The 113,548-nt window shown below is 68.0% G+C and carries 110 protein-coding genes, 1 tRNA gene and 2 riboswitches (2 of these 113 only partly in view); of the genes, 51 read left to right on the top strand and 60 right to left on the bottom strand.

Annotated elements, in window-relative coordinates; genetic code table 11:
* Nucleotides 1-997, bottom strand: partial view of an ATP-dependent helicase gene (locus PTQ19_RS04915; protein ID WP_274369034.1) — the 5' portion only. The gene continues 755 nt to the left of window position 1, outside the view; only the first 997 of its 1,752 coding nucleotides appear in the window; it begins with the start codon at nt 995-997; its stop codon lies off the left edge, out of view.
* On the bottom strand, nt 994-1,905 hold the full coding sequence (nudC, locus tag PTQ19_RS04910; protein ID WP_274368672.1) for an NAD(+) diphosphatase: 912 nt from the start codon (nt 1,903-1,905) through the stop codon (nt 994-996). Before nudC ends, PTQ19_RS04915 begins: the two co-directional genes overlap by 4 nt.
* 179 nt (nt 1,906-2,084) lie before the next feature.
* Between nudC and PTQ19_RS04905 the strand changes: the two genes are divergently transcribed.
* Nucleotides 2,085-3,485, top strand: a complete 1,401-nt coding sequence (locus PTQ19_RS04905; protein WP_274368671.1) for a phosphotransferase — start codon at nt 2,085-2,087, stop codon at nt 3,483-3,485.
* Here the strand turns inward: PTQ19_RS04905 and PTQ19_RS04900 are convergent.
* A complete protein-coding gene (locus PTQ19_RS04900) occupies nt 3,431-6,946 on the bottom strand; it encodes a UvrD-helicase domain-containing protein (RefSeq protein ID WP_425313186.1) in 3,516 nt (1,171 codons plus the stop codon). The two genes, PTQ19_RS04905 and PTQ19_RS04900, sit on opposite strands and share 55 nt — an antisense overlap.
* Nucleotides 6,910-10,176, bottom strand: a complete 3,267-nt coding sequence (locus PTQ19_RS04895; RefSeq protein ID WP_274368670.1) for an ATP-dependent helicase — start codon at nt 10,174-10,176, stop codon at nt 6,910-6,912. Before PTQ19_RS04895 ends, PTQ19_RS04900 begins: the two co-directional genes overlap by 37 nt.
* 148 nt (nt 10,177-10,324) lie before the next feature.
* Here PTQ19_RS04895 and PTQ19_RS04890 point away from each other — a divergent pair, with 148 nt between their 5' ends.
* A complete protein-coding gene (locus tag PTQ19_RS04890; RefSeq protein ID WP_274368669.1) occupies nt 10,325-10,549 on the top strand; it encodes a DUF3107 domain-containing protein in 225 nt (74 codons plus the stop codon).
* 1 nt (nt 10,550) lies between these two features.
* The gene (locus PTQ19_RS04885; RefSeq protein ID WP_274368668.1) at nt 10,551-10,838 is read left to right on the top strand and encodes a hypothetical protein; all 288 of its coding nucleotides are present in this window, start codon (nt 10,551-10,553) and stop codon (nt 10,836-10,838) included.
* 205 nt (nt 10,839-11,043) lie between these two features.
* Here the strand turns inward: PTQ19_RS04885 and PTQ19_RS04880 are convergent, their stop codons facing one another.
* Nucleotides 11,044-11,754 carry a ferritin-like fold-containing protein gene (locus PTQ19_RS04880; protein WP_179411331.1) on the bottom strand — a complete coding sequence of 237 codons (711 nt, stop codon included), beginning with the start codon at nt 11,752-11,754 and terminating at the stop codon, nt 11,044-11,046.
* A gap of 236 nt (nt 11,755-11,990) precedes the next feature.
* Between PTQ19_RS04880 and PTQ19_RS04875 the strand changes: the two genes are divergently transcribed.
* The gene (locus tag PTQ19_RS04875; RefSeq protein WP_179411332.1) at nt 11,991-13,517 is read left to right on the top strand and encodes a DEAD/DEAH box helicase; all 1,527 of its coding nucleotides are present in this window, start codon (nt 11,991-11,993) and stop codon (nt 13,515-13,517) included.
* Nucleotides 13,518-13,527: 10 nt separating this feature from the next.
* Here PTQ19_RS04875 and PTQ19_RS04870 read toward each other — a convergent pair whose 3' ends face one another.
* Nucleotides 13,528-14,430 carry a DUF817 domain-containing protein gene (locus PTQ19_RS04870; protein WP_274368667.1) on the bottom strand — a complete coding sequence of 301 codons (903 nt, stop codon included), beginning with the start codon at nt 14,428-14,430 and terminating at the stop codon, nt 13,528-13,530.
* 85 nt (nt 14,431-14,515) lie between these two features.
* A complete protein-coding gene (locus PTQ19_RS04865; protein ID WP_274368666.1) occupies nt 14,516-15,394 on the bottom strand; it encodes a PHP domain-containing protein in 879 nt (292 codons plus the stop codon).
* A 54-nt stretch (nt 15,395-15,448) separates the two neighbouring features.
* On the opposite strand from PTQ19_RS04865, the gene PTQ19_RS04860 reads away from it, so the two are divergent.
* The 3 genes from PTQ19_RS04860 to PTQ19_RS04850 all read left to right on the top strand — a co-directional run bounded on the left by PTQ19_RS04860 (nt 15,449) and on the right by PTQ19_RS04850 (nt 19,579).
* Entirely contained in the window at nt 15,449-16,471 is a 1,023-nt protein-coding gene (locus PTQ19_RS04860) for an endonuclease/exonuclease/phosphatase family protein (protein WP_274368665.1), read from the top strand.
* A 156-nt stretch (nt 16,472-16,627) separates the two neighbouring features.
* Nucleotides 16,628-18,088 carry a S8 family peptidase gene (locus tag PTQ19_RS04855; RefSeq protein WP_274368664.1) on the top strand — a complete coding sequence of 487 codons (1,461 nt, stop codon included), beginning with the start codon at nt 16,628-16,630 and terminating at the stop codon, nt 18,086-18,088.
* Nucleotides 18,089-18,160: 72 nt separating this feature from the next.
* Nucleotides 18,161-19,579, top strand: a complete 1,419-nt coding sequence (locus tag PTQ19_RS04850; RefSeq protein ID WP_274368663.1) for an aminopeptidase P family protein — start codon at nt 18,161-18,163, stop codon at nt 19,577-19,579.
* An 81-nt stretch (nt 19,580-19,660) separates the two neighbouring features.
* Here PTQ19_RS04850 and PTQ19_RS04845 read toward each other — a convergent pair whose 3' ends face one another.
* The 3 genes from PTQ19_RS04845 to PTQ19_RS04835 form a co-directional block, all read right to left on the bottom strand.
* Entirely contained in the window at nt 19,661-20,308 is a 648-nt protein-coding gene (locus PTQ19_RS04845) for an HAD family hydrolase (RefSeq protein ID WP_274368662.1), read from the bottom strand.
* A gap of 173 nt (nt 20,309-20,481) precedes the next feature.
* Complete coding sequence (locus tag PTQ19_RS04840) at nt 20,482-21,165, bottom strand: alpha/beta family hydrolase (protein ID WP_274369032.1); 684 nt, start codon at nt 21,163-21,165, stop codon at nt 20,482-20,484.
* Between the two features lie 13 nt (nt 21,166-21,178).
* Nucleotides 21,179-21,994 (bottom strand): general stress protein, encoded by an 816-nt coding sequence (locus PTQ19_RS04835; RefSeq protein ID WP_274368661.1) that lies wholly within the window; start codon nt 21,992-21,994, stop codon nt 21,179-21,181.
* Nucleotides 21,995-22,064: 70 nt separating this feature from the next.
* On the opposite strand from PTQ19_RS04835, the gene PTQ19_RS04830 reads away from it, so the two are divergent.
* Genes PTQ19_RS04830 through PTQ19_RS04820 form a run of 3 tightly spaced genes read left to right on the top strand, consistent with a single transcriptional unit; the run spans nt 22,065 to nt 24,962 of the window.
* Complete coding sequence (locus tag PTQ19_RS04830; RefSeq protein ID WP_274368660.1) at nt 22,065-23,327, top strand: magnesium transporter; 1,263 nt, start codon at nt 22,065-22,067, stop codon at nt 23,325-23,327.
* A 2-nt stretch (nt 23,328-23,329) separates the two neighbouring features.
* A complete protein-coding gene (locus PTQ19_RS04825) occupies nt 23,330-23,848 on the top strand; it encodes a DUF1003 domain-containing protein (protein ID WP_179411918.1) in 519 nt (172 codons plus the stop codon).
* Nucleotides 23,835-24,962 (top strand): Mrp/NBP35 family ATP-binding protein, encoded by a 1,128-nt coding sequence (locus PTQ19_RS04820; protein ID WP_274368659.1) that lies wholly within the window; start codon nt 23,835-23,837, stop codon nt 24,960-24,962. Before PTQ19_RS04825 ends, PTQ19_RS04820 begins: the two co-directional genes overlap by 14 nt.
* 30 nt (nt 24,963-24,992) lie before the next feature.
* Here PTQ19_RS04820 and PTQ19_RS04815 read toward each other — a convergent pair whose 3' ends face one another.
* Nucleotides 24,993-25,397, bottom strand: coding sequence for a twin-arginine translocase TatA/TatE family subunit (locus PTQ19_RS04815; protein WP_274368658.1), 405 nt, complete (start codon nt 25,395-25,397; stop codon nt 24,993-24,995).
* An 86-nt stretch (nt 25,398-25,483) separates the two neighbouring features.
* Here PTQ19_RS04815 and PTQ19_RS04810 point away from each other — a divergent pair, with 86 nt between their 5' ends.
* Nucleotides 25,484-26,116, top strand: a complete 633-nt coding sequence (locus PTQ19_RS04810) for an O-methyltransferase (protein ID WP_206550184.1) — start codon at nt 25,484-25,486, stop codon at nt 26,114-26,116.
* A 107-nt stretch (nt 26,117-26,223) separates the two neighbouring features.
* Here PTQ19_RS04810 and PTQ19_RS04805 read toward each other — a convergent pair whose 3' ends face one another.
* The 3 genes from PTQ19_RS04805 to dapE all read right to left on the bottom strand — a co-directional run bounded on the left by PTQ19_RS04805 (nt 26,224) and on the right by dapE (nt 28,779).
* On the bottom strand, nt 26,224-26,397 hold the full coding sequence (locus PTQ19_RS04805) for a DUF3117 domain-containing protein (protein ID WP_274368657.1): 174 nt from the start codon (nt 26,395-26,397) through the stop codon (nt 26,224-26,226).
* Between the two features lie 91 nt (nt 26,398-26,488).
* Nucleotides 26,489-27,724 (bottom strand): hypothetical protein, encoded by a 1,236-nt coding sequence (locus PTQ19_RS04800; RefSeq protein WP_274368656.1) that lies wholly within the window; start codon nt 27,722-27,724, stop codon nt 26,489-26,491.
* Entirely contained in the window at nt 27,706-28,779 is a 1,074-nt protein-coding gene (dapE, locus tag PTQ19_RS04795; protein ID WP_274368655.1) for a succinyl-diaminopimelate desuccinylase, read from the bottom strand. Before dapE ends, PTQ19_RS04800 begins: the two co-directional genes overlap by 19 nt.
* A gap of 83 nt (nt 28,780-28,862) precedes the next feature.
* On the opposite strand from dapE, the gene PTQ19_RS04790 reads away from it, so the two are divergent.
* Nucleotides 28,863-29,810: a DapH/DapD/GlmU-related protein gene (locus PTQ19_RS04790; RefSeq protein ID WP_274368654.1), complete on the top strand. Its 948-nt coding sequence runs from the start codon at nt 28,863-28,865 to the stop codon at nt 29,808-29,810.
* 91 nt (nt 29,811-29,901) lie between these two features.
* Here PTQ19_RS04790 and PTQ19_RS04785 read toward each other — a convergent pair whose 3' ends face one another.
* On the bottom strand, nt 29,902-33,924 hold the full coding sequence (locus PTQ19_RS04785; RefSeq protein WP_274368653.1) for a S8 family serine peptidase: 4,023 nt from the start codon (nt 33,922-33,924) through the stop codon (nt 29,902-29,904).
* 145 nt (nt 33,925-34,069) lie between these two features.
* On the opposite strand from PTQ19_RS04785, the gene PTQ19_RS04780 reads away from it, so the two are divergent.
* Nucleotides 34,070-35,041 carry a helix-turn-helix domain-containing protein gene (locus PTQ19_RS04780; RefSeq protein WP_274368652.1) on the top strand — a complete coding sequence of 324 codons (972 nt, stop codon included), beginning with the start codon at nt 34,070-34,072 and terminating at the stop codon, nt 35,039-35,041.
* 236 nt (nt 35,042-35,277) lie between these two features.
* Nucleotides 35,278-36,870, top strand: a complete 1,593-nt coding sequence (locus tag PTQ19_RS04775) for a DEAD/DEAH box helicase (protein ID WP_274368651.1) — start codon at nt 35,278-35,280, stop codon at nt 36,868-36,870.
* A gap of 115 nt (nt 36,871-36,985) precedes the next feature.
* Here the strand turns inward: PTQ19_RS04775 and PTQ19_RS04770 are convergent, their stop codons facing one another.
* The 6 genes from PTQ19_RS04770 to PTQ19_RS04745 all read right to left on the bottom strand — a co-directional run bounded on the left by PTQ19_RS04770 (nt 36,986) and on the right by PTQ19_RS04745 (nt 41,453).
* Complete coding sequence (locus PTQ19_RS04770) at nt 36,986-38,305, bottom strand: citrate synthase (protein ID WP_179411351.1); 1,320 nt, start codon at nt 38,303-38,305, stop codon at nt 36,986-36,988.
* 139 nt (nt 38,306-38,444) lie between these two features.
* Nucleotides 38,445-39,554 carry a succinyldiaminopimelate transaminase gene (gene dapC / locus PTQ19_RS04765; RefSeq protein WP_274368650.1) on the bottom strand — a complete coding sequence of 370 codons (1,110 nt, stop codon included), beginning with the start codon at nt 39,552-39,554 and terminating at the stop codon, nt 38,445-38,447.
* On the bottom strand, nt 39,555-39,875 hold the full coding sequence (fdxA, locus tag PTQ19_RS04760) for a ferredoxin (RefSeq protein WP_179411353.1): 321 nt from the start codon (nt 39,873-39,875) through the stop codon (nt 39,555-39,557).
* A 47-nt stretch (nt 39,876-39,922) separates the two neighbouring features.
* On the bottom strand, nt 39,923-40,333 hold the full coding sequence (locus tag PTQ19_RS04755) for a histidinol dehydrogenase (RefSeq protein ID WP_274368649.1): 411 nt from the start codon (nt 40,331-40,333) through the stop codon (nt 39,923-39,925).
* 62 nt (nt 40,334-40,395) lie between these two features.
* Nucleotides 40,396-40,710 carry an AzlD domain-containing protein gene (locus PTQ19_RS04750; RefSeq protein WP_179411354.1) on the bottom strand — a complete coding sequence of 105 codons (315 nt, stop codon included), beginning with the start codon at nt 40,708-40,710 and terminating at the stop codon, nt 40,396-40,398.
* Nucleotides 40,707-41,453: an AzlC family ABC transporter permease gene (locus PTQ19_RS04745; RefSeq protein ID WP_206550188.1), complete on the bottom strand. Its 747-nt coding sequence runs from the start codon at nt 41,451-41,453 to the stop codon at nt 40,707-40,709. Before PTQ19_RS04745 ends, PTQ19_RS04750 begins: the two co-directional genes overlap by 4 nt.
* Nucleotides 41,454-41,518: 65 nt before the next feature.
* Here PTQ19_RS04745 and PTQ19_RS04740 point away from each other — a divergent pair, with 65 nt between their 5' ends.
* Nucleotides 41,519-42,064 carry a helix-turn-helix domain-containing protein gene (locus PTQ19_RS04740; RefSeq protein WP_274368648.1) on the top strand — a complete coding sequence of 182 codons (546 nt, stop codon included), beginning with the start codon at nt 41,519-41,521 and terminating at the stop codon, nt 42,062-42,064.
* Nucleotides 42,065-42,080: 16 nt separating this feature from the next.
* Here the strand turns inward: PTQ19_RS04740 and PTQ19_RS04735 are convergent, their stop codons facing one another.
* Both PTQ19_RS04735 and typA read right to left on the bottom strand, forming a co-directional pair.
* The gene (locus PTQ19_RS04735; RefSeq protein WP_274368647.1) at nt 42,081-42,962 is read right to left on the bottom strand and encodes a phospholipase; all 882 of its coding nucleotides are present in this window, start codon (nt 42,960-42,962) and stop codon (nt 42,081-42,083) included.
* A 273-nt stretch (nt 42,963-43,235) separates the two neighbouring features.
* Entirely contained in the window at nt 43,236-45,146 is a 1,911-nt protein-coding gene (gene typA / locus PTQ19_RS04730) for a translational GTPase TypA (protein WP_274368646.1), read from the bottom strand.
* 150 nt (nt 45,147-45,296) lie between these two features.
* On the opposite strand from typA, the gene PTQ19_RS04725 reads away from it, so the two are divergent.
* On the top strand, nt 45,297-46,055 hold the full coding sequence (locus tag PTQ19_RS04725; protein ID WP_274368645.1) for a CPBP family intramembrane glutamic endopeptidase: 759 nt from the start codon (nt 45,297-45,299) through the stop codon (nt 46,053-46,055).
* Between the two features lie 19 nt (nt 46,056-46,074).
* Here PTQ19_RS04725 and PTQ19_RS04720 read toward each other — a convergent pair whose 3' ends face one another.
* From PTQ19_RS04720 to PTQ19_RS04680, 9 genes are all read right to left on the bottom strand, one after another.
* Nucleotides 46,075-46,575: a PH domain-containing protein gene (locus tag PTQ19_RS04720; RefSeq protein ID WP_274368644.1), complete on the bottom strand. Its 501-nt coding sequence runs from the start codon at nt 46,573-46,575 to the stop codon at nt 46,075-46,077.
* A 73-nt stretch (nt 46,576-46,648) separates the two neighbouring features.
* On the bottom strand, nt 46,649-48,304 hold the full coding sequence (locus PTQ19_RS04715) for an ABC transporter ATP-binding protein (protein WP_274368643.1): 1,656 nt from the start codon (nt 48,302-48,304) through the stop codon (nt 46,649-46,651).
* On the bottom strand, nt 48,301-49,245 hold the full coding sequence (locus tag PTQ19_RS04710; RefSeq protein ID WP_179411362.1) for an ABC transporter permease: 945 nt from the start codon (nt 49,243-49,245) through the stop codon (nt 48,301-48,303). The genes PTQ19_RS04715 and PTQ19_RS04710 overlap by 4 nt, the downstream gene beginning before the upstream one ends.
* Nucleotides 49,232-50,164 carry an ABC transporter permease gene (locus tag PTQ19_RS04705; RefSeq protein WP_179411363.1) on the bottom strand — a complete coding sequence of 311 codons (933 nt, stop codon included), beginning with the start codon at nt 50,162-50,164 and terminating at the stop codon, nt 49,232-49,234. The genes PTQ19_RS04710 and PTQ19_RS04705 overlap by 14 nt, the downstream gene beginning before the upstream one ends.
* Nucleotides 50,165-50,244: 80 nt before the next feature.
* On the bottom strand, nt 50,245-51,873 hold the full coding sequence (locus PTQ19_RS04700; protein WP_274368642.1) for a peptide ABC transporter substrate-binding protein: 1,629 nt from the start codon (nt 51,871-51,873) through the stop codon (nt 50,245-50,247).
* Between the two features lie 180 nt (nt 51,874-52,053).
* A complete protein-coding gene (gene gcvP, locus PTQ19_RS04695) occupies nt 52,054-54,924 on the bottom strand; it encodes an aminomethyl-transferring glycine dehydrogenase (protein WP_274368641.1) in 2,871 nt (956 codons plus the stop codon).
* 2 nt (nt 54,925-54,926) lie between these two features.
* On the bottom strand, nt 54,927-55,304 hold the full coding sequence (gcvH, locus tag PTQ19_RS04690) for a glycine cleavage system protein GcvH (protein ID WP_274368640.1): 378 nt from the start codon (nt 55,302-55,304) through the stop codon (nt 54,927-54,929).
* Nucleotides 55,301-56,431, bottom strand: coding sequence for a glycine cleavage system aminomethyltransferase GcvT (gene gcvT, locus PTQ19_RS04685; protein ID WP_274368639.1), 1,131 nt, complete (start codon nt 56,429-56,431; stop codon nt 55,301-55,303). The genes gcvH and gcvT overlap by 4 nt, the downstream gene beginning before the upstream one ends.
* Nucleotides 56,432-56,481: 50 nt before the next feature.
* Nucleotides 56,482-56,597, bottom strand: a riboswitch (glycine riboswitch).
* Nucleotides 56,598-56,691: riboswitch (glycine riboswitch) on the bottom strand. It lies immediately after the preceding riboswitch.
* A gap of 130 nt (nt 56,692-56,821) precedes the next feature.
* Nucleotides 56,822-58,999: a chitobiase/beta-hexosaminidase C-terminal domain-containing protein gene (locus PTQ19_RS04680; protein ID WP_274368638.1), complete on the bottom strand. Its 2,178-nt coding sequence runs from the start codon at nt 58,997-58,999 to the stop codon at nt 56,822-56,824.
* A gap of 160 nt (nt 59,000-59,159) precedes the next feature.
* Between PTQ19_RS04680 and PTQ19_RS04675 the strand changes: the two genes are divergently transcribed.
* From PTQ19_RS04675 to PTQ19_RS04645, 7 genes are all read left to right on the top strand, one after another.
* Nucleotides 59,160-59,843: an NUDIX hydrolase gene (locus tag PTQ19_RS04675; RefSeq protein WP_425313185.1), complete on the top strand. Its 684-nt coding sequence runs from the start codon at nt 59,160-59,162 to the stop codon at nt 59,841-59,843.
* Nucleotides 59,844-59,988: 145 nt separating this feature from the next.
* Entirely contained in the window at nt 59,989-61,281 is a 1,293-nt protein-coding gene (gene nadA, locus PTQ19_RS04670) for a quinolinate synthase NadA (RefSeq protein WP_274368637.1), read from the top strand.
* An 11-nt stretch (nt 61,282-61,292) separates the two neighbouring features.
* On the top strand, nt 61,293-62,834 hold the full coding sequence (gene nadB, locus PTQ19_RS04665) for an L-aspartate oxidase (RefSeq protein WP_274368636.1): 1,542 nt from the start codon (nt 61,293-61,295) through the stop codon (nt 62,832-62,834).
* Nucleotides 62,831-63,682, top strand: a complete 852-nt coding sequence (gene nadC, locus PTQ19_RS04660) for a carboxylating nicotinate-nucleotide diphosphorylase (protein WP_274368635.1) — start codon at nt 62,831-62,833, stop codon at nt 63,680-63,682. The genes nadB and nadC overlap by 4 nt, the downstream gene beginning before the upstream one ends.
* A gap of 1 nt (nt 63,683) precedes the next feature.
* Complete coding sequence (locus PTQ19_RS04655; RefSeq protein WP_274368634.1) at nt 63,684-64,826, top strand: cysteine desulfurase family protein; 1,143 nt, start codon at nt 63,684-63,686, stop codon at nt 64,824-64,826.
* Between the two features lie 199 nt (nt 64,827-65,025).
* Nucleotides 65,026-65,946, top strand: coding sequence for a glycosyltransferase family 2 protein (locus tag PTQ19_RS04650; protein WP_274369030.1), 921 nt, complete (start codon nt 65,026-65,028; stop codon nt 65,944-65,946).
* A 27-nt stretch (nt 65,947-65,973) separates the two neighbouring features.
* Nucleotides 65,974-66,741 (top strand): SDR family NAD(P)-dependent oxidoreductase, encoded by a 768-nt coding sequence (locus PTQ19_RS04645; protein ID WP_274368633.1) that lies wholly within the window; start codon nt 65,974-65,976, stop codon nt 66,739-66,741.
* A gap of 19 nt (nt 66,742-66,760) precedes the next feature.
* Here PTQ19_RS04645 and PTQ19_RS04640 read toward each other — a convergent pair whose 3' ends face one another.
* Nucleotides 66,761-68,644, bottom strand: a complete 1,884-nt coding sequence (locus PTQ19_RS04640) for an ABC transporter ATP-binding protein (protein WP_274368632.1) — start codon at nt 68,642-68,644, stop codon at nt 66,761-66,763.
* Nucleotides 68,645-68,788: 144 nt separating this feature from the next.
* Here PTQ19_RS04640 and PTQ19_RS04635 point away from each other — a divergent pair, with 144 nt between their 5' ends.
* Nucleotides 68,789-70,255, top strand: a complete 1,467-nt coding sequence (locus PTQ19_RS04635) for a DHA2 family efflux MFS transporter permease subunit (protein WP_274368631.1) — start codon at nt 68,789-68,791, stop codon at nt 70,253-70,255.
* A gap of 62 nt (nt 70,256-70,317) precedes the next feature.
* Here the strand turns inward: PTQ19_RS04635 and PTQ19_RS04630 are convergent, their stop codons facing one another.
* A complete protein-coding gene (locus PTQ19_RS04630; protein WP_206823320.1) occupies nt 70,318-70,476 on the bottom strand; it encodes a hypothetical protein in 159 nt (52 codons plus the stop codon).
* An 84-nt stretch (nt 70,477-70,560) separates the two neighbouring features.
* Between PTQ19_RS04630 and PTQ19_RS04625 the strand changes: the two genes are divergently transcribed.
* From PTQ19_RS04625 to PTQ19_RS04615, 3 genes are all read left to right on the top strand, one after another.
* Nucleotides 70,561-71,058 (top strand): DUF6328 family protein, encoded by a 498-nt coding sequence (locus tag PTQ19_RS04625; RefSeq protein WP_274368630.1) that lies wholly within the window; start codon nt 70,561-70,563, stop codon nt 71,056-71,058.
* Between the two features lie 149 nt (nt 71,059-71,207).
* Nucleotides 71,208-71,498 (top strand): Fe-S cluster assembly protein HesB, encoded by a 291-nt coding sequence (locus tag PTQ19_RS04620; RefSeq protein ID WP_179411379.1) that lies wholly within the window; start codon nt 71,208-71,210, stop codon nt 71,496-71,498.
* Between the two features lie 116 nt (nt 71,499-71,614).
* Complete coding sequence (locus tag PTQ19_RS04615; RefSeq protein ID WP_274368629.1) at nt 71,615-72,190, top strand: 1-acyl-sn-glycerol-3-phosphate acyltransferase; 576 nt, start codon at nt 71,615-71,617, stop codon at nt 72,188-72,190.
* 12 nt (nt 72,191-72,202) lie between these two features.
* Here the strand turns inward: PTQ19_RS04615 and PTQ19_RS04610 are convergent, their stop codons facing one another.
* The 3 genes from PTQ19_RS04610 to PTQ19_RS04600 form a co-directional block, all read right to left on the bottom strand.
* Nucleotides 72,203-72,772 carry an alpha/beta fold hydrolase gene (locus tag PTQ19_RS04610; RefSeq protein WP_274368628.1) on the bottom strand — a complete coding sequence of 190 codons (570 nt, stop codon included), beginning with the start codon at nt 72,770-72,772 and terminating at the stop codon, nt 72,203-72,205.
* A 105-nt stretch (nt 72,773-72,877) separates the two neighbouring features.
* On the bottom strand, nt 72,878-73,315 hold the full coding sequence (locus PTQ19_RS04605) for a VOC family protein (RefSeq protein ID WP_274368627.1): 438 nt from the start codon (nt 73,313-73,315) through the stop codon (nt 72,878-72,880).
* A gap of 39 nt (nt 73,316-73,354) precedes the next feature.
* On the bottom strand, nt 73,355-73,735 hold the full coding sequence (locus PTQ19_RS04600; RefSeq protein WP_274368626.1) for a hypothetical protein: 381 nt from the start codon (nt 73,733-73,735) through the stop codon (nt 73,355-73,357).
* 347 nt (nt 73,736-74,082) lie between these two features.
* On the opposite strand from PTQ19_RS04600, the gene PTQ19_RS04595 reads away from it, so the two are divergent.
* The 4 genes from PTQ19_RS04595 to PTQ19_RS04580 all read left to right on the top strand — a co-directional run bounded on the left by PTQ19_RS04595 (nt 74,083) and on the right by PTQ19_RS04580 (nt 76,959).
* Nucleotides 74,083-74,763 carry a DUF981 family protein gene (locus PTQ19_RS04595; RefSeq protein WP_206821690.1) on the top strand — a complete coding sequence of 227 codons (681 nt, stop codon included), beginning with the start codon at nt 74,083-74,085 and terminating at the stop codon, nt 74,761-74,763.
* A gap of 99 nt (nt 74,764-74,862) precedes the next feature.
* Nucleotides 74,863-75,771 carry a DUF2268 domain-containing protein gene (locus PTQ19_RS04590; protein WP_274368625.1) on the top strand — a complete coding sequence of 303 codons (909 nt, stop codon included), beginning with the start codon at nt 74,863-74,865 and terminating at the stop codon, nt 75,769-75,771.
* 41 nt (nt 75,772-75,812) lie between these two features.
* The gene (locus PTQ19_RS04585) at nt 75,813-76,571 is read left to right on the top strand and encodes a MerR family transcriptional regulator (RefSeq protein ID WP_274368624.1); all 759 of its coding nucleotides are present in this window, start codon (nt 75,813-75,815) and stop codon (nt 76,569-76,571) included.
* Nucleotides 76,572-76,575: 4 nt separating this feature from the next.
* On the top strand, nt 76,576-76,959 hold the full coding sequence (locus PTQ19_RS04580) for a hypothetical protein (protein WP_274368623.1): 384 nt from the start codon (nt 76,576-76,578) through the stop codon (nt 76,957-76,959).
* Between the two features lie 2 nt (nt 76,960-76,961).
* Here PTQ19_RS04580 and PTQ19_RS04575 read toward each other — a convergent pair whose 3' ends face one another.
* From PTQ19_RS04575 to ychF, 3 genes are all read right to left on the bottom strand, one after another.
* Nucleotides 76,962-77,492: a GNAT family N-acetyltransferase gene (locus PTQ19_RS04575; RefSeq protein ID WP_274368622.1), complete on the bottom strand. Its 531-nt coding sequence runs from the start codon at nt 77,490-77,492 to the stop codon at nt 76,962-76,964.
* 98 nt (nt 77,493-77,590) lie between these two features.
* Complete coding sequence (locus PTQ19_RS04570; RefSeq protein WP_274368621.1) at nt 77,591-77,926, bottom strand: hypothetical protein; 336 nt, start codon at nt 77,924-77,926, stop codon at nt 77,591-77,593.
* Nucleotides 77,927-78,018: 92 nt separating this feature from the next.
* Nucleotides 78,019-79,092 carry a redox-regulated ATPase YchF gene (gene ychF / locus PTQ19_RS04565; RefSeq protein WP_274368620.1) on the bottom strand — a complete coding sequence of 358 codons (1,074 nt, stop codon included), beginning with the start codon at nt 79,090-79,092 and terminating at the stop codon, nt 78,019-78,021.
* Nucleotides 79,093-79,343: 251 nt separating this feature from the next.
* On the opposite strand from ychF, the gene PTQ19_RS04560 reads away from it, so the two are divergent.
* Nucleotides 79,344-79,934 carry a 3'-5' exonuclease gene (locus PTQ19_RS04560; RefSeq protein ID WP_179411396.1) on the top strand — a complete coding sequence of 197 codons (591 nt, stop codon included), beginning with the start codon at nt 79,344-79,346 and terminating at the stop codon, nt 79,932-79,934.
* A gap of 27 nt (nt 79,935-79,961) precedes the next feature.
* Nucleotides 79,962-80,345 (top strand): ankyrin repeat domain-containing protein, encoded by a 384-nt coding sequence (locus tag PTQ19_RS04555; RefSeq protein ID WP_274368619.1) that lies wholly within the window; start codon nt 79,962-79,964, stop codon nt 80,343-80,345.
* A gap of 28 nt (nt 80,346-80,373) precedes the next feature.
* Here the strand turns inward: PTQ19_RS04555 and PTQ19_RS04550 are convergent, their stop codons facing one another.
* Both PTQ19_RS04550 and glpX read right to left on the bottom strand, forming a co-directional pair.
* Nucleotides 80,374-80,658 (bottom strand): hypothetical protein, encoded by a 285-nt coding sequence (locus PTQ19_RS04550; protein WP_179411398.1) that lies wholly within the window; start codon nt 80,656-80,658, stop codon nt 80,374-80,376.
* A 93-nt stretch (nt 80,659-80,751) separates the two neighbouring features.
* Nucleotides 80,752-81,738, bottom strand: a complete 987-nt coding sequence (gene glpX / locus PTQ19_RS04545) for a class II fructose-bisphosphatase (RefSeq protein ID WP_274368618.1) — start codon at nt 81,736-81,738, stop codon at nt 80,752-80,754.
* A 182-nt stretch (nt 81,739-81,920) separates the two neighbouring features.
* Between glpX and fbaA the strand changes: the two genes are divergently transcribed.
* Complete coding sequence (gene fbaA / locus PTQ19_RS04540) at nt 81,921-82,949, top strand: class II fructose-bisphosphate aldolase (RefSeq protein ID WP_179411400.1); 1,029 nt, start codon at nt 81,921-81,923, stop codon at nt 82,947-82,949.
* A 57-nt stretch (nt 82,950-83,006) separates the two neighbouring features.
* Here fbaA and PTQ19_RS04535 read toward each other — a convergent pair whose 3' ends face one another.
* A complete protein-coding gene (locus PTQ19_RS04535) occupies nt 83,007-83,765 on the bottom strand; it encodes a GntR family transcriptional regulator (RefSeq protein WP_274368617.1) in 759 nt (252 codons plus the stop codon).
* Nucleotides 83,766-83,973: 208 nt separating this feature from the next.
* Here PTQ19_RS04535 and PTQ19_RS04530 point away from each other — a divergent pair, with 208 nt between their 5' ends.
* From PTQ19_RS04530 to ehuA, 4 genes are read left to right on the top strand one after another with little or no spacing between them, the layout of a single operon-like run.
* Nucleotides 83,974-84,873 carry a transporter substrate-binding domain-containing protein gene (locus PTQ19_RS04530; RefSeq protein WP_274368616.1) on the top strand — a complete coding sequence of 300 codons (900 nt, stop codon included), beginning with the start codon at nt 83,974-83,976 and terminating at the stop codon, nt 84,871-84,873.
* A 16-nt stretch (nt 84,874-84,889) separates the two neighbouring features.
* Nucleotides 84,890-85,615 carry an amino acid ABC transporter permease gene (locus PTQ19_RS04525; RefSeq protein ID WP_274368615.1) on the top strand — a complete coding sequence of 242 codons (726 nt, stop codon included), beginning with the start codon at nt 84,890-84,892 and terminating at the stop codon, nt 85,613-85,615.
* The gene (ehuD, locus tag PTQ19_RS04520; RefSeq protein ID WP_179411404.1) at nt 85,612-86,271 is read left to right on the top strand and encodes an ectoine/hydroxyectoine ABC transporter permease subunit EhuD; all 660 of its coding nucleotides are present in this window, start codon (nt 85,612-85,614) and stop codon (nt 86,269-86,271) included. The genes PTQ19_RS04525 and ehuD overlap by 4 nt, the downstream gene beginning before the upstream one ends.
* Entirely contained in the window at nt 86,255-87,070 is an 816-nt protein-coding gene (ehuA, locus tag PTQ19_RS04515; protein ID WP_410339802.1) for an ectoine/hydroxyectoine ABC transporter ATP-binding protein EhuA, read from the top strand. The genes ehuD and ehuA overlap by 17 nt, the downstream gene beginning before the upstream one ends.
* Nucleotides 87,071-87,159: 89 nt before the next feature.
* Here the strand turns inward: ehuA and PTQ19_RS04510 are convergent, their stop codons facing one another.
* From PTQ19_RS04510 to PTQ19_RS04500, 3 genes are read right to left on the bottom strand one after another with little or no spacing between them, the layout of a single operon-like run.
* Nucleotides 87,160-88,434: a hypothetical protein gene (locus PTQ19_RS04510; RefSeq protein WP_274368614.1), complete on the bottom strand. Its 1,275-nt coding sequence runs from the start codon at nt 88,432-88,434 to the stop codon at nt 87,160-87,162.
* A gap of 37 nt (nt 88,435-88,471) precedes the next feature.
* On the bottom strand, nt 88,472-89,029 hold the full coding sequence (locus PTQ19_RS04505) for a DUF6264 family protein (RefSeq protein WP_274368613.1): 558 nt from the start codon (nt 89,027-89,029) through the stop codon (nt 88,472-88,474).
* Entirely contained in the window at nt 89,026-90,078 is a 1,053-nt protein-coding gene (locus PTQ19_RS04500; protein WP_206821692.1) for a 4-hydroxy-3-methylbut-2-enyl diphosphate reductase, read from the bottom strand. Before PTQ19_RS04500 ends, PTQ19_RS04505 begins: the two co-directional genes overlap by 4 nt.
* 117 nt (nt 90,079-90,195) lie before the next feature.
* Between PTQ19_RS04500 and xseA the strand changes: the two genes are divergently transcribed.
* The 8 genes from xseA (at nt 90,196) to PTQ19_RS04460 (ending at nt 96,929) form a co-directional block, all read left to right on the top strand.
* Nucleotides 90,196-91,473: an exodeoxyribonuclease VII large subunit gene (gene xseA / locus PTQ19_RS04495; RefSeq protein WP_274368612.1), complete on the top strand. Its 1,278-nt coding sequence runs from the start codon at nt 90,196-90,198 to the stop codon at nt 91,471-91,473.
* A gap of 1 nt (nt 91,474) precedes the next feature.
* Entirely contained in the window at nt 91,475-91,714 is a 240-nt protein-coding gene (locus tag PTQ19_RS04490) for an exodeoxyribonuclease VII small subunit (protein WP_179411408.1), read from the top strand.
* A complete protein-coding gene (locus tag PTQ19_RS04485) occupies nt 91,711-92,352 on the top strand; it encodes a DUF4245 family protein (RefSeq protein WP_179411409.1) in 642 nt (213 codons plus the stop codon). Before PTQ19_RS04490 ends, PTQ19_RS04485 begins: the two co-directional genes overlap by 4 nt.
* Entirely contained in the window at nt 92,349-93,023 is a 675-nt protein-coding gene (locus tag PTQ19_RS04480) for a carbonic anhydrase (protein ID WP_179411410.1), read from the top strand. Before PTQ19_RS04485 ends, PTQ19_RS04480 begins: the two co-directional genes overlap by 4 nt.
* Entirely contained in the window at nt 93,020-94,441 is a 1,422-nt protein-coding gene (locus PTQ19_RS04475; RefSeq protein ID WP_206550223.1) for a class II fumarate hydratase, read from the top strand. Before PTQ19_RS04480 ends, PTQ19_RS04475 begins: the two co-directional genes overlap by 4 nt.
* Nucleotides 94,442-94,643: 202 nt before the next feature.
* On the top strand, nt 94,644-95,483 hold the full coding sequence (locus PTQ19_RS04470) for a DUF559 domain-containing protein (RefSeq protein ID WP_274368611.1): 840 nt from the start codon (nt 94,644-94,646) through the stop codon (nt 95,481-95,483).
* Nucleotides 95,484-95,544: 61 nt separating this feature from the next.
* The gene (locus PTQ19_RS04465; RefSeq protein ID WP_274369029.1) at nt 95,545-96,099 is read left to right on the top strand and encodes a hypothetical protein; all 555 of its coding nucleotides are present in this window, start codon (nt 95,545-95,547) and stop codon (nt 96,097-96,099) included.
* Between the two features lie 59 nt (nt 96,100-96,158).
* Nucleotides 96,159-96,929: a hypothetical protein gene (locus tag PTQ19_RS04460; protein WP_274368610.1), complete on the top strand. Its 771-nt coding sequence runs from the start codon at nt 96,159-96,161 to the stop codon at nt 96,927-96,929.
* A gap of 146 nt (nt 96,930-97,075) precedes the next feature.
* Here PTQ19_RS04460 and PTQ19_RS04455 read toward each other — a convergent pair whose 3' ends face one another.
* On the bottom strand, nt 97,076-98,383 hold the full coding sequence (locus tag PTQ19_RS04455) for a PhoH family protein (RefSeq protein ID WP_274369028.1): 1,308 nt from the start codon (nt 98,381-98,383) through the stop codon (nt 97,076-97,078).
* Between the two features lie 290 nt (nt 98,384-98,673).
* The gene (locus tag PTQ19_RS04450) at nt 98,674-99,456 is read right to left on the bottom strand and encodes an isoprenyl transferase (protein WP_179411415.1); all 783 of its coding nucleotides are present in this window, start codon (nt 99,454-99,456) and stop codon (nt 98,674-98,676) included.
* A 139-nt stretch (nt 99,457-99,595) separates the two neighbouring features.
* On the opposite strand from PTQ19_RS04450, the gene trhA reads away from it, so the two are divergent.
* Nucleotides 99,596-100,282 carry a PAQR family membrane homeostasis protein TrhA gene (gene trhA / locus PTQ19_RS04445; RefSeq protein WP_179411926.1) on the top strand — a complete coding sequence of 229 codons (687 nt, stop codon included), beginning with the start codon at nt 99,596-99,598 and terminating at the stop codon, nt 100,280-100,282.
* Between the two features lie 66 nt (nt 100,283-100,348).
* Nucleotides 100,349-100,822: an S-ribosylhomocysteine lyase gene (locus PTQ19_RS04440; RefSeq protein WP_179411416.1), complete on the top strand. Its 474-nt coding sequence runs from the start codon at nt 100,349-100,351 to the stop codon at nt 100,820-100,822.
* Nucleotides 100,823-100,831: 9 nt separating this feature from the next.
* Here PTQ19_RS04440 and PTQ19_RS04435 read toward each other — a convergent pair whose 3' ends face one another.
* Complete coding sequence (locus PTQ19_RS04435; protein WP_179411417.1) at nt 100,832-101,080, bottom strand: hypothetical protein; 249 nt, start codon at nt 101,078-101,080, stop codon at nt 100,832-100,834.
* 74 nt (nt 101,081-101,154) lie between these two features.
* On the opposite strand from PTQ19_RS04435, the gene PTQ19_RS04430 reads away from it, so the two are divergent.
* Both PTQ19_RS04430 and greA read left to right on the top strand, forming a co-directional pair.
* Nucleotides 101,155-101,541: a DUF4307 domain-containing protein gene (locus PTQ19_RS04430; RefSeq protein WP_179411418.1), complete on the top strand. Its 387-nt coding sequence runs from the start codon at nt 101,155-101,157 to the stop codon at nt 101,539-101,541.
* 121 nt (nt 101,542-101,662) lie between these two features.
* Entirely contained in the window at nt 101,663-102,151 is a 489-nt protein-coding gene (gene greA / locus PTQ19_RS04425) for a transcription elongation factor GreA (RefSeq protein ID WP_179411419.1), read from the top strand.
* 85 nt (nt 102,152-102,236) lie between these two features.
* Here the strand turns inward: greA and ilvA are convergent, their stop codons facing one another.
* A complete protein-coding gene (ilvA, locus tag PTQ19_RS04420; protein WP_274368609.1) occupies nt 102,237-103,466 on the bottom strand; it encodes a threonine ammonia-lyase in 1,230 nt (409 codons plus the stop codon).
* Complete coding sequence (locus tag PTQ19_RS04415; RefSeq protein WP_274368608.1) at nt 103,463-104,659, bottom strand: AI-2E family transporter; 1,197 nt, start codon at nt 104,657-104,659, stop codon at nt 103,463-103,465. Before PTQ19_RS04415 ends, ilvA begins: the two co-directional genes overlap by 4 nt.
* 69 nt (nt 104,660-104,728) lie before the next feature.
* Between PTQ19_RS04415 and PTQ19_RS04410 the strand changes: the two genes are divergently transcribed.
* On the top strand, nt 104,729-106,024 hold the full coding sequence (locus tag PTQ19_RS04410) for a winged helix-turn-helix domain-containing protein (RefSeq protein WP_274368607.1): 1,296 nt from the start codon (nt 104,729-104,731) through the stop codon (nt 106,022-106,024).
* 38 nt (nt 106,025-106,062) lie between these two features.
* Here PTQ19_RS04410 and PTQ19_RS04405 read toward each other — a convergent pair whose 3' ends face one another.
* The 9 genes from PTQ19_RS04405 to PTQ19_RS04365 form a co-directional block, all read right to left on the bottom strand.
* Nucleotides 106,063-106,629, bottom strand: a complete 567-nt coding sequence (locus PTQ19_RS04405; protein ID WP_179411423.1) for a LemA family protein — start codon at nt 106,627-106,629, stop codon at nt 106,063-106,065.
* Nucleotides 106,630-106,700: 71 nt separating this feature from the next.
* On the bottom strand, nt 106,701-108,014 hold the full coding sequence (locus PTQ19_RS04400; protein ID WP_274368606.1) for a D-arabinono-1,4-lactone oxidase: 1,314 nt from the start codon (nt 108,012-108,014) through the stop codon (nt 106,701-106,703).
* A complete protein-coding gene (locus PTQ19_RS04395; protein WP_274368605.1) occupies nt 108,011-109,270 on the bottom strand; it encodes an alanine racemase in 1,260 nt (419 codons plus the stop codon). The genes PTQ19_RS04400 and PTQ19_RS04395 overlap by 4 nt, the downstream gene beginning before the upstream one ends.
* Nucleotides 109,271-109,298: 28 nt before the next feature.
* Entirely contained in the window at nt 109,299-109,688 is a 390-nt protein-coding gene (locus PTQ19_RS04390) for a DUF1304 domain-containing protein (protein ID WP_206820818.1), read from the bottom strand.
* A 116-nt stretch (nt 109,689-109,804) separates the two neighbouring features.
* Nucleotides 109,805-109,877 (bottom strand) — tRNA-Leu (locus PTQ19_RS04385).
* A gap of 85 nt (nt 109,878-109,962) precedes the next feature.
* Complete coding sequence (locus tag PTQ19_RS04380) at nt 109,963-111,405, bottom strand: NAD(P)/FAD-dependent oxidoreductase (protein WP_179411428.1); 1,443 nt, start codon at nt 111,403-111,405, stop codon at nt 109,963-109,965.
* Nucleotides 111,406-111,425: 20 nt separating this feature from the next.
* Nucleotides 111,426-112,778: a S8 family peptidase gene (locus PTQ19_RS04375; protein ID WP_274368604.1), complete on the bottom strand. Its 1,353-nt coding sequence runs from the start codon at nt 112,776-112,778 to the stop codon at nt 111,426-111,428.
* Nucleotides 112,775-113,338 (bottom strand): DUF501 domain-containing protein, encoded by a 564-nt coding sequence (locus tag PTQ19_RS04370; RefSeq protein WP_274368603.1) that lies wholly within the window; start codon nt 113,336-113,338, stop codon nt 112,775-112,777. Before PTQ19_RS04370 ends, PTQ19_RS04375 begins: the two co-directional genes overlap by 4 nt.
* A gap of 84 nt (nt 113,339-113,422) precedes the next feature.
* Nucleotides 113,423-113,548 carry the final stretch of an FtsB family cell division protein gene (locus PTQ19_RS04365; protein ID WP_179411431.1) on the bottom strand. Its footprint extends 444 nt past the window's final position, so 126 of the gene's 570 nt are visible here — the last part of the coding sequence; its start codon lies beyond the right edge, outside the window; the stop codon is at nt 113,423-113,425.

The raw sequence follows: 113,548 nt of genomic DNA, 5'->3' as shown, positions 1-113,548 counted from the left end.
TCGCGTCGGCGATTCCGTCTGCCTCTTCGCGCTCGCTGTCGTAGGCGGTGAGGGTCGGCGTCTCACTGCCGATACCCGCGGCGCGGGGCACCAGAGCCAGTGCACCGGGACGCCCCCGCATCAGTGCGTTGGCCGCATCGAGGATCGGGGCCTGGGAGCGGTAGTTCGTCTCCAGGCGCACGACGGTGGCGTCGGGATAGCGCCGGTCGAACTCCAGCAGATAACGCTGCTGCGCACCCGCGAACGAGTAGATCGTCTGGCTCGCGTCGCCGACCACGCAGATATCCCGGCGATCCCCCAGCCACAGCTCCAGCAGCCGGTTCTGCAGCGGCGAGACGTCCTGGAACTCGTCCACGGTGAAATGCCGGTACTGCTCGTGAACCGCGGCGGCGACCCGCGGCTCGCTCTCGAGCATGCCCGCACATGCCAGCAGCACATCCTCGAAGTCGAGTTGTCGACGGTCGTCCTTGAGCTGCTCGTACGCGGCCTGCAGTTCGACGAGCTGCTCGGGGCGGATGCCCGAGATCGGCCGTTCGAGTTCGGCGTACTGCTCGATCGTGAGCATCGAGACCTTGCGCCATTCGATCTCGCTCGCGATATCGCGCAGCGTCGCCGTGCTGGGGCGCAACCGCATTGCGTCGGCGGCCTGCCCCAGCATCCGCACCTTGTTGTCGATGATGCTCGGGGCGGGGTCGCCGGTGATGGTCGGCCAGAAGAAGTTCAGCTGGCGGAGGGCGGCGGCGTGGAACGTTCGGGCGGCGACGCCCGCAACGCCCAGCGCGCGCAGACGACCGCGCAGCTCACCCGCAGCCTTGGCCGTGAACGTGACCGCCATCACGCGTGAGGGTGAGTAGGCGCCCGTGTCGACGCCGTGCGCGATGCGGTGCGTGATCACTCGCGTCTTACCCGTGCCGGCACCGGCGAGGACGGCGACAGGACCGCGCAGCATCGCAGCGGCCTCGCGTTGTCGGTCATCCAGAGCGTCGAGCACGCTCACTGCGCACACCCCGCCATCGTGCCGCCGGTGGGACGCGGACGGGCGTACCAGTCGGAGATCAGCCGCCGCGCAATCGAGGCTTCGCCGGGAAGTCCCACAGGTCCCTCACCGGCGAGCGCGCTACCGATCTCATCGCGTGTGAGCCAGCGCACGTCAACGATCTCGTCGCCGTCTGCGACCGCGCTCTCGTCAGCGGCGACGGCACGGAATCCGATCATCAGCGACCGCGGATACGGCCACGGCTGCGAACCGATGTAGCGCAACTCGCTGAGCCGCACGCCGGCTTCTTCTTCGATCTCGCGGTGCACCGCGCTCTCCAGCGACTCTCCGGCCTCGACGAAGCCTGCGAAGCAGGAGTACATCCGACCGCGCCAGTTGACGTTGGCGCCCAACAGCAGTCGCTCGCCGTCGGGGCTCTCGATCGCGACGATCACGGCGGGGTCGGTGCGCGGAAAGTGCTCGCGCCGGCACTGGTCGCACCAGCGCGCCCAGCCGGCCTGGGTCAGGGTGAGGCGGATGCCGCACGAAGGGCAGTGGCGTGCGTCGGCCAACCACGCGGCGAGCGCGATCGCGGTGACGAACACATCGGCGTCGTACGGCGTCAGGTCGCCGCCGACATCACGGAGCCCCAGCCAGGTCTCGTCGGGCGCGGCATCGATCGAGTCGGTGCGGGGCGGGACGGATGCCAAGAGCAGGGCGGTTCCATCCGCCTCGCGCCCGAGCAGTGCCCACTCAGCGTCGCCGACGGTGTTGGCGTCGACGCGCAACAGCGTTCCGTCGGCGATGCGCAACCGCGCCTGTCTGACCACAATCGCGCGTGTGCCCGGTTCGGCGATCAGACGTTCGATGACACCTGGCTCAATACGCAGATCAGCAGCCCGGTCAAGGAGGGCTTCCGATGCGATCATGCGTTCCCCCTGGTGTTGTCGTGCAGTGTTTCTTCGTGCATGTTCTCGTTGCGTCCGTGTTCACGGTTCGCTTCCCGGGTGCCGCCGATCGCCTGTGCGCGGCACGACCCGCCCGGTTATCCCGCGGCGCGGGCGTGGCGCGAGCACACCGGCGAGGCTGCAGACCTACCCTGGAGAACATGGCACGCTCTCCTTTCACTCTAGTGGCGGCGGTCACCGCGGCTCTGCCGGGCGCTGAGGTCGTCGGCGCCCGCGCGCTGACCTCGGACGGTGACGGAAGGTTCGATTCCGCGGTGGCGACGCTCGCCGACGGACGCGAGCTGGTGATCCGTGTCGCAGAGGACGACGCGGCCGCGCTGGAGCTCGCAGAAGAGGCGCTCGCGCTGCGGGCACTCACCGCGGGCGCCCGCGAGATGCTGCCCTTCCGGGCGCCGACGCACGTCGGCGAGACGCGCGTCGGCGAGGCGCGGGCACAGGTGACCGATCTGATGCCGGGCTTCCAGATCGATGCACCGTTGATCCCGGCGGGGCCCGGGGCTGCGGTGTCGATCGGTGAGACGATCGCCGCGGTGCACGCCCTGCCCGAATCGGTGGTGCGCGCTGCGGGACTCGCGATGCACGATGCGACGACCGTGCGCGCCGAGGTGCAGCAGATGATCGATCGTGCCGCGGCCACGGGTCGGGTCCCTGGGCGGTTGACCACGCGCTGGCGCGATGCCGCCGCCGATGACGACCTGTGGCGCTTCGAGACGACCGTGGTGCTGGGCGGAATGCAGGCGCAGTCGTTCCTGTTCGAGGACGATCCGGACGCGGGCCCGCGAGTCATCGGAGTGCTGGGCTGGCGCGGCTTGGCCGTGGGCGATCCGGCAGAGGACCTCGGGTGGCTCTCGGGCGCTCCCGAGGCCAGCGCCGACGTACACGACGCCTACACGGCCGCATCAACGCGGGCGATCGACGACGCGTTGCGGGTGCGGGCCCGCCTGCATGCCGAGCTGGGCTTTGCGCGGTGGCTCGTGCACGGTGCCGAGCTTCGCCGTCCGGAGATCGTCGAGGACGCCGCCGCGCTGCTGGAGTCGCTCTCCGACGGTTTGCGGAACGACGACCTGCGCGTGGTCGCCACCTACACCGGTGGTGTGGATTCGGCACTCGATGTGCTGGATCAGGTACCCGAGACGGTGGCCGCGTCGGTCGACACCTCGATGCAGACCGACGCGTACCGCCCGGAAGACCTCGTTTGGCACACCGATGCCGGCGACGAGGATGCGGATGCTGCCGAGGACGAGAACGCCGCGTCAGAAGACTCTTCAGCCGATCGGCCGTCGTGGGAGGAGCCGACGCAGGACCTCACCGGCGCCGCGCGCCTGGCCGAAGCGGACATCTACTCCCCCGAGACGACAGCATCGGATGCCGCGGGCGAGCCCACTGCCACGGGCCACGGGGACGGCGAGCACGCAGACGCCGACCAGGGCGAGACCGAGCACAGCGACGAGTCCGAGCACAGCGACATGGACTCCGCGGAGGAGGCTCAGCGTGCGGCGCGCGCGGCGCTCCAGCGCTGGACCAACTCGGGTTCCGAGTAGACGCGCTCCCCGCGAATGACGAGGTCGTCGGCGACGTAGTAGAGCGCCACGTCGATCTCTTCCAACGGCACGCCGAAACGGCGGTGGTAGGCGAGACGGTAGAGGGCGAGCTGCAGCATCCGCTCTTCGCGTTCCTCGGCGTTGCGCGGTGCGCGTCCGGTCTTCCAGTCGACGATCTCGATGCGTCCGCCGCGGTCCTCGCGGCGGTACACCGCGTCGAGTTTGCAGATCACGATGTGGCCCCGGGCGTCGGTGGTGCTGCCGAAAGCGAAGTCGATCTCGATCTCGACGGCGATCGGCTGCAGCCCGGCCCATTCGCTGCGTTCGAACGTCTCGCGCAGTTGCGCCAAGGCGCGCTCGTCGTCAGGGGCCCCCTCGGCGACCATCTCACCGAAGGGCGCGGACGTGTCCGGAGCGTCGGCGTCGATCTCCCACAGCGCCCCTTCGGGATCGGAATGCGCCCCGACCAGTCCTGAGCGCTGTTCGACCCAGGCGTGAAACAGCGTGCCGATACGGGTCTGCGTGTACGGACGCTCGGGCATCGGACGCCCGAGATCGCGCAGCGTGCCCCGGTAGTCGGTGACCCAGTCCTTGAACCGTGACGCCGGCACGCGCACCGGTGCTTCCTCGGCTGTTCCCGCCAACCGCTCCGCTCGCTCGGCGAGGAGACGCTCCAACTGGGCGGACGGCGTGACGACGACCCCCGACGAATAGGCCGCGCGGGCGTGCTGCTCGGCGTGCGCGACCCGGGAGCGACGGTCGCCCAGGGCATCCATCGGCCAGCTCCGGGTCAACCCCGGCCCGTCATAGGGGTTCTCCTCGGGATCGACCGGGGCGATGTCGTCGAGGCCGAGCACCTCGATCGCCTCACGCAGGAACGGGCTGGGCACGCGCGGTTTGGTCTGCCCGGCCCAGTGCGCGCCGGTGAGCAGCAGGTCCTGCCGCGCGCGGGTGACCGCCACATAGGCGAGTCGCCGTTCCTCCTGCTGCTGATACTGGCGATAGGCGTTCTTGAAGCGTCGCAGTGCCCCGCCCTGCGGGTAGGCCTTGGTAACGCCCGCGGCGAGCGCATCGAGCGCCGCTTTGTGACGCTTGGCCGGCGTTTCACCCGCCGCGTCCATCTCGGCCTGCGGATCCCAGTGGAACACCGGAAGCGCATCGCGATCGCCACGCAAAGCGAACGGCACGACCCCGAAGCCGAACCAGCCCGCGGTGTCTTGAGCGCGACCGGGCAGTTCGTCCTCGACGAGACGCGCCACCGCGACGGCGTCCCATTCCAGTCCCTTCGAACCATGGATGGTCAGCAACTGCACGACGCCCGGCTCGGGCGGCTCGGGGCGCGGCATGAGCTCATCGGTGCTCTCGGCCTTGGCGAGCCACGCCAGCAGGCTGCCGATCGTGCCGCGGTCGTCGGCGCTGAGGAACGCGCGCACCTCATCGGCGAACGCGCGCAGCTGCGTGGCGGCCACACGTGCAGGGCCGCGGGATTCGTTCGCCGCCAGCTCGATGTCCAGGCGCAGCTCGAGCTCGATCAGGCGGATCAGCTCGGGAATCGGCAGGCCCGCCGAACGCCGCAGCCGTTCGAGGATCTCACCGGCCTCGCGCAGCCGGCTTCGCCCCTGCGGGCTGATCCCTTCGAGCACGCGATAGTCGTCGGGCGTGCCGCGCACGAAGTCGACGGCATCGACGATCGACACGGCCTCGTCGGCACCGCGCGATGAGCGCAGCCGCTCTCGCACCTCGTCCGAGAGCGGCGAGAGCGAGGCGTCGCGCCCGGCGAGCACATCGGCGAGGTCGTAGAGGGCGGCCATGTCGGCGACGCCGATCGCGAACCGCGGACCCACCAGCAGTCGGATCAGTGCCGATCCTGCGGTCGGGTCATGGATGACCCGCAGCATCGACACGACATCGACGACCTCGGGGGTCGACAGCAGCCCGCCGAGCCCGAGGATTCGGTGCGGGATACCGTGGCGCGACAGTGCTCCGGCGAACGTCTGCATGTGCCGCTTCGAGCGGAACAGGATGGCTCCGGTGTGGGCGCGATCGGCTCCGGACGCGGCGTGCGCCGCGCGCCGCTGTCCGAACCACTCGGCTACACTCTGCGCCTCATCGTCGACGGTGTGCGGAAAGAGCACCTCGACGCGACCCGCACCCGCACCGGGGCGCGGTTCGAGCGCGGGAACGTCTAGGCCCTCGCGCTGCAGCGGTTCGAGCACACGGTTGGCGACGTCGAGGATGCGGGTGTCGTTGCGCCAGCTCGTCATCAGGCTGTACGTCGTGGCCGACTGGTCGTGCGCGAACGAGCGTCCGAACGCGTACAGGTTGTCGGCGCTCGCTCCGCGCCAGCCGTAGATCGACTGGTGCGGGTCGCCGACCGCCATCACGGCGCTGTCACGGAAGAGCGCCGCGAGGAAGCGCGTCTGAATCACCGACGTGTCCTGGTATTCGTCGAGGAGCACCACACGATGCTGCTCGCGCAGTTCGGAACGCACATCGGGGGCCGTCTCAACGATGTCGAAGGCGCCGCCGACCTGATCGGCGAAGTCAAGCACGCCCCTGCGGTGCTTCTCGGCGATGTAGTCGCGCACCAGACGCACCAGCACCGGCATCCCCAGCAGGTTGACCGCGGCGGTCTCGACGTCGCGGTTCGTGCGGTACGGCTCGAAAGCGGCGGCCTGCGCCGTCGTGATGCGCTCGATCTCGTCGAGGTCGGCGCGGTGATCGAGAACGTCCGCGGCGAGCTTCTGCACGGCGTCGATGAGGGAACCGAGCGACCGCTCGATCTCTTCCAGCCCCGGCAGGTCGGCGCGCAGCACGACCGCTCGGGCGATCAGCCAGGATGCCGATTGGCTCAGCATCGCTGCCTCGGGGTCACGGCCGATCCGCGCGGCGTGCTCGCGCACGATGCTGTCGGCGAAGGCGTTGTACGTCGACACGCGTGGTCTGACGAGCAGGTCCTCGGCCGTGCGTGCTGTGCGCGGATCCCAGCCGGTGTCGAAGCGCTCGGCCAAGGCATCGAGCACCTGTGTGCGCACCGTATCGCGCTGTGCTCCCGCTGCCGCGTCGTGCACCCGGCGCAGGGCGTCGGTGCGCACGATCTCGGGCAGGTGCGGCAAGAGGCCACGACGACCGAAATGATCGATCATCTCCAGTCGGAGGCCGATGCGCTCGGCGAGTTCACCGGCCGCTTTGCGGGTGAAGGTCAGGCCCAGAACCTCGTCCGGACGCACGTGGCCGTTCGCGACCAGCCACACCACACGCCCGGACATCGTCTCGGTCTTTCCGCTGCCGGCACCGGCGACCACGAGCGCGGGAGTGGGCGGCGCATGGATGACGCGCTGCTGGGCCTCGGTGGGGACGGGCAGCCCGAGCGCGAGGGCGATGTGCTCGGCCGAGATCTCGGACGGCCGCGCCCACGCGGCGCTCACGCGCTCACCGCCGGCACGGTGTGGATGTGACACGGTGTGACGCGCACCTGGGTGTCAGCGCAGTGCGTCTCGACCTGGGCGGTGAAGCTGCTGGCGGCCATTCCGCGACCGGCATCCGCGACGCGGCGCAGAAACGCGGCGCGCGCGTCGTCATCCAGGGTGTGCTGATGGGCGACCCGGTAGTTCGCCTTGCCCACCGTCTTCGATACGATCACCAGCCGGGCTCCGGCCAGAGCCTCGGCTGGCGCGTCGTCGAGCAGCCCCTCCTGCACCGCGACCTGATAGGCCGCCAGTTGCGCGTGCTCGAGCACATTGGCTTCCGTGTCGGGTTCGTACTTGCCCGTCTTGAGGTCGACCACGATCACCCGTTGCTCTCCGTCACCATCACCCATCCGCTGCCATTTCTGCCCCCGCGCAGGAGCATGCTCGCCGCCGTCCACCGGGTAGACCTCCACGCGGTCGATCACGCCGCTGACCAGCGCACGCGGACGCTCGACGATGACCGTCGCATCCGCTCCACCGGGCGTCGTCGCCGTAGCATCCGCAGCAGGTTCGATGGGAAGCGCCTGCGCCTGCCCCGTCTCGAGATCGACGGTGAAGCGGAACCGCGCCTCGGCTCCGACGACCCGTCCCCCGTCACGAGCGACCTCGCCGACGTACTCGTGCACGCGCTCGACGTAGAGGTCGGCCCGCCGACGTTCCTTGCGTCCGATCCACGCGGTCTCGAAGTCGAGTTCGGGCCAGTGCTCGTCGACGATGGCGCGCATGGCGTCAAGTTCACCGTCCGGTACCTTCTCCATCGCCTCGTGCACGATCGTTCCGATGCCGGCAGAGGGCGGGGCGACGGTGTCACCCCCGAGCGACGAGATCACCCAGTTCAATCCGCATTCCTCGAATGCCTCCAAACGCGAGGGCGACACGCGCACCGGTGCCGCGTCGAGGTCGCGCAGCGGCGCCGTGGTGGACGGCGGAGTGAGCCCGTACCACTCGTCGGGAGCGGCTCCGGGAACTCCGGACTCGGCGAGGACCCGCAGTTGTCCGGCAGCGTGCGCGAGGTCGGCGGGGTCGTCGGTCGTGCTCAGCGCACGACGATGGCGGGCGACGAGGCCGCGCAACGTCAGCGGGTGCGCGTAGCGCTCCTCGTCGTGCTCGGCGGGCGGTGCCGGCGGCAGGAAAGAGAAGAACGGGCTCGGCGACATGTCGTCGTCATCCACCGCCGTCACGACCAGGCGCGTGCGTGCCCGCGATACGGCGCGCACGAACAATCGCAGCTCGTCGTGCAGTGCGGCGCGCCGCCGATCGAGAATCCCGGGGACCTCCTCAGGCAGGCCATCCCGCGCGGCCGTGATGGCCTCGGCGAGACGCCACGTCTCGAGCATTCCGCCACGCAACCGAACGTTGGGCCAGATGCCGTCCTGCACACCCGCCACGACGACGGCCTCGAACTCGGCGCCCAGCGCCGTCGCGGGTGTCATCAGCGTGACCAGCCCGGGCCGCTCGGGGGTGGACAGCGTGTCTTCGGGAACCTCGCTGTCGAGGATGTCGCGGATGAACAGTGCGGCCTTCTCGTGCGGCGTGCGCTCGACGAAGCGCTTGGCCGCGGCGAACAGGGCGACGAGACTGTCGAGCGACCGCGCCACCTCGGCTCCGCCTGGCTGGTCGGCGGCGGCACGCCAGGCGCTCTGCAACGGTGTTCCGCCGATCGTGCGGGCGCGGTCCCAAACCGTCCAGAGCAGCTCGTGCACCGTCGCACCGGCCATGGCCGCCTCATGCACCTGGGCGAGGGTATGCGCGAACCGTTGGGCGACGCGCGCCTCGGCCGCATCGACGCGGTCGAACGCGACCGGGAACTGCATCGCTTCGCGCAGCAGCTCACGGGCGGGTGTTGATCCCCCGTCTTCGAGTTCGACATGCCGCAACCGTGCGCGCAGTCGACGCAGGCCCACCGCGTCGAGACCGCCGAACGGCGAGGTGAGCAGTTCGGCGAGCAGATCGGCCTCGCGGTCTTCGGGCGCCGTGAGACCGAGCCGCACCACCTCGGTGATCTCGCGCACGATCCGCTCGCTGCCGAGGGGGCGCGGCACACCGGCGGCCCTGGTGGGCACCTCGCGTGCGGCGAGCTCTGCTTCGAGCATGACGATCTGCCGCGTATCGTGTGCGATCACGGCGATCCCGCTCCACGGGATGCCGTCCGTGAGGTGCCACTCGCGCAAGGTCGCGGCGATGCGATCGACCTCTTCGTACGGCGACGGCGCGATCAGTGTGCGCACGCCGGCGGTGCGATGCCCGAAAACCGGTTCCGTGGCCTCGGGAGGACGTCGGTGATCCACCCGGCCCGCCACGCCGATCGCCTGCGTGATGGTACGGGTGAGCGCGGTCAGCTCCGGGCTCTGACGATGTGCCCGGTCCAGCACGAACACCTCGCCCAGCGCCTGCGCGAGGTCGGCGAACAGCTGCGGGCTCGCCCCACGGAACGCACCGGACGAGATATCGGGGTCTCCGAACGCGAGCACCGCGATCTCGCGCGCACGCAACGCACGCACCAGGCGGATGCCGCCGCGGGTGAGTTCCTGGGCATCATCGATCAGCACGACGCGAACCTGCGCGAGCGGGCCGAGCGAGGCAGCATCCGCCGTGTGCAGGATGCCCGTGGCCTCACCGAGCAGTTCGGGAATGTCACGGTGCGCGACGCGCATGCCCCCCATGACGTCGCGATACTCGTCGAGGAAGTCGGCGGCAGCCTGCCAGGTCACGCGGCCCGAACGCTCCAGCTCGCCCGGTTCGACGGCCAGTTCAGTGCATTCGGCCAGGAACGCGCGCAGCTCGGAACGGAACGCCTTCGATGCGCGCACGCCGGGGCTCAACGCCTCGGGCCATTCCCGGAGGCCGTCCTCGGCGTCGCCCGCGAGCAGGTCGGCGAAGATGCGGTCCTGATCGGCGCCGGTCAACAGCGCCGGCGGGTCGTCGCCGCGGTGCACCGTGACACCACGCACGATCTGAAAGGCGAACGAGGCGAGCGACCGCGCCAGCGGCCCCGGCGTCGCCTGATCGATGCGCACGCCGATGCGGTCGCGCAGCACCGTCGCGGCCTGTCTGCTCGGGGTCAGAACCAGCAGCTGTTCGGGGCGCAGCCCCGAGTCGAGCAGGCGCACGACACGGTCGACGAGAGCCGTCGTCTTGCCCGTGCCCGGTGCGCCGATGACCACCCCGGATGTCGCCGCCGGCGCATCGACGAGGGCCCGCTGCGCAGCATCCTGTGTCATGAGATCCACGCTATCGGCGCGCGCCGACACTCCCCCGGCGCACACCGCCCAGCGCTGTGCGCCCCTGGCGAACGCACCGGCTGACGCCGCCTGCCCCGCGGCGCCAGCCGGTAGAGTTGCCGATGTTCGCAGAACGTCAGGAGATCGCGTGGAAATCCGCATCGGCATCGTCAACACCGGCCGTGAGCTCAGCTTCGAGACCAGCAGCAGCGCCGAAGAGGTGCGCAAGCAGGTGACTGAAGCACTCGAGCAGAACGCGAGCCACCTCGTCCTCGCCGACGCCAAGGGCAGCTCGTACATCGTGCCCACCGCGAACCTCGCGTACGTCGAGCTCGGCAGCGAAGAGTCGCGCCGGGTCGGTTTCGTCGCCTGACATGTACATCCTGCTGGCGCTCATCGCCGCGTGCGCGCTCGGCGTCGCTCTGCACTTCCTGATGCCGCGCCGAGACCTGCGCGGCATCACGGTCACGCCCGCTGTCGCGACGGCAGCGGCCGCCGCGATCTACACGATCATGCAGTGGGCGGGCATCGGCGAGGGCAACGTCTGGCTGTGGGTGGCGAGCATCGGCGGAGGTCTGCTGCTCGCCGGCCTCGCGACGGCCGGTATCAGCGCGCAGCGCGCGCACAACGACCGAGTGCAGAAGCAGGCACTCGGCATCTGAGACCGGCCATCTGAGACCGACACCGGGCATCCGCCCCGCGCTTCCGGCATCCGTCACGCGTCCGCAGTGTCGGAAATCCCAGACCGAGCGCGTCGCCTGCGGCGTGTCGCCCAACGACACGCCGCGCGCACCGCGACTCGTCTGAGATTTCCCACACAGACAGAGACAGCGGAAATCCCCGCGACGCACGCGCCGGAGTCGGATGCTACGATGCGAGCCCCATGGCGTCCATCCGCCGCGCGTGCGCACCCATCAGCTCGGTGTACACCGGCTCGATACGTGTGTCGTCCGCTTCGAGGCGTCCGGGACGCAGCGCACCTCGGCACACGAGCAACGTGTCACCGACCAGGCGTCGCCCCCACATCGACAGCAGTGAACGCCATTCATCGTCGCTCTCGATCGTCTGCTGGATGATCGACACGATCTCACTGCCGCCATCGTCCTCGCGCAGGATCGCGGCGACGCGCTCCCCCGTCTCGCCGTAGCTCGAGGCGAGGGCGAGATAGAAATCGTCGAGCATGCCGGCGGTCAGATACACGGCCAGCAGCGTCTCCTCCTGATGCACGCCGATGGTCTTGCGGCGAAACGCGTCGAGGTTCTCACGAAAGGGCAGCATGACCTCGGTGGGGTCGTCGCCCAGGTCCGAGATGATCGCCACAATGCCGCGGTGCTTGTCGAGCGCCGCACCCGCGGCGCGAGACAGGGCCTCTTTGCGGGCGAGCTCGTGCGTTCCGCGGATGCCACGGGTGAGCGTCTCGAAGTACCCCAGCTGCAGGTAGGCGGCCTGTCCGAGGAAGCGGTTCAGCTCAGGGGCGAGCTCGGCGAAGTCGACGCGGGTCGCGCCACTGCCCTCGCCCTTGCTGCGCAACGTCAGGGTGCGCCGGGCCGGTTTACGCTTCCAGAACCAGTTGACCACGTGATCAGGTTACCGGGCAGGGCCCTCGCCCACCGCACCCCGCATTCTGGCAGCCCGCCACGGGCCGGGCACCACAGGTTTTCTCGGGCTTCCGACTCCCCCTCCGGTAGGCTGGTCGCGTCCTGCCATCGGAGCAGGGCCCCGCGCCTGTGGCAGCAGTTGACGGCGTGGATCCGTAACGAGGCGCCGCTGGCACGACAACCGCCGCCCGGGCGCCGGACAGGCAATGACATACCGTGACCTCATTCGCTGATCTGGGAATTGATCAGGACATCGTCGACGCACTCGCCTCGAAGGGCATCGCCGACGCGTTCCCCATCCAGGAGCAGACCATCCCCCTCGGCCTTCCGGGCCAGGACATCATCGGCCAGGCCAAGACCGGCACCGGCAAGACCTTCGGCTTCGGCATCCCCGTGGTGCAGCGCCTCGGCGAGAACCCCGAGCCGGGCGTCAAGGCTCTGATCGTCGTACCCACCCGCGAGCTGGCGGTGCAGGTCTACGAAGACATGGACCTGCTGACCTCGAACCGCTCGACGAGCGTCGTCGCGATCTACGGCGGCAAGGCGTACGAGGGCCAGATCGACCAGCTCAAGGCCGGCGCGCAGATCGTCGTCGGCACCCCGGGTCGTCTGATCGACCTGGCCAACCAGCGTCTGCTCGACCTGTCGAACGCGACCGAGGTCGTGCTCGACGAGGCCGACAAGATGCTTGACCTGGGCTTCCTCGCCGACATCGAGAAGATCTTCTCGAAGGTGCCGCCGGTGCGTCACACGCAGCTGTTCTCGGCCACGATGCCCGGACCGATCGTCGCACTCGCGCGCCGGTTCATGACCAACCCGATCCACATCCGCGCCAACGACCCCGACGAGGGGCTGACGCAGGCGAACATCAAGCACATCGTCTACCGGGCGCACTCGCTCGACAAGGACGAGGTCATCGCCCGCATCCTGCAGGCCGAGGGACGCGGCAAGGCCGTGATCTTCACCCGCACCAAGCGCGCGGCGCAGAAGCTCGTCGACGAGCTGAGCGACCGCGGCTTCAATGTCGGCGGGGTGCACGGCGACATGGGCCAGGAGCAGCGTGAGCGCTCCATGGCCGCCTTCAAGGCGGGCAAGCGCGATGTTCTCGTCGCCACCGATGTCGCCGCGCGCGGTATCGACGTCGACGACATCACGCACGTGATCAACCACACCATCCCCGATGAGGAGAAGACGTACCTGCACCGTGCCGGCCGCACCGGCCGCGCGGGCCGCACGGGCATCGCGGTCACCTTCGTCGACTGGGAAGACCTGCACAAGTGGGCCTTGATCAACCGTGCGCTCGAGTTCGGCCAGCCCGAGCCCGTCGAGACGTACTCGTCGAGCCCGCACCTGTACACCGACCTCGACATCCCCGAGGGCACGAAGGGGCGCCTGCGGACGGCTCCGAAGGCCGAGAAGCCGGCGCAGCGCAAGCAGCGTCAGCCGCAGAAGGCGGCGGATGCTGCTGCTGAGGGCACCGACGAGGGCACCACGCGCCGCCGTCGGCGCCGGCGCCGCAGCTCGCCTGCCGAGCAGGTCGGTGCCACGTTCGTCGAGGGCGCCGAGGGTGCAGAGGCTCAGGCATCCGCTCCGTCGACGGGCACCCACGCGACCGACCGCGACGCCGAGGGTGCGGGCACGCACGACGGTGACGCGACCTCAGAGCACCGCGACGGCAAGCCGGCCCCGCAGCGCCGCCGCCGTCGTCGCCGCAGCGGGGGTGCCGCTCCGAGCGGTGCCTGACACCAGATCGTCATCGAGGCCTCTCCTGCTGAACAGGAGGGGCCTCGATCGCTTCCGGGGACGACGCCATCGGCGCGCGCGGTGGATACACCCATGCGACCAGCACCACCGAGATGATCATCAACAGGAACCACGAGCCCATCTTGCTGAGCGAGACGAGCTGCCATCCGGCGACCTGATCCGGGTACACCCATGCTCCGGCCCACGTGCCGATGTTCTCGGCCACCCAGAGGAACAGGGCGACGCCCGCGAACACGAGCAACAGCGGCAGACGTACGATGCGCACACGAATCCGCGCGTGCATCACGGTGCCGCCCCACAGCACGACAACCGCGCCGAACAGCACCCATCGGGCATCCCACCAGAAGTGATGCGTGAAGAAGTTGACATAGATCGCCGCGGCCACGATCGCAGTCAGCCACCGACGGGGGTAGCGGGAGAAGCGCAGGTCGAACAGCCGGTACACCCGCACCATGTACGACCCCACAGCCGCGTACATGAAACCGCTGAAGAGGGGCACGCCACCGATGCGAAGGACTCCTTCGGCCGCATAGGCCCACGACCCGACATCCGTCTTGAACAGTTCCATCACCGTCCCCGTGATGTGGAACAGCACGATCACCCGCAGTTCGCGCACGGTCTCCAGCCCGAACACCAGCATCGCAACCTGGATGAGCACTGCCGCGAGGGTCAGCGCATCGTTCCGCGCGAGTGCGGCGTCATCCGGATAGAGCAGTCGCGCCGCGATGAGCGCCACGAGCAGCGCCGCACCGAAGATGCACGCCCACGCCTGCTTGAGCACGAAGACGATGAACTCGATCGCGGCGGCGCGCGCTCCACGGGCGGCCGCATCCTGCAGCATCCGATCGGCGATCGCGTCGATGCGCTGCTCGAGCGCGGTTCCCCATTGCATGGTTCGGACGCTAGCGGCACCACCCGAGCGGCCCCCGGGAACAACCCGACCGTTCGCTGGACTGCCCTCCGTCCGCAGCGCCCGCTCAGGGGTACTGCGGTGCAACCCCCGTCGCGCGGTCGATGAGACGCGACACCATCTCGTCCGTCGTCGTGTTCTCGCCGGGACGGTTCGGCTTGCCCGTCAGACCGTGATAATCACTGGAGCCGGTGACGATCAGGTCGTGTCGCACGGCGAGGTCGCGCAGCGTCCGCTTGCCTGCCGCAGTGTTCTCACGATGATCGATCTCGAATCCCGCCAGCCCCTCGGCGATGAGCCGTTCGAGGTAGCTCACCGGTAGCATCCGATCGCGTCCCGCCGTGGCGGGGTGCGCGATGATCGCGACTCCGCCGGCGCGCGTGATCAACCGCACTGCTGTCAGTGGGTCAGGGGCGTAGTGCGGCTCGTAGTACCCGCTGCGGGGGTGCAGGATACTCTCGAACGCCTCGGTGCGGTCGCGGACGAAACCACGGGTGATCAGCGCGTCGGCGATGTGCGGGCGGCCGACCGTGGCATCCGCGGTGGTGTGCGCGAGCACGTCTTCCCAGACCAGTTCGTAGTCCCGCGAGATGTTGCGCACAATGCGCTCGGCCCGGCCCACCCGGTCGTCGCGGATGCGGGCCGTCTCGGCCACCAACGCCGGATCGGTCGGATCGAACAGGTAGCCGAGCACATGCACACTGCGCCACTCGTGCTTGGCAGAGAACTCCATGCCGGGCAGGAAGGTCATGCGCAGCGCTGCGGCTGCGGCGGCCGCGTCCTCCCAACCGGTGGTGCGATCGTGGTCGGTGAGCGCGAAGGTGCGCACCCCGTGGGCATGCGCCTGGCGCACGACCTCCGCAGGTGATTCGGTGCCATCGGAGTGGTTCGAATGCAGATGCAGGTCACTCGGTCCCGAGAAGCGGAACGCAGCATCCGACGTCATCCTCTGAGCGTACCGCCAGGGCGGACACAGCCGATTCCCCTAGGCTTTCGTCCGATGCTACGCACGGTCGGAATCCTCATCTCGGTGCTGTTCGCGATCGCGACGGCGATACTCGTGTGGCCGCAGTTCTTCCGGCTCGAGACGACGTTCCCGATCGCGCAGGTCATTGCCGCGCGCCCCGTGCTGATCGCTGCGTTCCTCGTCGTCGCCGTGCTGGCGCTGCTGCTGATGCTCGCCAGGCCGCTGCGCGGCTTCGCCGCATCGATCCTGATCATCGCGCTGCTGGGCGCCGGGGCCAACGGAATCGTGGGGGCGGTGCGAGGATTCGGCGACGATGCCCTCCCCGCGAAGTCGGATGCCAGCCTGCGCGTGCTCACGTGGAACACTGCCGGCGCTGCGGTTTCGGCAGAGACGATCGCCGGGGTGATCGAGGAGCAGCAGATCGACGTCGTCACCCTCCCCGAGACGTCGGAAGAGGTCGGTGAGCAGATTGCGCTCATGATGCGTGAGTCGGGCAACCCGATGTGGGTACACCACGTCAACATCCATCCCGATGTGCCTGACGGGCCGCAGGCGTGGCAGACGACGATCCTCATCTCGGCCGAGCTGGGCGACTACTCGGTGATCGAATCCTCGACGGACGGCACGAGCAACACCGGATCCGTGCCGAGTGCCGTCGCGATGCCCGTCGACGGCGAGGGCCCGACGATCGTCGCGGTGCACGCGATCGCCCCTCGTCTCGCAGCGATGGACCAGTGGCGATCGGATCTCGCCTGGATCGCCGACCAGTGCCCCGAGGGCGACTTCATCCTCGCGGGCGATTTCAACGCCACAGTCGACCATATGGCTGCGCTCGGCATGCATGACGGCACCATGGGGCACTGCCGCGATGCGGCGATCGACACCGGCAACGGCATGGTCGGTACCTGGCCCGCAGACCTGCCCCGTCTGGCCGGGGCGCCGATCGACCACATCATGGCCAGTGAGACGTGGCGGGCGTCCGGGTCGATCGTGCTCTCGGATGCCGGTGGCAGCGACCACCGCGCGATCGTTGCGCAGCTGGAGCCCGCGGACTGAGCGCGCCGTAGGCGGCATCTTTGAGAAGCCGTTGTATCGCCCGTGAGCTACCGATAGAAATGCTCAGGAGGGCCACCGCCCTTCCGGCAGAAGCCGGTCTTCCAACGATGAAAGGCCGTCATGAAACCCCAATCCCCACGTCGAGCGCTGCGCTGCATGATCAGTGCCGCTGCCGCACTCGCACTCGTCGTCGCGGGTGGCCTGAGCGCCACCGCCGCCACCGCCGAGACCTCAACGCCCGTTCCGATCTCCCCACCGAACGGCACCGTGATGAGCTATGTCGTCAACACCGGCCAGGCCAACCCCGGTCAGACGCGCAAGGCCGAGAACGCGGTAGCCGCCGCGGGCGGCATCGTCGTACAGAGCTGGCCGCAGATCGGCGTCATCATCGCGCAGTCCGACCGTGCGGCGTTCCGCGACGACGTCACTGTCGCCGGCAAGAACGCCATCGCCTCGGTGGGCGCCACACGCACCGCAGAGGTGAAGGACAAGGTCACAGGACCTGGAATCCCGTGGGGTCCGGGTTCGTCGGGCTGGAACCAAGGGAAGAACAAGCCTGTGAACGGCGATGAGCCCACCGAGCCGATCCCCGGATCGAGCTCCGACCTGTACTCCGAACTGCAGTGGGACATGGAGATGATCCAGGCCGACGAGGCCAACCTGATCACGGATGGCAGCCGCAATGTGCTGGTCGGTGTGCTCGACTCGGGCATTGACCCCACGCATCCCGATCTCGTGGCCAACATCGATCCGGCAGAGTCGGTCAACTGCACGGTCGGCGGTCGCCCCGACCAGTCCGAGGACGGCTGGTACCCGACCACGTCGGACCACGGCACCCACGTGGCGGGCACGATCGCCGCCGCGCGCAACGACCTCGGCATCGTCGGCGTCGCGCCGAATGTGCGTCTGGCTTCGGTCAAGGTCGTCAACGACGACGGATACATCTATCCCGAGTATGCGATCTGCGGCTTCATGTGGGCCGCCCAGCGGGGCATGGACGTGACGAACAACAGCTACTACATCGACCCGTTCGAGTTCTGGTGCGATGACCAGCCCGACCAGGCCGCCGTTCAGGAAGCCGTGGCGCGCGCCGTCAGGTGGTCGGCTGATAAGGGCGTCGTCAGTGCCGCCGCTGCCGGCAACTCGGCGCTCGACCTGCGGACCAACACGGTCGACACGGGCAGCCCGAACGACAGCGAGGCCGTGGAGCGCACCATCAACTCCGGCTGCAAGGATCTGCCGACCCAGTTGCCGGGCGTCGTGACCGTGTCGTCGCTCACCGACACCGGGCAGCTGTCGTACTTCTCGAACCGCGGGCTCGGCGAGATCGACGTCGCCGCACCCGGTTCCCGCATCGCGTCGACCGTTCCCGGCGGATGGGCGTACAAGAGCGGCACCTCGATGGCGTCACCGCACGTCGCGGGTGTGCTCGCGCTGATGAAGTCCGTACACCCCGAGCTGACGCCGGCGCAGATGATCGACAAGCTGCGCGACGATGCCACACCGACGGCGTGCTCTGCGCCGCAGTACGGCTATGGCCCGGCCTGCGAGGGTACGGAAGAGATGAACAGCTACTACGGTCACGGGATCGTCAACGCCCTGAAGGCCGTGCAGTGATCTGATCTCACGCACGCAGGGCCCGAGTGATCCCACTCGGGCCCTGTCAGTGAAGGGTGCGAGAATGGATGCATGAGTACTCCCGCTGACAGCGACACGATCGCCACGACCTCCGACGACGCTGCCGTCGCCGAGAACCCTCGCAAGCAGCCCTTCCCCCAGGGGTTCCTCGACACCATCTCGACGGGGTGGGCCGACCGCCCCGAGTCGATGCCGTCGGCCCGTGCGCAGGCCCCGTTCGCCGCGGCGCGGCGGGCGAAGGTCTCCGCGGCTTTCCCCGGCAAGCGCCTGGTGGTTCCGGCCGGTTCGTTCAAGCAGCGCAGCAACGACACCGACTACCCGTTCCGCGCCCACTCGGCGTTCGTGCACCTGACCGGCTGGGCGAACGACTCCGAGCCCGACTCGCTGCTCGTCTTCGACCCGACCGACGACGGCCACGACGTCACGCTGTACTTCCGCGAGCGCGCCGACCGCACCACCAGCGAGTTCTACTCGGATGCCACGATCGGTGAGTTCTGGATCGGTCCGCGCCCGTCGCTGGCCGGTGTTGCCGCTGATCTCGACGTCGCGACCGCGCACGTCGACACCTTCGTCGCCGGCGATGACGACCTGGTCGTCGAGAGCGACGCCGACCTGACCCGTTTCGTCTCCGAGCTGCGGCTGGTCAAGGATGAGTACGAAGTCGCCGAGATGCGCCATGCGGTCGCGGTGACGGCATCCGGATTCGACGACATCATCCGCGACTTCGACAAGGCGATCGCCCACCCGCGTGGCGAGCGCATCGTCGAGGGTGCGTTCCACCAGCGCGCACGCAGCGACGGGCACTGGGAGGGCTACGACACCATCGCCGCCTCGGGCCACCACGCCTGCTACCTGCACTGGACCCGCAATGACGGGGCCGTCGTGCCCGGCGACCTGATCCTGATCGACGCCGGTGTCGAGGTCGACAGCCAGTACACGGCCGACATCACGCGCACGCTGCCGGTCAACGGCACGTTCTCCGAGGTGCAGCGTCGTGTCTATGACGTCGTGCTGGAGGCCGCGGATGCCGCCTTCGCTGCGGCGAAGCCCGGCGCCAAGTTCCGCGAGGTGCACGAGGCCGCCATGTCGATCATCGCCAAGCGCACCGCCGAGTGGGGCGTGCTGCCGGTGACCGCCGAAGAGGCGCTCGACGCTGACAAGGGCGGTCAGCACCGCCGGTACATGGTGCACGGCACCTCGCATCACCTCGGCATCGATGTGCACGACTGCGCCCAGGCGCGCCGCGAGATGTACTACGACGGCGTGCTGGAGCCGGGCATGGTCTTCACGATCGAGCCGGGTCTGTACTTCCAGATCGACGACCTCACCGTCCCCGAAGAGCTGCGCGGTATCGGCGTGCGCATCGAGGACGACATCCTCATGACCGAGGACGGCCCCGTCAACCTCTCGGCGGACATCCCGCGTACCGCGGACGACGTCGAGGCATGGATCGCGCGGCTGAAGGGCTAATCACCGTCACCGGTGCTCGACGGCCCGCCGGCCGTCGATGAGGAACTCGCGGGCGACCTGATCGCCCGCGAGTTCCTGTGTCTATGGGGTGCGGTCGAAGCGGCGAACGCCGCCCACGAGTGGCGCCCGTGGCGTCGCGTACTGAAGCAGCCCGGCAGCGTGCAGCGCCAGTCGCAGCCCGTCGATTCCGACGAAGTGGTGCGTCGGAATGCCGAGAGAGACGGCCCCGGCGAGTTTCGAGCGCGAGTCGTCGGTGAAGAACACCTCGTCCGGCTGGAGCGCAAGCGCATCGAGCACGTGCTGGAAGATCCGCACATCAGGCTTGACGAAGCCGATCTCCGCGGAGTTGAAGACGATGTCGACCCGAGAGGCTATTCCGAGCTCGTGCAGTTCCGTGCGGATCGTGTCGGTTCCGTTGGTCAGGACAGCAGTGCGGATACCCGATGCCCGAAGCTCATCGTTGAGCGCCAGCATCGACTCATCGGGCTCGGACGGGTGAGCCGCCCACTCCTGCGCAGCATCGGGACTACCCAGCACGGCACCGACGCGTAGCATCCACTCTGCCCGCGTCAGCGCTCCCCTCGTGACTGCGGACAGCAGCGTCTCTTCGAAAGCCGCAGAGTGGATGCTCCCACTCGCGAGACCATGCCGCGCTTCGATCTCTCCCACATGCGACGGGTCGAAGTGACGAAGCACTCCATCGAGGTCGAAGACAACCGCGCGAATCATGCTCTGCGTCCCCGGGTATGCGCCGTCATGCGTCCCAGCGTCTCACGCGTACGCTGGCGATCCAACAGTCACGGGGCGCACGTGGTCTGCGGTCACCGACCACGTGCGCGCGCATCGGGAGCAGTCGGCGCGAGCGCTCCGCGAACATCTTCCGCGGCCAGAAGTCGAAGCGACTACTCCCCCGTCGCAGACCGGCCGCGCTCGTCGATGAACTCTGCGACGAGCGGCGCCAGTGACGCACCGACTTCGTCCGCGGGACGCTTGCGCCCCTTCACCTCGAACGAATGCCCGCCGCCCTCGATCCACGCGATCCGGGCATCCTGGCACGCCGCAACCGCCTGCTCCAACTGCTGCACCGGCTGAACGAACGGGTCGTTCGTTCCCTCGACGAACAGTTGTGCGGGACGCACGGCGGGCAGATGCTCGATCCGCGGCTTCTCAGGCTTGCCCGGCGGATGCAACGGGTACCCGAGATACACCAGCCCATCCACTTCCAGCCCCTCAGCGACAGCCATCGACGCCATGCGGCCACCATAGGACTTTCCGCAGGCCCACACGGGCCCGGACGCCCCGTCGGCATCGGCACGAATCGCCGACACGACCGCGCGCCACGTCAGGATCGCATGTGCGGCAGGACCCGGCATACGCCGCCCCGCCTCGACGTACGGAAAATTGAACCGCACCGTCGTGAAACCGCGATCACGCAGCCCCGCAGCGAATCCCACCAGGAACGGATGATCCATCCCTGCGCCCGCACCGTGCGCGATGGCCACGGCGCCACGTGACTCACCCTCCGGGCGCTCCCACGCCGTCGATACCGAGATATCGCCGCTCGGCAACGCCACCTGCACGCTCATCGTCACGTCGACGTCAGCGGTCAGAGGTCTGCTGACCTGATGCACCGCCACTGGCATCAGACGCGTCACCGCCGGCTGCGGCATCCGAACTCGCGCCGTCTGAGGCATCCGATTCGGAGCCGGAGGCGCTTCCAGCCCCGGCAGCCGACTCAGCGACCGGCGCCGGAAGCGGCGGCGGGGGCGGCGGAGCCGTGTGCGGAGCGGGCGCAGCCACATGCGGAGCCGACTGCGCACGAGACGACTGCGAACTAGACGACTGCGAGCCAGCCGACGGCGCCCCGGTTCCCTGCGCTCCATCCGGGGTGATCCGCTCGCCATAGCGCGGCGGCTCGCTCAGATCGACCGGCGGCCGCGTCGACGCGGGCCGCACGTGCCCCACCACCTGACGTGCCTTGGCGAGCGACGCCGCCTGCACACGCACCTCGTAGTGGTCGGCGATCATCTGCGAGACACTGGCGAAATCCCGACGGCGCCGCACGATCGCGTACGTGATCAGACTCATGATCATGCCCAGCGCGACACCGACGAGCAGGAATCCGAGGAACAGCGTGATCGGGGCCTCGGGGTTGCCGAACAGCATGATCGCCGACAGCAGCAGACCGATCAGCACACCGTTGATCGCCCCCGAGCGAGCCGCCGCTGCATAACCGAGCCGGCCCGTCACGCGCTCGACAGTGCGCACCCCCTCACCGACGATCGCGATGTCCCGGGCAGGAACCTCGCCCGCGATCAGCTTCGACACCGTCTTCTGGGCGGCTTCGTAGTCGCGCGTCGACGCAATCACCTCACCGAGGTCATTGCCGGTCACCGGACGATTCAGCATGCTCATCCCGCCATTGTCCCATCGACACCTATCAGAGAGCACCGATCCCGCCGAAGCTCCGCACTACGCTGGAGCCGTGAGCACACAACGGGTCTTCGTCGCGCGATTGGCCGGATGCGCCGTGTTCGATCCCGCCGGCGACCGCGTCGGCAAGGTCCGCGACGTCGTCGTCGTGTATCGCAGCACCGCCGCACCGCGCGTCATCGGCCTCGTGATCGAGATCCCCGGGCGCCGCCAGGTGTTCCTGTCGATCGGGCGCGTCACCTCGATCCGCGCGGGTCAGGTCATCAGCACCGGTCTGATCAACGTGCGCCGCTTCCAGCCCCGGCACGGCGAGGTGCGCGTGCTCGCCGAGTTCCTCGGCCGGCGCGTGCGCCTCATCGACGGCTCAGAAACAGCGACCGTCGAGGACGCCGCGATCGAGCAGGACCGCCACGGCGAGTGGGCGATCACGCAACTGTTCCTGCGCAAACCGAAGACGAACCCGTCGCCGTTCGCGAAGGGCCCCACCGCGTTCGCCGCGTGGAACGAGGTCGCGGAACTGCGGATGCCCGGCGAGAGCCAGTCCGCCGAGCAGCTCGTCGCCTCGTACTCCGAGATGCACGCCGCTGACCTCGCCACCTCGTTGCTCGACCTGCCCCAGCAGCGGCGCATCGAGGTCGTCGGTGAGCTTCCCGACGAGCGCCTCGCCGACGCGCTGGAAGAGATGCCCGAAGACGACCAGGTCGGCATCATCGACCGGCTCGGCGACGAGCGTGCCGCTGACGTGCTCGATGAGATGGAGCCCGACGACGCGGCCGACCTTCTCGCGCAGCTGCCCCCGGAACGCCTCGAGCACCTCCTCGCGCTGATGGAACCCGAAGAGGCCGCTGACGTGCGCACACTGCTGCGATACGGGCCCGATACCGCCGGCGGGCTGATGACGACCGAGCCGATCATCCTGTCGGCCGATGCAACCGTCGCCGAAGCGCTCGCGCTCATCCGCCGGCATGAGCTGCACCCCGCCCTCGCGGCGGCCGTGTTCGTCACCCTGCCGCCGTTCGAGACCCCGACCGGACGCCTGCTGGGGGTCGTGCACTTCCAACGGATGCTGCGCTACCCACCGCATGAGCGCCTCGGCGCAATCCTCGACGACAGCCTCGAACCGGTATCGGTGGGAGCCTCGGCCGAAGAGGTCGCCCGCATGCTCGCCAGCTACGACCTGGTGTCCTTGCCGGTCATCGACGGCGCCCACCGCCTAGTCGGCGCCATCAGCGTCGACGACGTACTCGACTACCTGCTGCCCGACGACTGGCGTACCGCCGCGCACCCGTCCGAGTCTCCCAAGGGCGGTGCCTGATGATGGCCCGCTCCCCTCGCCTGGACACGCCCCGCAACCGCTCCGGCGGCCGCTCCACCGGGCGCATGCCCGCCCCATCGCGTGACAGGTTCGGCCGGTTCACCGAGTGGGTCGCCCGCGCCATGGGTACCCCGGCGTTCCTGGTCATCCTCACGCTGTTCTGCGCGGCGTGGATCACATGGAACACGGTCATGCCCGAGCCCGTGCGCTTCGACGACGCGGCGCTGGGCTTCACAGCGCTCACCCTCATGCTGTCCTTGCAGGCCTCGTATGCGGCGCCGCTGATCCTGCTCGCGCAGAACCGGCAGGATGACCGCGACCGCGTGCAGATCGAACAGGATCGGCAACGCGCCGAGCGCAACCTCGCCGACACCGAGTACCTGGCCCGCGAGATCGTGGCCCTGCGACTCGCCCTCGAGGAGCGCAGCTCGCAGACGGTGACCCGCGACGTGCTGAGACACGAGCTGAAGGCCATGCTGGCCGAACTGCAGGACGAGGAGAAGACAGATGACGCTCGCTGACCGCGTGCGCACCGCCGTCGCCGCCGTCAGCGACCCCGAGCTGCGCCGCCCGATCGGCGACCTCGACATGGTGCGCGACATCACCGTCGAAGGCGAGACCGCACGCGTGGGCATCGTGCTCACCATCGTGGGATGCCCTGCCGCCGCGCGCATCGAGAAAGACGTGCACGATGCGGCAGCGTCCGTTGCGGGCATCGCCCAGGTCACGGTCGAGGTCGGTGTCATGACACCTGACGAGCGCCGTGCGCTGACCGAGAAGCTCCGCGAGGGCCGCCCGGCCCGGCAGATGCCGTTCGGTCCCGACTCACTGACCCGAGTGATCCTCGTCTCCAGCGGAAAGGGCGGCGTCGGCAAGTCGACCCTCACCGCCAACCTCGCCGTCTCGCTCGCCCGGCAGGGGTTGCGCGTGGGACTGGTGGATGCGGACGTGCACGGCTTCTCCATCCCGGGCTTGCTGGGCATCGCACCGGGCACGCAGCCGACGCGCATCGACGATCTGATGCTCCCGCCGGTGGCGCACGATGTGAAGACCGTCTCAATCGGTATGTTCCTGCGCGAAGGCGAGGGGGCCGTCGCATGGCGCGGGCCGATGCTGCACCGCACCGTGCAGCAGTTCCTCACCGACGTGTTCTTCGGCGACCTCGATGTGCTGCTGATCGATATGCCCCCGGGGACGGGCGACGTCGCCATCTCGATCGGGCAGCTTCTGCCGCACGCCGAGGTTCTGGTCGTCACAACACCGCAGCCGGCTGCGTCCGACGTCGCGATCCGCTCGGGACTGGTCGCCCGCCAGACGGGCCAGCGCGTGATCGGCGTCGTCGAGAACATGTCGGGATTCACCCTCCCCGACGGCACCGTGCTCGATCTGTTCGGTGCGGGCGGCGGCGCGCAGGTCGCTGCCGCGCTCAGCGCAGATGCGGATGCCGCGGATGTTCCGCTCCTGGCATCCATCCCGCTCAGCCCGACGCTGCGGCACGGGGGCGACGTGGGCGTTCCCGTCGTCCTTGATCAGCCCGACGACGTGGCCGCGCAGGCCATCAGCTCCCTCGCCCGTGACATCGCACGCAACGGTCGCGGTCTTGCCGGTCGCCCATTGCCTCTGACTCTGAACTGAGCCGGCCGGCCGACGCGCGCACCGGTCGGATCAGGTGGCTTCGGCGTCGAACGGGGGCGGCGTTGCTCGTGAGAACGCGGTGCGTGTCATCGGCGGACGCGCCGGCGCCGTGGGGTCGCTCGTAAAGGGATTGCTCGTGGCCGGGGTCGCCGCCGGTGACGGCTTCTGCTCGAAGTCGGGCTCTTCGATCAGCGCATCGCGGATGATCCTGCGCGGGTCGTACTGCCGCGGATCGAGCTTGCGCCAGTCGACCTCGTCGATCTCGGGCCCCAGCTCGTCGCGCATCTTGCTGCGGGTGTCACGCAGATACTCGCCCGCGCGCCGCACGAACTTCGAGAACGCCTCGGCGGCCTTCGGCAGCCGCTCCGGGCCGATGATGAGCACAGCGACAAGGCCGATCAACAGCAGCTTGTCCATGTCCAGGCCCCAATTCATCACACCAGGCTACCCGCCGCGCCTCCCGTTCTGAGCCACCGGGTGCGCCTACGCTGTCAGTAACCCGTTTTTCCAGGAGAAGCACCATGAGCGAGCACGACGCGAACGCCCGATTCGCCCGCGAAACCATCGTGGAGCCGTCGGCGATCGCCCGCGCCCGCGCGCACGGCGTCGAGCTCGGCGCCACCCCGATCAGTCCCGGCGTCGGCGCCCAGTGCGCCGTGCTGGCCGCTGCGGTCGGAGCCCGCTCCATCGTCGAGATCGGTACCGGCGCCGGTGTCTCCGGCCTGTGGCTGCTGCGTGGCGCTCCCCAAGCGGTGCTGACCACGATCGACAACGAGCCCGAGCACCTGGGCGTCGCACGCCAGTGTCTCGCCGAGGCGAAGGTGCCACCGTCGCGCACGCGGTTCATCACCGGTCGTGCCGCTGATGTGCTCCCCCGCATGAACGAGGGCGCCTACGACATCGTGCTCGTCGACGCCGACCCCGAGAACGTCATCGAGTATGTGGCCCACGGCCTGCGCCTGGTGCGCACCGGCGGGCTCGTACTGATCCCCCGTGTGCTCGCCGGAGGCAAAGTCGCCGATCCTGTGCAGCGCGATGCGGTCACGACGGCCTACCGCTCGCTCATCCAGGAGACCCAGGAGTCTCAGGCGGTGATCGCCGCGCTGTCGACGACCGGCGAAGGACTGCTGCAGCTGGCGCGAGTCGCCGACTGATACCGGAGCGCGCCCCCAGCCACGAAGAAGATCGAAGACACGAACAAGAGCGAAGACGCGAAGAAGGGCGATGGAATCCTCCATCGCCCTTCTTCTGTGCGTTGTTGTCAGGCCGCTTTCACAACGGCAGCCAGCACGTCGTGAAGCTCCTTCGCTTCATCGTCGTTCACGGAGACGACCAGACGGCCGCCGCCTTCAAGCGGAACCCGCACGATGATGAGTCGCCCTTCCTTCACGGCCTCCATCGGTCCGTCGCCGGTCCTCGGCTTCATCGCTGCCATCGTGGCTCCCTTTCCTCGGTGGTATGAGACCACTTTATCGGTATGGATGGGGTCCTACGCGCGTAACCACACGATATATCGCGGTATGACGCTAGGGCACCTGCCAGTACGTCTGCGCTGAGCCGTACATTGCGAGGATCCACAGTGCCTGAAGAACCAGGCACAACAGCAGCACTCCCCACCGGTAGATCCGCGATTTCGGCACGCCCAGTGCTCCCGCGAGCGGCACCAGTGGAACCAGCAGGCGGAACGTACTCGACTGAGGGAAGAACACGGCCAGCAGATACAGCAGGTAGCTGGCGCTCCACAGCCGGATATCGATGCCCAATCGTCGTACGGCCCGCGCGCGCAACAGCATCCATGCCGCCCCCGCGACGAGCGCGAGCAGAAGGATCCAGCCCATCCACGCCGGCATCCCCCACTGCTGCGCCCAGAACTCCGCACCGCGCACGAACCCCTCGAAGGGAAGGAAGTGCGGGTTCGGGTCTTCCAACCAGTTGCGGCGCCACGACAGCTCGGTCTTCAGGTAGGCGCCCGGGTCTCGGGTCACGACACCGGCGATCACCTGCCAGCTGAATCCGACGACCGTGGCCAGCGCGCCGAGCGCGACGATATGCACCATGTCGCGCACGGGAAGCGGCTCGCTGGTGCGACGCACCCAGCGCGCGATGCCGTGCAGCCCGAGGAACAGCGCGAAGGCGAGGATGCCGGGGCGTGTGAACCCCATGACCGGAATCAGCAGATACACCCACGCGTATCGGTGCCGGGAGACCAGGTCGATCGCGATCAGCAACAGCATGAGGAAGAGCGACTCGGCGTAGCCGACCTGGAACAGTGCCGCGAGCGGACCGTTCGCGAAGAACGCGACCGCCCACAGCGCCGCCGTCACCCCGATCCGTCGTCGGAGCAGGCGATACAGCGCGAGGCAGGCGAAGAAACCAGCGGTCAGCGAGATCAACAGGGCGCCGACGCCCCAGTCACCCAACCCGACGAACTTCGCGAGATAGGCGTAGACCGGCATGAACGCCCAGGCGTTCTCGGTGACCTCACCCGACGGGGTCAGCGGCAACGTCGACGGGTAGCCGTTCTCGGCCACCCACCAGTACCACTGCGCGTCCCACCCGAGCACGTACTCGCCGAGCGTGGGTTGGATGCCGAACCTCGACGACGATGACGACAGGCTCGATGCCAGCATCAGCAGGCCAGTGGTGACCAGTCGCGCGCACAGATAGATGATCGCGATGCGGCCGACCACCGGCATCCGCTGCCAGGCGCGCAGCGCCGACGATCCGCCGCGCCCGCCGGCGGTCAGAACCCGCTCAGCCACGCCCGCAGCCCGCGCTCGACGTCGTCGATCTGCGCGACCGGCACACGCTCCTCATCGTGGTGGGCCAGGTGAGGATCCCCGGGACCGTAGTTGACGGCGGGGACGCCCATCGCCGAGAAGCGCGCCACATCGGTCCAGCCGTACTTGGCGTGAGCCTCTCCCCCGACGGCGGCGAGGAAGCGCTGGGCGATCGGAGCGTCCAGCCCAGGACGCGCGCCGGCGGCAGCATCCGTGAACTCCACCTCGAATCCGTCGAAAGCGCTGCGTACATGCGCTTGCGCGTCGTCGATGCTCTTGTTCGGGGCGAAGCGGTAGTTGACCTCGACCTCGCAGAGATCGGGGATGACGTTCCCGGCGATCCCGCCGCGGATACCGACGGCGCTCAGCCCTTCGCGGTACGACAGCCCGTCGACGTCGATCGTGCGCGCGCGGTACTCGGCCAGCCGCGCGAGAATCGGAGCGGCCCCGTGGATGGCGTTCTCGCCCACCCACGAACGCGCGCTGTGGGCGCGCACACCGTGCGTGCGCACGATGGCGCGCAGGGTGCCGTTGCACCCGCCCTCGACCCGCCCGTCCGACGGTTCGCCGAGGATGGCGAAATCGGCGGCGAACAGGTCAGGACGCGCTGCCGACAGCAGGAACAGGCCGTTCTGCGACTCATCCACCTCTTCGTTGTCGTACCACATCCACGTGATGTCGACACCGGGATCGACGAGCTCCGCGGCGAGCTTGAGCTGTACGGCCACTCCCGCTTTCATGTCGACCGTGCCGCGCCCGTGAATGTACGCCTCGCCGTCGATGACGACGTCGCGCGTGGGGACGTTGCCGTTGATCGGCACGGTGTCGATATGGCCGGCGATGACCACCCGCTGCGGGCGTTGGAGGTTCGTGCGGGCGACGACCGTGTTGCCGTGCCTACTCACCTCGAGGTGGGCGCAACGCGATACCGCCGTCTCGATCTCGTCGGCGAGCGGTTTCTCACCGCCGGACACGCTGGGGATGTCGCACAGCGCGCGAGTGAGGTCGGCGGCGGATGCGGTCAGATCGAGCACCATGCGCTCCAGCCTATCGACGCACACCGCGCGCCGCCGGTGCGAACGCGCGCGCTGCCGCGGCGAGCGCGCGTTACCGTAGAAGGATGAGCAGCGTATGGGGCATCGGTCTGGCGACGATCACGACGGCGGAGTCCGCCGCACCCGACACCGTGCTCGACGCGTGGTTCGCCCGCGTCGGTCTCGGCGAGTCGGATGCCGACGACGACCCCGCACTCGAGTCGTACGCCGGAGCCGACGAGCGCCGCGCCGTGCGCACCGAGATCGTGCGTCTGTCGATCGATCTCGACGCTCCGGTCGCCTCTACACCGGACGCGTATCTGCGTCTGCACGCGCTCTCGCATCTGCTGGTGCGTCCGAACGAGATCAATCTTGAAGGCATTTTCGCTCACCTTCCGACGAACGCGTGGACGAACGGCGGCCCGATGCTGCCCCAGGACGCTGCCCGCCTGCGCCCGATGCTGCTGCGCCACGGCCTGCAGGTACAGGGCCTCGACAAGTTCCCCCGGCTGACCGACTACGTGCAGCCCGAGGGTGTGCGCATCGCCGACGCGTCGCGCGTGCGCCTGGGCGCGCACCTGTCGCCGGGGACGACCGTGATGCACGAGGGTTTCGTGAACTTCAACGCCGGCACCCTCGGGCCGGCGATGGTCGAGGGGCGTATCTCGCAGGGCGTCGTCGTCGGGGCGAACAGCGACATCGGCGCGGGTGCCTCGATCATGGGCACGCTGTCGGGCGGCGGCAGCCACCGGGTGTCGATCGGCGAGCGGGCCCTGCTCGGCGCCAACGCCGGCATCGGCATCTCGCTCGGCGACGACAGCGTGGTCGAGGCGGGGCTGTATGTCACTGCCGGATCGAAGGTGGTGCTCAGCGACGCGCCACGCACCGCCGACGGCACGCGCCCGACCGTCAAGGCGACCGAGTTGTCGGGGCGCCCCGGCGTCCTGTTCTGGCGCAACTCGGTCACCGGCGCGATCGAGGCGAAGGCGCGCACCGGTCACGGCGTCACGCTGAACGACGCGCTGCACGCCTGAGCGCACGGGTTCTTCGAGACCGAACACACCGCAACGGCGCCGCCGGGAGAGTTCCCGACGGCGCCGTTGCTGTCTTGCTTCAGGACGCGAGTCAGTCCGCGAACGACGCGAGCACCTCGTCGAGCGTGATGCCCTTGTGCTTGCTCTTCGGAGTCGGAACCGTGTCGGCGGTGGGGTTGCGCACGAGGTAGTTCATCTCGACATAGGCGAGATCGTCGGCATCCACCGTGCCACTGAAGTCGACGTCGGCGGCACGCGCGTCGGTTCCCCGCGCATCGCGGATGGCGATGGCGTCGAGAATGTCGACGGCGTCGTCGCCGTTGACATCACCGGCGACCATCGAGGCGGTGAAGGTCGCGGTTCGGCCGGCGAGCCCGCCGTCGCTGTCCTTCGTCGACAGCGCCAGCGGCTGGTACCACGTGAAGTGCCCCGGCAGTGTGATCGTCATCCGCCACGGCTGGTCGCGCAGTGGAACGCCACCAGCCTCAACCGATCCGCTCGCGCCGATGGTCATCGAGCGCGTCGTGCCGTCGGATGCCGTCAGCGTGGCCTCGGCACCCACGGTCGAGTGGTCGAGGTCGCGGTCGGGGGCGCCCGCATCGGTCAGCAGCCCCTGGGCGAAGAATCCGCCGCTGGCAAGGCCGGTCGGAGCCACGGCCGCGACCTGATCGAACGCACGCTGCATCTGCACGCCGGCGCCGCCGGTGGTCTTCACGTAGGTGCTGACCGTCGCGAATCCGGTCGTCTCGGCGGCGACCGTGTCGGCCACCTCGAACACCATGTCGATCAGCGGAAGGTCATCACCGGTGTACTCCTTCGGGCCGTCGAACACGATCGGCACGCTGAGCTTGCTGACGCCCGAGCTCGTCTCAGTCACGGTCATCTCGCCGGCGATCCTCCCGTAGTCGGCGAACGCGTCCTGCGCGACCGGACGGATGTTCGTCGTGTCACGGGGCTGGAAGTATGCTTCGAATCGCATCTCGCCGAAGTCACTCGCATTGTGCGTGGTGAACGACATCGTCACGGTGTCGCCGACGCGTGCCGACGTCTTGTCAGCATCGCCGAGCACGTACGCCTGCGTGTCCTTGAACCACATCGTCTGGATGCGTCCGCCGATGTTGCCGGCCGCATCGACGCCGAGGAACCGGTGCGACTGCACCGCGCTCGGCAGCAATCCGATGTCCGTCGAGAAGCCACCGTCAGCGGCCGGGGCGATCGACTTGTAGGGCATGATCTGGGCCGAGAACAGCTGGATGCTGTTGTCGCTCTGGTCGATGTCGATGCCCGCCGCACGGATCGTCTCGACGTCACCGTCGACGAGCGAACCCGTCAGCGGGAAGCTCGACTGTCCCTGAGTGAACTCGTGCACCGAGTCGGTCTCGTAGGCGGCGGTGAACTGCGGCGCCGTGACATCGACGTAGAAGTCGACCGTTCGCGAGAACTCGGCACCGTTGTCGTCGCTGCCGACAGCACGCAGCGTGTGCAACCCGGGCGCGACCGTGGCGATCTTGTGCGAGATCGGGAAGTCCTTGTCACCTGTCAGCGGCAGGTAGTCGCCGTACCAGGCGAACGGTCCGTAGCGCAGTCCGTCCTTCATCAGCGACGGGTCGATCCCGCCGACGTAGCCGATGTCGGCGCCGCTGTCGGCGTCCACGAGGAAGAGATCGAGCGTACGAGACGGCGTTGCCACACCCAGCGAGAACTTCGCGGCGGGGTCGTACGAGTCGGCAACGGTCGTCATCACCGGCTTGATCATCGTGAAGTCCGAGATCTCGGCGTCGTCGACGCGCAAGCCGAGCGGCAGGCGCAGCGGCTCGTCGTCGTCGGGGACGGTCACGAGGACGAATGCCCCGTAGGTGCCGTCCTCAACGCCGGCGGGCACCTCCACGGTCACCGTGACCTTCTTCGTCTTCCCTGCCCCGACCTTGACCGACGACGGAACGTCGACGCGGATGCCCGAGGCGACGATGTCGCCGGTGCCGGCACCGTGCGCGGTGTCGTACGACAGTTCGTACGTCTGCGTGCGCGAGCCGTGGTTGGTGACCTCGATCGTGCGGCTGATCGTGCTCCTCGCCGTGGCGGGTGCCATCCCCAGCGACAGCGCTCCGGTGATGTCGTCGATCGCCTTGACGCCGCGCTGTGCCGGCATCCACAGCTCATCGACCACCTGCACGTCGACCGTGCTGGCAACGGCCTGCCGCGGATCCACCTGGCCGGCTCCCGATTCGAACACGCCGCTGTCATCGCGAAGATCATCGGCGGTGTTCATCAGACGCGTCTTGACGTCGGCAGGAGACAGCTCGGAGTCGGCCTGCAGCATGAGTGCGGCGAGCCCCGCGACGAACGGCGTCGCCATCGACGTGCCCGACTTGCGGCCGTACGCCTCGCTGTAGGGGATGTCGGCCTTCGGGTCGACGTCCCAGGTCGGGACGGTCGACATGACCGAGACGCCGGGAGCGGTGATCTCGGGTTTGATGTCGGTGGTGCCGTTGGCCGGTCCCCTCGAGCTGAAGCCCGCCAGGCGGTCGGCCTCGGTCGTCACCGTGTCGAACTCGCCAAAGGTGACCTCTCCGACTCCGTCGACCAGCGCGCTGCGCACCGCTTCGCCTGCGTCTGCCGTCGTGCCGAACGTCGGAACGTACCCGTCGTTCTCGCCGAGGTACACATCGATGGGCCCTTCGGCGCGGTTGTTGACGACGATCGCACCGGCGGCACCGCGGTTGCGTGCGTTGGCGACCATGTCGTTGAACGTGATCGCACCGCGCTGGATGAGGACGATCTTGCCCTTGACGTCCTTTCCGCTGTAGCCGGCGGGCTTGCCGTCACCGACGTCGACCAGTGCGACCGTGAGCCCGGCGAGGTCGGTGACCGAGGCATCATCGCGCTTCTGCGCGATCACGCGCAGTCCGGCGACGGCTGAGCCCACGGTCGCGTCGGTGGTGGCGAGCGTGAGCGGGCTGTCGTTCGCGCCGACGGTGAGGGCGAGCGCCGAGCTACCGGGAGAGCCGAGCGTCGCTGCTCCGCCCTCACCATCGTTGCCCGCTGCAATGACGGTGGTGACGCCGGCCAGGGTGAGGTTGTCAGCGGCGATGCTCAGCGGGGAGCGGTGGTCGTTGTACGAGCCGCCGAGCGACATGTTCACGATGTCCATGCCGTCGGCGAGCGCGTGCTCCATGCCCTCGAGGATGTCTTCGGTGGTGCCGCCGCCGTAGGGGCCGAGCACGCGATAGGCGTACAGGTCGACGTCCGGCGCCACTCCGTAGGCGCTGCGGCCGCCGAAGGTCTTGTCCTGGCCGGCGATGATGCCCGCCACATGCGTGCCGTGACTGGTGTAGTAGGTGGCGCCGCGCACCTTCTCGGGGCGGCCGGAGCCCTTCCAGTCGTCGTACGTGGTTTCCATCGGGTCGTCGTCATCGTCGACGGCGTCATAGCCCCCGCGGTAGGCGTCGGCGAGCGCCGGGTGCCGGTAGTCGATGCCGGTATCGAGCACACCGACCTTGATACCGTCGCCATCGATCCCCTCGGCGCGCAGCGCGGCGACCTCGTCGTACGTCGCGCCCCCACCCGTGACTCCGGCCTCGGCATCCGCCTCGGGAAGATCGACAGTGAACGTCTGATTCGGCCACACCGACGCGACGTCGGATGAGGCGAGCAGCGCGCGGACGTCGGTGCCCTTGGCACGCACGACCACGGCGTTGATCGCCTGGTCGTAGCTGCGAACGACCTTGATGCCGTTGCCCTGTGCGTGGGCGCGCAGACGCTTCTGCGAGGCGGCAACGGCGCGCTTCGCGTCGGCCGCCGAGAGCTTCTCGCCGTCGATCTTGGCGAGCGCTCGAGCGGTGGCCGGTGCGGGCTGGTGCAGTACGACGACGAAGTCCGCGACCTCGGCGGATTCCAGGTCGACGCCGTCGGCGATCCGGATCTCATCGGGGCGCTCGAGTCGCACGGATGCAGCGAGCGCGTGCCGTTGGGATGACGTCGTGGCGGTGAGCACATCGGAGGCATCCGGCTGCGCGGCGAACGCTGACGACGGCACGAGCATTGTGCCGATCATCGCCGTCGCCGCGACGGCTGCCGCGCCGATGTGGCGGCGGGTGTGGGGGCGGGGGGACATGGGTGACTCTCCTCGGGAGTGAACGGGTGTCTGGCACAACAGTGCCACTCATGAATGGGCGTATGGTGGCGCATATACGACATGGCCATTTCTCGTCGCCCTCCGGCGTCGACGGGGCCACGTCCGAGCCGCGAGAGTGGAGGACATGATGGGACTGGACGTGCTGGGTCTCGGCATCGTCGAACACCGCATCTACGAGCACCTCGTGCGTCACCGCGCGCTCTCTGCCGCCGACCTCGCGATCGAACTCGGCCTGCGCGACGCACAGGTCGGCTCGGCGATCGACGCGCTCACGACGCGCGGGCTGGTCGCGCGAGAAGGTCCGGCGCCGGGCCGCCTCATCGCCGCACCGCCCGACGTTGCCCTCGGCGGCCTGATCCTCGACCACGAGGACCGCCTCCGACAGGCACAGGCAGAGATGCTCGCGCTGGAGCAGCTGTACCGCAACGCCGGCACGGGCGAGGCCGACGTCGTAGACATCGTGCGCGGCAGCGAGGCCGTCGGGCACCGTTTCAACCAATTGCAACGCAGCGCACGCAGCGAGGTGCTGCTGTTCGTCAAGGGCGACATCGTCGCGATCGACCGCGAACAGAACGTCGAGGAGGAGCTCGCGCATCAGCGCGGCATCCGGTATCGGTACGTTCTCGAACGCACACGCCTGGAAGCACCCGGCATGCTCGACGCCGTGCGCGGTGCCATCGAGGGTGGTCTCGACGTGCGCGTCGCCGGCTCGCTCCCCACGCGCATGCTCATCGTCGACCGCACGATCGCCATGGTGCCCTCGGCGGCGGACGGCGAAGACCAGTCCAGCGGCGCCCTGCTGCTGCACGCCGGAGGACTGGTCGGACTCGCCCTCTCACTGTTCGAGCGCACCTGGCAGGCCTCATCACACCTGATCACCCGCGACACCGGCGATATCGAAGAAGTGGACCTTGATGCCGAGGAGCGCGAAGTTCTCGCCCTGATGGATGCGGGACTGACCGATCGCGCGATCGGGCTACGCATGGGCAGCTCGGTGCGCACCGTGCAACGCCGGGTGCGCGAGCTGATGGACCGGGCCGATGTCGACACACGTCTGCAGCTCGGCGTCGCTGCCGTGCGTCGCGGCTGGTTGTGAGGCGGCAAGCTGTGAGCGCACGTCGGGTCTCTCGACGCGGTGTTGCTAGACTTGACAGGTCGTCCGCTCAGCGGGCGATGCGTCGTCGACACGGAGTCTGCGAAGACTGACAGCGAGCATCACGCTCCCCTACCGGCATCCGACCGGCCTTTCGCACGGCGAAACGATGCGCACGCCTGCGCCGTCGCCCACCCTCGACCTTCCGCACGCTCTCGCGTGCCTCCTGGAGTTCTCCTATGCCTACCTTCCTCGAACTCGGCGTGCCCGCCGCTCTCGCGAACGTTCTCGCGGCCGACGGCAAGACCGAGGCGTTCGCCATTCAGCGCGACACGCTGCCCGATTCCCTGGCCGGGCGCGATCTGCTCGGCCGCGGCCGCACCGGCAGCGGCAAGACCATCGCCTTCGCCCTGCCGCTGGTCGCTCGCCTGGCAGAATCAGAGACGCGGCGCCGTCCGGGGCACCCGCGCGGCCTCGTGCTCGCCCCCACCCGCGAGCTCGCAACGCAGATCGCCGCGACCATCACCCCGCTCGCCGCGGCCACCGGCATGCGCGTCACCACCATCTTCGGTGGCGTCAGCCAGCGCCCGCAGGAGCAGGCGATGCGCGGCGGCGTCGACATCGTCGTGGCTTGCCCCGGCCGGCTCGAGGACCTGATGAAGCAGGGCGTCGTCTCGCTGGATGCCGTCGAGATCGCCGTGCTCGACGAGGCCGATCACATGGCCGACCTCGGCTTCCTCCCCGGAGTCACCCGCATCCTCGCAGCGACCCCGAAGAACGGGCAGCGCCTGCTGTTCAGCGCGACCCTCGACCGCGGCATCGACGCACTGGCCAAGCGCTTCCTGCACAACCCCGTCAGCCACGAGGTCGACGAGGCGAGCGTGCCGGTCGGCGAGATGACTCACCGCGTGCTCGTGGCCGCCGACGCCGACGCGAAGAAGGCGCTCGTGCAGGATCTGGCCTCGGGCCTTGGCCGCCGCATCCTGTTCACCCGCACCAAGCATCACGCGAAGAAGCTCGCCAAGCAGCTCACCGCGGCGGGCATTCCCTCCGTTGATCTGCACGGCAACCTGGGCCAGAACGCCCGTGAGCGCAACCTCGCAGCCTTCGGTGCCGACCCCTCCGCCGGTGGCGTGCGGGTGCTGGTGGCAACCGACGTCGCCGCCCGCGGTGTGCACGTTGACGACGTCGAGCTCGTGGTGCACGTCGACCCGCCCGTCGAGCACAAGGCGTACCTGCACCGCTCGGGCCGCACCGCGCGCGCCGGTGCCGCGGGCACCGTCGTCACGCTGATGCTGCCCGAGCAGCGCCGCGATGTGAACGACCTGCTGCGCAAGGCAGGCATCAAGGTCGCCCCCGAGCCGGCGACCGCAGACGCCGTCGCCGAGCTGGTGTGCGAGCGCGCACCGCACGTCAAGCCCGCTCCGCCGCAGCCCAAGCAGCCGCAGGGCAAGAAGAAGAGCAACGCCCAGACGGGGGCCGGCACCGCGACCGGCGAACAGGCCGCAGGCCGTTCGTCGCGACGCCGCCGCGGACGTAGCGGCGCCCAGGCCGGTGCGCAGGCTGGTGCACAGAACAGCGCGTCGACGGGCGGCGCCCGCGGCCAGCGCGGCGAGGGTCAGCGCGGCGAGGGTCAGCGCGCGCAGAACCCGTCCCCGCAGCCTCGGGGTGAGCGTCAGGCTCCGCGCGATCAGGCTGCACGCGGACAGCACGCTCCTCGCGCCGAGCGCGCGCAGCAGAGCGGTTCGTCCCGCCCGGCCCACGGTGGCCCGACCGCAGGGTCCGGACGCCCGCAGGGCTCCCGGCGCGTCAGCCGCCCCCAGGGTCGCTGACGACTGCCCCGCTGGGTCCCGCTTGCCGCGCCGGCAAGCGGGACCTTTTGCTACGGGAGCCGGAAAACACAAAGCCCCCGCCGTCCGAGGCAGGGGCAGAGCGTGACGACGCGGATCAGCGCGTCGGGAAGGTGCGCTCCGGCGAACCGATGTACAGCTGCTGCGGGCGGCCGATCTTGTTCTGCGGGTCGAGGTTGAGCTCGCGCCACTGCGCCAGCCAACCGGGCAGACGACCGATGGCGAAGAGCACCGTGAACATGCGGGTCGGGAAGCCCATGGCCTTGTAGATGACGCCGGTGTAGAAATCGACGTTCGGGTACAGGCGACGCTCCTTGAAGTAGTCGTCGGCGAGGGCGATCTCTTCGAGCTCCTTGGCGAGGTCGAGCAGCGGATCGTTGACGCCGAGCGATGCGAGCACCTCGTCCGCGGCCTCCTTGACGAGCTTCGCGCGCGGGTCGTAGTTCTTGTAGACCCGGTGGCCGAAGCCCATGAGCTTGACGCCCTCTTCTTTGTTCTTCACGCGCTCGACGAAACGCTGCACGCTCTGACCCGATTCGCGGATCTGGCCGAGCATGGTGAGAACGGCCTCGTTGGCTCCGCCGTGCAGCGGGCCCGACAGCGCCTGAATACCGGCCGAGACCGAGGCGAACTGGTTGGCACCGGTGGAACCGACCAGGCGCACGGTCGAGGTCGAGGCGTTCTGCTCGTGGTCCTCGTGCAGGATCAGCAGCAGCTCGAGTGCCTTCGACATCACCGGGTTGACCTCGTACGGCTCAGAGAGCACACCGAAGTTCAGCTTGAGGAAGTTGTCGACGAAGCTCAGCGAGTTGTCGGGGTACAGGAAGGCCTGCCCGACGCTCTTCTTGTGCGCGTACGCGGCGATCACCGGCAGCTTGGCGAGCATGCGCACCATGTTCAGCTCGACGTGCTCGGGGTTGTTCGGGTCGGTCTGCCCCTCGTAGTAGGTCGACAGTGCCGCGACGGCCGACGAGAGCACCGACATCGGATGCGCCGTGTGAGGCAGCGCCGAGAAGAAGCGCTTGAGATCTTCGTGCAGCAGCGTGTGCCGGCGGATGCGCTCGTCGAAGTCGGCGAGTTCCGAGGGTGTGGGCAGTTCGCCGTAGATGAGCAACCAGGCGACCTCAAGGTACGAGCAGTTCTTCGCGACCTGCTCGATCGGGTATCCGCGGTAGCGCAGGATGCCCTTGTCGCCGTCGATGTAGGTGACGGCCGACTTGGTCGAGGCGGTGTTGACGAATCCGTAGTCGAGGCCGGTGTACCCGGTCTGGCGGGTCAGCGTCGAGAAATCGATGCTGTCGATTCCGCTGGTTGCGCGCAACAGGGGGAACTCCGCCGTCGTGTCGCCGATCGAGAGAGTCGCCTTCTCGGGCTGAGCTGCGCTCACGCCAACCTCCTGCTGAATCAGTATCGTCATGGGGCGATGGCCACGGGGCACCGACACGAGGCCGCGGGCTCCGCACATTCACATCGCTTTTACAGCCTAGCCGTGCGTTCGGCCTACTGTGACATCCACCAAAAGATCAGCGCAGCTTGCGCGCGATCCACACAAAGCCTCAGGCGGATGTCGTCAACCGCGCCGCGGCCTGCTGCACGCGCTCCGACGGTGCGGTCAGCGAGAGGCGCACGTGCTGTGCCGAGTGCGCACCGTAGAAGTGCCCGGGGCCTGCCAGGATGCCGAGCTCTGCAAGCCGCCCCATCGATTCCCAGGCGTCGCGTCCCTCGGTCGCCCAGAGGTACAGTCCCGCTTCGGAGCCGTCGATGCGGAATCCCGCGGCCTCCAGAGCCGGTACGAGCGCGTCGCGGCGTTGCCGGTAGAGCACTTTCTGGGCGGCGACATGCGCGTCATCGCCCAGGGCAACGGCCATGGCGTGCTGCACGGGCGCTGGCGGCATGAGTCCCAGGTGCTTGCGCGCCGTGAGAATGCCGCCGACGACGCGTGCACAGCCCGCGATGAATGCCGCACGATAGCCGGCGAGGTTAGACTGCTTGCTCAGCGAGTACACGCTCAGGAGGTCTGATCGCGTGCCACCGGTGACCCGTGGGTCGAGAACCGACGGGATCGGCTCGTGTCGCCAGGGGCCGTCCCACCCGAGTTCGGCGTAGCACTCGTCACTCGCGAGCACGGCGCCGAGTTCACGGGCGCGCTTCACTGCGACGCGGAGCTCGTCGAGCGTCCAGGTGCGCCCGTCGGGGTTGCCCGGAGTGTTGATCCAGATCAGCTTGGAGCCCTCTGGCCATTCGGCCGGGTCGTCCGCGGCGACGGGCGTCGCGCCGGCGACCGTCGCACCGACGGCGTACGTCGGATACGCCACTCGCGGATGCACGACGACGTCGCCTTCACCGAGCCCGAGCAGGGTCGGAAGCAGGGCGACGAGTTCTTTCGACCCGATCGTGGGCAGCACATTCGCTTCACGCAGGTCGGGCACGCCGCGTCGCCGGGCGTACCAGTCGACGATCGCTTGGCGCACGCTGGGCGTTCCGGTGGTCTGCGGGTACGCGTGCGCGTCGGTCGCCTCGGCGAGCGCCGCGCGGATCACTTCCGGCGTCGGGTCGACCGGCGAGCCGATCGAGAGGTCGACGAGTCCGTCGGGATGCTGGGATGCGCGCTCACGGTACGGGACGACGGCGTCCCACGGGTAGTCGGCGAGGTCGCGGACGCTCACCTACTCCCCCTGCGGGGGGAGCACGGAGACCACGGGGTGGTCGAAGTCGTAGACGCCGACCTTCGCGGCACCGCCGGGCGAGCCGATCTCGTTGAAGAACTCGACGTTCGCCTTGTAGTAATCGGCCCATTCCTCGGGCAGGTCGTCCTCGTAGTAGATCGCCTCGACGGGGCAGACCGGCTCGCAGGCGCCGCAGTCCACGCACTCGTCGGGGTGGATATACAGCATCCGATCCCCTTCGTAGATGCAGTCCACGGGGCATTCGTCGACGCAGGCGCGGTCCTTGACATCGACACAGGGAAGGGCGATCACGTACGTCACATGATCAGTCTACGACCCCCGCGGCGCAGGGCGCCCCGGGGCGGCGGTCAGGACTCGGGTGTGCGCGGCGTCGTCGATGTCGACATCGATGACGAGAGCGCGCGCAACCGACTCGTGTCCGGCCACATCACCGTGAGCAGGACGATCCCCGACGCGACGTACATCCAGATGTTGCCCAGCGGCGTATTCGGCACGACGACCGATCCCCCGGGCCCGCGTTGCGAGATGATCAGGATCAGCGCCATCATGCCGAGCCCAGCGGCGAGCGCGGCCCAACGGTCGCCGGTCAGCGCGCGCAGGGCGATCAGCAGCGCGGCGCAGCCGATGGCACCGACGATCATCCCGACCGGTACGGGGCCGAGCATGAAGCTGTGCGCGATGGTGGCCGCGACGCCGTAAACGGCGCCGACGAGGGCTGCTGCCAGCCAGGACAGGCCACGGGAGAAGATGCTGCGCACAGCTCAACCCTAGTCGCCCGCGGGCTGCGAGCACCTGCGCGTCGGAACGTCGGACGCTACCGTCAGGCCGCCCAGCCGAGCATACGCAGCAGTGCCGCCACGGCGGCGGCGGCCGCGACGACGACGATGAACGACTGACGCATCCACAGCAGCCCCGCGGCGACCAGCACGGCCGGCAGCCTGGCATCCACCACCACGGCCTGCCCCGCGCCCAACGATTGCACGGCGACGAGGGCTGACAACAGCGCCACGGTGAGCAGGTCCGAGATACGCGCCGGGCGCGGTGCCTCGAGGACGCGCGCGGGGATCAGATAGCCGAACGCTTTCAAACCCACGCAGATGCATGCGGCGAGCAGTACCGCGCTCCAGACGCTCATGCCGTGACCTCCTCGGACGGGGTCCGATCATCTTCGCGGCTGAACCAGTTGAACCACCCGACGATGATCGCAACGACGGCGGCCACCAGCACCGGCAGTCCGGGCATGAGAAAAGGGGTGAGCGAGCCCGCCACGACGGCGGCGGCGACGCCGACGGCGATCGCCTGTCGCTGCTTCAGTCGCGGCCACAGCAGCGCCAGGAAGGCTGCCGCGGCGGCCGCATCGAGCCCCCAGGCCTTCGGGTCGCCGAGCACGTCGCCCAACAGCGCTCCGGCGAGGGTCGTCAGGTTCCACCCGATGAAGACGCCGAGTCCGGTGATCCAGAACCCGAGCCTGCGCAGTCGTGTCGAGCCCTGCGAGATCGCGACGGCGGTGGACTCGTCGATGGTCAACTGCGCAGCCGCCGTGCGGCGCCAGAAGCCCTCGCCGATGATCGGCGACATGCGCATGCCGTAGGCGATGTTGCGCACGCCGAGAAGCGCGGCCGACGCGACGGCTGATGGCAGGGCCGCCATCCCGCCGGCGCTGAAGACGCCGATGAAGGCGTACTGCGATCCGCCGGTGAACATCACCAGGCTCAGCACGCAGGTCTGCCAGACATCAAGACCGGAGGCGACGGCGAGCGCGCCGAATGAGATGCCGTAGGCGCTGGTCGCGATGGCCACGCCCAGCCCTTCGCGCCACACTTCACGCGCGGCCGCGCGATCATCGATGACCGCCGGTGTTCGATCCGTTGAACGCATGCCCATCATTCTGAACGATGCGCGTGATTCAGTCAAACCGAACGAACGTTTGACATACTGAACAGATGGACCTGCGCGAACGACTCGCCCACTCCCTGCGCCGCGAACGCGAGGCAGCCGAGCTGTCGGTGTCGGAGCTGGCGCGACGCGCCGGCGTATCAAAGGCGACAATCTCGCAATTGGAGAGCGGCTCCGGCAACCCGAGCGTCGAGACGCTGTGGGCCATCGGCGATGCCCTCGGCGTGCCGTTCGCGACACTGGTCGAGGAGCGCACGACAGCACCGCGTCTGATCCGCCTGGGCGATCACGCCGGCGTCCCTTCCGCCGCAGCCCCGTATCTGGCGACGCTGCTGTCAGCCGCGGCCCCCGGCACCCGCCGCGACATCTACCTCATCCAGGCAGAGCCCGGCGAACCACGCCGTTCGCTCCCCCACCACGTCGGCACCACCGAACACGTCATCCTGATCAGCGGTGAAGCACTGATCGGCCCGACCGAGGCGCCCGTGCTCATGCATCCCGGCGACTACCTCTCATACGCCGGCGACGCAGCGCACGTCTTCGAGGCGCACCTTCCCGGCACGAGCGCCGTACTGGTGTCCGAGCTGCGCTGACGCGCGGCGATCGACGTCAGTACCAGTTGACGGCCTGCGAATGCCCCCACGCGGCACAGGGAGAGCCATACGCGCGCTGGATGTAGTCCAGCCCCCACGAGATCTGGGTGGTCGCGTTGGTACGCCAGTCGCTGCCTGCAGTGGCCATCTTGTCGCCCGGGAGTGACTGCGGGATGCCGGTGGCACCACCGTTGGGGTTGTACGCCTGGTAGTCCCAGCCGGATTCCTTGGTCCACAGCGAGACCAGGCACGAGAACTCTCCCTCGCCCCAGCCATAGCGCTCGGCGGCCATCGCTCGTGCCGTCGCCTTCGCGCCATCCGGCGTATTGGCGGCCGCCTGCGCCTCAGCGGCACGACGGGCGTCTTCGGCTGCCTTCTTCGCCGCCTTCTCCGCGGCGATACGTTCGGCCTCGGCCTTGAGCCGGGCATCCTCGGCGACCTTCATCTCCTTCGCCGTCGCGAGCGCATTCTGCAGAGCAGAGGTGCGCCCCTGTACAGCATCCGCTTCGCGGTCGACCGCCGCAGTGAGCTCGGCGACACGGTCCGCGGACAGACCGTCGGTGTCGGACAGCGTGTTGACGTTGCTGCGCAGCTCGACGAAGTCCACCGCCGTCGCCACGGATCCCGGCTGCACCTCAGAGGCGAGCACGACCGTGTTCAGTGCCTGCGCATTGACGAGCGCGAGCTTGCCGTCTTCGACAGCATCCGCCGCCTCTTCCAGCGCCGTCTCGCTCGGCACGGCGCCGAGCGCGGCCGGCGCGTAGACGATTCCGGCGGCGACACCGGCGAGGATCGCGGCTCCCGCGGCGAGCCAGCTCATCGGGCGGCGCTTCGTCGACGGGGCAGAGGCTGTGGCGGCGGCCCGACGGGACGCGCGGCTGATCTGAAGGTGGGGCATGGGTTCGACTTTCGGGTCGCCGTCGGCCCGGACCCGCTGGGGGCTGCTCATCGGGAGCGAACGCCCGGGCACGAGAGACGAGTCTGACGAACCCACCTGGACGAAACCCTGCCCTCACCTGGACAATCCTTGACCACCGCCCGAGAATCCGCACCGCAGCCTCAAGGGAAGATGTGTTATGGGTTCGTTACTTTAGTGGCGGCGGACGTTCGCACAGCGCGAAGGCCCCGCATGCCGGATACGGCGTGCGGGGCCTTCGAGAGCTGTCGCGACTTACGCGTTGGCGTCCTGGCGCTTGAGGCGGGAGGCCTCACGCGCACGGGTGGTCTGATCGAGGTTCACCTTGCGGATACGCACGACCTCGGGGGTCACCTCGACACATTCGTCGTCGCGCGCGAACTCGAGGCTCTCTTCCAGAGACAGCTCACGCGGCGGCGTCATCGACTCGAACGAGTCGGCGGTCGCCGAACGCATGTTGGTGAGCTTCTTCTCCTTGGTGATGTTCACATCCATGTCGTCGCTACGCGAGTTCTCGCCGATGACCATGCCCTCGTAGACCTCCTGCGTCGGCTTGACGAAGAACGACATGCGCTCCTGCAGGGCGATCATGGCGAACGGTGTGACGACACCCGAACGGTCAGCCACGATCGAGCCGTTCTGACGCGTGGTGATCAGGCCGGCCCAGGGCTCGTAGCCGTGCGAGATGCTGTTGGCGATACCGGTGCCGCGCGTCGTGGTCATGAACTCGGTGCGGAACCCGATCAGACCACGGGCCGGTACGACGAACTCCATGCGCACCCAACCGGTGCCGTGGTTGGTCATGCCCTCCATGCGGCCCTTGCGGTTCGCCAGCAACTGGGTGATCGCGCCGAGGTACTCCTCGGGGGCATCGATGGTGAGGTGCTCGAACGGCTCATGCGTCTTGCCGTCGATCTTCTTGGTAACCACCTGGGGCTTGCCGACCGTGAGTTCGAAGCCCTCGCGTCGCATGTTCTCGACGAGGATCGCCAGCGCCAGCTCGCCGCGGCCCTGGACCTCCCAGGCATCCGGGCGCCCGATGTCGACGACCTTCAGCGAGACGTTACCGATCAGCTCGCGGTCGAGGCGGTCCTTCACCATGCGGGCGGTGAGCTTGTGGCCGCGCACCTTGCCGACCAGCGGCGAGGTGTTCGTACCGATGGTCATCGAGATCGCGGGGTCATCGACATGGATCTGCGGCAGCGCGCGCACGTCGTCGGGATCGGCGATCGTCTCACCGATGGTGATGTCCTCGAAGCCGGCGATCGCGACGATGTCACCGGGGCCCGCCGACTCGGCCGGGTAGCGCTCCAGCGCACGGGTCATCAGCAGCTCGGTGATACGCGCATTGGCCATGGTGCCGTCGGCACGCACCCAGGCGACCGTCTGCCCCTTCTTCAGCGTGCCGTTGAACACGCGCAGCAACGCGAGGCGGCCCAGGAACGGGCTGGAGTCGAGGTTGGTGACCCAGGCCTGCAGCGGCGCCTCGTCGTCGTACGACGGAGCGGGGATGTGCTTGAGGATCGCCTCGAACAGCGGCTCGAGGTCGTCGTTGTCGGGCAGGTCACCGTTGGCGGGACGGTTGAGCGATGCAGCGCCAGCACGACCCGATGCGTAGACGACGGGCACGTCGAGCAGTGCGTCGACGTCGAGGTCGGGAACGTCGTCGACGAGATCGGATGCCAGACCCAGCAGCAGGTCCTGTGCCTCGGCCTCGACCTCGACGATGCGCGCGTCGGGGCGGTCGGTCTTGTTCACCAGCAGGATGACCGGCAGCTTCGCCTCGAGCGCCTTGCGCAGCACGAAGCGGGTCTGCGGCAGCGGCCCCTCGGACGAGTCGACCAGCAGCACGACGCCGTCGACCATTGACAGGCCGCGCTCGACCTCGCCACCGAAGTCGGCGTGACCGGGGGTGTCGATGACGTTGATCGTCACCGGCACGTCGGTGTGAGCACCGTTGTAGGTGATCGCGGTGTTCTTCGCGAGGATCGTGATGCCCTTCTCACGCTCAAGATCACCGGAGTCCATGGCACGCTCGTCGACGTGGGCATGTTCGCCGAAGGAGCCCGTCTGGCGGAGCATCGCGTCAACGAGCGTGGTCTTGCCGTGATCGACGTGTGCGACGATCGCGACGTTTCGGAGATCAGAGCGGAGGGCGTGCGCCATTGAGGTTCCTAAGCGGGGTGGGATGTGATGGATGTGCCGCTTGTACTGAGCGAGCCTCAGCGAGACGAAGTGACGTTACAGAATAACGCACGGCCGCTGACCGCCCGCTGACCGTGTACCCGCGCTGTGCCGAGCACTAGCATCGGTGGGATGAGTCGGGCACGGATCTGGTGGGAGATCGGAATCGTGCTCGCGCTCGGGCTCGGGCAGTCGGCGGTGTACGCCGTGGTTCAGCTGGCCTACCGCCTCACCGACGAGACGCCGCTCGGCGATCAGACCGCGACGCTCAACCCCTCTCGCAGCGACCGCGAGTACTTCGACCTCATCTATCAGCTGCTCTCCATCGGCTTCGGCATCGTTCCCGTACTGCTCGTCTGCTATCTGCTCTGGCAACCGCGTACGCCGCACCTCGATGATCTCGGACTGGACGGCACCCGCCCCGGCCGCGACATCGGCCGCGGCGCCCTGCTCGTCCTCGCCATCGGCATCCCGGGGCTCGGCCTCTACCTGCTCAGTCGGACGCTCGGCTGGTTCGTCGCCGTCGACCCCGCCGGACTCGACGCGCACTGGTGGACCGTCCCCATCCTGTTGCTGTCAGCGGCACGCGCTTCGATTCAAGAGGAGTTCGTGGTGCTGGGCTATCTCTTCGCGCGCCTGCGCCAACTGGGATGGGGACCATGGCCGATCATCGTCGCCACCAGCCTGCTGCGCGCCACCTATCACCTGTATCAGGGGCCAGGTGCGTTCATCGGCAACTTCGCCATGGGCCTGCTGTTCGGCTGGCTGTTCGCCCGCACCGGCAGGTTGCTGCCGTTCCTGGTGGCGCACTTCCTGATCGACGCGACCGTGTTCGTGGGCTACCCCTGGGCGGCAGCGAACTGGCCGTCCCTGTTCGGACTGCCCGGCTGACGCCCCACAGCGCCGATCGTCAGCGGGTGACGGCCACCGCGACGGCGGCCCAGACCACAAGAACCGCGAGCGCAGTGAGCGCGGGCCAGTCCCAGGTGCGCTGCACTCGTGCATCCGCGTCGACCGAGCCGGCGGCATCCGCACGCAACCGCTTCATCGCGGCCATGCCATCGTCGGTCTCGGCAACGCCCTCTTCCTTGACACGTCCCGGCGCAAGGCGCCGCGCGCGCGTGCGCGAGGGACCGCCGAAGCACGACACGACGGCGTCATCGACAAGAGTGATCTCAAGCTGCCAGCGCATCGCGATGCGCTGCACCCGACTCCACGGGATCTCGATGCGACGCAACAGGTTCTGCACCTGCACTCCCCGCTCATCGGCACGCACGTCCGAGGCCAACCCGACCACGTACACGCACCACACCACGAGCAACGGCCAGGGGGCGAGCAGCAACGTGTTCGCAAGGCCCGACCGCACGGCCGCGTCGACGAGCAGCAACGCGGCCACCACGGATGTCAGCACCAGAAGCAGCATGCTCCCGGAGCGTCGGAACGTCCGCGGCGGCCGCGTGCGACTCATCTGTCGTTCTCCGTCGTCACGCCGCGCCACCACCGAGGGTCAGCGACGCCCCGGGGATCGCGTCGAGCAGTCGCCTGGTGTACTCCTCCTGGGGTGCCGAGAAGATGTCATCGACGGTGCCCTGCTCGACGATGCGCCCCTTCTCCATCACGCACACCAGGTCGGCGGCGACGCGCACCACGGCCAGGTCGTGCGTGATGAACAGGTACGTCAGCCCGAGCTCCTGCTGCAGGTCTGAGAGCAGGTTCAGAATCTGATCCTGTACCAGCACATCCAGCGCCGAGACGGCCTCATCGAGCACGACGATGTCGGGCTTGAGAGCCAGAGCCCGTGCGATAGACACACGCTGGCGCTGACCGCCCGACAACTCGTTCGGGTAGCGCGATGCGAGCTCCTGCGGCAACGCGACCTGGTCGAGCAACTCGAGCGCACGCTTGTGCTGCTCGTCCTTCGATCCAATGCGGTGCACGTGCAACGGCTCGGTGATGAGACTGCCGATGCTGCGCAGCGGATCGAGGGAGCCGTACGGATCCTGGAACACCGGCTGCATGCGGCGACGCAGTGCGAACACCTCGGCGCGCGACAGCGTGCTCGTCGGATTGCCGTCGATGACGATCTCGCCATCGGTGGGGTTCTCCAGTTGCAGCAGCATCTTCGCCACGGTCGACTTGCCCGAACCGGACTCGCCCACCAGCGCAAGGGTCTTGCCCCGCGGGATGCTGAACGACACATCGTCGACCGCCCGGAACTGCTCGTGACGCAACCCACCGGTGCGAATCGAGTAGTCCTTCACGAGCCCGCGCACCTCGACGACGGCCGGAGCGTCATCCGCAGGCGCCACGGACTCGGCCGCACGAGTGCTGCTGCCGATGCGCTTCGACGCCAGACTCGGGGCCGCAGCGACGAGACGCTGTGTGTACGGATGCCTCGGGTTGGTGAGGATCTCGACACTCGGACCGGCCTCGACGATCTCGCCCTGGTTCATCACGATGATCCGGTCGGCGCGCTCCGCGGCCAGTCCCAGGTCGTGTGTGATGAGCAGCACCGAAGTGCCACGCTCGCTGGTGAGCGAGGCAAGGTGATCGAGGATCACCCGCTGCACGGTGACGTCGAGAGCGCTGGTGGGCTCGTCGGCGATCAGCAGCTTGGGATCAGCTGCGAGCCCGATGCCGATCAACGCGCGCTGGCGCATACCGCCCGAGAACTGATGCGGGAACTGATGCATGCGCTTGGCCGCGTCGGCCAGGCCCGCCTGCTGCAGAACCTCGACCGCACGGTCGTGCACCTGCTTCTTGCCCTGCGCCAGCCCGTTGGCCCGCACGGCCTCTTTGACCTGGAAGCCGATCGACCACACGGGGTTGAGGTTCGACATCGGGTCCTGGGGCACGTAGCCGATCTCACGACCACGGATGCGCTCCATCTGACGACGATCGGCCGTGGTCAGCTCACGCCCGTCGAGGGTGATGCTGCCGCCCGTGACCTCACCGGTTCCCGGCAGCAGGTCGATGATGGCCGCGGCCGTCGTCGATTTGCCCGAGCCGGACTCGCCGACGATCGCCAGGGTCTCCCCCGCCATCACGTCGAAGCTGACACCGTGCAGCACCTGGCGCGTCTTCTTGCCGCTGCGGAAGGCGACCTTGAGGTCGCGGATGCTGAGAAGAGGTTCGCTCATCGCTGTGCCCTCGCCTTCGGATCGACGGCGTCGCGCAGCAGCTCGCCGAGGGTGATGAACGCCAGCACCGTCAGGGTCAGAGCCAGCGACGGCCAGAACAGCGCCATGGGCGCGGTGCGGATGCTGGTCTGCGCCTGGCTGATGTCATTTCCCCACGACATCGTGCTGCCGCCGAGGCCGACACCGAGGAACGACAGCACCGACTCGGCGACGATCGCCCCTGCGAGTGCGAGAGTCGCGACCACGATGACCGGGGCCATGGCGTTCGGCAATACATGCACGAGCAGCGTCTTGAACCGCGACATACCCACGGCCTCGGCACCCATCACGAAGTCTGCCTGTTTCACGCGCAGAATCTCGGCGCGCATGATGCGCGCTGTCGAGGCCCACGCGAATCCACCGATGGCGAAGGCCAGGACGAACTCGTTGCGCACCGGGATCACCGACATCACCACGATCGCCGCGATGATGTAGGGGATCGTGAAGAAGATGTCGCCGACGCGCGAGAGGAACGAGTCGAGCCACCCGCCGTAGAACCCGGCGAACGCTCCCATCACCACGCCGATGACCGTGCCGATCAGGGTCGCCAGCACGCCGACCACGAGCGAGGTGCGGGTGCCCCAGATGATGCGCGAGTAGACGTCGCACCCCAACCGGGTGAATCCCAGAGGGTGCCCCGGTTCGGGCCCGCCGTTGCTGTCGGCGAGCTGGCAGCCGTTGTTCGGCGCCACGTTCGTGAACAGTGACGGCCACAGCGACACGACGATCACCAGCAGCACGAAGGCCGCCGAGATCCAGAAGATCGGCCTGCGCCGAAGGTCGCGCCACGCGTCGAGCCACAGGTTGCTGGGCTTGGCGTCGACACGCACCGCATCGACGCGCACAGTGGTGGTCTCGACGGGAGCGACGTAGTGCTCCGGAGTCGAATCAGTTCGAGACATAGCGGATCCTCGGGTCGAGCAGGCCGTAGATCAGGTCCACGATGATGTTGATGAACACGTACACGACGACGAACACCGTGACGAACGACACCACTGTCGGGTTCTCGCCGCGAATGATCGCCTGGTACAGGGTGTTTCCCACACCGGGCACATTGAAGATGCCCTCGGTGACGGTGGCGCCGACCATCAGCACGCCGAACACGGTGCCCAGGTCGGTGACCATCGGGATCAGTGAGTTGCGCAGCACATGCACGGGGATGACGCGTCGGCGCGGCAGCCCCTTGCTGTACGCCGTGCGTACCCAATCCTGACCGAGGGTCTCGATCGTCGAGGCGCGGGTCAGCCGCATGCTGGTCGCATACACGCTGAGTCCCAGCACGATCGCCGGCAACCAGAGATCGCCCCAGTCATTGTTCGCGCCCACCGTCGGTTTGAACCAGCCCAGTTGCACGGCCAAGAAGTACTGCGCCAGGAAGGCGAGCACGAAGATCGGCAGGGCGACGAAGATCAGTGCCACGACGAGCATCGAGTTGTCGAAGAAGCGGCCCTTGTTGAGCGCCGAGAACAGTCCGATCACGATGGCGAGCACGAAGGCGATGCCGACGGCCATCACGGCGAGGCGCAGTGTCACGGGGAAGGTGCGAGCGAGCACATCAGCGACCGGCTGTCCTGAGAAGCTGGTGCCGAAGTCGAGCCGGAAGATACCGGCGATGTAATAGAAGTACTGCACGATGAACGGCTCGTCGAGATGGTACTGCGCGCGCAGCCTCTCAAGCAGAGCCGGGTTGGGCTGACGATCTCCGAACAATGCCGCGATCGGATCGCCGGGCATCGCGAAGACCATGAAATAGATCAGCAGGGTGGCGCCGAAGAACACCGGGATTGCCTGCAGGATCCGTCTGAGGATGTAAAGAGCCACCCTCGACCTCCCTTCGGGTAAGGCACAAAGATGACGAGGCGGTGGTGGATTCACACCACCGCCTCGTCATCAGAGGGGTGTTAGCCCTTGGTGATCTGGTAGAACAGCGGCACCGAGTTCCAACCGAACTCGACGTTCTCCACGTTCTCGGAGAAGCCTCCGACGACGTTGGAGTACCACAGCGGAAGAACCGGCAGGTCCTTCAGCAGCACTTCCTGAGCCTGCTGGAACAGGCCGTTAGCGATGTCGGGGTCGGTCGACGAGATGCCGTCGGCGATCAGGCCGTCGAACTCGGCGCTGGAGTAGTCACCGTCGTTCGAGCCGGCGTTGGTCGCGTACAGCGGTCCCAGGAAGTTGTACAGACCCGGGTAGTCGGCCTGCCAGCCGGTGCGGAACGCGGTCTCGATCGTGCGGTCGGTGACCTTGCCGCGCAGTTCGGCGAAGGTCGGGTACGGAGCGCCCGATGCCTCGATGCCCAGCACGTTCTTGATCGAGTTGACCGTGGCGTCGACCCAGGCCTGGTGGCCACCGTCGGCGTTGTAGGCGAGCTGGAACTCACCGCTCCACGGGCTGATGGCGTCGGCCTCGGCCCACAGCTCCTGTGCCTTGGCCTCGTTGAAGTCGAGCACCTCAGAGCCGGTGAGCGAGTCGGACCAGCCGTCGATGACCGGCGAGGTGAAGTCGCTGGCCGGGGTGCGGGTGCCCTGGAAGATCACATCGGTGATCTCGGCGCGGTTGATCGCCATCGAGATGGCCTGGCGGCGCAGGTTGCCCTCTTCGCCGCTGAAGTGCTCAAGGCGCTCGGGGATCGTGAACGACTGGAAGATCGCAGCCGGCTGGTTGACCGCACGGTCGCCCAGGTCGGACTCGAAGGTCGCGAAGGCCGAGTCGGGCAGAGCGTCGAGCACGTCGAGCTCGCCACCGAGCAGGTCGGCGTACGCGGCATCCTGCGACGCGTAGAACTTGATGTTCAGTCCGCCGTTGGCCGGCGTGCGCGGGCCGTCGTAGTCGGGGTTGACCACCAGATCGATCCCGACGTCGTGCTGCCAGGCACCCTCGCCGTCGAGCATGTAGGGGCCGTTGCCGATCGGGTTCTCACCGAACGCGTCGAGGTCGTCGAATGCCACGTCGGGCAGCGGGTAGTAGGCCGAGTAGCCGAGGCGCTGCGCGAAGTCCGACGCCGGCTTGTTCAGCGCGATCGTGAACGTGTAGTCGTCGACCTGCTCCAGACCGCTCAGCTCGGAGTCCTCGTCGTAGCTGAAGCCCTCGATGTCTTCGAAGAAGTAGCTGGAGAGCTGCTCGTTCGAAGCGAGTGCACCGTAGTTCCACGCCTTGATGAAGTTGTCGGCGGTGATCTCTTCACCGTCGGTGAAGGTGAGACCCTCGCGGATCTTGACCGTCAGGTTCTGCGGGTCGTCGACCGTGATCTCTTCAGCGACGTCGTTGAACACCGAGCCGTCTGCGGCGTAGCCGACCAGGCCCGCGAAGATCGAGTCGAGGATCTTGCCGCCACCGGTCTCGTTCGTGTTGGTCGGGATCAGCGGGTTCTGCGGCTCGGAGCCGTTCGCCGTGATGATCGCGCCCGCATCGCCGGCGCCCCCACCCGTGTCTCCGGAATCGGCGTCGTCGCCGCCTGCGCAGCCGGCCAGCACCAGGGTGCCCGCCGTGAGCAGACCGACCCCGACGAGGGTGATCTTGTTTCGCTTCATTGCTATGTCCTCCTGTGGACCGGTACAAGAGCACGACGTCTACGTCGCACCGCGTATGCCGCCAGGCTACCCTGCACGGCCCGACTCTCGGGCCCGCCGTTAATGAACCGTTACTGAGTTCACAGACGACGACACCCCCGCTGTGAAACAGCGGGGGTGTCGGTACCGTGCGATCGGAGGCTACGCGAATGCCTCGATCGGCGGGCAGGCGCACACCAGGTTGCGGTCACCGAACGCCTGATCGATGCGGCGCACCGGCGGCCAGTACTTGGTCGCGATGAGCGAGCGCACCGGGTAGGCGGCGATCTCACGCGGGTAGGCGTGCGACCACTCCCCCGCGATCAGGCTCGCCGCGGTGTGCGGGGCGTTCACCAGCGGGTTGTCGTCGGCGGGCCAGGTGCCCGCGGCGACGGCATCCGCCTCTGCCTTGATGCTGATCATGGCCTCGATGAACCGGTCGACCTCGCCGAGGTCCTCGGATTCGGTCGGCTCGACCATCAGCGTTCCCGCCACCGGGAACGACATGGTCGGCGCGTGGAAGCCGTAGTCGATCAGGCGCTTGGCCACATCGTCGACGGTGATCCCGGTCGCTTCTTTGAGCGGACGCAGGTCGAGGATGCACTCGTGCGCGACCCGTCCCTGCTCACCCGTGTAGAGCACCGGATAGTGCTCGGCCAGACGCGCGGCGATGTAGTTGGCCGACACCACGGCGGCCGCCGTGGCACGACGCAGACCATCCGCGCCCATCATGCGCACGTACGCCCACGTGATCGGCAGCACACCCGCCGAGCCGTAAGGTGCGCCCGAGACCGGGCCGCCCTCGAAGACGTAGCCGCCCGCGTGCTCGCTCTTCTGCGCCTGCGGATGCCCGGGCAGGAACGGCGCGAGGTGCGCCTTCGCCGCCACGGGGCCCACACCGGGACCGCCACCGCCGTGCGGGATCGCGAAGGTCTTGTGCAGGTTGAGGTGCGAGACGTCGCCACCCAGATCACCCGGGCGGCCGTAGCCGACCAGGGCGTTCAGGTTCGCGCCGTCGACGTACACCTGTCCGCCGGCCGCGTGCACAGCCGCCGTGATGTCGGTCACCAGCTCTTCGTACACGCCGTGCGTGGACGGATAGGTGATCATCAGGGCCGACAGCGAATCGGCGTGGACCTCGATCTTGGCGCGCAGGTCGTCGAGGTCGACGTTGCCGAACTCGTCGGTGCCGACGACAACGACCTTCATACCGGCGAGCACGGCCGACGCGGCGTTCGTGCCGTGCGCCGACGACGGGATCAGGCACACCGTGCGGTGCTCATCACCGCGCGACAGGTGGTAGCCGCGGATGGCCAGGAGGCCCGCGAGCTCACCCTGCGAACCGGCGTTCGGCTGCAGCGAGACCGCGTCGTAGCCGGTGACCTCGGCGAGCCACCCCTCAAGCTGGTCGATCAGGGCCAGCGACCCCTCGACGTCCTCGCGCGGAGCGAAGGGGTGCAGCTGGGCGATCTCGGGCCAGGTGATAGCGGCCATCTCGGTCGCGGCGTTGAGCTTCATCGTGCACGACCCCAGGGGGATCATGCCGCGATCGAGCGCGTAGTCGCGGTCGGCGAGCTGCTTGAGGTAGCGCATCATCGCCGTCTCGGAGCGGTGTGTGTGGAACACCGGGTGCGTCAGGTACTCGTCGTCGCGCAGCAGTTCCTGCGGCAGCGCGCCGGTCGACCCCGCCTCGACAAAACCGAACACGCGCTCCTGCTTGCCACCGAAGAGCATGGCGACGCGGTGCAGCTCGGCGGTCGTGGTGGTCTCGTCGACCGCGATGCCGACAGTGTCAGCATCCACCAGACGCAGCAGGATCCCCTCGCTGTGGGCGCGGGCGACGATCTGCTCGGCCTGACCCGGCGTGCCCACCAGAAGCGTGTCGAAGAACGCCTCGTGGACGACGCTCGCGCCGGCCTCGATCAGCCAGTCGCGCAGCAGGGCGGCCTTGCCGGCCACCTCACCGGCGATCGCACGCAGCCCGTCCGGGCCGTGGTAGACGGCGTACATCGACGCCATCACAGCCAGCAGAACCTGAGCGGTGCAGATGTTCGACGTGGCCTTCTCACGGCGGATGTGCTGCTCGCGGGTCTGCAGTGCCAGGCGGTACGCAGGGTGACCCGTGGCGTCCTGAGACACTCCGACCAGGCGACCGGGCAACTGGCGCTCCAGGCCCCCGCGCACGGCCATGTAGCCGGCGTGCGGGCCGCCGAAGCCCATCGGCACGCCGAAGCGCTGGGTGGTGCCCACGGCGACATCGGCGCCGAGCGAGCCCGGCGAGCGCAGCATCGTCAGCGCGAGCAGGTCGGCCGCGGCGACGGCGATGCCGTTCGCGACGTGCACCGCATCGAAGACGGCCGACGGATCCCAGATGCGCCCCGAAGCGCCCGGGTACTGCACGAACGCGCCGAACAGTTCGTCGGGCATCTGCTCGCCACCGGCGAGGTCGCGCTCGACGAGCTCGATGCCGACGGCATCCGCACGGGTGTGCAGCAGCGCCTTGGTCTGCGGCAACGCGTCGGCGTCGATGACGAACACGTTCGACTTCGACTTCGCGGCGCGACGCGCGAGAAGCATCGCCTCGGCGACGGCGGTCGACTCGTCGAGCATCGACGAGTTGGCCGTGGTGAGTCCGGTGAGGTCGGCGACCATGGTCTGGAAGTTGATCAGAGCTTCCAGACGGCCCTGCGAGATCTCGGGCTGGTACGGCGTGTACGCCGTGTACCAGGACGGGTTCTCGAGGACGTTGCGCTGGATCACGCTGGGCGTGAAGGTGCCGTAGTAGCCCAGGCCGATCATGGCCCGGTTCACGGTGTTGCGCGAAGCGAGCGCGCGCAACTCGGCGAGCGCCTCGGCCTCGCTGGCGGCGGTCGGGATGCCCGAGTCGGCGGCCGGCTCGGTGAAGATCGACTGCGGCACGGCCTGGCGCATCAGCGCCTCGACCGGTGCATCTCCGTCGACGCCGAGTGCGGCGAGCATGTGCTGCTGCGCCTCATCGGTGACACCGATGTGGCGGTTCGCGAAAGAGACCACTCTCAGCCTTCCGTGATCGCGACGTAGCCGTCGCGGTCGAGCAGACCATCGAGCGCGCCCTCGGCGATCTCGATCTTGATCAGCCACGCGTCCTCGAACGGCGAGGAGTTCACCAGGGCCGGGTCGTCGACGACGGCGTCGTTGATCTCGACGACCTTGCCGGTGACGGGCGAGTACAGCTCGGACACCGACTTGGTCGACTCGGCCTCGCCGAACACGTCGCCGCGGGTGAGGTCGGTGCCGACCTCGGGCAGCTCGACGAAGACGATGTCGCCGAGCGCGTCAGCGGCGAAGTCGGTGATGCCGATCGTCGCGGTGGCGCCGTCGACGGCGACCCACTCGTGCTCTTCGCTGTACTTGAGGGTGTTGAGATCGGTCATTTCTTCCTCCGGTAGAAAGGCAGGGCGGTGCGGGTGGCGGGGATCTTCGTTCCCCGGACGTCAAGGAACAGCTCGGTGCCCTCCGCGGCTGCGGAGGGGTCGACGTAGGCCATCGCGATCGGGTGGCCGAGGGTGGGGCTGAGCGCCCCGCTGGTGATCTCGCCCACCACGGTTCCGTCGGCGAGAACCACGGGGTAGCCGGCGCGGCCGGCGCGGCGACCTTCGGCGGTCAGACCGATGAGCACGCGCGCGTCATCGGCGGGGACGTGCGCGCCCTTGCCGACGAAGTCGTCCTTGTCGGCGACGACGACGCGGCCGAGACCGGCCTGTGCGGGGCGGATCTCTCGCGAGAGCTCGTTGCCGTACAGCGGCATGCCCGCCTCAAGACGCAGACTGTCGCGGGCGGCGAGGCCGGCAGCCACGAGGCCGTGCTCCGCGCCCGCAGCGACGAGGGCATCCCACAGCGACGCCGCGTCAGCGGCATCCACCAGCAGTTCGAAACCGTCCTCACCGGTGTACCCGGTGCGGGCCAGCAGCAGCGGCTTGCCGTTGAAGGTGGCGCTCGCCCACGTGTAGTACTTCTGCTCGGCCCACGGCACGCTGACGTCGGCGATGGCCTCGGTCGCGGCGAGGATGGCCTCGGAGACGGGGCCCTGCACGGCGATCAGGCCGTAGGCGTCGGAGACGTCCTCGACGGTCACGTCGAAGCCCTCGACGCGGGCGGTCAGCGCCTCGCGGACGGCGTCGCGGTTTCCGGCGTTGGAGATGACCAGGAAGTCGTCGTCGGCGAGACGGTACACGATCACGTCGTCGACGATGCCGCCATCCGCAGTCAGCAGCAGCGAGTACTTCGCCTTGCCGACGGTCATGGCCGACAGACGTCCCGCGAGCGCGAAGTCGAGGTACGCCGCCGCAGAAGCGCCGCGCACCGTGAACTCGGCCATGTGCGAGATGTCGAAGATGCCGGCGGCCTCGCGTACGGCGCGGTGCTCGGCGAGGTCCGACGTGTAGCGCACCGGCATCTGCCAGCCACCGAAGTCGGTGAAGGTCGCCCCGAGCGCCTCATGGCGCTCGCGGAGCGGGGTGTAGCGCGGGCTGTCGCCCTGCGGTTCGAGCTGTTCGGTCACGGAGTTCTCCCGGTCTGGTTCGGGCAGGATGCCGTCGTCGGCATCCTCGGAACTCCCCCTCTGTCATCGGGCCTGAGAGCTTCGCCCTGGCCCGTCGACGATCACGATCGTCTTGGAGGGGGCTTTCACCGTCGGCGGATGCTGACGCATCGCTTTCCAGAGCGGCCGGACGTGCACGGTATCTGTACCTGAGAGATTGGCGGGGAGGCTTGCTCCTTCGGTGCTCGGTTGCGTTCACCGAGCTCTCCCGCGCAGGTCGTACGGCCTGTGTTCAATTAGCAGTCCCAGCATAGCGGCAGAGCCCACCCGGCGTGCGACCCCGATGCCGCACTGCGATGCGACGCGCGAAGGCCCTCCCACACAGCGGCGGGAGGGCCTTGGTGGTGCGGATCAGTCGTCGATCTTTGCCAGGTAGTGCGCCAACGCTGCATCGAGGTCATCGGTGGCCGCGTCAAGGCGTGTCTGCGAGACGTTCAGGGTCGTCAGCAGCGCGTCCGCATGCGCGTACGCATCGACCAGTGCCCGCTTCCACGGAGCTTTGCCCCGCACCGTCGCGACGGTGTCACCGGCCGCGGCAAGAGCGTCGGACAACCCCGCGCGGTCGACAGCCACCAGATGGTCGGCGAAGCCGTCGCTGAGCGCCGAGATCTGCGCCGCCGACGCGTCGACGGCATCCTGCGAAGGCCCGCTCGGGGCATCCGCCGGGATCTCGGCGGGCGCCTGGGAAACGGCCTCGTCGAGTTCGGCGAGCGCGGCGAGCGCGGCGGCCGGGTCGGCGATGTGGATGCCGAGGTCCGCGGCACCCGACTCGAGCTCCTCCCCCAGCACACGGCGCACGGTCGCCGCGATCTCCCCCGCCTCGGCGAGCGCCGCATCGAGGGCGACGCGGTCGAGCGCACCGGCGACGAAGCGGAACGAGCGAGGCTCTGCGGCGTTTCCGTATGAGTCGTATGCCACGAGGGTCGCCTCATAGACATGGCCGAGCGTCAGTTCGCGATCGATGGGTCCGGTCACGGAGTTACCTGCCCGCAGCCCGAGCGGGATCTGCAGCACGTCGGGACGGGGCATCTGGGTGTACTGCGCATTGATGCGGTCACGGGCGGTGAGGAAGTTCGCGGGCTCACCGGCAGTGACGTCGTTGAGCACCAGGGAGTAGCTCTTGACGTACTGGTCGTCCTGAGCCTGCGGCAGCCGCAACACCAGTCCGTCGTCGGTGCGTCGCACGGTCGGTTCGGCAGCATCCGCCCAGACCGGTGCGACGGCATTGCGATTGGCGGCGGTGTAGGTGAACGCGGCCTTGGTCGCGGCGCCGTCGGCGCCGCGGGCGATCACCCACGTGGGACCGGCGACGGTACCCGTCGACGCGAAGGGCGGGTTCTTCTGGAAGCCCCAGACACCGTTCTCGTCATAGGTGCGTCCCTCATCGGCCGCGTAGTTGATCCGGTCGATCTCGACGCGGTCGTCGTACACTTCGACAAGCACCGACTGCGCCGAAGCCAGTGTGGCGTTCTTGACCAGCCCGTTGCCGAAGGACTGATACACCGAATCGGTCTCGCCGTACGACATGGAACCGTCATTGACCGACGTGAAGGCATCCTGGTGGATCGAGCGCTCGTCGTTGATGTTGAGGTGCGAGTGGCCCGAGAAGTAGACGACCTGCGGAAAATCGGCGAGGTTGCTGCGAAGCCCCGAGTTCGACGACTGCGCGCCGTCCCACACGGTGGCCGGCAACGGCCGGTGGCCGAACACGAAGATCGGCGACCCCGCCGTCTCGGGATCGGCGGTCAACGCCGACAGACGTCCGTACAGCCAGGACGCCTGCGTGCTGTTCCACCGCTCGGTGTTGACGATGAAGGCGGGGAAGCCCGCGATCTCGGTCTGGTAGTACCCGCCGTTCTCGGTCTCCTGAGGAAACCAGTCGGCGGGGTACTCGGCTGCCATGCGCTGAACGTAGTCGTCATGGTTGCCGAAGCTCAGCAGCACCTGAGTGTCGTCCATGCCGGTACGGGCGAGATTCTGCTCGAGCATGGCGCGCGGGAAGCGGTGGTCGGCGGCGCTGTTGTAGTAGTTGTCGTTGATCTGATCTCCGTTGGAGATGATCGCGTCGGGCTCGGGGGCGATGCGGGCGAGCGCGTCGAAGTAGGTCTCCCACTTCGCCACGAGGTCGGGGCGGTCTGACGAGAGGTGGATGTCGCTCATGACGGCGAACTGCGCGAGGGGCTCCTCGTCAGACTTGATGAAGTACCCCTCCAGCAACGGGGCACTGCGCCCGTCATCGGTGTAGGCCACTGCTGTGAGCGTCGACGTCTCATCGATGTCCAGCGGTTCGGTGTAGAGCGGACTACGCGGAGTGGGCGTCGTACCGTCGAGCGTGTAGCGGATCTCGGCATCCGCCTCGGCGGTCAGCGTGACGGTCTGGGCGCCGATGTGACGGCCACCGTCGACGCTCGCACGCGGCGGTGCGGCCTCAGCGGTGGCCCCGCCGGCGGCGAAGGCGGCCGGTGCGGCGGCACCGGCGAAGAGGAGGGAGCCGCCGACGAGGGCGGCGACCATACGAGGGGCAGACATGGTGCTCCGTTCAGAAGGGGAGGTGAGCGAACGTCTCGACTCTCGTGCGCGGATCAGAACGACTTGTATACCTTTCTTGAACTCCTCGGGAACACCTCTAAATACTGCTTCATCGACACGAACACACGACGGTGAACGGGAGGGGCGGCACCGAGAGATTATGATCGGTCGGCGAGGAGGTACCGTGTCAGAAACCCGTACCGGTGCGATCCGCGTCGCCGTCTCGACCGTGATCTTCACGCTCCGCAGCGCGCCGGGTGGCGATCGATTGATGCTCCCCCTTGTCCGGCGAACGCGAGAGCCCCACCTCGGCCAGTGGGCGTTGCCGGGTGGCTGGCTCGACCCGACCGAGAACCTCGACAGCGCGGCATCCCGCACCCTCGCGCAGACCACCGCGCTCAAGCCGAGCTACCTCGAGCAGCTGTACACCTTCGGCGACGTCGACCGCTCGCCCGACCGCGCGATCGCGATCGTCTACTGGGCACTGCTGCGTTCCGACCTTGTCGACGCGCAGCGCGCAGCCGCCGGCGCCCCCGAGAACGTCGAATGGTTCGATGTCGACGCCATCCCCACTCTCGCCTTCGACCACAACCGCATCGCCGACTACGCCCTCTGGCGACTGCGCAACAAGGTGGGGTACAGCCGCATCGCCGCAGGCCTCCTGCCGGACGAGTTCACCCTCACCGAGCTGCGTGAGGTGTATGAGGCCGTGCTCGGGCAGCGCCTCGACCCATCGAACTTCCGACGGCTGCTCGAAGGCTCCGACGAGCTGGTGCCGACCGAGTCGTTCCGCACCGGCAAGCACCGGCCCGCCCGGTTGTACCGCTACGTCGCGACGGCCTGAACCAGCCGTTCACGCCCGTCTGCGGGCATCCGCACCCATCCCCCGGCGCGGTCATCAGCCCTGCCTCGGATTGCACTTAGTGTCACTTCGACATAATCTAAACGCGACACACTAAGTGTCGAAGTGACCAGAAGGCGGCGCCGCGATGCCCACTACGACCGATCCGTCCGTCGACCACGCCATTCAGGCGATCGTCTCCGGCGCCTCGACGGATGCCACCTGCACCACCGACCTGGCCGCAGGGCCGTGGGATTTCGATGTGCGGCCCGGGTACGGTCCCGGCTCTTCCATGGGCGACGTCATCCCCACCGGCGCACCACGCCAGGGTGAGCTGCCCGCCGAGTACCGCGAAGCCGACGAACAGCAGCTCGAAGACCGCATCCGCGCAGCGAAGGCGACGCTCGGCGACCGCGTCGTCGTACTCGGCCACTTCTATCAGCGCGAGGAGGTCGTGCGCCACGCCGACTACGTGGGCGACTCGTTCCAGCTCGCCAACGCCGCGCTCGAACACCCTGACGCCGAGGCGATCGTGTTCTGCGGCGTGCACTTCATGGCCGAGACCGCAGACCTGCTCTCGGGCCCCGACCAGTCGGTGATCCTGCCCAACCTGGCAGCGGGATGCTCCATGGCCGACATGGCAGACATCGACCAGGTCGAGGACTGCTGGGAGCAGCTGGCCGACGTTCTGGGTCCGCTCGACAAGCCCGACGACGAAGGCCGCGTGCCGGTGATTCCGGTGACGTACATGAACTCCTCCGCCGCGATCAAGGGCTTCGTCGGACGCCACGGCGGCATCGTGTGCACATCGTCCAATGCAGCCACCGTGCTGGAGTGGGCCTTCGAGCGGGGTCGCCGTGTGCTGTTCTTCCCCGACCAGCACCTCGGCCGCAACACCGCGAAGGCGATGGGCGTCGCCCTGGACCGCATGCCGATGTGGAACCCGCGCCGCCCGCTCGGCGGATCGTCCGCGCAGGAGCTCATCGACTCGCAGGTCATCCTGTGGCACGGCTTCTGCTCAGTGCACCGGCGGTTCACCGTCGACCAGATCGACACCGCCCGCGCCGAGCACCCCGGCGTGCGCGTCATCGTGCACCCCGAGTGCCCCATGGAGGTCGTCGACGCCGCCGACGAGGCCGGATCCACCGACTACATCCGACGCGCCATCGCCGGCGCGACGGAGCCGACGACGTTCGCGATCGGCACCGAGATCAACCTCGTGAAGCGGCTGGCCGCCCAGCACCCACAGCACGAGATCTTCTGCCTCGACCCCGTCGTGTGCCCGTGCTCGACGATGTACCGCATCCACCCGGGCTACCTCGCCTGGGTGCTCGAAGAACTCGTGGCGGGCCGCGTGCAGAACCGCATCCGGGTGGCCGATGACGTGGCAGCGCCCGCACGGGTCGCGCTGGAGCGCATGCTGGCCGCCAAGCCCCGATGAGCCGAGACGCGGTGGCCAGGCGCAGTGTGATCGTCGTGGGGTCCGGCATCGCCGGGCTCACCGCGGCGCTGCGCGCTCAGGCTCGGGGTCAGCGCGTCGATCTCATCGTCAAGGGCGGGTTGCAGGACGGCTGCACCCCGTTGGCGCAGGGCGGCATCGCCGGATGCTACGGCCCGTCTGACTCCCCCGCACTGCACGCCCTCGACACGCTGCAGGCAGGAGACGGTCTGGGCGACCCGCAGGCGATCGCCGCACTCGTCGACGGAGCGCAGGCGGCACTCGGCCGGCTGCTATCGGCCGGCGTAGCGTTCGACCGCACAGCGCAGGGCGAGATCGCCCGCGGCCTGGAGGCGGCGCACAGCCGACCGCGCATCGCGCACGCGGGCGGCGACGCCACCGGCGCGGCGATCTCCCGGGCACTGGTCACGCAGGTGCGCGCCTCGGGGGTCAGCATCCACGAGCAGGCGTTCGCGGCCGACCTTCTGGTCGTCGGCGGCCGCGTCCGCGGCATCCGCCTCCTCGACGGCACGACCCTCGAGGCGGATGCCGTCGTGCTGGCGACCGGCGGCGCCGGGCAGCTGTTCGCGCACACGACCAACCCGTCGGGCAGCACGGGCGACGGCATCGCCATGGCGTTGCGGGCCGGGGCGGCCGTCGCCGACCTGGAGTTCGTGCAATTCCATCCCACCGTGCTGGCCCTCGGCTCGCCGTTCCTCGTCTCCGAAGCGGTGCGCGGGGCGGGCGCCGTGCTGGTGGATGCCCACGGCCACCGGTTCCTGATCGATCAGCATCCGGATGCCGAACTTGCGCCGCGGGACGTCGTCGCGCGCGCCGTCGCCCGGCAGGCGGCCGCGCAGAATGCTCCCGTGCGACTGGACGCGACAATGCTCGGCGCGACGGCCCTCGCCCGCCGTTTCCCCACCATCGACGCAGAACTGCGCGCACGAGGACTGGACTGGGCACGCGATCCGGTGCCCGTGACGCCGGCCGCGCACTACCTGATGGGCGGTATCGCGACCGATCTCGACGGGCGCACCACGCTGCCCGGGCTGTGGGCCGTCGGCGAGACCGCGCGCTCCGGAGTGCACGGCGCCAACCGCCTCGCCTCGAACTCACTGCTCGAAGGCGCGGTGTTCGGCGCCCGGGCGGCGGATGCGCTGGCCGACGAGGCGGCCACTCCCCCGCTCCGGTCGCAGTTTCTCCCGCAACCGGCACCTACCTCCACACTCCCGTCGCAATTTCTCCCGCAACCGCCCGCGCGAAGCGGAAGAAACTGCGACCGGAATCGCACCGACTTCTCCCGCAATGCCCTGCAGCAGCTCATCTGGGACAGCCTCGGCCTGCTGCGCGATGCCGACGGGATGTCGGATGCCCGCGCGCGCCTGTCCGCCTGGAATGCCCCGGCCGGCAGCGACGCCACCGCCCAGGAGGATGCCAATCTGCTGACGGTCGCCCGGGCCGTGGCATCCGCCGCCCTCGCGCGCACGCAGTCGCGCGGCGCGCACCATCTCTCGTCGTCCCCGCACTCGTCCGCCCTGATCGGAGCAGCATGATCACCCCCGCCGTACTCGAACGCACGGTGCGCGCCGCGCTGGAAGAGGACGCCCCCTGGGGCGATATCACCAGCACCGCCCTGCTACCGGATGAGGCCGCGGCCACAGCAGACCTCATCGCGCGTGAGGACGGCGTCTTCAGCGGTGGTGACGTGTTCTCCGCCGCCTTCCGCCTCACCGATTCCGCGGTGCAGGTCGACGGCCTGGTCTCCGACGGTGCGCGCTTCGTGGCGGGCGATGTGCTCGCCACGGTCACGGGACCCGCCCGCAGTGTGCTGACCGCCGAGCGCGTCGCGTTGAACTTCACCCAGCGCATGTGCGGCATCGCCACACTCACCGCGCGCTACGTGGATGCTGTCGCCGGCACCGGTGTGCGCATCGCCGATACCCGAAAGACGACGCCGGGTCTGCGCGAGTTCGAGCGGCACGCGGTGCTCTCGGGCGGTGGCAGCAACCATCGGCGCTCGCTGTCGGACGCCGTGATGGCGAAGGACAACCATCTGGCGGTGCTGCAGGCGAGTGGCCAGGATCTCGCGTCGGCCTTGCGGGCCGGGCTCGCACGTCTTCCGCACACGACGCACGTCGTGATCGAGGTCGATCGACTCGACCAGATCGCCGCAGTGCTCGAAGGCGGAGCCGACACCGTACTGCTCGACAACTTCTCCCTCGACGACCTGCGCGCAGGCGTGCAGATGCTGTCGGGGCGAGCCGTGGCCGAGGCCTCCGGTGGTGTCACCCTCGACACGGTGCGCAGCATCGCCGAGACCGGCGTGCAGGTGATCTCGGTGGGTGCCCTCACTCATTCGGCACGCGCCCTCGACCTCGGGCTCGACCTGCGGATCGACTGACGTGCTCTACCTGGATCACGCCGCGACGTCTCCGGTGCGGCCGGAGGTGCTCGAGGCGATGCGCCCGTACCTCACCGGTGTATTCGGCAACCCCTCCAGTCATCACACCGTCGGCGAAGCCGCGGCCGAGGCGTTGGAGTGGGCACGCTCGCGCGTCGCGGTGGCGATGGGGATGCGCACCGGCGATGTCGTCTTCACCGCGGGCGGCACCGAATCGAATAATCTGGCCGTCAAGGGCATCGTGCTCGGCGCGATGTCGGCTGCGCAGCACCGCCGCCCGCATGTGATCACGACGCCGATCGAGCACGAGTCGATTCTGGAGTCGGCGCACTACCTGCAGCGTTTTCACGACGCTCGGGTGACACTGCTGCCGGTCGACGCCGCTGGCACCGCCTCGCCTGCCGACCTCACTGCGGCCCTCGCCGACGGCGCCACGCTGGTCAGCTTCGGGCACGCGAACAACGAGATCGGCACGGTGCAAGATACTGCGGCCCTGATCGCCACCGCGCGTGAGCTCGCAGTGCCGGTGCACGTCGATGCGGTGCAGTCGGCGGGGTGGCTCGATCTGTCGGGGCTCGGTGCCGATGCGGTGTCGATCGCCGGGCACAAACTGGGCACGCCCAAAGGAATCGGTGCGCTGGGGGTGCGCGGCAGGGTGCCGTTGGAGCCCCTGCTGCACGGCGGTGGGCAGGAACGCGGGCGGCGCAGCGGCACCGAGAACGTCGCGGGCGCCGTCGGGCTGGCCACCGCGCTCGACCTGATCGAATCCGAACGAGAGCAGGCGGTCGCCGCCGTCACCGCGCAGACCGCGGAGTTCATCGCCGCAGTGCTGCACTCCGTTCCGCAGGCGGAGCTCACCGGGTCGCCCGACGAGCGGCTTCCGAATCTTGCCAGCTTCACCTTCGCGGGCACGAGCGGCGAGGCCGTGCTGCTCGAGCTCGAACGCCGCGGTGTGGTGTCGTCCAGCGGCTCGGCGTGCGCGGCCGGCAGTGACGACCCCTCCCCTGTGCTGCTGGCCCTGGGCATCCCCGCTGCCACTGCACAGACCTCGGTGCGGTTCACGTTCGGCCGCGCACCACTGCCCCCAGGCTCCGCGGCGCACCTGGCGGCATTGACCGCGGCGGCCGTGGACGCGGTGCGCTGATTCCGGCGGCCGTGGCCGCGGTGCGCTGAGTCCCGCGTTCGCAACTCCGGAGAAACCTGAGCCCGCAGAGAATCCACCCGCGGGAACCAGGGCCAGTGCCGCGCAGACGGGCTGTTTTCTCCGGAGTTGTGAACGACCGCGACGGGTGCATCCGCGTCGTAAGCTCGTCACCGTGCCCGGTTCTTCGCCTTTAGTGACCATGATCGTGCCCGGGCGCGACGTCGCGGGCTTCGCCCCGGCCGCGATCGCCTCGCTTCAAGCGCAGAGCGAGCCGCGCTGGCACGCCCTGCTGATCGACGACGGTTCGCTTGATGGCACCGGTGCCGTCTTCGACGCGGCGGCCGCTGCGGATGCCCGCTTCGAGGTGCTGCGTCATGCCGAGCCGCTCGGATTGGGCGCCGCCCGCAACGCCGGCCTGTCGCGGGTCGACACCGAGTTCGTGGGTTTCCTGGATGCCGACGATGAGCTCACGCCCGACGCCCTCACGACCTGGACCGCCACTCTCGCCGAATCGGGCAGCGACTTCGTCGCCGCTGCCTATGTGCGCTCACGTCTCGTCGACGGCGTCTATCGCCCCGGCCGCGTGCAGCCGTGGGTATCGGATGCCACCGATCCCCGCCGACTCGGTGTGACGCTCGCCGAGCATCCCACGGCTGCGGCGAACATCGTCGCCTGGTCGAAGTTGAGCCGCACGGCGCTGTGGAACGATCTGCGGTTTCCTGAGAACGTCGCGTACGAGGACCAGGTCGTCGCGCAGCGGATGTACACGCAGGCGCGCGCATTCGATGTGATCCCCGATGTCGTCGTGCACTGGCGGGTGCGCGCCGATGGCACCTCGATCACGCAGGGCAAGGGGCATCTGCCGGTGCTGCGCGACTACCTCGCCGCAATGCACGGCGGCCTGGATGTGCTGCGACGCGCACGCCACTCCGAGGCGATCAGACAGCGCATCGCTTTGATTCGCGCTATGGACCTCCCTCCGCTGCGGCATCTGGCTGCACAGCACCCCGACCCAGCGTACTCCGCGACGTTGCAGGTGTTCGAGGCGGCTCTCGAATCGATGCCCGAGCATGCCGATGCGCATCCCGACCCACGCCTCGTTGACGCACTGGCATGGTGACCGCGCGGCTTCTGCCAGGCTGAGCGCATGAACCTCGACGCACTGTTCTCGCTGCAGGGTCTGACTGCGGTCGTCACCGGCGGCTCCTCGGGAATCGGCCGCGGCATCGCTCGTGCGCTGGCCGGCGCCGGGGCATCCACGGTGATCCTCGCCCGCGGAGCGGATCGCATCGGCGCTGTCGTCGCCGAGCTAGAGGCCGCCGGCGGGCGTGCCGCCGGCGTCGTCGCCGATCTGAGCACGCGGGAGGGCATCGCCGAGGCGGGCGACGCGGCAACCGCTCCCTTCGGAGACCCCGACATCCTCGTGAACTCCGCAGGAATCAATCTGCGTCCGCCGTTCGACGAGATCGACATGGACGTGTGGGACGCGACCATGACGGTCAATCTCGAAGCGCCTTTCCTGCTCAGCCAGCGTTTCGCACCGCACATGCGCGAACGCGGTTTCGGGCGGTTGATCCACGTCAGCTCGCAGCAGGCGCATCGCGCCTTCGTCACCAGCGGCGTGTACGGCGTCTCCAAGGGTGGGCTCGAGTCACTCGCCCGCTCCCAGGCGGAAGCCTGGTCTTCACAGGGCGTCACGGCGAACACACTCGTGCCGGGATTCGTGCTGACCCCGCTGAACGCCCGATTGCAGCAGGACGCCGACAAGGTGCAGCAACTCGCCGAACGCACCATGGTCGGTCGCAACGGGATGCCCGACGACTTCGCCGGCATCTCGGTGTTCCTCGCCGGACGCTCGTCCGGCTACATCACCGGACAGTCGCTGTTCGTCGACGGCGGGCTCTCCGCGCACTGAGCGATCAGTTCGGCGCGCGTCAGTTCTCGCGGTTGTCGATCACGCGTGATGCCGCCAGTTGCTGTGCCGCGAGCGTGGCGTACAGACCGCCGGCCGCGAGCAACTCGGCGTGCGTTCCCGACTCGACGATGCGGCCCGCATCGATCACGTGGATCATGTCGGCGCCGATGACCGTCGACAGGCGGTGCGCGATCGTCAGCGTTGTGCGGCCTTCGGATGCCGCATCCAGAGCGTCTTGCACAACCCGCTCCGACACGGTGTCGAGCGCCGAGGTCGCCTCATCGAGCAGCAACACGGGCGGATCCTTCAGCAGCACCCGGGCAATCGCGATGCGCTGCTTCTCGCCGCCCGATAGGCGGTAGCCCCGCTCGCCGACGATCGTGTCGTAGCCGTCGTCGAAACCGTCGATGACGTGGTGGATGTTGGCCGCGCGGCACGCGCGCTCGATCTGCTCATCCGTGGCATCCGGCTTCGCGTACCGCAGGTTCTCTCGGATGCTGGCGTGGAACAGGTACGTCTCCTGCGAGACGATCCCGACGTGGTCGATGACCGATTCCTGCGTCAGGTCGCGTACATCGGCGCCGGCGAACCGTACCTCGCCTTCCGAGGCCTCGTACAAACGCGGCGCGAGGTAGAGAATCGTGGTCTTGCCCGCTCCGGAGGGGCCGACGAACGCGACGTGCTCCCCCGGTTCGGCTGTGAACGAGACGCCGTCCAGTGTCGGCCGGGCATCGGCCGCACCATCCGGATACCGGAAGACGACGTCGTCGAACTCGATGCGACCGCGGGGCCCTGGCGCGTCGGCGAGGTCGATCGCCGTTGGCGCATCACGGATCTGCGGCACCATGTCGAGGTACTCGAAGATGCGCGCGAACAGCGCCGCCGAGGTCTGCAGGTCGAGCGCGACGCGCATCAGCCCCATCAGCGGCATGAGCAGCCGCGCCTGCACCGTGGTGAACGCGACGATCGCACCCGCCGTGATGTCGGGGGCGCCGCCGGTCAGGAAGAACCCCGCGACGAGGTAGATGATGGCGGGAACACTCGACATCAACACCTGCACGACGGCGAAGAACCCCTGACCGCTCATCGCGCGCCTGACCTGCAGACGCACCTGGTTGCGGTTCTCCTCCTGATAGCGCACCGACTCGGTGCGCTGCCGGTTGAACGACTTCGACAGCAGGATGCCCGAGACGCTCAGCGTCTCCTGCGTGATACTCGTCAGCTCGGACAGCGACTCCTGTGTCTCGTTCGCGATACGCGCCCGCACCTGCCCGACCCGCCGCTGCACGAGCACCAGGAAGGGCATCATGACCACGGCGATGATCGTCAGACGCCAGTCGATGACGATCATCGCCACGAGCGACGCGATCACCGTGACGGTGTTGCCGAGAATGCTGGTGACCGTGTTGGTGAGCACGCCCGAGACGCCGCCGACGTCATTCTGCAGGCGCGATTGGATCACACCCGTCTTGGTGCGGGTGAAGAAGCCGAGTTCCATTGCCTGCAGGTGTTCGAACAGCCGCACCCGCAGATCACCGGTGACGTGATTGCCGACTGTCGATGTGAGCCACGTCTGCACGACGCCAAGCGCGGCGGAGAGCAGGAACAGCCCGATCATCACGCTGACCAGCACGACCAGCAACGACATCACCGGGCCATCGCCGCCCGCCGGGAACAGCGCATCGTCGAACACGCGCTGCACCAGCAGCGGCGGGATCACCGCCAGGCCCGCTCCGACGATCACCAGGGCTGCGGTGATCAGCAGCCGTCCCCGGTACGGGGCGAACAGCGCGACGACACGGCGGCCGAGGCCGTCGATCTTCGGCGCGCTGGCGTTCTGACGCCGCTGCGCTTCGATGTCGACTCCGCGGAATGGGCCGCCGCGGCCGCCAACCATGCTCATGTCCACAGAGTAGTGCGCCGAACTGGGCGCAGAAAAAAGGGAATGCGCGCCGGAAACGACGGGTTACGATATACGGCTGGCCTTCGGCATCCACCTCACGAGGACTCGCGGTCAGCCATCCGCACACGACCACTGAGGAGACCCATGTCTGCCGTAGAGACCGGCCCATCCCCCACGGTGCGCGCCGACATCCCGCGCAAGGACATGGCAGTTATCTGGGTGCTGCTGATCGCCGCGTTCGTCGCGATCCTCAACGAGACGACGATGGGCATGGCGATCCCGCACCTCATCACCGATCTGCAGATCACGCCGATCGCGGCACAGTGGGTGACCAGCGCGTTCATGCTGACGATGGCTGTGGTCATTCCGACGACGGGCTTCCTGTTGCGCCGGTTCACGACGAGGCAGATGTTCCTTGCAGCCCTCACGCTGTTCTCGGCGGGTACGTTGCTGGCGATCTTCGCCATGGGATTCCCCATGCTGCTCGGCGCGCGCATCGTGCAGGCGTCGGGTACGGCGATCATGATGCCGTTGCTGATGACGACGGTCATGAACCTCGTCCCACCGGCTTCGCGCGGCCGCATCATGGGACGCGTCAGCGTCGTGATCTCGCTGGCGCCGGCGCTCGGGCCCACCATGTCGGGCTTCCTGCTCGATCACTTCGGATGGCGCGCGATCTTCGTCGTCGTGCTGCCCATCGCCCTGATCGCGATGTTCATCGGATGGCGCTGGCTGACCGACGTCGGCGAGACCACACATGCACCGATCGATGTGCTCTCGATCGTCCTGTCGGCCTTCGGGTTCGGCGGCCTGGTGTACGGACTCACGCAGATCGGCGGTCTCGCCTCGGGCGCGAACCCCGTGCCGATGGTGCTGTCGCTCGTGATCGGCGTGGTCGGTCTGGGTCTGTTCCTCTGGCGCCAGGTCGTGCTACAGCGCAAGGACGATGCGCTGCTGGATCTGCGCATCTTCCTGTCGAAGGACTTCTCGCTCGCCATGGTGCAGATGTTCCTGCTCTCGATGGCCTTCTTCGGCAGCATCACGATCATCCCGCTGTTCCTGCAGGACGGCCTACAGCTGGATGCCACCAGCGCCGGCCTGGTCGTACTGCCCGGTGCACTGGCGATGGGTCTGCTCGGCCCCGTGATCGGCCGCATCTACGACAGCCGCGGCACGCGCGTGCTGCTCATCCCCGGTGCGTTCCTCGCCTCGGCGATGCTGTGGATGTTCTCGACGCTCGACACCAACAGCTCTGTGTGGCTCGTGCTGGTCGCGCAGACGCTGCTATCGATCGGACTGGCGCTGTCGTTCACTCCGCTGTTCACGGCGGCACTGGGCTCGTTGAAGCCGAAGTTCTACTCGTACGGTAGCGCCGTCATCGGTACCGTCCAGCAGGTCTCTGGAGCCGCGGGTATCGCGGTCATGATGACCGTGTTCACCGCGATCGTCGCGGCAGGCGGTGGCACCGAAGTGCCCGCCGCGGTCGCAGCGGGCACGCGTGCAGCGATATTGATCGGGGCGATCATCGCAACGGTGACCATCGTCGGCGCGTTCCTGATCCGCAAGCCGGTCGATGACACCGACGAAGCCCCGGCTCACGCCGGTCACTGATACCCGCTCGTCGTGAACGGCGTCCCGCGCTCGGCGCGGGACGCCGTTTGCGTGAGTGCGGGTCAGTCGGCCTTCTCTGCGCCAGCGGATGCCGGTGATGCACCGGGTACGGCGCACACGCCGTCGACGCACGCGCCCATCGCGGTGTCCTCACCCAGCAGCTGCAATCCGGGGAGTGCCGCGAAGCCCTCGCCACCGTCGACTCTCTGCGCATCAGTCATGCCTCGATGCTACGCCTCACCGCGTGACCGGGCATCGCCGGTCGCGCTTTCGCCGGCATCCGATGCGGTGTACCGTGCGGTGGCATGAGCAGTATGCCCGCCGGCGATGGCGCCGCTGGCCGTTCCGATGGCCGCGGTGAGAGCTCCGATGAGCGCGCGGACCGCAACTGGGAAGAGATGATGCAGGAGCTGCGGGTCATGCAGACGGGCACGCAGATCCTCACCGGCTTCCTGCTGGCGGTCGCATTCCAGCCGCTGTTCCAGGAGCTGACCGAGAGCCAACGAGTGCTGTACATCCTGCTGGTGCTGCTGGCGGCGACCGCGACGATCCTTGCGCTGGCTCCGGTGGGCATGCACCGGGTGCTCTTCGGCAGGCGGCGCAAGACCGAGCTCGTACGCGCGGCCAACCGCATCGTCAAAGCGAACCTCGTGGTGATCGCCGCGGTGACGGTGGGGGTGACGATGCTGATCATCGATGTCACGTTCACGCGCACGTTCGCACTGATCGCCGGGGGTGCCGGCATCCTCGCGATCGTCTGCCTGTGGGTGTTGTGGCCTCTGTTCCTGCGTCGACGTCGGTGAACAGCATCCGCATTATCCAGGTCCTGCGCGCCCGAGGTGGGAAACCCCTCAGAGTCGGGCGCTGAGCTTGAACCCGTGCGGCAGGTGCGGAATCGTGGCCGGGACATCGCGCTGGACGGCGTGGTGTCCGCAACCGGAAGGAGAGCGCGATGCTCACCCTGACCGAGAACGCCAACACGATCGCGGCGACCATCGTCGCCCAGCAGAGCACCGGCCCGGATGCCGGCCTGCGCATCCATTCCTCGGGCACCGAGGCTGAGCCGCGCTTCGCGGTCACGGTCGCCCCCAGTCCCGAGCCCGGCGACGCCGTGGTCGGTGACGAGACCACCCGTGTCTTCCTCGAAGAGACGGCCGCAGAGGCACTCGGCGACAAGGTGCTGGACGCCGCCGTCGACGAGCAGGGCGCAGTGTCCTTCACCCTGCTGCCGCAGCCGGCCTGATTCCGCGCCGCACGAGAGCCGTCGTCCCCACCTGGGGCGGCGGCTCTCGTCGTCTCCCCTCCACGCACACGCGGTGCATGCCTTTGCATGCATGCGGCGTCACTTAACCTGGAAGGATGCTTCGAGGCCTCATCGCGCGGGTGTACTGGACGTTCTCGCGCTGGACGTTGAGCACGCAGCCCGCGCCCGCTCGTCCCACGGTGCTGATCGGCGCCCCGCACACCTCGAACTGGGACTTCGTGCTCATGCTCGCCATCGCCTGGCGGTTGGGTATCGACGTGCGCTGGCTGGGAAAGAAGAGCCTGTTCCGCGGCTGGCGCGGCCCTGTGATGCGGGCGCTCGGCGGCATCGCCGTCGACCGCGACGACCCGAGCCGCATCGTCGGCGAGGTGGTCGCGCAGGCGCACGCCGGCGAGGTGTTCGGCCTGGTGGTCACTCCCGACGGTACGCGCAGCGGGCACACCCACTGGAAGTCGGGTTTCTACCGGATCGCCCGCGAGACCGGGATGCCCGTGACCCTGGGCTACGTCGACCGCACGACGATGACCACCGGACTGGGCCCGACGATCGATCTCACCGGAGATGTCGCGGGCGACATGGACCGCATCCGCGCGTTCTACGCCGACAAGTCGGGGCTGCGCCCGGAGCACCGGGTCGAGCCCCGACTCCGCGACGAACCGCGCGGGAGCTGAGCTCTCAGCAGGTCAGTCCCAGTCGAGGTACTCTTCGATGACGACCGCCGTCTCGATGGGGTGGGTCGCCGGGAAGTAGTGGTCGGCGCCGGGAATCGTCGTGACGCTCGCCCGCTCGGGGGCCGTGGCGCGCAGCGCCTCGGCATTGGCGGCCGGGGTGACGTCGTCCTGCTCGGCCTGGATGATGAGCACGGGGATGCCGGATGCCAGCGCGATCGGCTCATCCTCGACGCCGAGCATGAGCAGGCCGTTGACCCGGTCGGTGTGGTCGGCTGCGAAGACACGGGCGATCGTGCTGCCGTGTCCATGACCGCCGATCCACGTGTCGTCGATGCCGAGGTGGTCGAGCACGGCGAGGGCATCCGCCGCACGCTCCTGCACGGTCACGCCTTCTGCCTGGGCACGGGACCCCACGCGCACGACGCGGAAGCCGGCCTCTTCGGCGAGGTAGTGCGAGATCACGCCGAGACCGTCGGCTTCGAGCTCACGGTTGGTGACCAGCACCAGGGTGACGGGCCCCTCACCCTCGTCGATGAACGGCACGGCGCGGCCGTCGGGCTCGAAGGTGGTCTTCTGTGTCACAGTGGTGCTCTTTCTGTGGAACCGGATCTCGACGCGTGCAGCGCCCCCATCACCGTATGCAACGACAGCACTCGCCGACAAGTTCGGCAGAATCTGTATGCCCGGTCAGGCAGGTGAGAGCACCTGCGCGAGCATCACGAGGATGCCCGAGGGACCACGCAGGTAGGTGAGCCGGTACATGTCTTGGTAGTTGGCGACGCCGCGAAGCGGGTGGCATCCGTGGCGCGCAGCGATCTTCAGTGCCTCGTCGAGGTCATCGACCGAGAACGCGACGCGGTGCATGCCGATGTCGTTCGGATTCGTCGGCATGTTCTCGATCGCTTCCGGGTGGATGTACTCGATGAGTTCGAGCTGCCCCTGCCCGTCCGGCGTCTGCAGCATCGCGATCCGTGCGTGGTTGCCGTCCAGACCGGTGACGACCTCAGACCACTCCCCGCTGACGGTGTCTCGACCGACGACGTGCAGACCCAAGTCGGTGAAGAAGGCGATCGTGGCCTCGATGTCGCGCACGGTGATTCCGACGTTCTCCAGCGTGATGCCCATGCGGGCCAGCGTAGCGGCGGAGCGGTGCTCAGGCCATGGTCAGCCGCAGAGCGGCTCGAGCGAGGACTTCACCTGCTCGATCGCCCGAATCGCCTCTGGTGCGTTCGGGTCGGCCACATCGGCGAGGCGGTCGGCGTTGGTTCGGATGACGTCGCCGATCTGGCCGCCGATGTCATCAGCGACACCTTCGAGCGTGATGACGAGACCGTCGCGCGCTGCCGCAAGGTCTTCCGCAGTCGCATCGCCCTGCGCGAGTATTCCCTCGTACTGTGCGTACATGTCATCGACCGACTGGCAGACCTGCTCGACATCGACGCCCAGGGCTTCGCCGGTGAGCTGCGCGATCGACGAGCACCCGGTGAGTGCGCCGATCGCGAGCACTCCGACAGCAAGGACGGGGACCCGGGCGATTCGACGCATGCATCAAGGGTAGTCGGCGCGGGATGCGCTCAGCCTGAGCGACCGACCCCAGCAGACATTGGAAGAGCATAGGGTTAAGAGCATGCTCCCTCATGAGCCGCGCATGATGTGCCGCTCTTTCACCCCCACCGCGCAGGGCCGGTCAGTACTCGACCGCACCCGGCGGATTGCGACGGTTCAATAACCCGACTCACGGCCAACGCCGACGACCGTTGCAGGCTCGCGCACGACGCGCGTCGACGTTGGTTGCGCCCCCATACCCGCGCGCGAGCAAAGAAAGAAAGACAGGAACAATGGACGAATTCCTCGGTGGAAGCGAAACAGGTCTAGTCATCGACTGGACGCAGATGCCCACCTACAACACCATCATGTCGCTCGCCGCAGGTGCCGGCCTGCTGCTGCTCGTGCTGCTCGGGCGGACGCTGCACCGCGACAAGCAGTTCAAGGCCGAAGGCTGGGCGCTCAGCGCCGGCGTGCTCGGTGGAATCCTCACCCTCACCGGCGCTCACATGACGTTGACCTGGCCGTTCGCGAAGTACTTCCCCTTCGACAACATCGTCTTCGGTGAGACCAGCCTGGGCCTCGGTGTGCTGCTGCTCGCCGCGGCGCTGTACCTGTGGAAGCGCGGCGACCAGATCGTCGCCGCCGAAGACCGCCCCGCTGAGGTCGCAGCTGTTGCCAAGCCCCTCGGCATCTTCATCTTCGGTCTCGGTCTCGCCCTGTTCGGCATTGCCGCAGCGGGTGTGTACTTCCAGCTGTTCGCCGCCCCCGCGGATGAGCCCATCTCTGGCATGTTCGCGGAGTGGCCGATCGTTGAGGCGATCTTCATGTCGGGCCTGTTCGCCCTCGTCGGCGTCGGCGCCGTGCTCTTCCCGTTCGCGCTGAACTCGTTCACCGCTACCAAGCCGCTGACCAAGATCGCGAAGTGGATGGGCGGAGTCTGGGCCGTCTCCGGCGCCGCGTTCCTGCTCTTCGGTGCGATGAACTTCTACACCCACATCGGCCTGATCGTGAACACGATGCAGTAACACCCCGGCTGCACTACTGCTCGGCCTGCCGTTCTCCGGGATGGCAGGCCGAGTGGTTGTGTTGACCTTGCCGCAACGGCAACCTTTAGCGTCGGTGGCATGACCATCACCGTGATCGACAGTGCGCCGATGATGCGCCCGGCGCTGACTGCAGCATTCGACCTTCGAGCCGACCTCGTACGCGAGATGTGGGCGCCGATGGCGGGTATGTACCATTTCGTCCCCGGCGGCGTCGACCTCGCCACCGTCCACCGGCAAGGCTTCGGTTTTGATTGGGACTCCCCCACCGAGGCCGCGCAGGACGGGCTCGCTCGACTCGTCGAAGCGGATGCCTGGAATCGCATCCGCACCGCACTCGATACCGGCGCGGCGGCGCTGAAAACAGCGAACCCCGCTCACGAGGTGCCCGACCTGACGGTGCTGCTCGTGCTGGGTGACCACACACATGAGCACTTCATGAACGAGGTGCAGGGCCTCTCGGCCTTCGGCGGCATCAGCGGCTACATCACTCTCACCCTCTGGCCGACGCCGGAGGTGATGGACCGCCTGGAGGCCATCGTCATCCACGAGCTGCACCACAACGTGCGCTACTCGCCCGGCGGAGTGATCTGGGACCCGCTGACCGTGACGGTGGGCGAGCAGGTGATCTCGGAGGGGCTCGCGGATCTGTTCGCCGCCGAGCTCTACGGCGAGCGCGGATTCACCCATTTCGTCAGCGATCGCGTGCGCGGCGATGATGACGTGCTGGCGAAGGTCGCGTCGGGCCTCAACGTGACCGGAATGCAGAACTTCGCCTCGTGGGTGCACGGGGATGCCACCGCACGGCTCTTCGGCGCGGAACCGGTCGGCCTGCCCACAGGGGCCGGCTATGCAGCGGGCGTACGCCTGGTGCGGGCGTACCTCGACGCGGCCGGAACGACGGCCGCCGCGAGCATCTTCACACCCGCCGCCGAGATCATCGATGTCGCCATGCGGCGTCTCGGTCTGCCGCACGCTCTGCGAGACTGACGAGCACAGCGCAAGGCAGGAGGCGGCCGGTGGAGTGGACGGTGAACGAGTTGGCGCAGCGCGCCGGCATCAGTGGTCGCACGTTGCGCCACTACCACCAGATCGATCTGCTCACCCCGGACCGCGTCGGCTCGAACGGATACCGCTACTACGGGCCGCATGCGGTCGCGCGCCTGCAGCGCATCCTGATGCTGAGGGAGACCGGGATGCCCCTGGCCGACATCGCGGCCACGCTGGCAGCATCCGCTGGGCCCGAGGCAGAAGTCGCCGCGCTCGAGTCGCACCTCGCGCAGCTCTCGCGGGAGCGGGAGAGTCTCGACCGGCGCATTCGCGCGGTCGAGCACACCGTGCACATGCGCCGAGAGGGCCGCGAGCCGCGCATGGATGTGATGCTCGAGGGGTTCAACGACCGCTACGAGCATGAGGTCGTCGAGCGGTGGGGACGCGATGCGTTCGAGGCGTCGAACCAGTGGTGGCATGAGAAGTCACTCCGTCAGCAACGCGAGTGGAAGGCACGCAGCGAGGCGCTGCTGGCCAGGTGGCGTGAGCTTCACGAAGCGGGGCTCGCCACCGACTCCCCCGCCGCGCAGGCGCACGCGGTCTCGCACGTGGACTGGCTGTCGGAGATCCCCGGAACGCCCACGCACGAGGGCGATGCCGCGAGGTCGGCCGAGATGATCCTCGACCTCGCGGATCAGTACGAGACGCACCCCGACTTCCATGCCGCGTTCGGTTCGGAAGCCGCGGCACGCTTCGCCGCGGATGCGCTGCGTCGGCACGTCGCGAACGCACTACGCTGATCGGATGCCAGCACAGCAGCGCCCCGTCGGTACCCACCTGACCCGCACGGAGCGCCAGCTCATGGAGCTGCTGTGCTCGGGCACGGATGCGCAATCAGCAATCGCCCGCGAGCAGCTGATGCAGGCGCAGTGGGGCGGGTACCCACACGCCGAGTGCGAGTGCTTTCTGCTGACCTTCGCAGGCAGGGCCGGCCTCGCGCCGATCGACCACGACGGCGGCCCGTTCGCCATGGTCGAGGTCTCAGCGCACGGCGAGACGCTCGGGTTCATCGAGCTCTGGGTCGTCGACGGCTACCTGCACTCCGTCGACTACATGCCGTTCGGCGATGACCACGTGCAGATTCCGACGCGCGAGACGCACGAGCTGACGTTCGCCGGGCGGGGGTAGGTTCACTCTGCGTATGCGCCAGGAGCGCGCACGTAGCGCCCGATGCCGTCAGCACGACCCACAAAGCGAAATGAGCGCCGCTCGACCATCGCAACCGACGCCACGTTTGCCGGGTCAATGTGCGCCTCCACATCAAGAGCACCAAAGAGCTCACGCACGACCAAGAGACCGGCGTCTAACATGACACCGGCAAGGCCTTGCCCCCACCTCGCAGGCGCGAGCCAGTACCCAATCTCAACGGTGTCCTCGCGTCGCGACGCAACGAAGAGACCCGCCCGCTCGCCCTCCGTCTCGGCAACATGCCAGCGCACAGCGCCCGGCTCTGAAGGTGGGAGCCCACGAAGCGCGAGGTCGATTCGCGAATCGATTTGCTCGGCAGACCAGGGAGATCCATCTCCCACGAACTTCATGACGCGCTCATCCGTCGCCAACGAGGCGAAGAACTCACGGTCACCGATCTCGAAAGCGCGCAAGGCGACTACGGGGCGATTGCGCGTGGCCGGTGGGCGAGAGATGGAGTCGGAGGAGCGCATGGCACGATGCTACCGATGTCCCCGACCTGCTAGAACCGACCGTGCAGGTGGAGAGACGCCGTCGGCTCAGCCTCCGTCATGAAGCCACGGATGTACGGCTATTCATCGCCGCCCAGCAGCGGCCACGGCTCGTATGACACATCGGCGAAGTCAGCGACCTCCGCCTGCAGACGCTTCGCGATGGCTGCGCCATCCTGTCGCCACCTCTCGCGCACCGCATCGTCCTTCCAACCGCCGAAGGGATCGAAGTTCGCGTCCCAATGGGCGTTCCATTCAGCCATGTCACGCGTCAGATCCTCCGACAACCAATACATGTCCGGTGTGGTGGTGTAGCCGACATCCCAGGTGGGCGTCGAGTTCTCCCCGAGCGGCCAATCGCGACCGTAGTCAGGGAACAGGCGAATCGCTCGCCGAGCTGGGGGAACACCATCCATGCGAGGGAGCCTACAAGCTGCGTTTCGTCACTTCGACTCGCTTCGCTCGCTCAGTACACCGCTCGCTCCGCTCGCTCAACGACCGGGGCACGTCACACGTTGAAGCGGAACTCCACCACGTCGCCGTCCTGCATGACGTAGTCCTTGCCCTCAAGACGGGCCTTGCCCTTGGCTCGGGCCTCGGCGACAGAGCCGGTCTCGACGAGGTCGTCGAACGAGATGACCTCGGCCTTGATGAAGCCCTTCTCGAAGTCGGTGTGGATCACGCCGGCGGCCTGCGGCGCCTTGGCACCCTGAGGGATCGTCCAGGCGCGCGACTCCTTCGGCCCGGCCGTCAGGTAGGTCTGCAGCCCCAGGGTCGCGAAGCCGATGCGTGCGAGCTGGTCGAGACCCGACTCGGTCTGCCCGGTGGCTTCGAGCAGCTCGGCAGCATCCTCGGGATCGAGGTCGATGAGCTCCGACTCGATCTTCGCGTCGAGGAAGACGGCCTTGGCTGGCGCGACGAGAGCTTCGAGCTCACCCTTCTTCGCGTCGTCGGTCAGCACCGACTCATCGACGTTGAAGACGTAGATGTACGGCTTGGCGGTGAGCAGGCCCAGCTCGCGCACGGGAGTCAGGTCAATGCCCGAGGTCGACAGCAGCTGACCGCGCTCAAGGGCGTCCTTCGCCGCGAGCGCCGCGTCGAGCACCGAGCCGTCGATCGTCTTGCGCTTGACCTCCTTCTCGAAACGAGGCAGCGCCTTCTCGATCGTCTGCAGGTCGGCGAGCATCAGCTCGGCGTTGATGGTCTCCAGGTCGTTCTGCGGGTTCACCGCACCGTCGACGTGCACCACGTCGTCGTCGACGAAGCCGCGTACGACCTGCGCGATGGCGTCGGCCTCGCGGATGTTCGCCAGGAACTGGTTGCCCAGTCCTTCTCCCTCGCTCGCTCCGCGCACGATGCCGGCGATGTCGACGAACGACACCGTCGCCGGCAGGATGCGCTCGCTACCGAAGATGCCGGCCAGCGTCTGCAGACGCGGGTCGGGCAGGTTGACCACACCGACGTTCGGCTCGATCGTCGCGAACGGGTAGTTCGCCGCGAGCACGTCGTTCTTGGTCAGCGCGTTGAAGAGGGTGGACTTGCCGACGTTGGGCAGACCGACGATTCCGATAGTAAGAGCCACGGGAGCCAAGTCTACCGGGGGCCGTTGCCGTCCATACCGCGGCCGAGCAGGAAGCCGCCTTCCGAGAACAGGACGGTTCACCAGAACAGGACGATTTCGTCAGAACGGTCCTGTTCTCGTCGAAGCGCCTGTTCTCGAACAGCGGATGCCCTCCGCACACCGGATGCCCGCATGCCGCCGTCACGACCGGATCGCCCGCCGCGGCGGCGCGCCTGATCGGATGCGACAGACTCCGCACCGAGACTTGTTGCGTGCCCCTGGATTTCACTGCGATCGACTTCGAGACCGCGAACTCCAGCCCTGCCTCGGCCTGCTCCGTGGGTCTGGTGCGTGTGCGCGGCGGAGCGGTCGTCGCCCAGACCGGCTGGCTGATCCGCCCCGCCGTCGGACATGACGAGTTCAATGAGTGGAACATCAAGATCCACGGCATCCACCCGCACGACGTCGCAGGCGCCGACACGTGGGCCCAGCAACTCGACCGCCTGTGCGGTTTCGCCGGTGACGACGTGCTCGTGGCACACAACGCCGGGTTCGACGTGAAGGTGCTGCGACGTTCTTCGGAAGTCGCGGGCTTCGACGCTCCCCCGTACCGCTCGCTGTGCTCGCTCGCCGTTGCACGCAAGACCTACGATCTCGACTCGTACCGCCTGCCGGTCGCGGCGGCCGCCGCCGGATTCGGCGACTTCGACCACCACGACGCACTCGCCGACGCGCGTGCGTGCGCGCAGATCGTCATCGACGCCGCCCGCCGTGCCGCAGTGCACGACGTGGATGCCCTCGGCTCGGCTCTCGGCGTGAAACTCACCCCCGCACCGCAGCCCGCCCAACGCGCAGTCGCCTGATCCGCCGCCATCGGCGAGAATGGTGCGATGACGAGCGGACTGAGCCCAGAGGTCATCGACGGCACCTTCGACCTGGCCCGCCAAGGGCGAACCGGCCCACTGGGCGAGATGATCGACGCCGGTGTGCCCATCGACGTGCGCAACGCCAAGCAGGACACGCTCTTGATCGTTGCGACGTACGCCGAGCAGGCCGAGACGGTTGCCGATCTGGTCGCCCGCGGCGCCAACCTCGACGCCGTCAACGCGAACGGGCAGACCGCCGTCGCGTGCGCGGTCTTCCGCCGCAACGAATCACTGCTGCGGATGCTGCTCGACGCCGGAGCCGATCAGGACGCCGGAGCGCACACGGCAAAACAGGTCGCCGACCAGTTCGGACTGACCGGTATGCGCGCGGTACTCTACTCGTACTAGGGCGTAGCTTCTGCCGAGAACGCGTAGATCACGCGCCGCCGGGCACCCACGACAACAGTGCGATCACGACACCAGAGGTCACGACGAACGCACCGATCATCCACCAGGAGCTCAGCTCGTGCCCCTCGTCACGGCGCACGCGGAAGAGAACGTCAGCCCGGCGGGCGGGGTCGACCTTCGGCTGCGTGGCGGCGACCGTCTGCTGGGCGAGCGCCGCCGCGATCTGCTCGTCGGTCACGCGCAGGATGCGTCCCGTCTTGGTCGTGATCTGCTGCACGCGACTCGGCTGCTCAGACTGCTCGTTCGTCGACATCCCGAGCTCTCCTGTTCTGGCTTCGCCGGTGCACTGCGGGCATCGGTCGTACCCATTGTGCCAGGATGCCCTGGGAATCGGGGGATCTGCCCGTCAGAGCCACTTCGAGACGAGGTGGTCCGAGACGATGCGACGCAGCGTTCCGGATGCGCTGCGCAGCACGACGCTCTCGGTGTAGAGGTAGTTGCCCTCACGGCGCACACCGCGCACGAGCTGCCCGTCGGTAACTCCCGTGGCGACGAAGATCGTGTTGTTGCCCTGCACGAGATCGTCGGCCTCGTAGACCTTGTCGACGTCGAGCCCCGCGTCGAGGCCGCGCTGGCGCTCCTCGTCGTCGCGTGGCCAGAGCACGCCCTGGATGTGACCGCCCAGCGCCTTGATGGCGCACGCGGTGACGATGCCTTCGGGGCTGCCGCCGATGCCGACGCACATGTCGGTTCGTGCGTCATGCCGGGCGGCGTTGATGCCCCCGGCGACGTCGCCGTCGCTCATCAGGCGGGTACCGGCGCCCGCCTCGCGGATCTCGTTGATGAGCTTCTCGTGGCGAGGACGGTTCAGCACCGAGACGACCATCTCGTCGACGGGCTTGTCGAGCGCCTTCGCCAGCCGGCGGATGTTCTCGCCGATGGGCAGGCGGATGTCGACCACGCCCACTCCGGCGGGTCCGGTGACGAGCTTGTCCATGTAGAACACGCTGGAGGCATCGAGCATCGAGCCGCGGTCAGAGACAGCGAGCACCGAGAGGGCGTTCTGGCGCCCGGCTGCGGTGAGCGAGGTGCCATCGATCGGATCGACGGCGATGTCGCACTGCGGCCCACGCCCCCTGCCGACTTCCTCGCCGTTGAACAGCATCGGGGCGTCGTCCTTCTCACCCTCGCCGATCACGACGCGGCCCTGGAAGTCGACGGTGCCCAGGAAGGCGCGCATGGCGTCGACGGCGGCGCCGTCGGCGGCCTCTTTGTCGCCGCGGCCGATGAACGGAACGGCCCGGATCGCCGCCGCCTCGGTCGCCCGGACGAGCTCAAGAGCGAGGTTGCGGTCGGGGCGAAGAGGGCTGAGATCGGCTGTAAGGCTCACCATGCGGTCAGCATAGCCAGCGGATGCGACGAAACCGGCGACTTTTCACGAATTCCGCATGAAGGATTCACGGTTCTTAACGCGGCAGCAGGAATGTGACCCGAGCGCGCGCAACAGCGGAAAGATCTCTCGTGCGCGCGGCTACAGTTGAGGCTGACCCCCGCCCTTCAGAAGCAGGAGATTTCATGCCCATCGCCACTCCGGAACAGTACGCAGAGATGCTCGACCGAGCGAAGGCGGGCGGGTTCGCATACCCCGCCTTCAACGTCTCCAGCTCGCAGACGATCAACTCTGTTCTTCAGGGTCTGACCGAGGCCGGCTCGGACGGCATCATCCAGGTCACGACCGGCGGCGCCGACTACTTCGCCGGCCACACCGTCAAGGCCCGCTCGACCGGTGCACTCGCCTTCGCGCGCTACGCGACCGAGGTCGCCAAGAACTACCCCGTCACCGTGGCGCTGCACACCGACCACTGCCCGAAGGATGCACTGGCCGGCTTCGTCGAGCCGCTCATCGCAGCATCCGAAGAAGAGGTCAAGGCGGGACGCAACCCGATTTTCCAGTCGCACATGTGGGACGGCTCGGCTGTGCCGCTCGACGAGAACATCGCCATCGCCAAGGAGCTCCTCCCCCGTATGAAGGCGATCAACGCCATCCTCGAGGTCGAGATCGGCGTCGTCGGCGGCGAAGAGGACGGCGTCGCCCACGAGGGCTCCAACGACGCGCTCTACACGACGTTCGCCGACGTCGACCAGGCCATCCAGGCACTGGGTCTCGGCGAACAGGGTCGCTACATCGCCGCGCTCACCTTCGGCAACGTGCACGGCGTGTACAAGCCGGGTGGCGTCAAGCTGCGCCCCGAGCTGCTGGGCGAGATCCAGGCCGAGGTCGCCGCGAAGTACAACACCGGCGCCAAGCCGCTTGACCTGGTCTTCCACGGCGGGTCCGGCTCGACCGACGAAGAGATCGCTCTCGCGGTCGCCAACGGCGTGATCAAGATGAACATCGACACCGACACCCAGTACGCGTACACGCGTGCGATCGCCGACTACATGTTCAAGAACTACGACGGCGTGCTCAAGGTCGATGGCGAGGTCGGCAACAAGAAGCAGTACGACCCGCGCGCCTGGGGCAAGATCGCCGAGACCGCCATGGCGGCTCGCGTGGTCGAGTCGACCAAGCAGCTCGGCTCGTACGGCCAGTCCAAGAGCTGACACATCCCACTACAGCGAAGCGCCGTCGGGTCCCCGGCGGCGCTTCGTCGTCAGAAGTCAGTCGCGCATCGCTCCGTCGATCGGCTGGAACACCTGCGGCTGCTCGTCGAGGTCGACCTCGACGGTGTCGACGTCTGCGTCTCCGCGCAGGCGAGAGACAGCATCCGAGAACTGCTTCTCGAGAGCCGCGGCCGCGGCGTCGGCGTCGCCCGCGGCGAGCGCGTCGAGCAGTACCGTGTACGTCGGTGACACCGAGCGGCGCACGGAGTAACCGTCGGCGACGCTGAAGCTCATGATGCGGGTCTGCATCACCAATGCGGCCATCGCGCGGGTCATCCGCTCGCTGCCCGCCGCATCGACGAGCACCTGGTGGAACTCCAGATCGGCGTCGCCGATCGCGCGGGCATCCTCTCCGTCACTGACCGCGACGAGGTCGTCGAAGGCCCTACGGATGCGTTGCAGTGCCCCCGCGTTGCCGGCGCGCGCGACGCGCCGCGCGGCCTGCGCCTCGATCGCCAGACGCATCTCATACACGTCGGCGATCTGATCACCCTCGATCACCGCGACGCTCATCCCGCGCCCCGGAATCGCGACGAGGATGCCCTCCTGCACCAGGCGCTGTGCGGCCTCACGCAACGGGCTGCGGCTCACCCCCAGCTGCGCGGCGATCTCGACCTCACCCAGTGAGGCGCCGACCGCGAGCGCGCCCGAGAAGATCGCCTTGCGCAACTCGATCGCGATGAGGTCAACGGTCGACAGCCGCGACACGCGCGGCACTGCGGCCCGGCCGACGGAGCGGGGCAGGTCTCGGGGCATATGGGTCTCCTCATCCACAGAACGCGGTGCGCGCGGTCTCTCATTCTCGCGCGTTCAACGGTGTTTTCCTCGCAGACTCCGCAACGATCTCCATGTCGGATTGTCGACAATCTGCACGTCTGATTGTACGTTGATCGACAGTTTCCCGTATCGTGTTCCGCGGTCGCCGCCCACTCCGGCGCGACAGACAGCCACACAGAGGAGCATGATGAGCAAGCGCACGACCCGAACCGCACTCGCCACCCTGGGTGTACTCACACTCGCCCTCGCCGGTTGCGCATCCGGCGACAACGGCTCTGCCGGCGGCGATGGCGGCGGAGACGCCCAGACCACGCTCGAGAAGGCGCAGGAGTCCGGTAGCATCACGCTGGCCGTCGCATCAGAGCGCCCCTACTCGTGGGTCGAGGGCGGCGAGCCCACCGGGGCGACGATCGCGCTGCACAAGCAGATCTTCAGCAACCTCGGCATCGACGACATCAAGGTCGAAGAAGTCGAGTGGAACTCGCTGATCCCGGGTCTCAATGCCGGCCGCTGGGATGTCATCAGCGCGGGAATGTCGATCCTGCCCGACCGCTGCGAGCAGGCCGCGTTCAGCGATCCCGAGATCATGTACACCACCACCCTGGCCGTGCCGGCCGGCAACCCCGAGTCGCTCAGCGATCTCGGCTCGGTCGCCGACAGCGGTGACGTCACGCTCGCCGTGCAGTCCGGTGCGATCGAAGAGGGCTACGCCGACGACCTGGGCATCAGTGATGTGATCAAGGTCGACAGCGCTACCGCCGGCCTCGAGGCGGTGCAGTCCGGCCGCACGGACGCTTTCGCACTGACCGCCGTGTCGCTGAACTGGATGACCCAGGACAACGCCGACCTCGAGACCACCGGCGCCTTCGTGCAAGAGCTCGACGGTGTCGCGCAGGTCGGCGCGGGCTCAACCGTGTTCCGCCAGGACGACAATGATCTGCTCGCGGCCTACAACGAGGAGCTCGCGAAGATCACCAGCGACGAGCAGGCCTACCTCGACCTGGTCGAGCCGTTCGGGTTCACGGCCGAGAACCTGCCGCCGGCAGACCTGACCACCGCGCAGCTGTGCGCCGGCGAGCTCGACTGACCGCCCCGCACCTCACGTGACCGATAATCTCGAGGCGCTCCAGCGGGCGCTGCCCTACCTGCTCGATGGGTTGTTGATCACCCTTCAGCTCACGGTGGGCGGCGCCCTGCTGGCGTTCGCCATAGCCATTTCACTCGGACTTCTCGCCCGCTTCGACAACATCCTCATCCGCGGCTTCGCGCGCACGGTGATCGAGGTGTTCCGCGGCACCTCGCTGCTGGTGCAGTTGTTCTTCTTCTTCTTCGTCCTCCCGTTGCCCCCGTTCAACCTCGCGCTTCCGTCGATCGTCGTCGGCATCCTCGGGCTCGGGCTGAACTACGGTGCCTACGGTGCCGAGGTCGTGCGCGGATCGATCAACGCGGTGCCGCGCGGACAGTGGGAGGCCACGACCGCGCTCAGCCTGTCGCGCACGCAGCGCATGTGGCGGGTGATCTTTCCCCAGGCGTGGGCGCTGACGATCCCCTCGCTCACCAACCTGCTGATCCAGCTGCTGAAGGGCACGGCCGTGGTCTATTTGATCACGATCGTCGACTTCACTGCCGAGCTGAACAAGCTGCGTATCGACACGGACGTGTTCTTCGCCTACTCCCTGGGACTCGTCGTCTACTTCGTGATCGCCTACCTGCTCACCCTCGCCATGAACGCGATCGAGGTGCGCGCTAAGCACCGCTTGGGCCAGGGCACGCGGCTGCGTGAGGCCGTTGCCGCTCCCACCGTCGATGCAGAGGGGAACACGCCATGAACGAACGAGTCATCTGGGACTGGGACCACGCCCTGGCTGCCCTGCCCGACATGTTGTGGGCGTTCCTCACCGTCACGCTGCTGGTGACCGTGCTCGGCAGCATCATCGCCGCGGCACTCGGCTTGGCCATCGCGCTGGCGCGCAAGAGCGCACCCCGTCCGGTCGCCGGGGCGTTGACGTTCGTGATGAACTTCATCCGCATGACCCCACTGGTGGTGCAGCTGCTGTTCGCGTACTACGTGTTCGTCACCGTGCCCCCGCTCACTCTCGGTGTGATCATCTTCGGCATCCACTACGCCGCGTACATGGCCGAGGTGTACCGCGCCGGAATCGACGCGGTACCTCGTGGCCAGTGGGAGGCCGCCACCGCGCTGTCGATGTCGCGTCGCCGCACCTGGACGGCCGTGGTGGTGCCGCAGGCGCTGCGCTCGACGCTCCCCGCGCTCGGCAATTACGTCATCTCGATGTTCAAGGAAACCCCCTTCCTCGCGGTCATCACCGTGACCGACATGGTGCGCGCCGCCCAGCTCTACGGCGGCCAGAACTTCCGGTTCATCGAAGCCATCATCATGGCGGGGATCCTGTTCCTCGTCGCCAGCTACCCGACATCGCTGCTCGTCGGACGATTGGAGAAGCGTCTTGCCTACTCGAACTGATACTCACACCGGCGCGATCACGCTGGACAACGGCGAGGTGCCCGCCATCCGATTCGACAAGGTCGAGAAGCGCTTCGGTGACCACATCGTGCTGCACGACCTCGACTTCACCGTGCGCAAGGGTGACCGCGTCACGCTCATCGGTCCCAGCGGCTCGGGCAAGACGACGATTCTGCGCCTGGTGATGACTCTCGAAGAGGCGAACGCGGGCTACATCCTCATCGATGGCAAGCCGCTCACGCATGTCGAGCGCGACGGCAAGCGCGTCGAACTCAAAGAGAAGCATCGCAACGAGATGCGCAAACGCATCGGCATGGTCTTCCAGCAGTTCAACCTGTTCCCGAACATGACCGTGCTCGAGAACATCATCGAAGCACCGGTGCACGTGCTGAAGACGCCGAAGACCAAGGCTGTGGCACGAGCACATGAGCTGCTCGAGATGGTCGGCCTGCCCGATAAGGCGGATGCCCACCCGACCCAGCTCTCCGGCGGACAGCAGCAGCGTGTCGCGATCGCTCGCGCGCTGGCAATGGAACCCGAGATCCTCTTGCTCGACGAGGTCACCAGCGCCCTCGACCCCGAGGTGGTCGGTGAAGTGCTGAACATCCTGCGCGACGTCGCCCGCAACACCGACGTGACAATGCTGATCGTCACCCACGAAATGCAGTTCGCCCGCGATGTATCGAACCGCGTGATGATGTTCGACGGCGGACGCATCGTCGAAGAAGGATCGCCCGAGAAGATCTTCACCGACCCGCAGGAGCAGCGCACGAAGGACTTCCTCGCCGCAGTACTGTAGGCGCGGCCGCGCGCTCCACGTATCGTGCCCGCCCGGAATCACCGGGCGGGCACGATGCTATCTGCGGACAGAGCGTCAGCGGGGTGCGATCAGCGGCGGCGGCGCAGCCGCACGACCCAGATGGCGAGGTCTGCGATCGCGTCGATGATCAGGAGGATGCCCATTCCGCGACCGATACGCGACCGCGTCCGCGTGACAGCCACACCGGCGGTGAGCTCGGCGACGGCGATCGAGATGCCGACCAGCGGGCGCTTGCGCACGAACCGCGAGAAACGGGCGACCGGTCGATCGCGGCGTGTCAGCGCCGTCGTCTCGCCCATGCCCGCGACGAAGAAGTCCACCAGCGTGCGTCCCCACCCCCGAGCGACGAACCGCCGCCCCGTCGTCTGCTCGCCCAGGCCGGCCTCGATCAGTGCGACGGGCACGTCGAAGGCCGCGACGAAGGCACGTAGCCGCTCATCTGCGCCGACCACACCGCCGAGAACCTCGGGCAGGCACGCCCGACGAGCGGCGTCGAGGTCGATCGCGGCTCCCATGCCGAGTTCGATCAGCTCATCGCCGATGCCATCGGCCTCCGTCAGCATGCGACGGTACACCTCGGCGCTCTCGGGCACCTCGATCGCGTCGATGTCGAGCACGGGGCGAGTGTGCTGCTCGGCGTTCGGCCACACCATCGCGGTCGCTCCGTTCGGCGCGGTCACCTCGACCCACGCCTCGCCGTACTCGGGCCGGTTGACCTCGATCACCGGCAGATCGGCGCGTCCGTTGGTGAGTGCGACGTGCGGCTGACCGGTGCGGTAGTCGTACATCGACCACGTTCCCGCTTCGAGGTAGTCGACCTCGGTGCCCAGCAGCTGCGCGGTGGCACGCGCCGCCCAGGGGCCGCGGCGCGAGAACTCCGCGACCCGCACCGGCTCCGGCTGGAACAGGTCGTCGTCGTCATCATCGTCATCATCGTCGTCGTCCGGCATTCCAAAGCCGGCAAGGTCATCGGGTGAGACCGCCGAGTCGTCGAGCTCTTCGAATGCCGCGCCGAACTGCTCGTCGAGCTCGGCATCGACCTCTTCGAACTCCTCCTCATCGCCGTACGCGAGGTGCAGGATGAGGCCCGCGGCTTCGAACAGCTCGATCAGCCGGTGGGCCGAGAGGTCGAAGCGCAGCCGCCCGTTGTCGTCGAGAGCAACGATGTCGTCCTGCTCGGTGACCGGGATCAGCAGCACCGTCTCGTCGCCGTCGAACTCACGTCGTGCGGCGAGCACCCGCTCATCGCGCAGGATGCGCTCCGCCGCAACCGTCGGATCGTCGCCGTCGGGAGACTCGACCGATGCGTAGGTGATCTGGAACGCGGTCTGCTCAGCTGCCATGGCTCGAGGCTACCGGTTCAGGACGCCTCGCCCGGCGCTATCCGGCGGGTGGCGTCAGCAGGCTCTGAGTGAACGCCGGATCGCCCATCATCGGCACCGAGACGCAGAACGAAACCACGAGCATCGTGGCCACGGCACCGACCAGCGGAACCCACCATGCCATGCGCCCGCGCTTGAGCAGACGGAACGAGAACCAGGCCGTGGCGAGGTACCCCGCCAGCATCACGAGCACCGAGATCACACCCCAGGTACGCGCCGCCGCGAAGTTCGAGAACTCGCCGTCGATGCCGAGCATCTGCAGCGAGAGGTTGAGCGTCGTCGCCAGGTCGACGAACCCGGGGATCGACGTGAGCACGTTGACCAGGCCGAGCGCCAGCAGCGCGATCGTGATCAGACGGTTCATCGGCCCTGCGGGCGTCCGAGCGTCCACCGACTGCGATGCCGGAGCGACGTCGGCAGAAGCAGCCTGCGCCGCGGGCGGCGCGATCACCGGCGCGGATGCGGCAGCATCCGCCTCCAACGGTGGCAACCCTGCCCGCGCGCGCTGCTCTTCGGGAGTCGCGTACTCGCCGTACTGCGGCCGGTCCGTGCTCATGCGCGAGCCGCTCGGCCGCCGAGAGCGCGATCGTCGCGCTTGCCGTTGAGATCCTGACGCAGCTCCTTGGGCAGCGAGAACATGAGGTCCTCCTCGGCCGTGCGCACCTCTTCGACGTCGACGTAGCCGGCCTCACTGAGCGCCTCGAGCACTTCGCCGACAAGCACCTCGGGCACCGAGGCCCCGCTGGTGACCCCGACGGTATTGACACCGTCGAGCCACGCCTGGTCGACCTCATCGGCGTAGTCGACTCGGTAGGCGGCCTTGGCGCCGTACTCCAGCGCCACCTCGACCAGGCGCACGCTGTTGGACGAGTTCGCCGAACCGACCACGATCACCAGATCGGCGTCCTTCGCGACCTTCTTGATCGCCACCTGACGGTTCTGCGTGGCATAGCAGATGTCATCCGACGGCGGGTTGTGCAGTTCGGGGAAACGCGTGCGCAGCCGATTGACGGTCTCCATCGTCTCGTCGACCGACAGCGTGGTCTGCGACAGCCAGACCACCTTCGACGGGTCCTTCACCTCGACGGTGTCGGCCTCTTCAGGCGAGTTGACGATCGTGACCCGCTCCGGCGCGTGACCGGCGGTTCCCTCGACCTCTTCGTGACCATCGTGACCGATGAGCAGGATCTCGAAGTCGTCGCGCGCGAAGCGCACGGCCTCACGGTGCACCTTGGTCACCAGCGGGCACGTCGCGTCGATCGCGTGCAGGCCACGATCGGATGCCGCCCCGACGACGGCCGGTGAGACACCGTGCGCGCTGAAGACGATGTGCGCTCCCTCGGGCACCTCGTCGACCTCTTCGACGAAGATCGCGCCCTTCTGCTCGAGCTCGGTGACGACGTGGATGTTGTGCACGATCTGCTTGCGCACGTATACCGGCGCACCATAACGCTCGAGGGCCTTCTCGACGGCGACGACCGCGCGGTCCACACCGGCGCAATAGCCGCGCGGAGCGGCCAGCAGCACCCGCTTCTCACCGTCGACAGGACGGTTCTCGAGGCGCTCGCGCGGGGTCGTGCGTCGGCGTCCGGGGATCTGCGGCATGGGAAGCGAGATGGCGGGTGTACTCACGCCGCCAGTCTACCGAGCGTGCCTGTCCGAGGGCCGGGAGCGGCAGCTCTGGATGCGCGGCCCGTCGGTGGCATCCGGAACAATGGACGCATGACCGTCTTCGAAGCCGCCACCGTGCCCGGCGAGCCGCCGCCCGCCGACTCGGTCGCGCCCCGCGATTCGACCGCGGACGCCCCGACATCGGTCGCGCGGCTCAACGGCACCATCCGCGACTTCATCGCGCGGTGGAACACGGTGTGGGTCGAGGGTGAGATCACCTCGTGGAATCAGCGCGGCGGCAACGTGTTCGCGCGGCTCAAGGACGTGCGCTCCGACGCGCACATCTCGATCCGGGTGTGGTCGAGCGTACGCGCCCGGATTCCGGGCGACCTGGCGGTCGGCGACCATGTCGTCGCGGCTGTGAAGGCCGACTACTTCGTCAAGGGTGGCGATTTCAGCTTCATCGTCTCGGCGATGAAGCACGTCGGCCTCGGTGATCAACTCGAGCGCCTCGAGAAGCTGCGCGCCCAGTTGCGCCAAGAGGGCCTGTTCGACGCAGGTCGCAAGCGCCCGCTGCCGTTCCTGCCGCATTGCATCGGTCTGATCACGGGCGAGAAGTCGGATGCTGAGAAGGACGTGCATCGCAATGCCGAGTTGCGCTGGCCGCACGTGCGGTTCCGCACCGAGCACGTCGCGGTGCAGGGTGATCGGAGCGTGCCCGAAGTGCTCGCGGCGCTGCAGCGTCTGGATGCCGACCCCGAGGTCGATGTGATCATCATCGCCCGCGGTGGCGGCGACCCGCAGACTCTGCTGGGCTTCAGCGATGAACGTCTGATCCGCGCGGTTGCGGCGGCATCCACACCCGTGGTCAGCGCGATCGGTCACGAGAACGACCATCCCCTGCTCGACGACGTCGCCGACCTGCGCGCGTCGACCCCGACGGATGCCGCCAAGCGCGTCGTGCCCGACGTCGGCGAGCAGCGCGCGATCGTCGCGCAGCTGCGCGCACGCGCAACGACCCGCCTGACGCAGCGGATCGCGCACGATATCGCCCAGCTCGAACAGCTGCGATCGCGCCCCGTGCTGCGCTCGCCCGACCCGATCGTCGAACAGCGCGCGCAAGACGTCTGGCTGCTCGTGTCGCGCGGCCGCGACACGGTGGGACGCGGAGTGGATGCCGCGCAGCGGGCGACCGCCGAGTTGCGGGCGTCCCTGCGGGCGCTGTCGCCGGCGGCGACGCTGGCCCGCGGCTACGCGATCGTGCAGCAGACCGACGGACGCATCGTCTCGGATGCTGTCGATGCGCCCACCGGAACGGAATTGACGGTGACGGTCGAGCACGGTGCGCTGCGCGCCCGCTCCGAAGGCGCCCTCAGCGAAGACGGATAGGATGAGACGTGTGACCGCGCCCAACGACTCCCCCGTCGAATCGCTGTCGTTCGAGGCCGCGCGCGACGAGCTCGTGCGCGTTGTCGCCGAACTCGAACAGGGTTCCCCCACGCTCGAACACTCCCTCGCCCTCTGGGAGCGCGGTGAGGCCCTCGCCGCCCGCTGCGAGGAGTGGCTGGTCGGCGCGAAGCGCCGCCTCGACGCGGCCCGCGAGTCAGCATCCGACGGAGACGACGAATGAGCAAAGAGCGACCGATCGTCGCAGGCATCAACCGCGCCGAGACTCCGCAGGAGACCGCTGACCGCAAGGCAGAGGCAAGCCGTGTCTACCGCTCCAGCCAAACGTTCCGCAACCTGATCGCGGCCCTCATCGTCACCGTCGGCGTCGTGGCGATCGTTGTCTTCGGTGTGCCCCGCGGTGAGCCGACGCCGAAGCCCGAGATCGATGTCGCCGCCATCGCCGCCGACGTCGAGACCAACATGCAGCGCCCGGCGATCGTTCCTGACGTCGACGAGTTCTGGCGTGTGAACGCGGCCGAGCTCGGCGGCGGAGCCGTGCCGGTGTGGAACGTCACGCTCGCCCCCGCGGCCGACGACGAGCGCGGCTTCGTCCGCGTCGCACAGGCGTTCGGCGCCGATGTCTCGTGGGCACCGCAGGTGCTCGGGGGCCGTGCTGCCGACGACACCACGACCATCGACGGTCGCGAATGGGACGTCTTCAATCTCGGCGAGAGCGGTGACGCCAACATCTCGTACGCGATCGGCACCCAGGCCGGCCCCGACTATGTGCTGCTGTACGGCTCGCGCTCGGCGGAGTCGACCGCGGAGCTCGCCGAATCGCTCAGCACGCAGCTGGACGCACTGGAGGAAGCCGAATGACCACGAAGCTCACGCCCGCACAGGCCTGGCAGGAGATGCGCGACGGCAACCGGCGCTTCGTCGCCGGTGAGCCTGCGCACCCCCACCAGGACGTCAACAAGCGCCATGAGCTCGCCGACGGACAGGCTCCGATCGCGACGCTGTTCGGATGCTCGGACTCGCGCCTCGCGGCCGAGATCATCTTCGACAAGGGTCTGGGCGACCTGTTCGTCGTACGCAACGCCGGCCAGGTGATCGGCGAGTCGATCGTCGCCAGCCTGGAGTACGCCGTGGGGATCCTGGGTGTGCCGCTGATCGTCGTGCTGGCGCATGACTCCTGCGGCGCTGTGCGCGCGGCCATCGACGGTACGGCGATCGACGCCGCCCCGCTCCCCGCGGGCATCTGGAAGCTCATCGCCCCGATCGTGCCCGCGGCCCGCAAGGTGCTCGCTGAGACCGGCGGCACCACGCCCGCCGACATCGACGCCGAACTCGTCGGCCGCGAGCACCTGCGCAACACCGTCGCAGACCTGCTGCACTCGTCCGAACTGATCAGCAACGCCGTCGCCGAGGGTCGTCTCGGAATCGTCGGCGCCAACTACCGGCTGGCCGAGGGCACCGCAGTACCCGCAGTAACCGTAGGCATCGACACCGAGGGGAACGACCCCGCGTCCAAGGAGGAATCGGAATGACCGGCACGCAGCAGCACAGCGGCGACAGCTCGCAGGGCTACCGCATCGAGCACGACACCATGGGCGAGGTGCGTGTGCCCCTCAACGCGCTCTACAGCGCACAGACCCAGCGTGCCGTCGAGAACTTCCCGATCTCGGGCACGGGCCTGGAGTCGACGCAGATCGCCGCACTCGCCCGCATCAAGAAGGCCGCGGCTCTCGCCAACAAGGAGCTCGGCACGCTCGACGGCGCCATCGCCGACGCGATCGCACAGGCAGCCGACGAGGTCGCCACCGGAAAGCACGACGGCGAGTTCCCCGTCGACACCTACCAGACCGGTTCTGGCACGTCGTCGAACATGAACATGAACGAGGTGCTGGCGAACCTGGCCACCAGCATCCTGGGTGCCACCGTGCACCCGAACGACCACGTCAACGCGTCGCAGTCGTCGAACGACGTCTTCCCGACGTCGGTGCACATCGCCGTCACGCAGGCGCTGATCGACACCCTGATCCCGTCGCTCGATCACCTCGCCGTCGCCCTCGAAGCGAAGGCCGAGCTGTGGAAGGACGTCGTCAAGGCCGGTCGCACCCACCTCATGGACGCGACGCCCGTGACCCTCGGCCAGGAGTTCGGCGGCTACGCCCGTCAGCTGCGCCTCGGCATCGAGCGCGTGCAGTCGGCTCTCCCCCGCGTCGCCGAGGTTCCGCTCGGGGGCACCGCGGTCGGCACCGGCATCAACACGCCGCTCGGCTTCCCGCAGAAGGTCATCGAGCTGCTCGCAGCCGACACCGAGCTGCCGATCACCGAGGCGAAGGACCACTTCGAGGCGCAGGCGAACCGCGACGGTCTCGTCGAGGCTTCGGGCGCTCTGCGCACCATCGCCGTCTCGCTGACCAAGATCAACAACGACCTGCGCTGGATGGGCTCCGGCCCCAACACCGGTCTCGGTGAGCTGCACATCCCCGACCTGCAGCCCGGCTCCTCGATCATGCCCGGCAAGGTCAACCCCGTCGTTCCCGAGGCCGTGCTGATGGTCTGCGCCCGCGTGATCGGCAACGACGCGACCGTGGCCTGGGCCGGTGCTTCCGGCTCGTTCGAGCTGAACGTCGCGATCCCGGTGATGGGCACCTCGCTGCTGGAGTCGATCCGTCTGCTCTCGAACGCCGTGCGCGTTCTGGCCGACAAGACCGTCGACGGCCTGCAGGCCAACGTCGAGCGCGCCGCCGCTTTCGCGGGCATGAGCCCGTCGATCGTCACGCCGCTGAACAAGGTCATCGGTTACGAGGCCGCCGCGAAGATCGCGAAGCACTCCGTCGCCAAGGGCATCACCGTGCGCGAGGCCGTCATCGAGCTCGGCTACGTCGAGCGCGGCGAGATCACCGAAGAGGTGCTCGACCAGAAGCTCGACCTGCTGAGCATGACGCACGCCGGCTGACACCTGTTGTTGGGAGCGCCTGCGCGTTTCTGATTCCGGGGGCCGACACGCCAGATGTCGGACCGAACATGCGGTTCGGTCCGACAGGTGGTGTGTCGGCCCCCGTTCTGTATCTGTCCCCAGACGGATACAAACAGCGAGTTATCCCCCGTTGCCGGGGTTGGGCATCTCTCGCGTCGCCGCACGGTCGGATGCTGGAAGCATGTTCGATCCAGAGGTTCTCGTCGCGCGACTCGGTGGCCTTGCACGCGGTGTTCGCCTGCAGGAGTACGGCATCAGCAGAGGTCAGCTCAGCAAAGCCGTCCAGTCCGGACGCCTCGAACGGCTACGACCTGGGGTGTTCGCCACCACGGGCCTCTGCGACGCGGTTCGTGATGCCGCACGGCACGGTGGCGCCCTGACGTGCGCCCACGCGCTGCGCCAGCACGGCGTGTGGGTGATGACAGCCCAAGATGGTCCTCCGCACGTGTGGCTGGGTCGGCGAGGTCGCGCTCACGCGCATGTCGGATGCCGGTGCACGAGCCACTACTTTCGCGGACGAACTGCTTTCGGCACCGTCGATGTGGAGACGGCGTTGGTGCACCTGTACCACTGCGAAGGGGCCGAGTCGTTCTTCGCCTCGTTCGAATCGGCATGGCGGCGCGGCAAGCTGTCGCGTGCGGCGCGGGGGCGTATAGGCGAGGCGTTGCCAGCTCATGCGCGGTGGATTCTGGCGATCGCGCGCCCCGACGCCGACAGCGGTCTGGAATCGCTACTGCGCCTTCGCCTGCACATGCTCGGCATCTCAGTGGAGTGCCAGGTCGTGATCATCGGCGTCGGCAAGGTCGACTTCGTCATCGGAGGGCGGCTGATCCTTGAGGCCGATGGCAGGGAGAATCACGAAGCGCCTGACAAACGGCACAAGGATCTGCAGCGGGATGCTGCCGCATCCCGACTGGGATACGAGACGTTGCGCTTCGACTATGCGCAGCTCATCCACGATTGGGCGTCCGTCCAGGCCGCGATACTGGGCGCGCTCCGGAGATTGCGGGAACACGCATGATCGCGGCTGTGGATAACTTCGGCGGGCGTCGTGCTGTTCGGGCTACCGTGTTCGGGTGACGATGATGACCTCGCCCGCGAAGACGCCACTGCGCCTGCGAACTGCAGCAGCACTAACCTGCGCCGGGATCACGCTCGCGATGCTCGCAGGCTGCTCGCCCCAGCCCGAGCCGACACCGACCGAGACCCCGCTCTTCGCCAGCGAGGAAGAAGCCTTCGCGGCCGCGGAGGAGACGTATCGGGCGTACGTGCAAGCAGTGAATGACTCGCGGCTTGACGACAGTTCATCGTTTGAGCCCGTGTTCGAACTGCTCACAGGCTCTGCACTGACAGCAGAACGGGAGACCACGTCGCTCTATCATGCTGAGCAACTCTCGCGAACAGGCGATACCACCTTTGATTCGTTCTCGCCTCTCGAAACCGACGGCTCCCGCGTCGTAGCCAACCTCTGCATTGACGTGAGTGAGGTCGAGCTCTTGAACGCCGAGGGACAGTCCGTGGTCCCGGCCGACAGGCCGCCTCGCTCAGGCCGCGAAGTCACGTTTGTTCCAGGCGACACGTCGAACAGGCTGCAGATCGCATCAAATCATCGCCCATCAAGTGGCTTCACATGTTGAGTGTTCGAGTTTGGTCGGGGCTCCTCTTGTCCGCTCTGGCGGTGTTCAACACAGGAGGCATGGCAACCACGTCCGCGTACGACGATGAGGAACTCGGCGGGCTATACGACGAGTGGTCGAAGAACGAGAACGGTACAACGTACGTCGGTGGCAAACAGAACACGGGCGGATCCAACGGCTCTACTGGTGGCAACTCCAACAATGGCTCCCCCGTCCACCAGATCGACTACGTCCCGCCGCGTCAGCCGACGCCGGAAGAGTGCAAGATCAACTGGGACTCGATGATCCGCTGCTGGGAGCACGTCGAGCGCGGTGAGGACGACCCCGAAGACAGCACCCCGTCGATCCCCGAAGTCACGATCACCGACCTGGCATCCTTCTCCCCCGATCCCGGCACGCTCACCGGCGAACCCGACAACCTCGGGGTCGCCGGCCTGCCCACCAACTTCACCACCGACACCGCCGAGCACACCCGTGACGGGGAACTGTTCGGCTTTCCCATCCGCGTTCGCTTCACCCCCATCACCTACACCTTCCACTACGGCGACGGACAATCACAGGCATCCGACACCCCCGGCGCAAGCTGGGACGCCCTCGACCAAGCCCAGTTCACCCCCACCGACACCAGCCACACCTACGCCGAACGCGGCACCTACCAAGCCCGCGTCGACACGGCCTACGGCGCCGAGATCGACCTCGGCGTCGGCTGGTTCCCCCTCACCGGGCAACTCGACATCGCCGGCGCCCCGCAAACGATCCGCATCTACGAAGCCCACACCGCGCTCGTCGCCCACACCTGCACCGAGAACCCCACCACCCCCGGCTGCTGACACAGAAACAAATCGGGGGCCGACACTCCAGATGTCGGACCAAACCCGCGAAACGGTCCGACATCTGGCGTGTCAGCCCCCAGACTGTACCCCCGTCGCGCCCGGCTGCCAGCGCGGCAACCGGGCGCGGGGCGAGCTCGACCCCCTCAGCTGAGCTCGCTGCCCTCCAGCAGATCAGTGACCAGCGCCGCGATCGCCGAACGCTCCGAGCGCTGCAACGTCACGTGTGCGAACAGGTCATGGCCCTTCAACGTCTCGATCACACTCGCGACGCCGTCGTGCCGTCCCACGCGCAGGTTGTCGCGCTGACCGACGTCGTGCGTCAACACGACCCGCGAGTTCTGTCCGACGCGGCTCAGCACCGTCAGCAGCACGTTGCGTTCCAGCGACTGCGCCTCATCGACGATCACGAACGCGTCGTGCAACGAGCGTCCACGGATGTGCGTGAGCGGCAGCACCTCCAGCATCCCCCGCTCGATGACCTCGTCGAGCACGTTGCCCGACACGACCGAACCGAGGGTGTCGAAGACCGCCTGCCCCCATGGGTTCATCTTCTCGCCCTGATCGCCGGGCAGGTAGCCGAGCTCCTGCCCGCCGACGGCGAACAGCGGACGGAAGACGATGATCTTCTTCTGCTGCTGGCGTTCCAGCACCGATTCGAGACCTGCGCACAACGCCAGCGCCGACTTGCCCGTGCCGGCTCGTCCGCCGAGCGAGACGATACCCACCTCGGGATCAAGCAGCACATCGATCGCGATGCGCTGCTCGGCCGAACGGCCATGCATCCCGAACACCTCGCGGTCGCCGCGCACCAGCCGGAACTCGCCGTCACCGACGACGCGTCCCAGAGCCGACCCGCGTTCGGAATGGATGATCAGGCCCGTGTTGACGGGTACGCCGCGCACGTCCTCGCTGAGGCCGACCTCGGTTTCGTACAGGTCGCTCATCTCATCGCCCGAAAGATCGAGAGTCGTGATGCCGTTCCACCCCGAATCCACCGCCTGCTCGGCGAGGTATTCCTCGGCGGCCAGCCCCAGCGACGCGGCCTTGACCCGCATCGGCAGATCCTTCGAGACGATAGTGACGCGCTGCCCGTCCTGCGCGAGCTGAGCGGCCGTCGCGAGGATGCGACTGTCGTTGTCGGTGAGTCGGATGCCCGCAGGCAGGAGCGACATGTCGGCATTGCCGAGTTCGACACGCAGCGTGCCGCCGTCACCGACCTCCACAGGAAAGTCAAGACGTCCGTGTTCGATGCGCAGGTCATCCAGGTGACGCAGGGCGCGGCGGGCGAAGTAGCCCAGCTCGGGGTCGTGGCGCTTGCCCTCAAGCTCGGTGATCACGACCACCGGCAGCACGATCGAATGCTCCGCGAAGCGGAACAGTGCCTGCGGGTCGCTGAGGAGCACCGAGGTGTCGAGCACATAAGTGCGAAGATCCGTGTCGTCCTGCGACACGGATCGAGTCCCGTTGGTCCGGTTGGTGGCCGGCTGCTGCGCTGTACGTGTGGTCACGATCCACTCCTACTTCCCGGGAGCTGATCCCGGCTCTGCAGCGAGTCGACCAGGGGCCACGAGTCGCGAACCTGGTGGCCGACCCGATCGGGTACGGTACCCGATGCCTTGAAGGTACGCCCGCCACGTCCGTGATCGCCACCGACGCGGCGGGCGTGTCGCCTTAACGTTCAGGGAACGGGAAGTGATCGGATGCCCTCGACGCGGCATCCGCGAACCTGTGCGCCCGGGTCTCAGCGCCCGAAGCGCCGGTCGCGGTCTGCGAAATCGCGGATGGCCCGCAGGAAGTCGACCTTGCGCAAGTCCGGCCCCAACGCCTCGACGAAGTAGAACTCGCTGTGCGCACTCTGCCACAGCAGGAAGTCGCTCAGACGCTGTTCACCGCTGGTACGGATCACGAGGTCGGGATCAGGCTGTCCCCCGGTGTAGAGGTGCTCACCGATCATCTCGGGAGTGAGGTGCTCGGCCAGGTCATCGAGCGTGCCGCCGGACTCGTTGTGCGCCCCGATGATGCTGCGCACAGCATCGACGATCTCGTTGCGTCCGCCGTACCCGACGGCGAGGTTGACGTGCAGGCCGGTGTGTCCGCTGGTGCGCTGCTGCGCATCATCCAGAACACGTGCCAGCTCGGTGGGCAGCAGGTCCGAGCGCCCCACGTGCTGCACCCGCCAGTTGCCCTGCTGCGAGAGCGTGTCGGCGAGCTCGGCGATGATCTCGATCAGGTCGCTGATCTCCTGCGAGTCGCGCTTGGTCAGATTGTCGGCCGAGAGCAGGTACAGCGAGACGACACGGATGCCGAGCTCATCGCACCAACCGAGGAACTCGCGCATCTTCGCGGCACCAGCACGGTGCCCGTCGGCCGCAGATTCGAAGCCCAACTGCCGCGCCCACCGCCGATTGCCGTCGATCATCATCGCGACATGGTGCGGAACGGACGCCGGATCGATGCGCCGGCGAAGACGATTTCCGTAGAGCCGGTAGAGGGGCCCCTGCCCCGAGCTCTCGCGTGCACTCACGTGCCTACGCTACCCCCAACCGCGACCTGCTCCCTGTGACCGTCCAGGATATGTACGGCCCAGGGAATGCCGCCGACCGTAGAGTGAACCTGTGAGCACCCGAGCCGCGAACAACGTCGATGTCCCCCAGCTTCCTCTGATGGATGCCGCCGCGGTCGATGCCGTGGCCGAGATCAAACCGAGCTGGCGCGGCTGGATCCACGCCGCCACGTTCCCGATCGCGATCGCCGCCGGCGTCGTGCTGATCGTGCTCGCCGACGGCGCCCCCGCGAAATGGGCTGCCGCCGTGTTCATGACGACCTCGCTGCTGCTGTTCGGCAACTCGGCCGTCTATCACCGCTTCAACTGGGGCCCCAAGACCAAGGTCGTGCTCAAGCGCATCGATCACGCGAACATCCTGCTGCTGATCGCGGGCACCTACACGCCGATCGCGACGCTGGCGTTGCCGCCCGAGAAGGGCGTACTTCTGCTGTGCCTGGTCTGGGGCGGTGCGATTCTCGGCATCCTGTTCCGCGTCTTCTGGATCCACGCGCCGCGCTGGCTGTACGTCGCGCTGTACCTCGCACTCGGCTGGGCCGCCGTGATGTACATGGTCGATCTGGTCAACGCCAACGTGGCGATGATGGTGCTCGTGTGTGTAGGTGGCCTGCTCTACACGGCCGGCGCGATCGTGTACGCGTTGAAGAAGCCGAACCCGTGGCCCGGGCACTTCGGCTTCCACGAGATCTTCCACGTCTGCACGGTGCTGGCGTTCCTGTGCCACTGGACCGCGTGCCTGCTGATCTCGATCGCGCCGCACGCCCCGTCGCTGGGTCTTCCTGCGTAACCCGCTGTCCCTCGCACGCGGCCACGCGACTACGCTCGAGAGACACCCCGCAGCAAGGAGCATCCCATGGCCGACGTCGAGAGCTTCACCCTCGATCACACCGCAGTCATCGCCCCCTACGTGCGCCTGATCGGCGTCGAGCACGGTCCGAAGGGCGATGCCATCTCGAACTTCGACGTGCGGTTCGTTCAGCCCAACGAGGGTGAGATCCCCACGGCGGGGCTGCACACCATCGAGCACACGCTGGCGAGCGTGCTGCGGGACCACATCGACGGTGTCATCGACATCTCGCCGTTCGGCTGCCGCACCGGTTTCCACCTGATCATGTGGGGCGAACCGGCAGTTGCCGATGTCGTGACCGCGATCCGCGCCGGACTCGAGTTCATCGCGGGGCCCGCCGAGTGGAGTGATGTACCCGGTGTCTCGGCCGTGGAGTGCGGCAACTACCGCGACCACAGCCTGCACTCCGCAAAGGCATGGTCGCAGCGCATCCTCGATCAGGGGATCAGCCTCGACGCGTTCGCACGCGTCGGCGTCTGACCGGCGACGTCAGGCGCGCGCGTCGCCCTCGTCGTCGGATGCCTCCCGCTGGGCCGCCTCTTCAGCATCCAGCTCTTCGCGGATCTCTTCGCGGTAGCGCACCCGGCGGATGCGGCGGTTCATGTCCCACACGAGCAGGATGACGGCGACGACGATCAGCACGATGATCGCGAAGCCCGCGAAACCGGGCGTCACCGAATCGGGATCGACTGTCATCGTGGGCGTCGGCATCGGGGTCTGCTCGCCGAACAGGATCATGAGTCCGCCTTTTCTCCGCAGGTCGAATACCCTGGGAGTACCAGCCTATCCGCCGCTCGAGACACAGGAGACCCGTGACCACCGCACGCGAACTCGATGAGCGATACGGCCGCACCGGTCGCCGACCGTTGCTCTGGATCATCGGCGGCATTCTCGCCGCCGCCGTGGTGGCGTACTTCGGATGGATCACCGTCTCGAGTCAGATGAATGCCGTGGATGCTGATGACCTCGGCTTCTCGGTGGTCGATGAGCACCGCGTCGATCTCACATTCCAGTACACGGCACCCCGCGGCGCGGACGTCGCCTGCGCGGTCGAGGCACTCGATGTCGAGTTCGGCGTCGTCGGTTGGAAGATCGTCGAGTTCTCGGCCTCGGATGAGCACACCAGCGCGGTCAACGTCAGCATCCCGACCGTCGCCGAGGCCACCACGGGTTTGGTGAAGTCCTGCTGGGTCGCTTAGAATCAACCCCAAGATGACCGACGCCCCGGCCCGTGCCGGGGCGTCTTGGCATATTCCCGGGAGTCGGTTGACGTCCCGGAGTCCTCAAGCCCCTGAAGGGGCCCGCACGAAGGAGCACGCTGTGTCCACAGACGCTCAGGTACCGTTCCTCACGCAGGAGGCATACGACCGCCTCGTCGAAGAACTCGAACACCTCTCGACCGTCGGCCGCGACGAGATCGCGGCGCGCATCGAAGCCGCCCGCGAAGAAGGCGACCTCAAGGAGAACGGCGGATACCACGCCGCCAAGGATGAGCAGGGCAAGCAGGAGGCGCGCATCCGCACCCTGCAGCAGCTGCTGAAGACCGCCAAGGTCGGCGAGGCGCCTACCAGTCGTGGCATCGTCGAGCCGGGCACCGTCGTGACCGCGCTCATCGCCGGAGACGAAGAGGTCTTCCTGCTCGGCAGCCGTGAGATCGAGGCGAGTGGCGACCTCGACGTCTACAGCGAGGCCAGCCCGCTCGGTCAGGCCATCATGGGCCTCAAGATCGGCGCGAAGTCGAGCTATGAGGCGCCCAACGGCCGGGCGATCGCCGTCGAGATCATCGGCGTCGAGACCTACACCGGCTGACCCGCCGCAGGACAGCGACACGGCGGGATGCGCATCCCTAGGATGCGCGTCCCGCCGTGTTTCGTGCTTGCGGTCGGCGAGCCGATCAGTCCGGCATCACGGAGGGTTCGAACCCCGCGGCGCGCAGCGCGTCGAACGCGAGCTGCGTGTGTTCCGGTCCGCGGGTCTCGATGGACAACTGCAGGATCATGTCACTGATCTGCAGGCCGTGCCCGTGCCGCGTGTGCAGCACTTCCATGACGTTCGCCCCCACCTGGGAGAGGATCTCTGAGACCTTGGCGAGCTGACCGGGGCGGTCGGGCAAAGGGATGCGCACGGTGGCGTAGCGGCCCGAGGCCGCGAGACCGTGCGCGACGACGCGCTGCAACAGCATCGGATCGATGTTGCCGCCCGAGAGGATCGGCACGGTCGTGCCGGTGGCTTTCACCTTGCCCGCCAGGATCGCGGCCACGCCGACCGCACCTGCCGGCTCGACGACGACCTTGGCGTGTTCGAGCAGCACCAGCAGCGCTCGGGCGATATCGTCCTCCGACACCGTGACGACCTCGTCGACGAGCTCGTTGATGATCTCGAAGGGCACCGCCCCCGGCTGGGCGACCAGGATGCCGTCCGCGATCGTCGGCTGTGTCTGGATCTCGACCGGGTGCCCGGCCGCGAGCGACAACGGCATTGCCGCGGCATTCTCTGCCTGCACGCCGACGATGCGCACCGTGCGTCCGGCCTCGGCCGCAGCCTGTTTGATGGCCGCGGCGACACCGGCGATCAGACCGCCTCCCCCGATCCCCATCACCACGGTGTCGACGTCAGGCACGTCCTCGAACACTTCGAGTCCGAGTGTGCCCTGGCCGATCACCACGTCGCGGTGGTCGAAGGGATGGATCAGAACCGCGCCGGTGCGCTCGGCGAACTCGGCCGCCAGCCGCAGCGAGGTCGCCACGGTCTCGCCTTCGAGCACGACCTCAGCACCGTAGCCACGGGTGGCCAACAGCTTCGGGACGGGCACACCGAGCGGCATGAAGATCGTCGCCGGGATGCCGAGCGACTGCGCGGCCAGCGCGACGCCCTGCGCGTGGTTCCCTGCCGACGCCGCGACGACGCCGCGCAGGCGCTCCTCAGCCGTCAGCTGCGCCAGGCGGTAGGTCGCCCCACGGATCTTGAACGATCCGGTGCGCTGCAGGTTCTCCATCTTCAGCAGCACCGGCGCGCCGAGCGAATCGCTGAGCATGCGGGAGAGCTCGATAGGAGTGTGCGAGATCACCCCGTCCAGGCTGTCTGCTGCGGCTCTGAACTCGGCCAGGCTCGGGGCGGCGGTCATCGGTTCCTCCTCGGTCGCTCACGCGGCACAGTGCTCCAGATCAGGTCTGCTTGAGGTTCCTCACCGGTGCGCCACGCACCAGTGCTGATGGTCACGGCGGCGACGTTGATGAACGCGGCAAGCGGCACGGCGAACAGTGCGCCGGGGATTCCGGCGATCATCGCTCCCCCGGCGACCACGAGAACCACGGCGAGCGGGTGAACCTTCACCGCTGCACCCATCATGATGGGTTGCAGGATGTGCCCCTCGACCTGCTGCACCAGCAGCACGACGCCGAGCATCGCGACCGCGATCCACCAGCCGTTGTAGACCAACGCGAGGAAGACCGCGACGGCCCCGGTGAGCACGGCTCCAACAATGGGCACGAAGGCTCCGAGAAACACGAGCACAGCTACCGGTATCGCCAGCGGCACGCCGAGCAGTGCCGCCCCGACTCCGATGCCGACAGCGTCGATCGCGGCGACAGCGAGCTGGGTGCGAGCGTAGTTGACGACCGTCGCCCAACCGTTGGTCGCGGCGGCGTCGACGGCCGTGCGCGCGCGGCGGGGGAACACCTTCAGAGTCCACCGCCAGATCCCCCCACCATCGGCGAGCAGGCAGATGAGAATGAACAGCGCCAGCAGCGTTCCGGTCACGATGTGAGCGGCAGTGCCGGTGACCGCTCCAGCCGCGTTCCACAGCAGCGACGCTTGCTCGGTGAGCAAGTTGAGGCCGTCCTGGATAAATGAGTCGATCTGTTCGGCCGACAGGTGCAGAGGACCTTCGAGAAGGAAGGTGCGGAGCTGCTGCAGTGCGCCTTCCGTCTTGGTCTGAACATCCGGCAGCTCAAGTCGAACCTGCCAGATCACCAACCAGAAGAGCCCGACGACGATGCCGAGCGTGCCCACGATGGTGAGCGTGATCGCGAGCCACCGGGGAAAGCGAGCGCGCACCATCAGCTGGAAGCCGGGCCACACCAGCGCGGTGATGAGAATGCCGATCATCAGTGGGATCACCAGCAGCTTGAGCAGCATGACCAGCCAGATGAACAGTGCGACTGCGCCGGCGATGACCAGCAGACGCCACGAGTAGGCGGCCGTCACACGTAGCGGCCACGGCACGGCCTCATCGGACTCGATCTGCACGGTTCGATGAGTGGACGGCGGCTCATGACGGAACGGATTGCGGAACCTCGGCCTGGGGTTGTCGCTCATTGTGCAATTCTACTTACGCGCACCTGAGCGTTCCGGAACCATGTCGGCGGTGCCCGCTAGCCTGGCCGCATGACACCCACCGGCACGCCGCCGCGCCGCGGCGCGGACACGCTGACAGCATCCGAAGCCCGGCGCATCACTCTCGCGGCGCAGGGATTCTCACGTCGGATGCCCGCGGCCGTCGCCCCCAGACACTTCCACCGCACGATGGATCGGCTCGGTGTGCTGCAGATCGACTCGGTGAATGTGTTCGCGCGCTCGCACTACATGCCGATGTTCTCGCGGCTGGGTGCGTATCCGACGTCGATGCTGGATCGCACGTTCCTGTCGCGCACCACCCACTACGTCGAGTACCTCGCGCACGAGGCGACGTTCATGCCCGTCGACGACTGGCCGTTGTGGGGATTCCGCATGCGCGGCTGGCAGCAACGGATCTCCTCCCCCGACGAGTGGGGTCACGTGCATACCCGTACCCTCGACTGGGTGCGCGCGGAGTTGCGCGATCGCGGACCGCTACGTCCCGCCGATCTGCGCGACGACGCACCCCGGGAACGCGGCAGTTGGTGGGACTGGGACGACGCGAAGCTCGCTCTGGAGCATCTGTGGCGGTGCGGCGAGGTCGCGATCGCCGGACGCATCGGGTTCGAGCGCCGTTACGGCCTTGCTGAGCAGGTCATCCCGGCCGAGGTGCGCAACACGACCATTGAGCGGGCCGATGCGGTGCGCGAACTGGTGCGCCGCGCTGCGCGCTCGTACGGCGTCGCGACGGTGGCCGATCTCAACGACTACTACCGGCTGCGGGATCAGGCCGGAGTGCGCGCCGCGGTCGAGGAGCTCGTCGATTCCGGTGAGCTCGAGCCGGTGTCGGTGCGCGGCTGGGAGCGCAGCGGTCGACCTCTGCCCGCGTGGCGGCACCGCGACGCCGTGGTTGCTCGGCGCATCGACCGAGCCGCGCTGCTGACGCCGTTCGATCCGGTGATCTGGTTCCGGGATCGTGCGCTGCGCGTCTTCGAACTCGACTATCGCATCGAGATCTACGTGCCCGCGGCGAAGCGCCGCTACGGCTACTACTCGCTACCTGTTCTGGTCGGTGACCGGATCGTCGCCCGCGTCGATCTGAAGGCCGACCGTGCGGCGTCGGTGTTGCGTGTGCAGTCGGCTTGGTGGGAACCGCACGCCGTCGCCGAGAGCGACGCTCCCCGTGTGGCGGAAGAGTTGGTGCGCGCGGCGCGTTGGCAGGGATTGGAACGTCTGAGCGTCTCGGGCTGGGGCGATGCCTCGGATGCTATCGCGCGCGCCATGCACGGACAGGAGACGCCGGTCGATCGGCACGAGCACCCGCGTGAAGCGGTCAGCGCGATCTGAAGCTTCTGCTGGCAGAAGAAAAGTGCTGAGTTCGCGGCTCAGAACTGGACGCGCGGCGGTTCCGAAACCGCACCGTCGTCGGCGACCTCGAAGAACTCGCGCTCGTTGAAGCCGATCCCCCGGGCGAACATGTTGTTCGGGAAGACCTTGATCTTCGTGTTCAGCTCGCGCACGCCACCGTTGTAGTAGCGACGGGCCGCCTGGATCTTGTCCTCGGTATCGACGAGCGAGTGCTGCAACTGCAGGTAGTTCTGGCTCGCCTGAAGTTGCGGATATGCCTCGGCGACGGCGAACAGACTGCGCAGCGCCTGCTGCAGGTGACCTTCGGCGACGCCGGCCTCAGCCGGGCCGCTGGCAGAAAGGGTTTCGGCGCGTGCGCGCGTCACTCCTTCGAAGACGGCCTTCTCATGCGCCGCATAACCGCGCACCGTCTCGATGAGGTTGGGGATCAGGTCGGCGCGCCGCTTGAGCTGCACGGTGATGCCGCTCCAGGCTTCATCGACGCGGACGTTGAGCTGCACCAGCGAGTTGTACGTCGACCAGAGATAGATACCGACGAGCACCAGCACGCCGACGACGATCAGTACCGGCCACAGCCATTCCATGCGGTCCCCCTCTTGGATCGAGATCCATCCTATGCGCCCGTCACTGCACGTCCGCTGGGCGGCGCGGTACGTCACGCGCCGAGAATGCGTTCCAGATGCCGGTTGCCGAAGAGTCGCTCGGGATCCAGGCGGTCGCGCAACGCCACGAAGTCGTCGAACCGCGGGTAGCGCTCGCGCAGCTGCTCAGCGCCGAGCGTGTGCAGCTTGCCCCAGTGCGGGCGCCCGCCGTGCTGCAGCATGATCTGTTCGACGGCCTCGAAGTACTCGCGCGGATCGGCACGCCAGTACCGGTGCACGGCGACATAGGCGCTGGCCCGCCCGCTCGCCGTCGACATCCACAGGTCGTCGGCCGTCGCGAACCTTACCTCGATGGGGAACTCGATGCGCCACCCTCGGTCGTCGATCAGTTGCTGAAGCTCACGGAACGCGGGCACCAGCTGGTCGACGGGGAGGGCGTACTCCATCTCTCGGAAGCGCACGGTGCGACGTTGTGTGAGCACGGTGTGGGAACGGTCGGTGTACTCGCGGTCGCCGGTCAGCTGCACGGCAAGCCGGTTGAACCGAGGGGTGATGGCCGGCACCGCCTGCGCCGCGGCGCACACGACGCGGTACACGCCGTTGGACAGCAGCGTCTCATCCACCCACTTGCCGAGGCGCGGGAGCGGCTGTCGTCGTGTCGATTCCGGCAGGCGGGTCTGCGTCTTGGTCAGCGCCACCTCGGTGTGCGGGAACCAGTAGAACTCGAAATGATCGTGCGCGACGGCGCGCTCATGCACCGAGGCGAGCACGTCGTCGAGCGGGGCGGGCTCGTCGATCGCGTGCAGGATGAACGCGGGAACGCACTGCAGCGTAACCTCGACGATGATGCCCAGCGCACCGAGACCAAGTGCTGCCGCCGGCAGCAGCTCGGGGTTGTGCGTCTCGTCGATGCGCAGAAACTCCCCCTCCGCCGTGATGAGGGTCAGTCCGCGCACCTGAGTGGCGATCCCGCCGAAGTCTGTGCCGGTGCCGTGCGTTCCCGTCGAGATCGCCCCACTGATCGACTGTCGGTCGATGTCGCCGAGGTTCTCCATCGCGAGACCGTAATGGCGCAGCAGACCCGGGATGCGATGCAGGCGTGTGCCGCCGAGCAGCGTGACCCGTCCGCTGGCGGCATCCGCCGAAACGAGACCCTGCAGGTCGTCGAGCTCCAGTAGCACGCCGGGGGCGACGGCGATACCGGTGAAGCTGTGACTCGCGCCCACGGCTTTCACCGTCAGGCCTTGCGAGACGGCGGCTTTGACCGCACGTTGCACGCCCTCGGGGGATCGCGGCCGTTCCACGCGCACCGGGCGCACAGTGGCTGAGCGGCCCCAGTTCTGCCAGACTCCCCCGGGTCGCGTCATAGGAAGGCCTTCCCCTCTCCTCGGTACGTCGGGACCTCTCCGATGACGGTCCCGTCGGCGATCACATGGTACGTGTTGATGCGTTCAGCGGGTTCACCGCTCTTCGCGTGCCGGAACCATACCCGGTCGCCGATCCGCAGATCGCCCGCGGCTGTGCCCTGCAACGGCGTCTGCACTTCACCGGCTGCTTCTCTGGGGAGCGTGCGCAGACGCGGAGGCCACACCGGCGCGGGCTGCCGAGAGGCGGCGGCGGGGCCGGAGGCGATCCATCCGCCGCCGAGTACCGTGGCGATATCGCGCTCTGGCTTGCGCACGACGTCGAACGCGAATGCTGTCGCGGGCGCCGGCGAGAACGACCGATAGCCGTCGAACAGGTGCCCGGCGAGCAGTCCGCTGCCGGCCGTCGCCTCGGTCAGGGACTGGTCGCTGCCGGTGAACTCGAGCGAACCGGTTCCCCCGCCGTTGAGGAACTCCAACGGCGCGATACCAAGCAGGGCATCCGCGATCTCAGCACGGCGCTGGCGCAGTTCGTCGCGTGAGCGCGCCTGCACCATCCGGATCAGCGGGGCATCGGCACCCGCAGCATCGCCCTGTCCGGCGATCTGGGCCTCATACATCTGCAACCCGACGAGCCGGAACCCCGGGCGGCGGACGACCTGACGCGCGAACCCGGCGACGTCGGCAGCCGTGTGCAACGGAGACCGACGTACTCCGACGTGCCCGATGGTCGCAGAACGCAAGGACGCATCCACATCGATCGCAACGCGCACCTCGGGACGGCTACCCGGAGCGGCGATGGCATCGATCAGATCGAGATGAGCGATGTCGTCGATCATCAGTGTGATGCGTGAGGCGAGCTTCTCATCCGCGACGAGCGTCGCCAGCCCCGCGCGGTCGACTGTGGGGTACCCGAGCACGATGTCATCGTGTTCCTGGGCGAGCCACAGTGCCTCGGCCAACGTGAAGGACAGGATGCCACGATAGCCCGGGATGGCGAGCACGGCATCGAGCACGGCCCGCACGCGCACCGACTTCGTCGCGACGCGGATCGGCAACCCCCCGGCACGGACCAGAAGATCGAGCGCGTTGTACCGCAGCGCATCCTGTTCGATGATCGCGACCGGCGCTGGCAGGTGCGCCGTCGCATCACTCAGCGAGCGCCAATAACGCTCTGGCGACCGCCACGCGGCCGTCTGCGGACGTGCGTCAGCGCGGGCGTCGGCGTTCGGACTCCGTTCAGCGGTGAGGTCGAGCACCCCTCCACCATACGGGGCGATCGCGTCGTCAGAGTGCGAGACCGAGGGCCAGGGCGATGACGCCGAGCAGCGGAATCACGCCTTGCTTCAACGCTGCTCCCGCTTTGTCGGGGCTCGACAGCAGCAGCACAAGGCTCGCGGCGACCATCGAGCCGGTGCCCGTGAACACCAGCGTCGCGCCGACCGTGTGCGCGCCCGCGGCGAAGAACACGGTTCCGAGCATGGTGATGACTGCGAGGAAGAGGTTGTAGAAGCCCTGATTGAACGCGAGCTCCTTCTGCGTCTTGGCCTGCTCGACGGTGCCGGTGCCGAAGATCTTTCGCGCACGCGGGCTGGTCCACGCGATGGACTCCAGATAGAAGATGAAGACATGCACCAGCGCGGCAGCGGATGCCAAAACGAGCCCTGCAACGATCATGATCGGAGTTCCCTTCCTGTGCCTCCGTGCGGGGCGACCACGTCGGCGCGGCCCCGCACCTGCGTCAACAGCCGGGGATTCGAACCCGCCCCACCCGCACTCCACACGTCACTCCGTGCCCCCACTGGGATTCGAACCCAGACTGAAGCGATTTTAAGTCGCCTGCCTCTGCCGTTGGGCTATAGGGGCGCAGGTCTCAGCCTACCCAGGCCCGAGACACGCAAAGGGCCCGCGCGACATCTCGCGCGGGCCCTGCAGGCGTTCGGTCAGAGGGTCAGGCTCCCGCCGCGACCTTCTGCTTCTCAGCCGACGTCTTCTCAGCGTCCTTTGCGGGTGCGTCCTTCACGGCAGCGTCCTTGACAGGTGCCGCAGCGGCCGCCGGGCGCGGGCGCGCCGCGAACTCCTCGAACACCGCGCGCGGCTGCTGCACGGCTTCGAGGTTGACGATGTCGCGGCCGAGCCACAGGTTGTTCCACCAGCCCCACAGCACGCGCCACTTGCGCTCCCACGACGGCATCGCCAGTCCGTGGTATCCGCGGTGCGCGAGCCAGGCGACGAAGCCCTTCAGAGCGATCTTGCCCGACTGGAAGACACCGTTGTACAGGCCGAGACCGGCCACGGCGCCGAGGTTCTTGTGGAAGTACTCGCGGGTACCTTCGCCGCGCAACACGGCCACCAGGTTCTTCGCGAGCACCTTCGCCTGACGCACGGCGTGCTGGGCGTTCGGCACGCAGTAGCCGCCGACCCCGCCACCCGAGAGGTCCGGCACAGCCGAAACGTCACCGGCGGCCCAGGCGCCCTCGACGGGCTCCTCGGCGGTTCCGACGCGCAGGTCTGCACGGGTCTGGATACGGCCGCGCTCTTCGACGGGCAGGTCGCCACCACGAACGACAGTGGGGTTGGCCATCACGCCGGCCGTCCAGACGATCAGGTCGGTCGGGATGACCTGGCCGGTCGAGAGCTCGACGTTGCCGTCGACAGCGCCGGTGACCTGAGTGTCGAGGTGCACGTTCGCGCCGCGCTTGGCGAGGTCCTTCAGCACCCACTCGCTGGTCTTCAGCGAGACCTCGGGCATGATCCGCCCCATCGCCTCGATGAGGTGGAAGTGGGTGTCTTCGAACGACAGCTGCGGGTACTTCGCGATCAGCGACGAGGCGAGCGAGCGCAGCTCGGCAAATGCCTCGATACCCGCGAAGCCACCACCAACGACGACAACGGTCAGCAGACGGTCGCGCTCGGGACCGGCCGGCACCGAGGCCGCCTTGTCGAAGTTCGACAGCAGGCGGTCACGGACAGCGACGGCCTCTTCGATGGTCTTGAGCCCGATGGCGTTGTCGGCGATGCCCGGGATCGGGAACGTACGCGAGACGGCACCGGCGGTGACGACGATCTGGTCGTACGCGAACTCGTACGGCTCGCCGACCGGCGGCGTGATCGTGGCGACCTTGTTCGCGTGGTCGATGCCGGTGACCTTCGCGGTGATCACATTGGTGCGCTTGAGGTGGCGACGGTGCGCGACGACAGCGTGGCGCGCCTCAATCGAACCGGCGGCGACCTCGGGCAGGAACGGCTGGTACGTCATGTACGGCAGCGGGTCGACCATCGTCACATCAGCTTCACCCTTGCGAAGGTGCTTCTCAAGCTTCCATGCGGTGTAGAAACCTGCGTAGCCTCCACCGACAATCAGAATGCGGGGTGCAGTGCTGTTCTGAGGCACAGGGGGACAACTCCTCGTCGTCAGGGGGTGGGAACGCGTCGACCGCGCTCCGTTCGGATGCGCCGGGCAGCTGCGGTGACGCCAAGCGCTATCAGGATACCAGGCACCGTGAGCGCCAGAAGCGGCAGGGTACCGTATCGCAGTGACTCCGCTGTCGGCAGCAACGGGGTGCCCGCCTCGGTGGGCGGCTCCGGCGGCGGCAACGGCGGGATGGTCACCGGTTCGGTCGTGTCCTGCGGATCCGGCCGATCCGGGGCGTCCGCTCGTCGGTACACCCGAACCCACTCCTGCAGGTCTCCCATTGGGTTGCTCTCCACGCGCGGCACCGACGCGGTCACCGCGGCGTGCACGTCGAGCAGCCCGTACCCGTACAGCGGGTCGGGGGTGCGCTGCATTTCGGGCACGGGAACGGCAGTCTTGACGATCCGGTTGATGACGTTGGCGGCATCCAGGTCAGGGTGCGCCGCGCGCACCAGCGCGACGGCGCCGGCCACGATCGGCGCGGCACCGCTGGTGCCGTTCCACCCGACGATCTCGCCGTCCGCCGTGTAGCCGATGAGCGACTCGCTCGGCGCCATCACACCGATGGTGATGCCCTGCGTGGATGCCCCCTGGCTGGCCACACCGGTCTGGTCGACGCCGCCGACGGTGAGCACACCGGGGATCGTCGCCGGGGCACCGATAATGGTCGTGCCGCTGTCACGGTTGCCCGCTGCGGCGACCACGACGACGTCGTGCTCGTAGGCGTAGAGGAAGGCCTCATCCCAGCTCTTGTCCCAGTCGAGAGTGTTCGTGGTGAACGACAGGTTGATGACATCGGCGCCGTTGTCGACCGCCCACTTGATGCCTTCGGCCACCTGGTCGCTGAACGGCACCGTGGCCGATGTGCCGGGAAACCCGAGAGACACCGACAGCAGATCGGCGCGCGGCGCAACACCGATCAATCCCGTACCGTCGACGTTGCCCGGTGCCGCCGCGATCGAGCCGACCAGCGTGCCGTGGGCCCGGTTGACCACACCGACCGGTGTGCGTCCGTCGTTGGTACCGGCCCCGGACACATCCGTACCGCCGATGACAGCGTCGCCGAAGATCCCCGCGGCCTCTCCGATACCGGTGTCGAGTACCGCGATGGTGACACCTTCGCCGCGCGTGACCTGCCACGCATCGCGGATCTTCGCACCATCGAGCCAATACTCGGTGGCGCGCACCGGATCCGACGGGTCGTCGGGAATCGGCAGCGGTGCCGGAGTCTCTTCGGTCTCGGCGTCGTGCACCTGTGCGGCGGCCGGCTCCCCCGGCACCGCGCCGAGGATCACGGAGCTCGTCATCACCGCGATGGCGGCGATGCCCGACAGCATCCGCCGTCTCGTCATTCCGAGGCGTCCCCTTCGGATGCCGGAGTGTCACCCGCATCGCGCAGAGCCGCGCCCGGCGCGGCGCATGCGCACCGCTCGGGCGACCAACTCGATCGCGCCAGCGCTTCGTCACCGATCGGATTGAGACCGGGGCCGGCCGCAAGGGCGTGGCCCGCGAGCGCGTGCAGGCACTTCACACGGGTCGGCATGCCACCCGCCGAAATGCCGTCGATCTCGGGGACCTCGCCGAACTGGGCGCGGTCGGCCAGGTACGCCTCATGTGCGCGCTGATACCCGGCGGCTACGTCGTCGTCCTCATCGAGCATCTGTGCCAGCTCGGGCATCACCTGCGTCGCCTCAAGCGTCGACATGGCTGCGGTGGCCGCAGGGTGGGTCAGGTAGTAGAAGGTCGGGAAGGGCGTTCCGTCGTGCAGGCGCGGCGCCGTCGCGACGACGGTCGGGTTTCCGCACACGCAGCGGGCGGCGATACCGACGACACCGCGCGCGGGGCGCCCCAACTGATCGGAGACCACGGCGATCTCGGCGGCGGTCGGTGGCTCAAACGGCGGTCTCGTCACTACTCCAGAGTACGGGAGAGCGCCTGTGTGACGACTCAGCGCGGACGGTGTTCCACCGGTGTCCGCCTCCGGCGGCTTCACGGGTCAGCGCGCGGGGGTGCCGACGGCGGTCTGTGCCAGCCCGGCAGCGGTCATGCTGCGCAGCAAGTGGGGCATCCAGTCCGCTCCGCGCTGCTGCAGTTCTTCGCTGACTTCCTGCTGCGCGGGCGG

Origin of the sequence: Microbacterium esteraromaticum, assembly GCF_028747645.1 — a bacterium.
Lineage (GTDB): Bacteria > Actinomycetota > Actinomycetes > Actinomycetales > Microbacteriaceae > Microbacterium > Microbacterium esteraromaticum_C.
This window is presented reverse-complemented; position numbering and strand designations above follow the sequence as displayed.

Bases quoted from the DNA above. Each gene is read 5' to 3' on its own strand.
- PTQ19_RS04630 (WP_206823320.1), bottom strand. From the start codon at position 70,476: ATGACTGATGCGCAGAGAGTCGACGGTGGCGAGGGCTTCGCGGCACTC.
- PTQ19_RS04775 (WP_274368651.1), top strand. From the start codon at position 35,278: ATGCCTACCTTCCTCGAACTCGGCGTGCCCGCCGCTCTCGCGAACGTT.
- PTQ19_RS04575 (WP_274368622.1), bottom strand. From the start codon at position 77,492: ATGCGCTCCTCCGACTCCATCTCTCGCCCACCGGCCACGCGCAATCGC.
- PTQ19_RS04550 (WP_179411398.1), bottom strand. From the start codon at position 80,658: ATGTCGACGAACGAGCAGTCTGAGCAGCCGAGTCGCGTGCAGCAGATC.
- PTQ19_RS04615 (WP_274368629.1), top strand. From the start codon at position 71,615: ATGCTTCGAGGCCTCATCGCGCGGGTGTACTGGACGTTCTCGCGCTGG.
- PTQ19_RS04600 (WP_274368626.1), bottom strand. From the start codon at position 73,735: ATGCGTCGAATCGCCCGGGTCCCCGTCCTTGCTGTCGGAGTGCTCGCG.
- PTQ19_RS04500 (WP_206821692.1), bottom strand. From the start codon at position 90,078: ATGCCGCAGATCCCCGGACGCCGACGCACGACCCCGCGCGAGCGCCTC.
- PTQ19_RS04460 (WP_274368610.1), top strand. From the start codon at position 96,159: ATGGCAACCACGTCCGCGTACGACGATGAGGAACTCGGCGGGCTATAC.
- PTQ19_RS04805 (WP_274368657.1), bottom strand. From the start codon at position 26,397: ATGGCAGCGATGAAGCCGAGGACCGGCGACGGACCGATGGAGGCCGTG.
- nadA (WP_274368637.1), top strand. From the start codon at position 59,989: ATGCCCACTACGACCGATCCGTCCGTCGACCACGCCATTCAGGCGATC.
- PTQ19_RS04400 (WP_274368606.1), bottom strand. From the start codon at position 108,014: ATGACGCGACCCGGGGGAGTCTGGCAGAACTGGGGCCGCTCAGCCACT.
- PTQ19_RS04410 (WP_274368607.1), top strand. From the start codon at position 104,729: ATGACACCCACCGGCACGCCGCCGCGCCGCGGCGCGGACACGCTGACA.
- PTQ19_RS04480 (WP_179411410.1), top strand. From the start codon at position 92,349: ATGACCACGAAGCTCACGCCCGCACAGGCCTGGCAGGAGATGCGCGAC.
- PTQ19_RS04770 (WP_179411351.1), bottom strand. From the start codon at position 38,305: ATGACGATACTGATTCAGCAGGAGGTTGGCGTGAGCGCAGCTCAGCCC.
- PTQ19_RS04675 (WP_425313185.1), top strand. From the start codon at position 59,160: ATGATCGGTCGGCGAGGAGGTACCGTGTCAGAAACCCGTACCGGTGCG.
- PTQ19_RS04620 (WP_179411379.1), top strand. From the start codon at position 71,208: ATGCTCACCCTGACCGAGAACGCCAACACGATCGCGGCGACCATCGTC.
- PTQ19_RS04860 (WP_274368665.1), top strand. From the start codon at position 15,449: ATGCTACGCACGGTCGGAATCCTCATCTCGGTGCTGTTCGCGATCGCG.
- PTQ19_RS04715 (WP_274368643.1), bottom strand. From the start codon at position 48,304: ATGAGCGAACCTCTTCTCAGCATCCGCGACCTCAAGGTCGCCTTCCGC.
- PTQ19_RS04825 (WP_179411918.1), top strand. From the start codon at position 23,330: ATGGCCCGCTCCCCTCGCCTGGACACGCCCCGCAACCGCTCCGGCGGC.
- ilvA (WP_274368609.1), bottom strand. From the start codon at position 103,466: ATGACCGCCGCCCCGAGCCTGGCCGAGTTCAGAGCCGCAGCAGACAGC.
- PTQ19_RS04835 (WP_274368661.1), bottom strand. From the start codon at position 21,994: ATGAGCATGCTGAATCGTCCGGTGACCGGCAATGACCTCGGTGAGGTG.
- PTQ19_RS04740 (WP_274368648.1), top strand. From the start codon at position 41,519: ATGGACCTGCGCGAACGACTCGCCCACTCCCTGCGCCGCGAACGCGAG.
- PTQ19_RS04855 (WP_274368664.1), top strand. From the start codon at position 16,628: ATGATCAGTGCCGCTGCCGCACTCGCACTCGTCGTCGCGGGTGGCCTG.
- PTQ19_RS04645 (WP_274368633.1), top strand. From the start codon at position 65,974: ATGAACCTCGACGCACTGTTCTCGCTGCAGGGTCTGACTGCGGTCGTC.
- PTQ19_RS04435 (WP_179411417.1), bottom strand. From the start codon at position 101,080: ATGATCCTGTTCGGCGAGCAGACCCCGATGCCGACGCCCACGATGACA.
- PTQ19_RS04845 (WP_274368662.1), bottom strand. From the start codon at position 20,308: ATGATTCGCGCGGTTGTCTTCGACCTCGATGGAGTGCTTCGTCACTTC.
- PTQ19_RS04895 (WP_274368670.1), bottom strand. From the start codon at position 10,176: ATGACACAGGATGCTGCGCAGCGGGCCCTCGTCGATGCGCCGGCGGCG.
- PTQ19_RS04415 (WP_274368608.1), bottom strand. From the start codon at position 104,659: ATGAGCGACAACCCCAGGCCGAGGTTCCGCAATCCGTTCCGTCATGAG.
- PTQ19_RS04440 (WP_179411416.1), top strand. From the start codon at position 100,349: ATGGCCGACGTCGAGAGCTTCACCCTCGATCACACCGCAGTCATCGCC.
- PTQ19_RS04375 (WP_274368604.1), bottom strand. From the start codon at position 112,778: ATGACGAGACGGCGGATGCTGTCGGGCATCGCCGCCATCGCGGTGATG.
- PTQ19_RS04510 (WP_274368614.1), bottom strand. From the start codon at position 88,434: ATGGCAGCTGAGCAGACCGCGTTCCAGATCACCTACGCATCGGTCGAG.
- PTQ19_RS04785 (WP_274368653.1), bottom strand. From the start codon at position 33,924: ATGTCCCCCCGCCCCCACACCCGCCGCCACATCGGCGCGGCAGCCGTC.
- PTQ19_RS04710 (WP_179411362.1), bottom strand. From the start codon at position 49,245: ATGTCTCGAACTGATTCGACTCCGGAGCACTACGTCGCTCCCGTCGAG.
- PTQ19_RS04580 (WP_274368623.1), top strand. From the start codon at position 76,576: ATGCCAGCACAGCAGCGCCCCGTCGGTACCCACCTGACCCGCACGGAG.
- PTQ19_RS04470 (WP_274368611.1), top strand. From the start codon at position 94,644: ATGTTCGATCCAGAGGTTCTCGTCGCGCGACTCGGTGGCCTTGCACGC.
- PTQ19_RS04390 (WP_206820818.1), bottom strand. From the start codon at position 109,688: ATGATCGTTGCAGGGCTCGTTTTGGCATCCGCTGCCGCGCTGGTGCAT.
- PTQ19_RS04840 (WP_274369032.1), bottom strand. From the start codon at position 21,165: ATGAGCGTGCAGGTGGCGTTGCCGAGCGGCGATATCTCGGTATCGACG.
- PTQ19_RS04570 (WP_274368621.1), bottom strand. From the start codon at position 77,926: ATGGATGGTGTTCCCCCAGCTCGGCGAGCGATTCGCCTGTTCCCTGAC.
- PTQ19_RS04535 (WP_274368617.1), bottom strand. From the start codon at position 83,765: ATGCCCCGAGACCTGCCCCGCTCCGTCGGCCGGGCCGCAGTGCCGCGC.
- dapE (WP_274368655.1), bottom strand. From the start codon at position 28,779: ATGGTGCTCGATCTGACCGCATCCGCCGCCGACCTCACTCGCGCGCTG.
- glpX (WP_274368618.1), bottom strand. From the start codon at position 81,738: ATGGTGAGCCTTACAGCCGATCTCAGCCCTCTTCGCCCCGACCGCAAC.
- PTQ19_RS04635 (WP_274368631.1), top strand. From the start codon at position 68,789: ATGTCTGCCGTAGAGACCGGCCCATCCCCCACGGTGCGCGCCGACATC.
- PTQ19_RS04870 (WP_274368667.1), bottom strand. From the start codon at position 14,430: ATGCAATGGGGAACCGCGCTCGAGCAGCGCATCGACGCGATCGCCGAT.
- PTQ19_RS04780 (WP_274368652.1), top strand. From the start codon at position 34,070: ATGATGGGACTGGACGTGCTGGGTCTCGGCATCGTCGAACACCGCATC.
- PTQ19_RS04850 (WP_274368663.1), top strand. From the start codon at position 18,161: ATGAGTACTCCCGCTGACAGCGACACGATCGCCACGACCTCCGACGAC.
- PTQ19_RS04590 (WP_274368625.1), top strand. From the start codon at position 74,863: ATGACCATCACCGTGATCGACAGTGCGCCGATGATGCGCCCGGCGCTG.
- PTQ19_RS04625 (WP_274368630.1), top strand. From the start codon at position 70,561: ATGAGCAGTATGCCCGCCGGCGATGGCGCCGCTGGCCGTTCCGATGGC.
- trhA (WP_179411926.1), top strand. From the start codon at position 99,596: ATGGATGCCGCCGCGGTCGATGCCGTGGCCGAGATCAAACCGAGCTGG.
- PTQ19_RS04815 (WP_274368658.1), bottom strand. From the start codon at position 25,397: ATGAATTGGGGCCTGGACATGGACAAGCTGCTGTTGATCGGCCTTGTC.
- xseA (WP_274368612.1), top strand. From the start codon at position 90,196: ATGACCGTCTTCGAAGCCGCCACCGTGCCCGGCGAGCCGCCGCCCGCC.
- PTQ19_RS04745 (WP_206550188.1), bottom strand. From the start codon at position 41,453: ATGCGTTCAACGGATCGAACACCGGCGGTCATCGATGATCGCGCGGCC.
- PTQ19_RS04530 (WP_274368616.1), top strand. From the start codon at position 83,974: ATGAGCAAGCGCACGACCCGAACCGCACTCGCCACCCTGGGTGTACTC.
- typA (WP_274368646.1), bottom strand. From the start codon at position 45,146: ATGGCGCACGCCCTCCGCTCTGATCTCCGAAACGTCGCGATCGTCGCA.
- PTQ19_RS04555 (WP_274368619.1), top strand. From the start codon at position 79,962: ATGACGAGCGGACTGAGCCCAGAGGTCATCGACGGCACCTTCGACCTG.
- nadC (WP_274368635.1), top strand. From the start codon at position 62,831: ATGATCACCCCCGCCGTACTCGAACGCACGGTGCGCGCCGCGCTGGAA.
- PTQ19_RS04650 (WP_274369030.1), top strand. From the start codon at position 65,026: ATGATCGTGCCCGGGCGCGACGTCGCGGGCTTCGCCCCGGCCGCGATC.
- PTQ19_RS04700 (WP_274368642.1), bottom strand. From the start codon at position 51,873: ATGAAGCGAAACAAGATCACCCTCGTCGGGGTCGGTCTGCTCACGGCG.
- PTQ19_RS04790 (WP_274368654.1), top strand. From the start codon at position 28,863: ATGAGCAGCGTATGGGGCATCGGTCTGGCGACGATCACGACGGCGGAG.
- fbaA (WP_179411400.1), top strand. From the start codon at position 81,921: ATGCCCATCGCCACTCCGGAACAGTACGCAGAGATGCTCGACCGAGCG.
- PTQ19_RS04735 (WP_274368647.1), bottom strand. From the start codon at position 42,962: ATGCCCCACCTTCAGATCAGCCGCGCGTCCCGTCGGGCCGCCGCCACA.
- PTQ19_RS04905 (WP_274368671.1), top strand. From the start codon at position 2,085: ATGGCACGCTCTCCTTTCACTCTAGTGGCGGCGGTCACCGCGGCTCTG.
- ehuD (WP_179411404.1), top strand. From the start codon at position 85,612: ATGAACGAACGAGTCATCTGGGACTGGGACCACGCCCTGGCTGCCCTG.
- PTQ19_RS04820 (WP_274368659.1), top strand. From the start codon at position 23,835: ATGACGCTCGCTGACCGCGTGCGCACCGCCGTCGCCGCCGTCAGCGAC.
- PTQ19_RS04640 (WP_274368632.1), bottom strand. From the start codon at position 68,644: ATGAGCATGGTTGGCGGCCGCGGCGGCCCATTCCGCGGAGTCGACATC.
- PTQ19_RS04885 (WP_274368668.1), top strand. From the start codon at position 10,551: ATGTACATCCTGCTGGCGCTCATCGCCGCGTGCGCGCTCGGCGTCGCT.
- nudC (WP_274368672.1), bottom strand. From the start codon at position 1,905: ATGATCGCATCGGAAGCCCTCCTTGACCGGGCTGCTGATCTGCGTATT.
- PTQ19_RS04490 (WP_179411408.1), top strand. From the start codon at position 91,475: ATGAGACGTGTGACCGCGCCCAACGACTCCCCCGTCGAATCGCTGTCG.
- PTQ19_RS04405 (WP_179411423.1), bottom strand. From the start codon at position 106,629: ATGGAATGGCTGTGGCCGGTACTGATCGTCGTCGGCGTGCTGGTGCTC.
- PTQ19_RS04485 (WP_179411409.1), top strand. From the start codon at position 91,711: ATGAGCAAAGAGCGACCGATCGTCGCAGGCATCAACCGCGCCGAGACT.
- PTQ19_RS04465 (WP_274369029.1), top strand. From the start codon at position 95,545: ATGATGACCTCGCCCGCGAAGACGCCACTGCGCCTGCGAACTGCAGCA.
- PTQ19_RS04725 (WP_274368645.1), top strand. From the start codon at position 45,297: ATGAGTCGGGCACGGATCTGGTGGGAGATCGGAATCGTGCTCGCGCTC.
- PTQ19_RS04810 (WP_206550184.1), top strand. From the start codon at position 25,484: ATGAGCGAGCACGACGCGAACGCCCGATTCGCCCGCGAAACCATCGTG.
- PTQ19_RS04505 (WP_274368613.1), bottom strand. From the start codon at position 89,029: ATGAGCACGGACCGGCCGCAGTACGGCGAGTACGCGACTCCCGAAGAG.
- PTQ19_RS04865 (WP_274368666.1), bottom strand. From the start codon at position 15,394: ATGACGTCGGATGCTGCGTTCCGCTTCTCGGGACCGAGTGACCTGCAT.
- PTQ19_RS04680 (WP_274368638.1), bottom strand. From the start codon at position 58,999: ATGTCTGCCCCTCGTATGGTCGCCGCCCTCGTCGGCGGCTCCCTCCTC.
- PTQ19_RS04750 (WP_179411354.1), bottom strand. From the start codon at position 40,710: ATGAGCGTCTGGAGCGCGGTACTGCTCGCCGCATGCATCTGCGTGGGT.
- PTQ19_RS04475 (WP_206550223.1), top strand. From the start codon at position 93,020: ATGACCGGCACGCAGCAGCACAGCGGCGACAGCTCGCAGGGCTACCGC.
- PTQ19_RS04605 (WP_274368627.1), bottom strand. From the start codon at position 73,315: ATGGGCATCACGCTGGAGAACGTCGGAATCACCGTGCGCGACATCGAG.
- gcvH (WP_274368640.1), bottom strand. From the start codon at position 55,304: ATGACCGATCTCAACACCCTCAAGTACAGCGAAGAGCACGAGTGGGTC.
- PTQ19_RS04595 (WP_206821690.1), top strand. From the start codon at position 74,083: ATGCCCACCTACAACACCATCATGTCGCTCGCCGCAGGTGCCGGCCTG.